The sequence below is a fragment of the Cyanobium sp. BA5m-10 genome, assembly GCF_024346255.1.
Taxonomy (GTDB): domain Bacteria; phylum Cyanobacteriota; class Cyanobacteriia; order PCC-6307; family Cyanobiaceae; genus Cyanobium_A; species Cyanobium_A usitatum.
Map to the genome: position 1 here is coordinate 1 of NZ_JAGQCP010000002.1, position 108499 is coordinate 108499.

Sequence of the window (108499 nt, forward strand, 5' to 3'; positions counted from 1 at the left end):
GAGTCATACGCCTCCTCACATCAGCCTTAAAGGCCTCGCTGTAACGACGCATTGCTCTGCTCCATCAAGCCCCCTGGTGAAAAAAGTGGTCGAGATGGAGAGGCGTCAACTTTCCTGGCAGAGGGGGTCGGCAATGATCTCCTGCACCCACTTCTCATTGAGCGTCGGGTGCGCCTTCAGTGAAATTGTCTGGATTTTGACGTGCTTCAACGTGTCTGCTCGCTTCTCCCGACATCATGACCGCTAAAGCCCTTAGGAGCAATTTAATATCAGCAGGGCTGGCTACTTGGACGATGGATGCCCTAGGAATCGACGTGCTGGCCGGCAATCTGTGCGTTCATAGGGGATCTCAGAGCTCTGCCAATAATGCCAATAGTTTGTGAGCCTCCTTTATATGAGTTGGATCCATCCTAAAATATTCGGTCTGAGGCAAGCGGATATCCCTGAATTCGAAATGCATCTTCCGTTCGACGTCCTGAAAATTCTTACACCTAATTACGTTCAGAACTTCATCTGGCCGAAGCTCTCCAAGCCTTCTTAGCAAGTTTTCCGTAATACCTATTTTGCATAGGTCTCCATTCCTTACAAAATATACAAATCCAAATAGATTTTCGCCTACACCCTCGAAGCCTTCCTGCATGGTCAATCCCGAGACGTCTCCTCCAGGATTTCTTATTGCGGCAAGGAGATTATTTAGAAATTCTTTCCGTCGTGGCCCACTGTTGAAATAGGCTTTTTGCATTTCTTGCCATTTCTCTTCATCTTCTTGCAGCGGAGATGTTCCTGCATTAAAGATTTTCGCCGACCAAAATCTCCATGCCTCTCTTCGATTACACGAGAGTCCGTTAAGATCAAAATAAGATGAAAGGACGCTTTCGTAGCATTCTGCTAGCTCCAGCGGGAATTTTGCCATTTGTGGATCATCAAGCCATGGATGAGGCTTGTCAGCATAGGTGTTTGGATTTACAACGCCAGACCAAGAATCTATTTGCCAGTCTATAGTTTCACATTTAAAAAACTCTTTCTCAAGTGGAATACTGCGAAAGTCTTGGGCCGTCTCAATCTCGCCTGAATCATCTCTCAAGCATGCTGCAAGTCCAAATAATAGACAGGAAGGATCACACGAAGCCTTGAGAGTCTCAATCTCTGACCTTCTGGCATTTGTTTGATATTCTGAGAGTAACTGATCAAGCTCAGCATCTAGCAGCAAAAGCCTTTCAACGATTTCACCAAGTTCCTTGTGAGAAAATAAGCTGGAGTTCATTTTCAATTTGATTAAGTCTGCTACCTAGCGCCATCGCTATCGTAGTGGAGGACATGGCAATTACTTTGCTAGGTAAAGTTTTTAGCCCAATCTGGCCAACTTGATTAGCTCCCTCATAGGCATCAGTGGAGTCATGAGGTGGCATCTAAAAAATAATCGAGGAACTCGATCGGATCCTTGCAGTCATTCTCGCCTAGGCCTACGTGGTCACCAGTGATCAAGAATCGACATCTATGCCCCATTGGGCATCCACTTGCTTCCAGCCTTGGCCCTGCAACTACTGCGTGGAATCCCGCATAGAAAGATCAGACGGGAGGGCCATGAAGTCCCCAACAACTTGCAAAGCTGATTCCTTAAGTCCTTTGTCGTCCGTCCAACTGCCGTAATGCCGCATGTGGGTGCGGACGTCATGCCCCATCAAGGCAGCCAGGTCACGCATCGGCATGCTGCGCTCGTAGTACTTGACCCCACGCCAGGCATAACCATGCCGAAGGCTGTAGGGCACCAAGTCAGGCGTAACCGCCACCGATGACTGCCAGCACGGGTGACGATCGAGGTACTGACGAAAGGCTGCTCCACAGGCTTTGAAATCAGTGGCGTTACGAATGCTGGTGGGCAACTTGACCAGTCCACTGGCATACAGCTGCAAAACCCTCGCGCCCTCACCAGGTAATTCCTTGAGATCAAGCGGCAATACCAACCTGTTCTGCTTCGGCTGATTTGCGGTTGCCTTATTGCGCTTGACCGGCGCGACGTATAGATACCCCTCCTCCACCCTCAGGGCCATCAACTCAGCCGGACGCAAGCCATAGAGCCCAACAAGCGCAACAGCAAGACCCAACTCGGGGTTTGCATCCAAGGACTCCAGCAGCTGCAAAAGCTGTTCAGGCTTGACTGGCACCGTTGCCTTGGGTGCCGACTCACGAATCCCGACCAGAGCGGCAAGATCATGGACATCGCCAGGCAACCACTTTGTGGGAGCCCCGCAAGTCTTCACCGCAAAGGTCAAAAACCTTGCGACGTCGAGGAGGTTGCGCTTACGGCCGGGACTCCCAGACGGCAACTGATCAAGGTACTGCGTGCTGTAGGCCTTAAGAAGCCCACGGCCATCGTGGGGGGCACGCTTGGGAGCTAGGAGCAACTGGACAGAACGATCGATCCGATAACGCTCCTCGGCGTTATAGGTCGACTGCTTGACCCCTGTCCGGATGCGATGGGCCTCGTACTGGCTCGCAACCTCGGTCCAGTTGACACCGTTGAAGCCTGCATCTGAAGAACGGTGTAGCAGCGTGTATGCATCGTTTAGACCTAAACCGAGCTGCTCCATCCGGTTACGGACGGTCGCCACAAGCTGAACAACTTCGGACTGACTGCCTGGAGCCCACGCCAGATCCGTTGTCACTGCTTGCTTTCGATCACCAGGAACTCGCCGATAGAGCTTGACCCGACCGGACTGCTCCTCAATTCCCCAGCCCCGTCCGTGCTCACGTTTGAGCAGACCGCGAACGTCATCAACCCAGATCTTCTTCGCCATGACCCCCTGCCTATGCAGCAGGTGCTCAACCGACTGCCCTAATCTAGGGCAAAATCTAGGGCAAAATGGTACGAACAGGTCCTAACCAGTCCGTACAAGCTGTCTCAGCAAGCCTCTAACACCTGTTGCGGCATCAGCTATTTGCTTTCGTCGCAGGCAGTCTCATCGATAAAAAAATCTGCATGGCATGCAGGGGGTCAGCGGTTCGAATCCGCTTGGCTCCATATCAAACCCAGGCTAGCCCTGGGTTTTTTGATGTTTGGCGAATGAGCTGCCGGGGGGCAACCCACTAGCTCAATTCAGAAGTTCAGTTAGAGCTGCCACCGTGGCGGGTCAAAGATTGGGGAAAGGAGTAGTCCTTTTCCCGGAACAGCGCAAGGCAAGCTTCCACCACAGCGCCATCGAACAGGGTATTTTTGCCCGCACTGACCACCTCCAACGCCTCCCCCAATCCTTTAGCAAAGCGATAGGGACGGTTTGTAGTCATCGCTTCTACGGTGTCGGCCACCGCCAGAATCCTGGCCTCGAGAATGATGGCGTCACCCTCGAGCCCTTGAAGGTAGCCGCTGCCATCGAGACGTTCGTGGTGTTGACGCACCGCCTTAGCAACCGGCCAGGGAAAATCAATTTCACTAAGCACCTCATATCCCACCTCCACATGGCTCTTAATCAGGGCCATTTCCCAAACAGACAAAGCGGTGGGCTTGGTCAATAACTCTGCGGGAATTGCAATTTTGCCAATGTCGTGCACAAGTGCAGCAATGCGCAAACCCTCCATGGTGCTGGCAGCTAGGCCCAGCGCTCGACCAATCGCCTCGGCAAGATCTGCCACTCGGTGAGTATGCCCAGCGGTATAGGGGTCGCGCGCCTCCAGCACCGAGGTGAGGGCATTAACGATGCCACTTAAACCGGCCAATACCGCATTGTCATAGGCCTGCTGCAGGCCTTCGGCCCGCTTCCGCTCCGAGATATCACGAATATTGCACTGAATCACCATAGCTTCGCCAACCGAATAGACATTGCTAACAAATTCCACCGCTATCGACTTTCCGGCCTTCGTGAGCAGAGGCATGTCGTCATAGTGAACATAGAGCTTGTCTTGCAGATCAGAAAAAGCCTCAATCGATTTACCCTTATCAACAAAAGCGCCAATCTCCCACAACTTCAAGCCCACAATTTCAGCAGAGGGATAACCAAGTAGATCGCAAAGGTAGGGATTGACCTCCAGAATTAAGCCAGTCAACGCATCAATTATCAAAATGCCATCTTGGGCAGACTCAAAAAGACGCCGGTAGCGCTGCTCCGACGCCAGCAACGCCCGTTGAATTAGATCTTCCTGCTTCGTCACTACCTTTTCTCCCCCAACCCCTAAAGCCTATCTAGGCAAAGGGCTTGCGGCCATACGGGAATAGGGGAGATGGGCCTAAACAGATTTCAGCTCCAACCAATTTCCGATCTTCGGAGGTGATGCTGCCCCTGACTCAGAGCCACCATCAGGTCGCAACCGACCCTTTTCATAGCTGACCCTTTTCATAGCCAATCATATTCATACTCAAACTTTTTTCCACCCAACCAACGAGCTGTCTTAATGAAAAGCCCCCAGCCTGGTTTTGGTTTGGGGGCTCTTGCCGCAACCAGTTGACTGCTCTTGGGATTTCCAACCCGCCTTGCGTTGTTTAGCTGGCAGAATGGCAGTTGACCATTGCAAGCCCATGGGCTTCAGCGCCAAAACCCAATATGGATTGGTCGCCCTCATAGACCTCGCCGGGGCTTACGCCTCTGGAGCCTTGGTTCAAACCGGCGAGATCTGCAAGCGCCATGCCATTCCCGAACGCTATCTCGAGCAGATGCTCACCGGCCTGCGCAAGGCCGGACTGCTAAACAGCATCCGCGGACCGAGGGGTGGCTTTCAACTCGCCCTCAATCCAGACAACATCACTGTGGCCGATGTAGTGGCTGCGCTGGAAGGCAGCAGCAACACGGAACTGCAAAGAGAATCAGATGACCCGGCCTTCCTAGTGCTTGCTGCTCTAGACCAAAAACTGGAAGCCACAAAGGAAGCCCTTCTCACCGCAACCACCCTGGCCCAACTACTGCGCGAACACGATGCCTTCAAGCAGCCATTGCCGATGTTCTACATCTGATGCGCAACCGCAAGCCCTTGGCTCCATCAATGGAGGATCAAGACGACTGGCCCATCGACCAGGGGCGTCCCTGGCTGCTAAGGCTGCTGGCCCTGTTGGGAGCCCTTGGCTTCGTGATGCTGGGGGTTAACAGCCTGTTGCCTGCCTTCGAGCCGCCCAGCCCAAGGCCAATGCCCGATCAGCGCAACCGCTCAATCACTTGAGGGCTAGAAGCGGGACATGGCCACGATCTTGGCCAGCTTCTCGGCTTCTAGACCATTCAGTTCGTCGAGCTGCAACAGGCTGTCTTTGACCAAGCTGGCAAACACAAACAGGATGCCGTCGAGGCGGAAATCAAAGCGACCTTCGATCGTGTGGCGCTCGATACTCAGGTAATCGTGCAGCTGCCATACGGTTTCAGCATCTTCAAGCTCGACGGCCTTGGCACGCACCTGAGCCACTAGCTGCTGCACTGCCCTGGTGTAGGCACGGTCGAAGGCTTCGCGGGCAACTGACTGCTCCGTATCTGTCCAACCCTCAAGCATAGTGTCCATCATGTGAATTGGGCCCTCTCCCTTAGCAGCGAGGCTAGTCGGGGACTCAGCCTGCTGCGAGACATACGCCGCTGGGCCGGAAGTTCAAACCAGGCAAGCGTCGGGGCGTCATGGTGCTCCCTGTGATAACCGAAGTGGAAACAGGCCAGTAAGGAAAGCCAGGGAGCCATTTCGAGGCTATCGGCGTGGGGGCGACGCTGGGGCAAACGCTGGCCTCGATGGGGCAGGTAGGTGCCGAAAACAAACAACTGCAGCGAGCTGAGCAGCAGGGGCAAGGTGCAAAACAGCAGCACATTCAGCCAGCCGAATGGAGCCAAGCGGCAGGCGATCAAGGCCAACACTGTCCAGCCCATAAGTAACCGGCCCATCTGGCCCCAGGTGAGATAGCCAGCCATGAAGCGGGCATACCAAGCGATGGCCCCTGCTGCTGGATCCCCGTGGAAATCAGGGTCAGAGGCGCTAGCAGTGAATAGATGGTGGTGTTGATGGTTGCGGCAGCAGGCTTGATAAGGAAGCGCCGCGTATAGGCCTAGGGCGATCCTGCCCAGCAAGGCATTGCCATAGCGGCAATGGGGCCACAAAACCCCATGCATGGCGTCGTGACCAACGATGAATAGGCCTGTTTGCAGCAGGGTGCGGCCAACCACTCCAAAAAAGATGGCAAGCCAGACCCATGGCCTGGCCTGCTGGATGGCGTTTAAATCCCAGCTCAGCAGGCCAGCAAGGCTGACCAGCCAACCCATCGTTATCAGTGCGGCAAGCAGAAGCCCCTTGCGGCTGGCTGCGCTCAACGGCCGAATTTCAGCAAATCTGCAGGGGAAGCCAACAAATCGATGGCCACGAAGTAGATCTTGCCGTCAGGGTTGAGCAGGAAACGCCAAGCAACGTTCATACCAACTCCGGCTCCAAACCAGGGGGTCTGGACCTTGCCAGTCACCTTGATTTGGGTGAAGCTACCTTCTGTGGGTTCAGCGAAACCGCGCTCAGGAAGAAGCTGCAAGTTCTGGCAGTCTTCACGGAAGAAGCGCAGGATCGCGTCACGTCCCACGATTGGCTTCTGGAAAGGGGCTTGGAGTGCGCCATCCGCCAGAAACAGCTCGATCAGGTTGTCGAAGTCGTTGGCGTTCAGCAGGTCCATATAGCTGTTCACCGTTGGGTTGATAACGCCCTCGATGAACACCCGCTTGCGCTGCTCCTGGGGAGTGGGAGCGGCAATGGGCTCCATGACCCGCTGTCCCTCGCCTTTGGCGGGGTCGTAGCCCATATCAACCACAAAGTTGCGCAGCAGGGTGATCTGCTGACCCTGATCGACAGCTTTCACTGAGCTGAGCACCGCAGAAGCGTTGGGCGACAGCTGATAGCCCTCGGGGATCGGAGCAACCAAACCGGCGGCCATCCATTCGCCCAACTGGTACCAGAAGCCCAGCTTGATGTTCACCGACCAGCAGGCGTAGGTGCGACCGATTTGGGTATCGGCGCGATTGGCAAGCTCGCACATCATCTGGCTTTGCTCAGCGAAGTTCATCGCCTTGATTTGGTTGAGCACAGGCTCGGCAAACTGCATCCGCGCTGCGCCAGGGGCGGCCACGGTGATTGTGTTGCCCATTTCGAGATAGGCGTACCAGATCAGAGCCAGTTGGTCCTCGGCGCTCAGCAAGCGAAAGCGGGCCGTGATCGCAGGCACGACGTCAGCTGAAGCTGTATCGGGAAAGATCTGGGTTGCCTTCTCAAGCGTGAACATGCGGCGACGATCCAATTGTTAAGGAGATTTGCAGAGTCTAGCGCCAAGGAGCAAGATCTGATAAGACGCAGCCGCTTTGCGGCTCCGCCATGATCCAATTCTGCTCCAAACACCCCACTCCGTGACCATGATTGCGCACGTACCGGTGCTTAACGAAGCCGACCGTTACAAGCTCGATCGCTCAGACGACGCTCTTTTTTACGCCGAGCCCCGCTTCGTACAGCACCTCGATGCCAGCTTCCGCGCCCGGCTGACCTCTCTGTATCGCGAGCGCATTCCCCCTTGCGCAACCGTGCTGGATCTGATGAGCAGCTGGGTGAGCCATCTGCCAGAGGACATCACCTATCAGGAGGTGATCGGCCATGGCCTCAATACCGAAGAGCTCAAAGCCAATCCGCGCCTTGATCGCCATTGGGTGCAAAACCTCAACGTTGATCAGCACCTACCGCTAGCCAACGACAGCGTTGATGTGGCTCTGATCGTGGCCGGCTGGCAATACCTTCAACAACCGGAAGCTTTAGCTGCCGAGTTGCTGCGGGTGGTCCGGCCCAGGGGTGAAGTGATCGTGGCGTTCAGCAACCGGATGTTCTTTCAAAAAGCGCCCCAGATCTGGACCGACGGCGGCGACCGTGATCACCTGGCCTACGTGGCCCAAGTACTGATGGCTCAAGGTTGGGGCAGGCCGGAACTGGTGGCGGAAGAGACAGCAGCTCCAGGAGCTCTCGGCTGGCTTGGCCAAAAAGGGGATCCTTTCTTGGCGGTGATTGCCTCCAAGCCGATTGCCAGCTAGGCAACCAGCAGATTCTGCAGACAAAAAACCCTGGCAGTAATTACTGCCAGGGGAATAGCTAAGAGGGCTGATGCACTCAGCCCTAATGGATTCAGCCCAAACCCAGTTGGCCCAGGATTCCTTGACCGGTGAGGAGCTCGGTACCAAGTCCGATCACGAAACCGAGCATGGCGAGACGACCATTCCAGGTTTCAGCGAAAGCGACAAAACCGAAGCGGGTAGTGGATTCAGCCATGAATGTTCGTTAGTTACGAAACTTGATGAAATCGTAACAGATCTTGAAGCCGTGGTTGCGCTCGATCGGGACCGGCCATAGGGGTTCCTGCAGGCCTGCCCGGGATTGATCACTACTGCTGAGCAGTGGGCTTTTCCCCAGCCAAGCGCCCTTATCCCCAGCTTTGCGTAGGTTTTTCCACAGAACGGCGGCTCAATATCGGCCGCTCGTCCTGATCCTTTTGATTCTGGATGGGGAAAACGGCCCTCCCCTTGACGCGTCTCCAAGCAACACTTCCGAGCCTGAGGCCGCAGCTCCCAAACCCCGAAAGCGCCCATGGGCCGGTGCTGGCGGCCGTGCGTCTTGCCGGACTCGCCTCCCGGGTCAGCCTTTGACGAATGAGCGCCTGGCGTGGGGTGATGGGGGGACCCAGGCCGATGCCGCCATGCCCCAGATCCCGGACCACGCCCCCGCCTTTGTTTCGGTCGAAAACCAGTTCCCTGAGGAGCTGTACGACGCCATGCGGGAGTTTGTCCGGGTTCACCCGCAGTGGGATCAATACCGCCTGATGCAGGCAGCTCTGGCCGGCTTTCTCTTCCAGCACGGCTGCCCAGACCGGGCCGTGGCTCGCCATTACCTCGACGGACTATTCCGCCGCCAAGCACCCGATCCCACCGCAACCAGACCCTGAGCTCCCTTGCCGGGGGCAGACTGGCAAGGCGTTGTTGGACAGCAATGGCCGCAGGAGCATCAGAGGCCGATGCCCTCCTGGTGGCGATCGGCGCCGTTCCCGGCGCCTGGCTCCGCTTCCGGGTGGTGGATCACCTGGAGCCCGTGCTGCCCAGCCGGCACTGGGGCACCTTTGGGGTCAATGTGATCGCCTGCTTTGCCCTAGGGCTGATTGTGGGCCTAGAGCAGAGCTGCGGCGAAGCCTCCCGCAGAGCATTGCTTCTTCTGGGCACCGGCTTCCTGGGTAGTTTCAGCACCTTCTCCAGCTTCAGCGCCGAGCTCTGGATCGAGCTGGGCAAGCGGCATTGGCGCGAGGCTGCCGTGCTCGCTGGAGGATCGGTAGCAGGAGGGCTGCTGGCGATGCTGGCGGGCCTCAGCCTGGGCGCTCAGCCATGAGCACCATGCCAAGCCGCAGCCTGAAGGGCGATTTGCGCGACCTGGCCCTAGTGGCCGGCGGCGCCATCCCCGGCGCCCTACTGCGCTGGCAGCTGGATGCCGATGTGGTCGCCAACATGCTGGGCTGCCTACTGCTCGGGGTGGTTTTGGCCCAAGCCAGCCAGCGCAAAAGGCTGATGCTGTGGGCAGGCATCGGCTTCTGCGGGTCCCTCACCACCTTCTGCACCTGGATGTTGGACCTGACAAGGGCCCTGCAGGCCGGCAAACCAGGGGAAAGCGCGCTGTTGCTGCTGGCGAGCCTCGCCGGTGGCGTTGCTTTGGTCGCCCTTGGCCACACCATTGGGATGCTTTTGAGCCACCGTCTGCGAGATACGCCTGCGAGATAGGGCGGCGAGATAGGGCGAGAATGCCAAAAAACCAATGAGCAGCTCTGCTGTGAGGCCCAGCTCTCCAAGAAAGGGCCCCTATCAACCCTCCCTGCTGCGCGCCCTGCATGGCTGCAGCGCCCTGGCCTTGCTGGGTTGCTGGCTAACGGGCCTGGTGGTTTACAGCCGTTATGACGGACGCTGGGGGCGGCTACCACTGCAGCTGCCAGGCGACTGGATTGACATCCACGGCAGCTTGGGCGTGGTGATGTTGCCGTTTGCGGTGCTGCTGGCTGTCTACGCCTGCACCCTGGGGCGGCGCCGGCTGCAACGCCCCAGCAACTCCCTCCCCCTGCTGGCCCTAGGTCTGGCGATAGGCAGCGGCAAGTTGATGCAAGAAGACTGGTTGCGCAGCCGCCAACTGCACCATCTCGCTTATCACCTACACCTGCTTGCCTGGCTGTTGGTAGGCGTGGCAGTGGCGGCTCATCTCTGGGGAGTCCTGCGGCTAGGGGGCTGGCCCCTAGCCCAGTCGATGCTGAACACCACCGCCCGCAGCGGCGATCAACCCAGCGACTGGCTCCGGCAGCTATGCCGAAGCAGGTGATCCCTCAGAGCCATCTGCGCCAAGCCGCCCCCACCAGCACCAGTAGCAAGGGAAGCTCTCCCCAGCGGTCGTAGGGGCTGGGGGTCTGCAGGCGGGGCACGGTGAACACACCGGTGGCTGCCCGCCCGGAAGGCAGCGAGGCCACGGGCAAGCCGCGGCTATTCACCAGCAGGCTTGGCCCCGTATTGGCGGCACTCACCAGCCAACGGCCAGTTTCGATGGCCCGCAGCTGGGCCAGGGCCTGAAACTGCTGCTGGAGCAGCAGCGGGTAGGGATCGAGGTTGGCGCTGGCCAGCAGCCAGCCGGCTCCTTCGCGGGCGGCGGCAGCCAGGGAGGCCCCATCGGATAGCTCGTAGCAAATTGCCCCGCCGATGGCGCCAGCTGGCCGGAGCATTAGCCGCGACGGCGCTCCTGGCTGCAGACCCCCCACGGCCGAAAGGCCGCTCCAGCGAGCCAGGTTTGCCAGGGGCACCCATTCCCCCAGGGGCACCAGCCGATGCTTATCGAGCCAGCTACTCGCCCGGCTTTCCCCTGGCGCCAGGCGCAACAGGGCGCTGCGCTGCTCGGGCTCCCCCGCCACCTCCTGCCAGCGGAAGCCGCCGCTGATCAGCTCCACCGGCACCGGCTGCGCCAGCTGGGGCTCAAGACCGAGGGCCCCCTCCGGCAGGACCACCACATCCACCGAGCGCTGGGCCGCCTCCGCCAGCGCGGCCCCCAGGCGCTGCTGCAGCCGCTGCTGCTGGTCCCACTGAAACTTGCGGCGGGTGGGAATCGCCGGCTGCAGCACCAGCACTCGCTCGCTGCCGCCCTCCCCCCGCAGGGGCATGGCCGCTAGGGCAGCAGCACCGGCGCCGTGGCTGAGCAGCACGGCAGCGGTTGTAACCACAAGCCAGCGGCGGCGCTGGGGGGCGGTGCAGGTGCGCCAAAGGCACCAACCCAGCAGCAACTGCACCGCCGCCAGCAGGCCACCACCACCAAGGGCAGCCAAGCCCGCCAAGGGGCGATCGCCGGGTAGGGCAGCAGCCCCCAGCCCCAGCCAAAAAAGGGGCCCTTTGGCCAGCAGCACCTCAACCAGCCCCCAGCCAGCGGCTAACAGCAGGGCGCTGCTGAAGCGGCGCGGGTCTAGGCGACTCGCTAGCAGCACCCATAAAGCCACCAGCAGTGCTCCCGCCAGCGCACACAGCAACAGCAACAACAGGGCCAGGGGCAGGCTCAAGGGGCCCGGTACGCCGATCCAATCGAGGGGATGGAGACCCAGCAACCAGCGGTGACTCACCAGCACGGCGGCAGCTCCCCACAGGGCCCCACCCCAAGCGCCGAGAGCTGAGCCAGCCAGGGCCCACAGGGGCACCAGGGCCAGCCAAAGCAGGGGAGGCATGCCCAGAGGCGGTAGCGCCAGCCCGGCCAGCAGCCCCGAGGCCAGCGCCAGCCACCACCCCCCCAGCCGGTCATTGCCCATGGCAAGCAAGAGTAGGAAGCGCCAGGGTGTCTGGGGAATCAAGCCGCCATGGATCCGAACAACCCCCTCCAACAACTGCTGCTGCGCGGCCTCGGCACCACCTCCCTGGTGTCAGAGCGGCTGCGCAGCGTGACCCAAGCCTGGGTGCGCAGCGGCAAGCTCGATCCCAGCCAGGCTCCAGCCCTCGTCGACGACGTACTCAAAGCCCTGCGGGGCGAAACCCCCGAGCTAGAGCAGCAGGCCGAGCGCCAGCTGGAGCGCAATAAAGACCAGCTCCTGCAAGACCTAGGCCTAGCCCGTCAGCGCGAACTTGATGAGCTGCGGGGCCGACTCGACCGGCTTGAACGCAGCCTGCGTCAGCGCCCAGGTAATGAAATGCCTGGCGAGATCGAAATTCCCGACTGATCAGCCCTGGCTATCCGTCTGCCCGTCAGAATCAGTCCAGTAATTGGAGTCCCATGCGCGACATCCTGATCAGCTCCGCTGTCTGCGTGGCCTGTCTGCTGCTGGCTCTGGTGAGCCAGCTGGTCAATCCAACCGTGGTTGACGCGGCCAGAGTTGATGCGGCCAGCGCCGGTGGCCAAGCCATGGCCTCCCTGTTTTCAGCCCAAGCGCGGCCAGCCGTGAGCAGCAGCTTCGAGCTCGACCCCGACGACCCCAACCCCACCCTTTTTGTGATGGCCAGCGAAAACGATCAAACCAACGGCGCTGAGCTCGCGCAAGCCAGCGGCCTCGGAGGTGAACTCAACGCTCCTAAAGAGCGCACCACCCCCAGCGGCCTGCGCATCACCGACCTGGTAGTCGGCGATGGCGCTGAAGCCATCGCCGGCCAGACCGTGGCCGTGAACTACCGGGGCACCCTGGCCAACGGCACGGAATTCGACAGCAGCTACGGCCGCGGTCCCTTCTCCTTTCCCCTTGGCGGCGGCCGGGTGATCCAGGGCTGGGATGAGGGTGTGGCTGGCATGAAGGTGGGCGGCAAGCGCAAGCTGGTGATTCCACCCGATCTGGCCTACGGCGATCGTGGCGCCGGCGGCGTTATCCCTCCCAACGCCACCCTCACTTTCGAGGTGGAGCTGTTGCGCATCGGCGGCTGAGCTGCGGGCTGGGATCGTTAGGATGGACGCTCTGGCTGGATGCTGGCGCGCCGCCCCTCCTGCCTACCCCCTCTTCTTTTTCCTCTCCATGGCTCACACGCTGCCCGCGCTGCCCTACGGCCTCGATGCGCTCGAGCCCAACATCTCCCGCTCCACCCTGGAGTTTCACCACGGCAAGCACCACGCTGCCTACGTGACCAACCTCAACAACCTGGTGGCTGGCACCGACCTTGAGGACAAGAGCCTGGAAGACACCATCACCGCAGTGGCTGGTGATGGTGGCAAGGCTGGCGTTTTTAACAACGCCGCTCAGGTTTGGAACCACAGCTTTTATTGGCAGTGCATGAAGCCCGGTGGTGGTGGCCAGCCCACCGGCGCCCTGGCCGACAAGATCAATGCTGATTTCGGCAGCTACGAGGCCTTCGTCGAGCAGTTCAAAACCGCCGGTGCCACCCAGTTCGGCAGCGGCTGGGCCTGGCTGGTGCTCGATGGCGGCAGCCTGAAAGTCACCAAGACCGCCAATGCCGACCTGCCCCTAGCCCACGGCCAGAAGGCCCTGCTCACCATGGATGTGTGGGAGCACGCCTACTACCTCGACTACCAGAACCGCCGTCCCGACTACATGACCACCTACCTCGAGAAGCTGGTGAACTGGGACTTCGTAGCTGCCAATCTGGCTGCCGCCTGATTCAAACTCCCTCTCCGGGCGTTTAACCGTCATTGAGGCCAAGCCCCCGGCGAACCCGGGGGCTTTTTTATGGCTCTGAAATACACAGCCGTGACTTGACTAGTCTGACCAGACAGGCCTGGTCAACCAAGCATGGATATCAAGACTGTGAACGTCCAGGACGCCAAGACCCATCTTTCGGCCCTGCTTGCACGGGTGGCAGCCGGCGAACACATCTTGCTAGCCCGCAATGGCAAACCGATCGCCCAGCTCGTGCCCCTCGATCCCAAACCCCGGCGCCAGCTGGGCTTCATGTCAGGAAGCCTGGGTAATGAATTCTTTGAGCCCCTGGCCAACAATGAACTTGAGGGCTGGGGCCTATGAGGCTGCTGCTCGACACCCACATCCTGATTTGGGCAGTGCTTGAACCGCAAAAACTCTCACCAGTCCTGCGCGACGCCCTAGAAAACAGCAACAACCAATTGTTAGTGAGCGCTGCGACCGCCTGGGAAATCGCCACTAAATGGCGCATTGGCAAGCTCAATCAGGCACAAGCCATAGTGCACAACTACCCCCAGGCCCTTAACGGGTTGGCCGCCATCGAACTGCCCATAACCGGGGCGGTGGCGCGTCAGGCCGGACTCCTGGATGTTGAGCACCGCGATCCCTTTGACCGCCTTCTGGCCGCCCAGGCGATTGCCGATGGATTGCTGCTCGCCAGCAATGACCCTGCCTTCAGGTTGTTTGCTGGATTGGAGCTGCTGAGCTGAGCACCACTTCCGGCGCAATCCACATGGCATCGCCATAGGAGAAGAAGCGGTACTCCCGGGCGATCGCCTCGGCATAAAGAGCCAAAAGGCGCTCGCGGCCTAGCAGGGCACTCACCAGTAGCAGCAAGGAGCTCTTGGGCAGGTGGAAGTTGGTTAGCAGCCCCTGCACCACGGCAAACCTGTAGCCCGGCTGGATCACCAGATTCACCGGCCCCGTGTGGGGCCGCAGCTCGCCGCCATGCAGCTGGGCCACCGCCTCGAGGCTCCGCACCGAGGTGGTGCCGATGGCTATCACCCGGCCGCCACGGGCGCGGCAGGCGGCCACCGCCGCCACCAGCTCTGGGGTCACCTCCACCCACTCACTGTGCAACTGGAGTTGGCTTAGGTCTTCCGTTTCCACGGGGCGAAAGGTGCCCAAGCCCACGTGCAGGGTGGTGGTGGCCAGCTCCACACCTCGAGCGCGGATCGCCGCCAGCAGTTCGTCGCTGAGATGCAGCCCCGCTGTTGGCGCAGCAACAGCCCCAGGCTTGGCGGCGTAGCGGGTCTGATAGCGCTCGTTGTCGCTTTCGTCGTGCTCGTGGATATAGGGCGGCAGGGGGATGGCGCCGTACTGCACCAGCAGCGGCTCCAATGCCGCCGCATCGGCGCACTCCAGCGGAAACTGCACAATCCGCCCGCCCGTATCGGGGTCACTGCCAAGCACCTGCAACGGCAGCGGCGTCTGGCCTTCGGCCACCACCTCGATCCAATCACCAGGCTTGAGCTTCTTGGCGGGTTTAGCCAGGCAGAGCCACTGGCCCTGCCCGCCATGCCAAGGCTCCAGCACCAGCAGTTCCACGGAGCCGCCACTGGGCCGGCGCGCCTCCAGCCGAGCCCGAAGCACCCTTGTGTTGTTCACCACCAGTAGGTCGACGGGCCGCAGCTCCTGCTGCAGGTCCCAGACGTTCAAATGACGAGCCTGGGGCGCAGGACTAGCCCCGCCTGGCTCCACCACCAGCAGCCTCGCCGCATGGCGCGGCTCCACGGGACGCTGAGCGATGCGCTCCTCTGGCAGATTAAAGTCGTAACTGGAGAGCCGTAGATCGGCGGAATCGCTCATGCCGGAAGGTAATAGCGCACGAGGGTAAAAACGCGATTGCCGCTGGCATCAAGGGCTCTGTGCATATTGATGCCGCGTTGATTGAGAAGTAGCGAATCAAAGCTGTAACGAGGTATCGCCATCGGCATCACAATTGTGTGGGTGACGTCTGGGTGAAGCTGCTCCTCAGACGCCACGAATGCCACAAAAGGATCAACCAGCGAGGAGAAGGGGCTTGCCAAGATATGCAATTGGATTCCGGGCGACTCGCCTACTAGCCGCTGCCAGTCGCGGCGGATCATTGCAGGGTCGTCCTCCTCGGAGCGAACCCACACCCCAATCACCTGATCCGACACCTTGGCGGCGTAGCGCAGGGCATCTAGGGATGGACGTGACAGGGAAGGAATCCAGACGATGCTGCAGTTGCCCACGGGGTCGCGTCGATCAGGCAAGCGCACTGTGCCCTGTGCCTCGGCTGGCAGGGAAATAGCCGCATAAACCCTGTGATAGCGGCCCCGAATGCGTGCCAGCAGCCACACCAGAAGCGGGATAGCAATCACCACTATCCAGGCCCCCTCGGCAAATTTTCCTACCACGATCACCAGCAGCACCACCAAGGTCGTGAGTGCTCCCAAGGCATTCATCGTCAATCGACCCAGCCAGCCAGCGCCCCGTAGCCGCAACCAGCGCACCACCATCCCCGCCTGGGAAAGGGTGAAGGCCAGGAACACGCCCAAGGCGTAGAGGTTCACAGCCACGCTGGTGTCACCCCGGCACACGAGGATGATCAGAGCGGTGGTCACCAGCAACACGGCGATACCGTTCTGAAATACAAGCCTGTCGCCAATCCAGCCCATCTGACGGGGCAGGAAGCGGTCATGGGCCAGCATCGCCGCCAATCGGGGGAACCCCGCAAAGGCGGTGTTGGCCGCCAGGGCAAGGATCAGCAGAGTGGTGATCTGCAATGCCCAGAACATTGGACTGCCGGCGCCAAACACCCTCATGCCGATTTGGGCCAGCACCGTGCGCTCCGGATCAGGAGCCACTCCGTAGAGGAAAGCAAGTCCGCTGACGACCAGGAACATGGCGGCCAGCATTACCCCCATTACCAACAAGGTGGCCTGGGCCCGGCGAGCCGCCGGTTCACGAAACACCGAAACTCCATTGGCGATGGCTTCAATTCCAGTCATCGCAGAGCAGCCAGAGCTGAAGGCACGAAGTAGCAAAAACAGTCCCAGGGGCTCCACCGCCCGGATCACCGGTGGCGCATCGGGCGTAAAGCCATGGGCAAACACCAGGTTGTGGAGGCCGAACACCGCCAGCAGCGCCACCATCACCACAAAGGCGTAGGTGGGAACGGTGAACGCCTGGCCGGCTTCGCGCAGGCCCCGCAGATTGGCCCATCCGACAGCCAGGAGCAGCAGCAGCGCCAAGGGCACCTCGTAGGGGAGCAGGGCTGGCAAAAGCGAGGAGAGGGCTTGAGTACCTGCCATCAGACTCACTGCCGCGGTGAGGGTGTAATCCACCAAAAGAGCTGCCGCCGCCACCAGCGAAGGCCCGGTGCCCAGGTTTTCGCGGGCCACCACATAGGAGCCACCGCCCTGGGGATAGGCCTCGATCGTCTGGCGATATGAGAACACCACGATGGCGATCAAAACAACGATCGCTGCGGTGATCGGCAGCGACAGGCCCAAGGTCTGGCTGCCGGCCAACACCAGAACCCCAAGCGCAGCCTCGGTTGCATAGGCCACCGAGGAGAGAGCATCTGAGGAAAGAATCGGCAGAGCCTGCACACTGGGCAGGCGCTGAGCAGAGGCTTCCGCGCGAGGCAGAGGTTTGCCCAACAGCCTGCGGAGCAAGGGTTGGGCCGCAGGCTGTTTCATCGCGATAGGGGCTTCAGAAGGCCAAGCTTTCTGGGTTGGTCTCGATCAGCTGAGCCAGGTCCTTGAGGAAGGCAGCCGCCTGGGCGCCATAAATCGTGCGGTGGTCGCAGGTGAGATTCACCTGCATTTGGTTGGCCACCCGAATCGAGCCGTCTTTACCTGCCACCACTGCGGGCCGGGAGGCGGCCACCGCCAGGATGGCGCCGGTGCCTGGGGGCAGGATTGCGTCGAAGCGATCCACACCAAACATGCCGAGGTTAGAGAGGGTGAAAGTGCCGGTGCTGTATTCCTCAGGCTGGAGCTGCTTGCTGCGGGCCCGCGCCACCAGGTCGGCCCAGTTGCGGGCCATGGCATAGATATCGGTCTTGTCGGCGTTGGCCAGCACCGGAGTGATCAGGCCTCCGTCTTCCATGGCTACGGCCACGGCCACATTCACTGAGGCCGGGAAAGCCATGGCAGTGCCATCGACGCTGGTGGCGGCATTTACCTGGGGATGGCGCGCCAGCACCACGCCCACGGCCTTGGCCAGCAGGGCAGTCATCGTGACGCCCTTGGGCTTCACCTGCTTGTAAAAAGCGTCGAGCTTGGTGGTGGTGATTGTGTATCCCACCCGGAAACAGGGCACCGCCAGGCTGGCGACCATGTTGCGGTTGACAGCGTTTTGCAGCGTGTTGAAGCCCACGCTCTCGCCGGGCCGGCCGAAGGCATCGCCGGCGGGAGCTGGGAGAGGCGCAGCTGCACCATTGGAAGCGGCAGGTGCGGAGGCGGGGCCTGAGCCCTCGGCAACCCGCGGCACCGTGATCGGCTGACCGGTGGCAGCCATCACGTCTTCCGCCTGGATGCGGCCGTGGGGACCGCTGCCGCGCAGGACACCCAAATCGACACCCAATTGGGAGGCAAGCTTCTTGGCCCGCGGCGAGGCCACCACTCGGCCGCTGGCCGTGGAGGCCGGAGCCACCACCGGAGCCGCCACAGCAATAGCCGGAGCAGGAGGTGGGGTTACGGGTGCGGAGGGAGCGGGAGTTGGGGTGGCGGCCGCAGGCGCTGGGGCTGGGGCAGCAGCTGGGGCAGATGCCGCTGGGGCCTTGGCTGCCACCTCGGCAATCTCAGCCTCGGTTTCGACGATCAGGCCAATTGTTTCGCCCACCGGCGCCGTGCCGCCGGCAGGCATCAACACAGCCGCCAGGTAGCCCTCGTTGAAAGACTCCACGTCCATGTCGGCCTTATCCGACTCGACGACCAGCACGGACTCGCCGCGCTCAACCTTGTCGCCTGGATGCTTCAGCCACTCCACGATCTTGCCCTCCGTCATGGTGGAGGAGAGGGCCGGCATGAAGATTTCGTGGGTGGCCAACGGAGGTCTGCCGTGTAATGGGCTGATTTTACGCGGCTCCCGCCAGGGGGATCAGCCGGCCTCGATGGCCTCGATCACGCCATCGCGCACCAGCACAGCCGCCTGCAACTTCTCAACCAGGTTGTCGCCCACCTGCACATCGCAGACGCTCTCGATCTGGCCTTGCTCAACAATCTGCTCCATTTCCAGTTCGCGCACCTGGCGTTGCTGCTCCAGCATCTGGCGCTTCTGCTCCTCCAGCTCGGCGCGCTTTGCCGCCACCTGCTGCTGCACTGAAGCCACCTGCTCCTGCACCCGGGGGTCGAGGGGGTTGGCGCTCTGGCGGCGGATCTCATCTACCAGTTGCTGACCCTCCTGCTCTAGCTGGGACAACTGGGCGTCGACATTGGCGATGGCATTGCTTAGCTCTCGCTCGGCGTCCTCCTTCCAACGGGGGGTAACCACGGCACGCACGGTGATGGTGCGTTTGATCGTGAGGGAGCCGTCAGCCATGGGGGGAGTAAAACAGCGCCCAGGCTGTCAGCAGGGCGCACCGGGGTCAACCGCCGGTTCGCCGCACCGCACCCACAAGGGTCAGCGGGGTGCGTAGATCGCCTCAATCGCCGCAGCATCGCGGGCCGTAATCCGGTCGCGGCGCTGCTTGAGGGTCTGGGTGAGCAGACCGTTATCGAGCGTGAATGGCTCCACCAAGGCCACACCGCTAAGGCGTTCGTCGGGGCGTGAGCCGGGGCGGGCGGCCAGTAGCCGGTTGCACTCCCGCGTTAGGGCGCGCAACTGGGCTAGTTCGCTCCACTCCGCCGCCTCCTTGGCCACCACCAGAGCGCCGAGCTGCTTGCGGTCCTGGCCCACCACCAGCACCTGCTCGATCAAGGGGCTGGCCACCAAGGCCTCCTCGAGGGGGCCGGGCTCGATGTTTTCGCCGCTGCTGAGCACGATCGTGTCCTTGGCCCGGCCGGTGAGCACCAGGGAGCCATCGGGCAGCAGGTGGCCCAGATCGCCGGTATCAAACCAGCCTTCGCCGTCAAGCACAGCCGCGCTGGCATCCGGCTTGCCCCAGTAGCCCGCCATCACCTGGGGGCCTCGGGCCAGCACCCGGCCGCGCTGCCCCAGGGCCAGCAGCTCGCCGGATTCGAGATCAACGATCCGCAGGCTGGTGCCCGCCAGGGGCTGGCCGGCGCTACCGCGGCGGTTGGCCCAACGGCGCCGGCAGGTGAGCACGGGACTGGTTTCGGTGAGGCCGTAGCCCACCAGCAGCTCGATGCCGATGGCTTCGAAGAAGCCATCCACGTGCATGGCCAGGGCGCCGCCACCGCTGATGGCAGTACGCAGCCGGCCGCCCACCAGCTGCTGGCGCAGCTTCGGCCAGAGCAAGGCCGCCGCCAGCCGGTGCAGGGGCCAGCGCAGCAAGGCCAGCCCCGCGGCGCCGAGCCTGGCCGGCCAGGCCTCCGGCGCAAGGGTGAGATCGAGGGCCTGGCGGCGGCGGCGGCCAAAAGCGCGGCTGTTGGCCAGGGCCGCGCCCAGTAAGCGCTGGCGCCAGGCCGGCATGGCCGCCAGGGCATCGTCAAAGCCAGAGAGCAGGGCCTCCCACAGCCGCGGCACGCTGATCAAATAGTGGGGCTTTACCTGCTGCAGGTCGGCGCGCAGCTGCTTGAGGGTTGTGTAGGTCTGGCGGCAGCCACAGGCCAGCAGGAAATACTCAGCACTGCGCTCATAAGAGTGCCAGATCGGCAGCACGCTCACCACCCGGTCACCCGGCTTGGGTGCCACGGCCACCCCCAGGTGGCGCAGCTGGTGCAGCAAGTTTGAGTGGCTCAGGGGCACACCCTTGGGCTGCCCCGTGGTGCCAGAGGTGTACAAAATCGTGGCGAGGCGGGCCCCATCAGCCGGTGGTGGCGGGGCCGGCGTGCCGCAGGCCAACGCCGCCGCCCCGCGCTCGAGCAGTTCGCCCCAACTGATACAGGATCCCGGCGCCGACCCCGCATCCCGTTCCCCCGCCAACAGGACCACAAAGCGCAAGCGCGCCCTTGTCTCAGTGGAGAGTTTCAGCTTGGCCAGCAGGGACGCCGACTCCACCACCAGGCCGCAAGCGCCAGAATCTTCAAGGATGTATCCCAGCTCCTCCACCGGCGCCGCACTGCCCCGCACCGCATCAGCGGCCCCAGCCCGCATCAGCCCCTGGTCGGCCTGCAGCCAGCGGGGACCGTTTTCAGCAAACAGGGCCACCACATCACCAGCGCCCACTCCCAGGCCAGCAAAGGCCGCCGCGGCCTGCTCGATGCGCTGCTGCAACTCGCGGTAGCTGAGCTGCTCGGGCGTGGCCGCGTGGGGAGCCTCCAGGGCCAAGGCATCGCCGTGGCGCGCCGCGAGCACTGGCCAGAGCTGCTCCAGGCCGGTGAGGCCGCTCCAGTCGGCGCGCTGGGCCAGGGCCTGGCGATCGCGGCGACTGCCGCTCCAATGGATTTCAGCGGGGGAGGCGACGCGGGCCACGGCGGTGGAAGCGGTAGGGCTTGCCAGCAGTGTTAACACCCGGGACCGGCGGCCTTGGCCTAACGGCGCCAGGAAGGGGGCTGTTCAGTGCTCCTGCCGCCAGCGGCGCACCACCAGTTCGGGGCTCTGGTGGTCCAGATCCACCGCAGCATTGAGCTGTTGCATGGTGACGGCCGAGAGGCGGCCCGCCAGGTTCTCCAGCACCGGCACCAGCTCCGGATGGCGCTCCAGGCTTGCCGCGTTGAACACGGGCACCGCGTCATAAGAGGGGAAGTAGTTGCGGTCATCCAGCAGCACCTGCAGCTTCAGGGCGGGAATCAGGCCGCTGGTGCTATCTCCTGCAATCAAATCCACCCGGCCGTCGGCCAGGGCCCGGTAGGTGAGGCCCAGATCCATGGCCGTAGGCGGCGCGGCGAAACGCAGTCCATAGCGGCTCGCCAGCCCCGGGTAGCCATCGCCCCGGTTGAGAAACTCATAGCCGAAGGCGGCCCGCCATCGGCGGGCGGGCTGCACCGCCTGGCTGATGGTCCGGAGCCCGAGTTGCTGCCCCTGGGCTTGGCGGATCAAAATTGCAAAAGTGTTCTCGAAGCCAAGCGAGGGGAACATCCGCAGCCCGTAGCGCTCGGCGTAAAGCCGGCGAGCACGGTTCCAGAGGCTGGCGCGGTCGCTGGCGCCGGGGCCCGAGGGCTGCTTGAGGATCGCCGACCAGGCCGTGCCGGTGTATTCGACGTAGCCATCGACCCGGCCCTGGCGCACGGCCTCATGGCAAAGAAAGGTGCTGCCGAGGCTGAATTCGCGCCGCACCTGCAGCGAAGTGTGTTCTTCGATCTCCTGGGCCAGCAGTTCACCGAGCAACTGCTGTTCGGTAAAACCCTTGGCCCCGATCACCACCGAGCCGGCAGGGCCTGGAGGGGCCAGCTGATGCCAGCCGAGGACGACGGCAAGCAGGGCCGCGCCGGTCAGGGCCGCCGCCAGGGTCCACCGCCGCCGAATCCACTCCCGGATCCCTAGCCATAGCCGTGACCTTTGAGGGGGCCGCCGCATCCCCTGAACAAGGTGATTCTCCAGAGCTCCCAGACAAGCATCGGCAGCCAGGGCAATGGCAGCCGCCGGCAGGGCCCCGGCCAGCAGCAGGGTGTTGTTCACCGTGGCGATGCCCCGGAAGATGAATACCCCCAACCCACCGGCACCAATCGCCGCGCCGATCGTGGCCACCCCCACGGCGATCACGGCAGCCACCCGCAGGCCCGCCATCAGGCTGGGCAGGGCCAGCGGCAGCTCCACGTAGCGCAGCACCTGGCCGCCACTGAGCCCCAATGCCTGCCCGGCCTGCTTCAGCCCGGGCGGAACCTGTTGGAGCCCGGTGAGCAGACCGCGCAGCAGGGGCAGTAAGGCGTAGAGGGTCAGCGCCACCACCGCTGGCGTGGGGCCAATGCCACCTAGCAGGGGCACGGTAAGCAGCAATCCAAAAATCGCCAGGCTGGGGATGGTCTGCACGGCATTGGCCAGCCCCAGCACCAGGCGGCGCCAGCTGGGGTGCGACTGAATCGCCAGGCCCAGGGGCAGGGCGATCAGCAGGGCCAACGCCACACTGGAAACAACCAGGACGAGATGTTCCCCGCTGCGGAAAATAATTTCCCTGGCCAGGGCAGCCGTCATAGCTTGAACACCCCATCCTGAGGATTGGATTGCCGCAGCACCAGGCCAAAACTTCTGGCAAAAGCATCCAGCAGGGGCTGACGCAGCTGCTGGGCGTTGAGCTGCGGCCGCCAATCCACCAGACGCCCCACGGGCCGATCACGGAGTCCACAGGGCACCACTGCCGCAAAGCCAGCCAGGTCGCAATCCACATTCAGGGCCAGGCCGTGCTGGCTGATCCAGCGCCTGGCCCCCACACCGATCGCCGCCAGCTTGCGGCCCTCCAGCCACACCCCGGTGAGCCCATCGATCCGCTCGCCCTGCAGATCCAGACCCGCCATCACATCGATCACAACCTGCTCGAGTTGGCGCAGATACAGGTGCAGGTCAGCGCCGTGGCGCTGCAAATTCAGCACCGGGTAGAGCACCAGCTGGCCCGGGGCGTGGTGGGTCACCTCGCCGCCACGGTCAATGCGGTGCAGGGGCAGGGGCGGTGCGGCGGGATCGAAGCGCAGAAAGGCCTCCGAAGCGCCGCGGCCCAGGGTGTAGCAGGGCTCATGCTCAAGCAGGAGCACGCTGTCGGGCCCCTCGGGATGGGCCAGCAGCCGCTGCTGCAGCTGGCGCTGGACCGCCCAGGCCCGTTCAAACGGCACCGGAGCCGTCGCTTCAAAAAGGATTGCATCGAGGTTGGGAGATATCACAAGCCGTTCTTAGCGTTGGTGCACCAGAGCACCTGAGGTGGTTGCCATCTGATGAAACTGCTGATCCATGGCCGCAATCTTGACGTCACTCCCGCCATCCGGGAGTACACCGAAACCAAGCTGACCCGCGCCATTCACCACTTTGAGGGCCTTGTTAAAGAGGCCGACGTGCACCTGTCGGTGGCCCGCAACCCCCGGGTGCCGCAGCAAACGGTCGAAGTCACGATGTTTGCCAATGGCACCGTGATCCGCGCCCAGGAGCGCAGCGACAACCTCTACGCCAGCATCGACCTGGTGGCCAGCAAGCTCAGCCGCCAGCTGCACCGCTACAAGGACCGCATCCAGGAGCAGGCCCAGGGGCCGGTGCACCGCTCCGCCCGCGACGAGGAGGCCGGCGCCGCCGCCAATCTGCCGCCCCCCGGCAGCACCTTGGTGGACGGCAAGGAGCCCGAACTGCCCAACCGGGGTGTGCGGCGCAAGTACTACGACATGCCCTCGATGAGCCTCGATGATGCCCTGCACCAGCTGGAGCTGATCGACCACGACTTCTACGTCTTCCGCGACGCCGAAACTGGCCAGATCCAGGTGGTGTATCACCGCAACCATGGCGGCTTCGGGGTAATCCAGGCCAAAGACGCGTGAGCGCCGACCGGCCAGACCTAGCCCCCCTGATCGACCACGCCCTGCTGGATCCCCACCACGGCAGCAGCGCCGTGCGCCAGTGCTGCGAGGAAGCCCGCCATTTCGGCTTTGCCGGGGTGTGCGTGGCCTCCCGCTGGGTGGCCACTGCTAGGGAGCAGCTGCCCCTTGAGGGCAAGGGCGCCAGCCCCCAGCTGATTGCCGTGGTGGGCTTCCCCTTCGGCGCCGTGCCGGCGGCGGTGAAGCTGGCCGAAGCGGTGGCAGCGGCTGAGGCCGGGGCCGACGAACTGGACGTGGTGCCCGATTTCGGCGCCCTGGTGGACCGCCAGAGCACGCCGATCCACGACGAACTCGCCGCCATCTGCGAGCTGGGCCTGCCGGTGAAGGTGATCCTGGAGGTGGGCAGGCTCGATCCCGACGCCCTGGCCCTACTGGTGGAGATCAGCATCGATGCCGGCGCCCGCTTCCTTAAAAGCGGCAGCGGCTTTGGGCCAGCGGTAACGGTGGACCACATCGAACAGCTGCGCCAGCTGGCCCGCGGTCGGGCTGCCATCAAGGCCTCCGGTGGCATCGCCAGCCTGGAGCAGGCCCTCGCCCTGGTGGAGGCTGGCGCCACCCGGCTCGGCACCAGCCGCGGCGTGGCCCTGGCCCAGGCGATGCGGGGCTGAAGCAACCGTGCCGGAGCAAAGCCTCGAAGGGTTGGCGCTGAGCTGCCGGCCCCTGGGCGAAAACGACAGGCTGCTCACCCTGCTCAGCGACGAGGAGGGGGTGGTGCGGCTGGCCGTGCCGGGGGCGCGCAGACCCCGCAGCAGCCTGGCCGCCGCCGTGCCCCTGAGCCATCTACGCCTGCAGGTGGGCGGTCGCAGCGGCCTGAGGCGGGTGCGTCAACTGAAAGTGCTGCGCAGCTACAGCGGCCTGGCCCAGCAGCTGGAGGCCCTCGCCGCCGCCCAGGCCCTGATGGAGCTCTGCCTGGCCCTGGTGCCAAGCGAGGCACCCTGCGCCGGAATCTTGGGCGACCTACTGATGCAGCTGGGCCGCCTCGACGCCCTGGTGCGGGAGCGGGGCTGCGACCTAGAAGCCTTGGCAATCGCGGTGCAGGGCAGCGTCCACCTGCTGGCCCTCGGCGGCTACGCCTTACCCCTGGGCTGCTGCAGCCGCAGTGGTGAGCCCCTGGATCCACCCGTGGGCGATTGGGATTGGCGCTGCAGCCTGGTGCCGAGCGAGGGGTTGGTGATCGGTGGCGTGCCGGGGGCGCGGGTGGTGCTCAATGCATCCGAACTGGCCCTGCTGCAACGGCTGCTGCGGCCCAACCTGCCCCGCCGGCGCGATGGCGAACTGATGGGCCCCCTGCCGGTGTGGCTGCACCTGCTGGAGCTGGTGGAGCACTGGTGCCAGGAGCATCTCAGCCGCAAACCCCGAGCCTTCCGGCTGCTGCGCACCGGCTTGGCAGCCGGGGCTGCGCCATCATGACGAGCCTGCAGCAATTCGAGCCAGTTTGAGCGGCAATTCCAACGCCACCGGATTGCAGGGCGTTCTGGCGCTACCCGATTTCCGCTGGCTCTGGCTTGGCCAGATCTTCTCCCAGCTGGCGGACAAGTTTTACATCGTGCTGATGGTGTTCCTGATCGCCCAGACCTGGGTGAAGGGAACGCCTGAGGCCAACCCCGCCCTGGCGGAGGCCGCCTCGGCAATCCGGCTGGACCTGCCCGAAACCCGGGCCCAGATGATCACCCTGCTGGCCACGGGGATCTACGTGGCCAACACGATTCCAGCCATGCTGCTGGGCACTGTCGCCGGGGTCTGGGCCGACCGCTGGCCCAAGCGGGGCGTGATGGTGGCCTCCAACGGCCTGCGGGCGTTGCTGGTCTTGCTAGCTCCCCTATGCCTGGTGGAGGGCCCCGAGTGGCTGGGGCTGAGCTGGGGCTACTGGGGGCTGGTGCTGATGACCTTTTTCGAGTCGGTGCTCACCCAATTTTTTGCGCCGGCCGAACAAGCAGCCCTACCCCAGCTGGTGCCAAGCGACCAGCTGCTCGCAGCAAACTCGCTTTATCAGGCCACCAGCATGGCCGCCACGATCGTGGGCTTTGCCCTGGGTGATCCGATCCTGCGGCTCCTAAACCTGGGCCTGCAACGAATCGGCATCAGCGGCGGTGAATTTTTGCTGCTGCCGCTTTGCTATGGCCTGGCGGCCGTAGCCATCAGCCGAATCCGCTGGCAGGAGCCGCCTCGGGCGCCGACCCGCACAACCGTGTGGCAAGAGATCGGAGAGGGGCTTCAGGTGCTGCGGGAGCGGCCGCGGGTGTTCAGCGCCATGGTGCAGCTGGTGTTGCTCTACAGCCTGCTTGCCGCCCTTTACGTGCTGGCGATCAGCCTGGCGGCAGCTATCCCCGGGCTTGGCCCCACCCAGTTTGGAACCCTGCTGGCGATGAGCGGCCTGGGCCTGGCCATTGGGGCCCTGGCCGTGGCCCAGCTGGGCCAGGGGCTCAACCGCCGCCACCTGGCTGCCACAGGCCTGGGCACGATCGGCTGGAGCCTGGTGCTGCTGGGTCAGTTGCGCGGCAATTTGGTGTTCACCTTGCTGCTCTGCGGCGTGCTGGGGGTGGGCTCAGCCCTGCTGGCGATTCCCGCCCAAACCACAATCCAGGAAGAAACACCCGAAGATCTGCGCGGCAAGGTGTTTGGCCTGCAAAACAACCTGATCAACGTGGCCCTGAGCCTGCCTTTGGTGCTGGCCGGGGCGGTGGTGAGCAGATACGGCCTGCTGCCTGTGCTCTGGGGCCTGGCAGCCATTGCCTTGGTGGCGGCCTTATTGGAGCGTCCCTGGAAGCGCTGGTAGCGTGGGCCTCCGGACGCGCGAGCCCTGGTGGCCCACATTGCCTGGCTGGGCAAGAAAACACCGTTCTGCGGCAACGTCACCTACGGACTGAGCACGACCCACGCGCTGCGCAGCCGCGGCCATGGCATCAGCTTTATCCACTTCGACACACCCCCCGGCAGCCTGGCTCGCTCCAGCGATGCCCTGCCGGACGCTGACAACCAGGGCGACAGCAATGGCGGCGGCCCGGAAGTGGCCCTGCCCTACCTGGTGAAGTCTCAGGTGTACACGATTCCATCGCTGGGGGCCCAGCGGGAATTGCGCGAATCCCTGGAGCGACTCAAGCCCGACCTGGTGCACGCCAGCCTCACCCTGTCCCCCCTCGATTTCCGCCTACCCGATCTCTGCCAGCAGCTGGGGCTGCCGGTGGTGGCCACCTTTCATCCGGCCTTCGATGCCAGCTTGCGCAACCTCACCGCCGGCACCCAGCAGCTCACTTACCAGCTCTATGGGCCCACCCTGGCCAAATTTGATCGGGTGATCGTGTTTTCGGAGCTGCAGGCGGAGATGCTGCTGCGCCTGGGGGTGCGGGCCGAGCGGCTGGCCGTGATCCCCAACGGCGTCGACACCGCCATGTGGCAGCCGGCATCGCTGGCCGCCGCTGCCAGCCCAGACCTGCAGGAGCTGCGCCAGCGCTTTGCGGGCCGGCGCGTCTTCCTGTACATGGGCCGGGTGGCCACTGAGAAAAACGTCGAGGCCCTGATCAAGGCCTGGCGGCTAGTGCGACCCGCCGGCTGCGTGCTGGTGATCGTGGGCGATGGCCCCCTGCGTAGTGCGCTGCAGGCCCCTGGAGACGAACCAGATCTGGTGTGGTGGGGCTATGAGCCCAGCCTGGAGCGACGCGTGGCCTTCCAGCAGCTAGCCGAGGTTTTCCTGCTTCCCTCCCTGGTGGAGGGCCTGAGCCTGGCCCTACTGGAGGCCATGGCCAGCGGCACCGCCTGCATCGCCACCGACGCCGGCGCCGACGGCGAGGTACTGGAGGGAGGCGCGGGCATCGTGATCAGTACCCAGGGCGTCACCACCCAGCTGCGCACCTTGATCCCGGTGCTGCGCGATCAGCCGGTGCTTACCGCCGAGCTGGGCCGCAGGGCCCGGGAGCGGGCCCTGGAGCGCTACACACTTGAAGGCAACATCGACGCCCTCGAGGCGCTCTACGCCGAACTGGTGCCCCGAGGCTCACTGGTGGCCTGAAATTAATCGGTGAACTAAAACCCGCCCAGCTCCAGCTCCCGACAGCAGGCAGCAAACGCCGCAACCGGATCTGGCGCCGCCGTGATCGGCCGGCCAATCACCAGCTGGCTGGCACCGGCGGCGACGGCCTGGGCGGGCGTCAGCACCCGCTGCTGATCCCCCAGGGCCGCTCCAGCCGGGCGGATGCCGGGGGTCACCAGGGCAAAGGGCTCCTTGTGGGCAGCCCGCAGGGCGGCCACCTCCAGCGGGGAGCAGACGCAGCCGCCGATGCCAGCAGCAGCCGCCAGCTGGGCCAGCCGTGGCACGTAGGTGGACAACGGTTCCTCAATGGCCAGCTCGGATGCAAAACGGGCCTGCTCCCAGCTGGTAAGCACCGTCACCGCCAGCAGGGTGGGGGCAGACAGGCCTACCGCCGCAGCCGACTCCAGCGCCGCCGCCTGGGCCGCGCCCATGGCCACGCTGCCAGCGCTGGCATGCACCGTGATCAGCTCGGCACCGAGGCGGGCGGCGCTGCGGCAGGCGCCGGCCATGGTGGCCGGGATGTCGTGGAACTTGAGATCGAGGAACACCCGCTTGCCCTGGTCGCGCAGCTGCTGGACCACATCCGGCCCGCCAGCCACGAACAGCTCCAGGCCCACCTTCACCCAGCGCAGCGCAGGCACGGCAGACGCAAAGGCCATGGCCTGCTCTGGCGCCATGCCATCGAGGGCCACGATGATTTGATCACTGGGCTCAAGCAAGGGCCGCTGGCAGCTTGCTTGCAGGTTAGGGAGGGCGTCTTCCAGACGACATGGCGATGGCATCAGCGCTGCATTGAGGGCCCCATGCCAGCGCCCAGGCTTGGGCAGTGCGAGCCGTAGCCATGGCCTTCTCCGATTCCACTCCCCTGCCGGCGACCCTCAACTTTGAGGCGGGCGCCTCCTGCCCCCTACCTGCCTGGCACCTCTGGGGCGATGCGGGCATCACCATTCCCCGTGGCAGCTCCGGTGATGCAGCTGCAGCCCAGGGCCCGAGCTGGGACGATCTACTGGGCAGCAGGTAGGAGGGCACCAGGTATGAGCTGCCGGTAGTAGCGCTCAGCCCGCCACCAGCCGCCGAAAGGTCTTCTTGCCCAGCTGCAGCACCTTGCCGGCGAGGACCTCCGGGCCGGCAAACTCCTGGTTTGGATCAACAAGCTTTTCGCCATCGAGCTTGACGCCGCCGCCCTGGATCTGGCGGCGGGCTTCGCTGCTGCTAGTGCAGAGGCCCACAGCACTGAGTAGGTAGAAGGCCTTGGCGGGGAAATTCACTGCCGCCAGCGAGGCCTCCGGCACCTCGGCGGCGGCGGCACCGCTACCCGCGGCACCGGCCACAAGCTTGGCTGCATCCACCTGGGCCGCCGCCGCCGCAGCCTCACCATGGCGCGCCTGGGTGATCTCCAGAGCCATCAGCTTCTGACGCTCCCTAGGGTTCTGCGGCAGACCCGCCAAATCCAGATCAGTCAGCAGGGTTAGGTAGTCGTCGACCACCGCATCGGGAACCTTTTCAAGCTTCGAGTACATCGAAAGTGGATCTTCGGCGAGGCCCACGGTGTTGCCCAGGCTTTTGCTCATCTTCTGCACGCCATCGAGGCCCGGCAGGATTGGCAGCAGCATGCCGAATTGGGGGCGCTGACCGAAGTGACGCTGCAGGTCGCGGCCCATGGCCACGTTGAACTTTTGATCAGTGCCGCCCAGCTCCAGATCCGCCTGCACCTGCACCGAGTCGTAGCCCTGCAGCAGCGGATAAAGAAACTCGTGCAGGGAGATGGGGGCGCCCGAGCCGTAGCGATTGGAAAAGTCCTCCTTGGCCAGCATCTGGCCCACGGTGCTGATGCCCAGCAGCTCAATCACCTGGGGCAGGTCAAGCCCGGTGAGCCACTCGCTGTTGCGGCGCACCTCCAGCCGGCCAGGAGTCACGAAATCAAGCAGGGCGCGCTCGGGGTCCTGGCCCTGACCCAGCTGCTGCAGGTAGGTGGCGGCATTGGCCTCCACCGCAGCAGCGCTGAGTTGCACCCGGGTGGCGCTCTTACCGGTGGGATCGCCGATGCGGGCGGTGAAGTCGCCGATGATCAGAACGGCGATGTGGCCAGCATCCTGGAAGGCCCGCAGCTTGCGGAATAGCAGCGAGTGCCCCAGGTGGATATCGGAGCCGGTGGGGTCGATGCCGAGCTTGATGCGCAAGGGCCGCCCGGCCCGATCGGCCTCTTCCAGGCGAGCGGCTAGCTGCTGGTCTGGGTCGCTGCAGGCACCGGCACCGCTGCCGGCGGGGAACAGATCCGCCATTCCCCGCTCAAGCCAGGCCGGCAGAGGAGGCAGCCCGGTAGGTGGCTGCTCTGCTGGAGGCTGGTCTGCTGGAGGGTGCGCTGTTGTCATTCGAACTGCGACCCGCCTTGCTCTGTGGCGAGATCGTAGGCAGCCGCTATGCCGTGGCCTCCAGCTCAGACTTCATGCGCTCCAGGGTCTGGTGCATCTGCTGGAACATCGTTTCGGGTGTCATGCCGAACTGGCCCAGCTGGGTGCGTAGCTGCTCCACGGTGAGCTTTGCCTGGAAGTCTTCAGAGAGCTCGAAGCGCTTCATGAACACCCGGTAGCGCTCCATCATGTCCTCCATCTTTTCGATGTAGAGCTTCTTGCCCTCACGATCAAACTTGCCGTACTCACTACCCAGCTGCATCAGCTGCTGGTAATCGCCAAACAGCCGCTTGGCTTCGTCCTGAACGATTTCGGATTCAAAAAACGCCATAACCCTGGCAGCGCAGCGTTCGCAAATTCTGGTGAGGCCTGGCACCCCTGGGGAGTGCGGATAGGCGTATTGCCCCTGGCGGATCGAGCGGAGCTGGCCAGGATGGCGCCAATGCAGGCCCCCAGCCCAGCCTTCAGCGCCGATGGACTTCACGCCCAAGCTTGAGCAGATCCGCCGCAACACCAGCCAGATCAACAACCTGCTGCGGGATGCCCGCCTGGTGGCCTGCCTCGGCAACCGGGCCCTGCTCAGCTTCTTTGTGGGCGGCCTGATCGGCCAGGAGCACCTGGTGGGTGCCGCCACCTGTGAGGCCGCCGGCCTGGAGCTGGTGGAGCGGCACCGGCCCTCGATGGTGTTTCTCAGCGACACCCTGGAGCAGGGCTCGGGAATCTCCTTACTGCTGCAAATCAAGCAGCGCTGGCCCGGCCTGCACACCTTGTTGCTGATCACCCAGGAGCACCGCCAGAGCGAGATCCAAGCAGCGATCGAGGCCGGCTGCGACGGCTTGCTGGTGGAGTCCCGCATTGGGCTGGGCAGTGCCATGGCCGCCCTGCATGCGATCAGCGGCGGCGGGGTCTACGTAGACCGCAGTCTGACGGAGCTGTTTCGCCGCGGACCCGGTAAGGGGGGGCCCCTAGAACCGCTGACTGGGCGCGAACTCCAGGTGCTCAGCCTGGTAGCTGAAGGCGACACCAACATCGAGATCGGCCAGCGGCTGTTTATCAGCGCCGACACGGCCAAAACTCACCTGCGTTCCCTCTGCAGCAAGCTCCAGGCCCGCGACCGCACCCATGCAGCTGTGCTCGGCCTGCGCTGGGGCTTAATCGATTGGCCTGAAGAGTGAGGCCCCCGCTAAGTTTGAAGCGTTTTTAATGCGGTGGCATTCCGCCATGGCCAAGCGGCACTGGTTGGATCCCCTGGCACGTCAGCTGCTGAGGGCCACTGGCCAGATCCCACCAGCACAGATCCCACCAGATCAGCTCCCTGCTGTACCCGCCGATGCAGCGGCGGAGCGGGAACGGGAGCGGGTCCAGAGGGAGCTGGTTGAGCAAGAGCTGGTGGAGCAGGAGCTGCTGGCCCTGAAGCTGCAACACAACCCTGCCCTCAGGCTTGAAGATGCTGAGGCCGTAGGCCGGGCCGCTGCCCTGGGCTGGCGGCTTGATGTGAATCGCGCCACCGCGGCCGACTGGCTGCGGCTGCCGGGCATCGCTGTCGATCAGGTGGACCTGCTGCTGCGGCTGCAGGCGGGCGGCATCCAGCTCAGCGGCGCCGACGACCTGCAACGGGTGCTGGATCTCTCCGATGCGCTGGTGCGCCGCTGGCTGCCTTTGCTGGAATTTCGCTGGTACGGCGAGCCAGCAGCGCCTTTGCAATCCGCCACCCTGGTGGATCTCAACCAGGCTTCCAGCCAGGAGATAGCAGGGCTGGGGCTCGATCCGCCCAGGCTCAGCCGACTGCTGCATGAACGAAGTCGCAGCCCCTTTCGCGATCTGGCCGACCTGCAACAGCGGCTGCAATTTCCCGCCGACCTGGTGGAAAGCTGGATTGGCAAGGTGAGCTTCAAGCAAGGCCCTGCCGGGCCAGCACTGCCCCCAGGCGGCAAGGGCAATACCCGCCTAGGCCAAACCAGCAACGGGGCCTGAAGCGATGGCGCGTCAAGGCGAGTTGTTTACGGCCAGCCAGCTGGGGAGCACTGGCCGCGCCGATACCCCTGATCTGCCCCTGCAAGCCTCGCAGCTGCTGGACTGGCAGACCCGCCTCGCCGCCCACCAGCAGCCCCTGTGGAGCAACCAAGCTGGTGGTGCCATACAGGTCTCGCTGTTTGCCGGTAGCCCCGGAACGCCTGAAGAGATAGCCAAGGCCTTCAACCCCCTGCAGCTCACCCCCCAGGCCCTTTCCTTCTGGCGCTGGCCCGCCGCAACCCAACAGGGTGCAGCCCTCTATCTGGTGACAGATCGGCCCGCCGATCTAGGCCAGCCCCTGCTGCTCTATGTCGGTGAAACCGGCCAGGCAGATCGGCGCTGGAAAGGCGAACACGACTGCAAGGCCTACCTCGCCGCCTACAGCGAAGCCCTGCTGAAAGTGGGCCTGGGCTGCCAAACCAGCATCCGCTTTTGGTTAGATGTGCCCGCCGCCATCCGCCCGCGCCGCGCCCTGGAGCAGGCCCTGATTCAGCGCTGGCTGCCGCCCTTCAACAAGGAAACCCGCAGCCGCTGGGCCACGCCGTTTCAAGCCGATCCTGCCTAGGTGAGTTGGGCTGGCCACGCTGGCTACGATCGCGCCCAACCTCGGCCGTTCCATGGACTTTCGCTGCATCCCCGACGACCTGCCTGCGGCCCTGGGCGATTTCGATGGTGACTGCCTGGCCGTCGGCCTGTTCGCCGCTGCCGAAGATCGCCCCGACCACCCCCAGCTTGAGCAGCTCAGCGCCGCCCTGGGTCAGTCGCTGACGAGTCGCCTGGAGCAGCGGCGCTTCAAAGCCAAGCCCGGGGAATGTCTCAGCCTCGATCGCCTAGATGCCAGCCCCCAGACCCTGATCCTGGTGGGTCTGGGGGCTCCGGCCGACTTCAACCTCGCCGGCCTGCGCCGGGCCTGCGCCGCCGCCAGCCAGGCCGCCGCCGCCGCTGGAGCAAGCCATCTAGCCCTGGCCATGCCGATCGAGGCCTTGTCAGCAGGTGCTGCAGCCCAGGCCATGGCGGAGGCCAGCCGCCTGGCCCTGTTCAGCGACCAGCGCTTCAAGGGGGAGCCCGAGCCCCTGAGCCTGCCGGAGACGATCAGCCTGATCGGGGTGGCAGCAAGCGCCGCTCCCGCCCTGGCGGCAGTGGCAGCCAGCTGCGCCGGCGTCGAGCTGGCCCGGGAGCTGGTGGCCGCTCCGCCCAACGTGGCCACGCCCCAGCACCTGGCCGACACCGCCGCTGCCCTCGCCCGCGACTTTGGCCTGGAGCTGACGGTGCTGGAGCGCAGCGACTGCGAGGCCCTGGGTATGGGCTCCTACCTGGCGGTGGCCCAGGGCTCAGACCTGGCGCCCAAGTTCATCCACCTCACCTACCGCCCCGAGGGTGGGGCTAAGCGGCGCCTGGTGCTGGTGGGCAAGGGCCTCACCTTCGATTCCGGCGGCTACAACCTCAAGACCGCCGGCTCCCAGATCGAGATGATGAAGTACGACATGGGCGGCAGCGCGGCGGTGCTGGGAGCCATGCGTGCCATCGCCGAGATCAAGCCCGCCGGCGTGGAGGTGCACATGATCGTGGCGGCCTGCGAAAACATGATTAGTGGCGGGGCCATCCACCCAGGCGCGATCGTCACCGCCTCCAACGGCAAAACGATCGAAATCAACAACACCGATGCCGAGGGGCGCCTCACCCTGGCCGATGCCCTGGTGTACGCGTGCAAGCTCGAACCGGATGCGGTGGTCGACCTGGCCACCCTCACCGGAGCCTGCGTGATCGCCCTGGGGGAGGAGATGGCGGGCCTCTGGTCGAACAACGACGGCCTGGCAGATGCCCTGCTGGGCGCCAGCGAAGCCAGCGGTGAAGCCCTCTGGCGCATGCCCCTGAGGGCCTCCTACAAGGCCGGGCTCAAGAGCCAGTTTGCCGACCTCAAGAACACCGGCCCCCGGCCCGGGGGCTCGATCACCGCCGCCCTGTTTCTGCAGGACTTCGTCACCCCCAAGCTGGCTTGGGCCCACCTGGATATTGCCGGCACCGTCTGGAGTGACAAGGGCCGCGGCCAGGATCCCGCCGGCGCCACCGGCTTCGGCGTGCGCACGCTGGTGAATTGGGTGTGTTCGGGGGCACCTCTTGAAGCATCGGCCTAAGTTTGGAGCCCTGACGCCTTTGAGCTCTCCATGGCCGTTCAGAAGATCCGCTGGTATGTGAAGGCCCAACTCGGCGTGCTGCTCCTGCCCGCCGGGCTCTGCCTATTTGGCGAGGCGGTGATCCGCAAAGGCATCCAGGTGCTTGCCGCCGCAGGCAAATTGGAAACCCTGGCCAGCCCCGGCCCCTGGTTTTGGTACGGCACCTTTGGCCTGATCCTGATCAATGCCGGCGTGGGGCTGATGATCGAGAGCGGCCTACTGCGCGGCTATCCCGGGCGCAGTTAGGACTCAAGCAGCCACGACTGCCGTACGCGCGGTTCCAGCACCCAGGCTGGCCATCAACTCCGCGGGCGATTCCAGGGCATGAATCTGCCAGCGGGAACGCTCACCGCAAAGCGGCAAGAGGCGATCAAGGTCGTCAGCAGCCTGCTTCGGACTTAGGTAGGGCCCAACATGACGGGTATTCAAACCGTCTCGGATGGTCAGCAGATACATACAGGACTGCTCACGTAATTGACAGAATGTTAGTCAGTCCTAACTTGCCCTTAAAGGGCGGAAAGCCGCTCCATAACAGCAATTAGTCGACCACTAGGACCCCTGCTTCTTTAGATTTTCCTAGGAATTGCCGCAATTCCCAGCTGCTTACGCTCCCACGGGAGTTACCGCCTAGTCAGGACTTGCTGCCAGAAGCCCAAGCCGCCCCACTGCGAGCGCGCTTGCCCCACACCGAATCAAGCCGCCGATCCCGGCCGCAAGCCCAGCGGTAGTAGTTGTATTTGACGCTGTTGAGCTCCGCGTAGTTCTGGTGATAGGCCTCCGCAGGCCAGAAGCGATTCAGCGGCTTGATCTGCACCTTCAGGGCTGCGACCGGACGGCCCAGCTCGGCGGCGGCCGAGCGCAGGCTTGCCTGGGCCTGATTTTGTTGATCGGAGCCACTGGTGAAAATCACCGGGCGATAGGAGCTGCCGCGATCGCAAAACTGGCCGCCACCATCTAAGGGATCAATGTTGCGCCAGTAGGAGCGCAGCAGGGCGCCGTAGCTGATCCGAGCGGGATCGAACCGCACCCGCACCACCTCCTGGTGGCCGCTTCCCCCAGCCGATACCTGGCCGTAAGTGGGGTTAGCTCCGGCGCCACCGCTGTAACCACTCTGAGCGTCCAAAACCCCTGGGAGCTTTTCAAGGTCGTGTTCCAAACACCAGAAGCAGCCGCCCGCAAGCACCGCTTCCTGAGGCGCATTTGCAGCCATAACAGGTGATGGGGCCAGGGCTAGGCAAATCAGGAACAGCAGGCTCAGCAGCCAGGCCAGGGGGCGGGCCCCAAGAGAGGGGGGGCGGGTATTCATCGAGCTTCCAGTACCTGGTCAAAGATGGCGGATGCTGCCCGCTGGGTGACGCCCGGCTCCCCAAGTTCCAATCGCAGCCGCCGATATCCATCCAGCATGGTTTGGCGTGCCCCACAGCTGACATCAAGCTCAAGCAGGGGTAAGGCCTCTCGCACGATTGCCGCAGCAGTGAGGTCCTCCTGCAGCAGCTCCGGCACCAGCCGCTCTCCTAGCACCAGATTTACTGGGGAAATGTGGGGCACGCTGAACCGCAGGATGTGCCGGGCCACAAAGGCTGTCGCCCTACTGACCCGATACACCACCACCTGGGGCACACCCCGCAGGGCCAGCTCCAGATTCACCGTGCCCGATTTGGCCAGGGCCAAATCGGCAGCAGCGCAGAGGCAGGCCTTGAGCTGGTCTGAATCAGTGGCAGCAATGATCTCCGCCCGCACCCCTGCCTGGCCAAGTTGCCGCGCCAGATGGGCCTCGAAACCTGGCAATCCCGCCGGCACCACCACCTGCAACTCGGGCAGCTGGCGCTGCAGCTCGGCAGCCGCCGCCACGATGTAGGGCAGCATGTAGCGGATCTCTTGGCGCCGCGATGCCGGCATCAGCAGCAGCACTGGCGCATCACCGCGCAGCCCAAGCTGACGGCGGGCCTCCTGCTGGCTTGGCACTTCACCGATGGTGTCCAGCAGAGGATGGCCCACATAGGTGACATTGGCGCCACGACAGCGATAGAAGCGGGCCTCCTCCTGAAAAATCGCCAGGATCTGATTTGTGAAGCTGATCAGATTGGAGCGGCCGCCGTTGCCGAATTTGAATGCCCACTCTTGCGGGGCTATGTAGTAAGTGACGGGCACCTTGGGAAATCTGCGTTTGAGCCGCAGCCCCAAGCTCACATTGGGGCCCATGTAGTCGATCAGCACCACGCCATCGGGAGGGTCGCGGCGAAACCAATGCTTCAAGCGCCGCTGCAACCTCAGGGTCGGCAACACAAAGGGAATCGCCTCCAGCAAGCCGATGGCACCCATCCGGGTGGTGTTAGCAAGCAGTGCCGCACCGGCGCGCTCCATGCGCTCGCCTCCAAGGGCCACGATCTCGAGATCGAGCTGGCGTCGCCGGGCCTCCTCGTGCAAAGCCTTTACCAACAGCGATCCCTGCAAATCCCCAGACACCTCACCGGTGCTCACCAGCAACCGCAGCATCAGCGCGTCCCCGGGATAGGCCCGCGGCGGGAGGGGCCAATGGAGGCCTCTAGGAAACTGCACAGCTGGTCTGCAGCACCTCCTAGGGGCTGGGAGCGCAACTGGCTTAGTGCTTCAGCCAGGGTGATGCCACTGCGGTAGAGCAGGGTCCAGGCCTGTTTGAGTTGCTCGAATTGTTGGCCGCCGTCCTGATCGAACAGACCGCTGCGCCGCAGACCGATCTTGTTGAGGGCCCTGACACGGGAGGGATGGCCCTCCACCATGGTGAACGGCGGTACATCTCGCTCGATACGGCTCATACCCCCCACCATGGCCAGGGTTCCTATATGAACGAACTGATGAATACCAAGTACACCGCCAATCACAGCCCGATCGCCTATAACAACATGGCCGGCCACGGCCACCCCATTGGCGATCACGATCCGGTCGCCTAATTCGCAGTTGTGGCCCAGGTGGCAATAGGCCATCAGCAAATTGCCGCTACCAAGCCGTGTTTGCTGGTTGCCAGTGGTGGCCCGATTGATAGTGACGCACTCCCTGATGGTGTTCTCGTCGCCAAGCACCACCTCGGTGGGATCCCCCGTGTATTTCAGATCCTGGGGTTCGAGGCCGATGCAGGCCCCGGGAAATATGCGGTTATTGCGGCCCATGCGCACCCGACCATCGAGAACCACATGGGGGCCGATGCGGCAGCCGGCACCAAGCTCCACCTGGGGGCCGATCACGGCGTAGGGCCCAACTTCAACTCCGTCAGCCAGCTGAGCTTTGGGATCGACAACAGCCGTGGGATGGATGGTCGTTGCCATCAGTCCACCAGCGAGAACATCAGTTCCCCGGAGCAAACCAGCAGACCATCCACTCTGGCTTCTGCCTTGACCTTGCCGAAACGGCGGCGCTTGAGGCTCAGCAACTCACAGGTGATTACCAGCTGGTCGCCAGGGACCACCGGACGACGAAACCGCACCCCATCGATGCCAGCAAACACAAATAAGCCCTTGGGCAGATCGGGCATCTGGGTAACGATCAACCCGCCCACCTGGGCCATGGCCTCAACGATCAACACTCCCGGCATCAGGGGGCGACCGGGAAAATGGCCCTGAAACTGAGGTTCATTGAGGGTGACGTTCTTGATCGCCACAGCGCGTTTACCCGGCTCATGCTCAATCACCCGATCCACCAGGGCGAAGGGATAGCGGTGGGGCAGCAGTCCCTGAATCTGCTCGCTGGTGAGGATCACCGCAGCTGTGGGATCCAAAGACGCCGGCGCGGCGGGATCAGAAAGCGGTGGGCTGGCGTCAGACAAGGGCATCAACTGGCGAAAGAACTGGAGGTAGAAGATTTGGCCAGGCCGGCCAAGGCCGCAGCCAAAGAGGTGTGGAGCCCGTGGGAGCCGCGGTAGGCGAAAACCTGGGCTCGAGGCAATCCGATCAGCGCCAAGTCTCCCAACAAGTCCAGGATTTTATGGCGCACCGGTTCCTCCACAAACCGCAGCGGCGGATTTAACCAGCTGTCGCCGTCACAAACAAGGGCGTTTTCAAGGCAGCCGCCCCGGATCAGGCCAGCTGCCAGCAGCTGGTCCACCTGAGAGCGCAATCCAAAGGTGCGTGCCGGGGCGATCTGCTCAACAAAAGTGCTCGGTGACAAATCAAGTGAAAACAGCTGGCGGCCAATGGCCGCATCGGCGAATTCAATTGCCGCACCTACCCGCAAGCCGGAGTGGGGCAGGGCAGTGGCAAAACTGACGCCACTACTAACAGTGAGCGGCAACTCAAGCTCTAGAGGCGCCGATGCATAGGGCAGAGCTTCCAGCCCCGCCTCATCTAGCGCCTCTACCCAGGGCAGGGCCGATCCATCCAGCAAGGGGATCTCCTCGCCGCTCACGAGGATTTCAGCTTGGGTAACACCGGTGCCAGCCAGGGCAGCCAGCAGATGCTCAACCGTAGCTAAACGGCGTTGGTCTAGCCGCAAAGCCGTACAAAGCTGAGTTTCACTTACGTAATCCGGCGCCAAACGAATCAAGGGGAGCTCCGGTGCATCCAGCCATCCCACCCAGTAGCCCGGGCGCCGTGATGGCTGTAAGCGCACTTGGGCCTGCTGGCCGCTGTGCAAGCCCACACCCTCCCGTTGCACCGACTGGCTCAGAGTCCAGGCACCGGAATAGTCACTTGGCCATTGCGCCACTAGAACTTCCAGCCCACACCCAAGTTGAAGCGCCAATCACTGGAGAAATCCTGGGTGGCAACCTCAAGGCGCAGGGGCCCCACTGGCGTTGTCACGATTAAACCAACTCCAGGCGAATATCCCTCACCTTTCTTACCAAGCAGGCCACCAGGGTTACCAGGGATGTCTGCCTGGCTCCCGAAAGTGGTGCCAGCATCAAAAAAGATTTCACCACTAATGATGCTGAAAATGGGGAAGCGATATTCAATCGTGGCTTCAGCAAAACTTTTGCCAACTCCCAAATCGCAATCGTAATAACCGCGTACGGAATTGCCACCACCCAGGCAGAAAGCCTCATAGGGCGGAATATCACTGCCCACCAACGATCCAGCCGAAACCTGGAAAGCCAGTGCCTGCTTGCAGTCTTTGGTCTCACCGGGCTTAGGCCGGCAGCCCTTGAAGATCTTCAACCATTCCACAGGTATGTAGTGGGTGAAACTGCCGCGAACGCGGTTGAAGGTGGGTGAATTCTCGCCTACCGAAATAAATTGCTCCGTGCCGATACTCAAAAAGTTACCCTTAGTGGGATTACGTGGGTCATTAAGAGTGCTGTAAGTAGCCCCGACCCGAAAACTCACCAACTGGTTTTCAGAAGCACAATTAAAGGCTAGGCAAATGACCTGATTACTTGGAACAATATCGGGAGATGTCGTTGCACCAACTACCCCATAGGAATATTTACTACCGGAAAAATCCATCGGCGTAACTTCTTGCCCGCCAAACGAGAGAATCAGGTTCCAGGGAGCTTTCTTGTAAGGGTTGCCACCATTTAGGGGTCGCACAAACTGAATATTAGCGCCGATACGCTGAATCGCAACAGTATCAAAATTCGTGGTTACAGCTTCGGTGCCATTATTAATGACGGTTCGACTTGTGACTACGTCAAAGTCGGATCCATCAAAATTCTGCAACTCATAAGTGAAGGAATTGTTCTCGTTCTGGAATAACTGAGGCACTTCCCGACTGAAGAAGAGGCGAGCCCGGAAGGAAGTTCGGTATTTGTTGTCCTTGATCCAAGGATCTGTAAAGGTGATATCGCCAAGGCCGCCGTACTGGCCGTAGGAAATGTTGGTACCGAGGTCCCAAGCGCGGCCAAACAGGTTGCTGTCCTGCAACTGGATCTGACCAAACACGCCCTGGCTCTGGCTGTAACCCAGGCCGCCTGACAAAGAACCGCTGGACTGCTCAACAATGCCAAGCACAATCACCACCTTGCCAGGCTCGGCCGGCACCGGCTTGAGAGTCACTTTCACATCACTGAAAAGGCCCGTGCCATAGATGCGCTTGATGTCCTCCTCCAGCTCGCGCCGGTTGAACACCTGTCCAGGGCGGAGGGACACCTCGCGGGTCACGACCCAGGGCTTGGTCTTGCCCCGAATTGGCTCGCCTTTGTCGTTGGTAGCGGAGCCTTCCTTGTTGAGGAACTGCACCTCAACCCCCTCAACGGTGCCCTGGCGCACCAGCAGCTCCACGACCCCCTCCGGACTCACCCGACTAGGACCGGTGATCCGCGCCAGGGAGTAGCCCTGATCTGCGTACCAGCGCTGCAACTCCTGCATGCGGGTCTGCAGGGTGTTGAGGTTGAGGGTTTTGCCATAGTCAGCGGCGAAGGTGTCCTTAACCACCTGCTCCGGCAACTTCAGGTCGGCTGGATCGAGCTTGACCTGCTGCAGCACCGGGTTGGCCACCACCACCACCACCAACCGCACGCCCAGCGGACCATCTACGGGCTGGATCCGCACATCGGAAAACCAGCCGCTGGCGTAGATCGCTGAAAGGTCTGTCTGGAGCTCGTTGCGGGTCACCCGCGAGCCTGGGGTGGCCGCCATCGCGGCATAGGCAGCCAGCTCCAGCCGTTCCCGTTCGGGGTGGTCTTGGAGGCCTTCGATCGCCACCTCGGCGATCAAAACCTTGGGTTCAGCTTTGGCAGCAGGCTCGGCTACCGGAGCGGCCTGAGTTGGGAATGGTGTTTGGGGGATCGGCTGGGCGGGCGCAGGCTCCTGGCTGGCAGGCGCCTGGGTGGCAGGCTCCGCTAAAGGATTGTCCACCTGCTGTGAGGCAGGTTGGGCCAGGGCCGGGGTCGCCGAGAGGAGGGCGGCGCCCATCAGGGGCCAAACAGCCTTCAAACTCAGCAAACCAGCCATGGGGAAGGGATAGCGGAGCGGACAGGCCGCAAATTGGGCTGACCTTACCGGTAGACCCTGGGTGGAGGACAGGCCCCTTGGACCCGTTTGAGGACCTCCCCGTATGCCTCGACAACGCCGCCTAAATCCTGTCGGAATCGATCCTTGTCCAAAATCCGGTCCTGAGAATCCAGTACCGCCCGATCCCAAAGACGGCATGTATCAGGGCTGATCTCGTCAGCAACCACCAATTCACCACTGGCCGTATGCCCCAATTCGATCTTGAAATCGACCAGCTGCAAGCCGACTGAATCAAACAGGGCCAGCAATTCCCGGTTCACCTGACGGGCCAGCTCTTCCAACTGGCGGCGCTGATCGGGGGTAACCAAGCCCAAATGCTCAAGGCGGGCCTCGGTGAGCAGGGGATCTCCGAAGCCATCATCTTTGTAATAGAGATCTAGCAAGGGTGGCTCCAGCGGCGTGCCTGGCGCGATGGGCATCTGCTTGCAAAGCGACCCCGCAGCCACGTTGCGGATCACCACTTCAATCGGGATCACCCGCACTGGACGGGCCAGCATCCAGCGGCTGCCTTCCACTCCGAGGTAGTGGGTGGGGATGCCCCGTGCGGCGAGATGCTCAAAAAGCAAAGCCGAAATTCGGCAGTTCAACTGTCCCTTCCCTGCCAGTTGGGCCTTTTTGAGGGCATTGAACGCGGTGGCATCGTCTTTGTATTCGACCGCTACCAAGTCGGGCTGATCTGTGGCAAATACCCGTTTGGCCTTGCCTTCGTAAAGCAGGGCACCAAGGTTGTAGGCCGTCATGGCTGGGGATCGGGGGACTGCGATGCGGCGGCATGGCCACCAGGGGCGCGGGGGGAGCGAAGTTGACGCTCCAGATCACCCTGCCGGGACAGGGCAGCTGGATCCCGCCGCTGCAACATCCACTCACCGTAGGCATCGTCGATACGGGAACTAAGGCGCAGGCGCCGCTCCGTTGCCCGGGCGACCTGCTCCGGAGTACTACCGGCCAGGGCCAGCTGCTGATCGAGGATCTCAGCTACCAGCCCCCAGCTGCCTGAGGACGCCGCCTGCTCGAGGGCAAGCTCCAGGAGCCGGTCCTGCTCAAGAGCTGGGAGTGCTCCGGAAAGCGCCACCGCCTTAGCCAGCCGGGCCGCCGTGGCCGCACCGGGCTGGGCGCTGCTGACCAACACCTCAGCGGCCCGTTGCCATTGACCCAGGCTTTCCAGATGGCCCGCCAACAGATCCAGGGCTGGGCGATTGATCGGGGTGCCGTCCTGACGCTGACCCACCGGCAACTCCAGCAACGCCAGCTGCCCAAGGTTTCCAGCCGCAAGCCGCACGAGGGCATCGGCCGCCAGCTGGTGGTGCAGTCCCGCCTGGGCAGCGCGCCACTGCAGCACCAGCCACTGGGTCCGCTCAGCGCCCGGTGCCGGCCCCACCCGCGCCAGCACCTGCAGGGCCCCGTCAGGCGCCTGGCAGCTCAACAGGCTGTGGGCATTAGCCAGCACCACCACAAGAGGCTGGGGCGCTGGGTGGATCGTGAGCAGCCGCTGTTGCAGCTGGCGCAACAGCGGCCCATCGCTGCGCCGCGCGGCATTGACGCAGGCGGCGTCGAGGGCATTGAGATCTCCATCGCGCAGCAGGGCAATCAGGGCTGGATCCGCGCTGTCGGCCCTGTTCTTGGCTTGCGCTTCTGCGGCAGGCGCGGCGGCCATAAGGCCCACCAGCGCAGCCCCAAAAATCAGGAACAGCCGGGCCCGGGGCGAGAATGGCGCTGGTATTGCCGGCATGTCTAGAAACAGGGCCTGGCAGCCCCCCGCACCACGTTTCAACTTAGAAGAGCTTTCGCTCACTCCCCACCTCGCTTCCGGCCCATGCCCCCTGCCTCCTGTCCAACACCCGCGCGGATCCTGGTGATCGGCGCGGGTGGCCGCGAGAACGCGCTGGGCTGGGCCCTGGCCCGCTCGCCAGGGGTTGAGGCGGTCTGGATTACCCCTGGCAATGGGGGCAGCTGCGACCTACCGGGCTGCCAGCAACTGGCCATCGCCGAATCCGACCACAACGGGCTAGAGGCAGCCTGCCGCGACCTGGCAATTGAACTGGTGGTGGTGGGTCCAGAAGCCCCCCTGGCTGCAGGCCTGGCCGACAGCTTGCGCGCTGCGGGATTCCCCTGCTTCGGCCCGGGGGCAGATGGGGCGCAGCTGGAGGCAAGTAAGCAGTGGGCTAAGGCGCTGATGCAGGAGGCCGGCATTCCCACCGCCGGCTACTGGGCTGCAAACAGCCGCGAACAAGCTCTGCAAATTTTGACGGCCCAGGGGCGCCCCCTGGTGGTGAAGGCCGATGGCCTGGCCGCCGGCAAAGGCGTCACGGTGGCCGAAAGCGTTGAGGAAGCACGCGCCGCCATCGAGGAAATTTTTGCCGGCCGCTTCAGCGCAGGGCCCAAGGATGCTGGCGCCGAATTGACAAGCGTCTCCCTGGTGCTGGAGGAGCGCACCGTTGGTCCCGAAGTGTCCGTATTCGCCCTCTGCGATGGCCAGCGCATGGTGCTGCTGCCCACTGCCCAGGATCACAAGCGCATCGGCGAGGGCGACACAGGCGCCAACACCGGCGGCATGGGCGCCTACGCCCCGGCTCCCCTATTGGATGCGGCCGGCCTAGAAGAGGTGCGCCAGCGGGTGCTTGAGCCCACCGTGGCTGCCCTGAGAGCTCGAGGCATCGACTACCGCGGCGTGATCTACGCCGGCTTGATGCTCACCGCAGCCGGACCGAGCGTGATCGAATTCAATTGCCGCTTCGGCGATCCGGAGTGCGAAACCCTGATGCCCTTGCTGGGGCCGGAGCTAGCCCAAATTCTGTTGGCCTGCGCCAACGGCAACCTCGACCAAGCTCCAGCCCTCACCATCCATCCCGGCTGCAGTGCCTGCGTTATCGCCGCTGCGGAGGGCTACCCAGGTGAGCTGCGCCGCGGCGACCCCATCGCAAGCGCCCTGCAGCCCACCGACCAGTTGCAGCTGTTCCATGCCGGCACCCGCCGTGATGACCACGGCCGCTGCCTAACCAGCGGCGGCCGGGTGCTGGCGGTGGTGGCCCAGGCCGACGATTTTGACACCGCCTTCGAGCGGGCCTACGCCGGGCTAGCCCAAGTGCACTTTGAGGGCATGGCCTTCCGCCGCGACATCGGCCATCAGGTGCGCAGCCGATGAGCTGGCGCCAGGCCATGGGCCGCTGGTGGGCGGAATTCAGCCTGCAGACCAAGCTGCTGGCTGTGGCCACCCTGGTGGTGAGCCTGCTGATGACGGGCATCACCTTTTTGGCCCTCAATGGCATCCAGAGAGATGCCCAGCTGAGCGATACCCGCTACGCCCGAGACCTAGGCCTGCTGCTCTCGGCCAACATCACGCCCCTGGTGGCTGAGGGCAACGACCGGGAGCTGGCGGCAGTAGCAGATCGTTTCTGGCGCTCCAGCCGCAGTCTTCGCTACATCTTTTTCGCCGATCCAGAAGGGGTGATCTACCTAGGCATTCCGATCGGTGCCAGCTCTGGCAGCAGCGAGCTGCTGCTCAGCCGCCGACTCGAATTGCCCGCAGACCTACAGAAACGGCCTGACACGCCCCTGATCCGCCAGCACCTAAGCCCAGGCGGCCAGGTGACCGATGTGTTTGTGCCGATGGTGAGTGACGGCCGCTATCTCGGCGTGCTGGCCCTGGGTATCAATCCAAACGAAACCCTGCTCACCAGTGCCGCCCTCACCCGGGAGGTGACAGTGGCTGTGTTCATCTCAATCTGGGTGCTGGTGATTTTGGGGGCAGTTTTCAATGCCCTTACCATCACGCGCCCTGTGAAAGAGCTGCTGCAGGGGGTGCGCTCGATCGCTGGCGGCAACTTCGAGACCCGGCTGGCCCTGCCGGTGGGCGGGGAATTAGGGGAGCTGCTCGACGGCTTCAACACCATGGCCTCCCAGCTGGAGGACTACAAGGCAGCAAACATCGAGGAGCTCACCGCCGCCCAGGTGAAGCAGCAGTCCCTGATCGCCAAGATGGCCGATGGGGCGGTGCTGCTGGATGCCGAGGGCGCAATTGTGCTGGCCAACCCCACCTCCCGTCGGCTGTTCCGCTGGGAGGGCCGCAACCTCGAGGGCAACGACCTGATTGCCGAGCTGCCGGAAAGGCTGGCGATGGAGGTGCAGCCAGCCCTCGACAGCGTGACCTGCCGCGACCGAGACAGCGCCGATGTGCGTTGCAGTTTTGGCGAACCGATCCGCACCCTGCGCATCGTTTTGCAGTCGGTGAGTGATGCCAGCGGCGAAAGCCTCAAGGGCATCGCCATGACCATCCAAGACCTAACCCGCGAGGTGGAGCTCAATGCCGCCCAGAGCCGCTTCATCAGCAATGTCTCCCACGAGCTGCGCACGCCGCTGTGCAACATCAAGAGCTACGTGGAAACCCTCCACGACCTAGGCGACCAGCTCAGCGAAGAGGAAAAGCGCGAATTTCTGGGGATCGCCAACGCCGAAGCCGACCGGCTCACCAGACTTGTCAACGACGTACTCGACCTATCCCGGCTGGAGTCGGAGCGGGAGTGGAACCTAGAACCGCTGGAGCTGGCCCCAGCCATCGAGCAGATCCTGCGCACCTACCGCCTCAATGCCGATGAAAAGGGCGTCTCCCTGGCCTTTGAAGCTGATCCCCAGCTGCCGCGCATCCTGGGCAACTGGGACCTGCTGCTGCAGGTGTTCGACAATCTGGTGGGCAATGCCCTCAAATTCACCCCCAAGGGTGGGCGGCTGCAATTACGGGCCTACCCCTGGCCCGATCTCTGCGTGCTAACTCCGGGCAACGAACCCAGCAGGGACAGCCCCAGCTGCGATCTCACCTCACCCCTACCCCGGATTCGAATCGAAATCGCCGACAGCGGCTGCGGCATCTCGGATGCAGACCAGGAGTGCATTTTTGATCGCTTTTATCGAGTTGAAAACGCGGTGCACACCGAAGCTGGCACGGGCCTAGGCCTATCGATTGTGCGTGGCAACCTCGAAAAACACGGCACCCAGGTGCGCATGGCCAGCGCCCTAGGGGTGGGCAGCACCTTCTGGTTTGACCTACCCCTAGAGAATTCCGACACGGACGAACTGCGGTTACTGGCCGAGCGCCGCCGCTACGACCAGGCCGAGATTTAAATCTCGTCGGCGGCGACGCTGCGGGCGATACGGGAGAGCTCGCTGCGCTCGTCGGTGGTGATCCGGTGGGGCACCCCGGAGATGATGCGCTCGAAGTTGGAAAAGGAATCCTTGATCTCAGGGCCATTGCTTGTGATCACGAATTCACGGATGCCCTTGTCGTGCCAGGAACCGCGCATTTTGAACACATTCAAGGCACGGGCCATCTCACCGCGGATCTCCACGTATTGGAGCAGCAGGATCGTGTCGGTGATTGTGGAGATATGGGAGTCGGTGATCGAATGGCTACCCATGAACTCCTCGGAGGTGTTCGTAAAGAAGCCGGCAATCTCCTCCTGCTTGGCATAACCAGTAACGCCAATCACAAACTGCCGAAAGGCGTTGTGGCTCACGCCCCTGGCTAGGGCACTTAGGGAATCGATCGCCATCCGCGATGGCTTGAACTGGCCTATTTCGGTTTTGATGATTTGGAGGTGATCTTCCAAACCCGTGGACTCGGGATAGGCGCAAATGATCTTGAGCAGGCCGTCCTGCTCCATCTGCTCAAAATCGATACCCCAACTGGTGGCATTGCGAAGCAGCTGGGCACGGGACTCCTCGTAAGCGAACAGAATTGCTCTCTCCTTAGAGCGACAAGCATCCTCGACAAATTTGGATACCAGCAGGGTTTTACCCGTACCCGTGGCACCGGTGGCCAAGATGATCGAATCCTTGAAGAAGCCTCCGCCGCACATCTCGTCGAGCCTGGGAACGCCGGAGCTGAGCCGCACATTTGAGGATCGCTGGGTGAGGCGCATGGCTCCCAGCGGGAAAACGCTGATGCCGTGGCTACCCATCGTGAAAGGGAACTCGCCCTTCATGTGGGTGGTGCCGCGCAGCTTGAGAATCTCCGCGGTGCGGCGCCGCCGCTCCCCCTCCAGCACGTTGCGGAGAATCACAACGTTGTCGGAAACAAATTCTTCAACCCCGTAGCGAGCAATCGGACCGTATTCATCGATCCTTTCGGTGGTCATCAGCGTGGTGACACCAATTTCCTTCAACCTGGCAATAAGGCGGAATATCTCCCGACGCACCACGGAAACCGCGTCGTATTGCTGAAATACAGCCGTAATCGAATCAATAGCCACCCGACGGGCTTTGTACTTACGAATTGCATAATTAATCCGCTCAATCAAACCGGACAGATCAAAACTCCCCGCCACATCCTGGCCTTCCGGATCCGGCGAGGCGTCAAGAATAAAGAGCTTGTCTTGCTCCACCATCTCTTGCAGATCCCAACCAAAACTTGCCGCATTACGCAGAATATCTAGGGGCGACTCTTCAAAGGTTACGAAGATTCCCGGTTCGTTGTACTGACGAATGCCGTTGTATAGGAAGTTAAGAGAAAACACCGTCTTACCGGTGCCTGAGGTGCCGCTGATCAGGGTGGAGCGGCCGATGGGCAAACCGCCATGGCACACGTCGTCGAAGCCCTCGATCCCAGTCGGGAGCTTCTGTACCTGCATCAGAGGGTTGCTAGTGGGGCTTGGTTCCTGCATCGAGGGAAGAGTTCTGAAGAAAAACTACTCAGGGCAGCGGCTCAAGAGAAGGGAGAGGATCTGTAGGAACCGAAACCGACGGATTTGCCATGCCGTCGGCGTCGCATAGTTCCTCTTCCAAAACCTCCTCACTAAGCTCTTCGTAGAGCAAATCAAGCCCGATCAGCACCCGCTCCCGATCGGAGAGATCGCCGATGATGCGGCGCACAGGCGGCGGCAAGATCTTGGCCAAGGTGGGGGTTGCGAGAATCTTGTCCTCCTCAGCCAGCTGAGGATTTTTCAAGACATCAATCACCTTCAAGGCATATACGCCCCGGAATTCCGTTTCCAGAATATTCCGCAGTGTTTTCAAGGCACGCATCGAGTTGGGCGTATTGCCCGCCACGTAGAGCTTGAGGATGTAGGTCTTGCGTGGAGTCATGGTTAAGAAACCTCCTGGTTCAAGCCGTCTTGGGCTGGCCGGACGCCTGGACCGGCAAACCAGTCAAAGGCGCATCGGGTGGAATGGAGCGGCGGTACATCTCGCAGAGATGGGCCATCACATCGAGCAGGGCCAGTCGATATTCCTGGAGGAAATCGTTCTTGTGCCCTTCCAGCTTGAGCTGCTTGGAGAAGCCATCAATGAGATTCATGTGAATCTCAACAGTTTTAGTAATGGGTAAATCACTGAAAAAAGCCGTATTGACGAAACTTTCCAAGGCCTGGTTTGCCGCCGCCGGATCCCGGAAATAACTGAGTAGCAGGTCTCGATAGGTGCGCTCTAGAGAATGGATCAGCTCTTCGCGCTCCCGCTCGCTCAGGTTACGTAGAAAGCGGGCTGGATCACGCTTGTAGAAAACCCCAACAAAGCCGACGCGGCCCTTCAACCGGTTGGCCAGCTTCCAGCGGTCGGGGGGTTCGGTGCTCTGGCCAGCAGGGGAGCTCTCGGAGCCGGCCAGGCCTTCACGTAAATAGCGGGAGACAGCCGCATCCAGGCTGTAGCTGAGCTGTTCAAGCTGATCGGGGGGCAGGTGCACCTCCGCTTCATGGAGTTCGATCTTCCCTCCCACGCCCCCGATCACCACCGCCGGCATCAGCAGTCCCAGATCCCCAAAGGCGCGGCAGTCATCTGGGCTGAGCCCCCCCTGCTCCAGCAGCACGGCGTCGAATTCCTCCCGTCGCTGCTCTAGCTCCACCAGGGGGTTGGTAGAGGGATCAACCCAGACCATGCGGCAACGCCCCCCGACCAGCCAGCGAGAGCATGCTTGCTGCAGGCGGGGATCTCGGATCAGAGAAGCGATGGTGAGGGCCGGTTCGGGCATGGACCGCGTTGGCAGCGGGGCAACCCGCGGGAAAGGCCCCTGAATGTTGACGAAAGGGAGGGCCGGGCGAGAGGATTATTGTTTGTTTTTCGATTGTGCGCCAGGCCGAATGACGCTAAGCCATTTTTAGGTCAGGGTTTATTGAAAACCTTGGCTCAAAAAGTGCTACGTCAGCCTGGCCACGCTCCTGCCGCCATGAGCCCTACCACCGAATCCGCAGCCAAGAGCAGCGCCGAACCGGCCGCTTCCCAAGACGCCCCCACCAGTGGCGCCTACGCCATTGTTGAGGCATCAGGCCAACAATTCTGGCTGCAGCCGAACCGCTACTACGACCTCGACCGCCTTGGCATCGATGTCGACGGCACCTTGACCATCGACAACGTGTTGCTGGTCAACGACGGCAAAACCACGACCCTGGGCCAGCCGTACGTAAAAGGAGCCAGTGTTGAGCTCAAGGTGATGGCCCATCGCCGCGGCCCCAAGATCATCATTTACAAAATGCGCCCTAAGAAAAAGACCAGGCGCAAAAACGGTCACCGTCAGGAGTTGACCCGCGTGATGGTCGAATCGATTTCCTTAGGTGGCAAGGCTCTGGCCTGAGCTTTTTTTACCGCCCCTCTCCAATTTCCATTTCCACTAGCTGATACCCCCGATCCATGGCCCATAAGAAAGGCACAGGCTCCACGCGCAACGGCCGCGATTCCAACTCCAAGCGCCTCGGCGTCAAGCGCTACGGCGGTGAAACCGTGTGCGCCGGCTCCATCCTGATTCGCCAGCGCGGCACCTCCGTGCTGCCCGGGGTCAATGTTGGCCGCGGCTCCGACGACACCCTGTTCGCCCTAGTTGATGGCGTAGTCAACTTCGAGAGCATCAAGCGCGGCCTGCGCAACCGTAAGCGCATCAATGTTGCCATCGCCTGAATCGGCCCCAGGCCCTTAAAGCGATTCCTTACTGCCGGCGGATCTCCGCCGGCTTTTTTATGCCCCGGGCTACCTGCCCTTCAGGCCAATCGGTAGGCCCGGGTCGTGATCAGGTAGGGGTGAAACACCTCGAGAAAGCGGCTCTGCAGAGTGCGGAAAAAAGCCTCCACCAGCTCTGGGGCATCGAAGTGAAAGGGGTACTCGCCCTGAAATCCCTTGAAGAAATACCAGTTAAGTAGGGCGATGCCGGCTGGGGCGAGGCGCTCGGCAAACAGGGCCAGCTGGGCGGCAGGATCGCTCAGATGCTCCAGCACATCCAGGCAAACGATCGTGTCGAAGCGCCCGGGCAGGGCTGGATCATCCATATCCCGATAGCAGCTCAACTTGGCGCCCAAGCCCAGCTCGGCAGCGCGAGCCTGCACAAAGGCGCGATTGTGGGGATTGAGATCCACAAACCACACCCGCTCCACCTCGGGAAGAGCCGCCGCGGCCAGGGCATGGCTGCCGATGCCGCCGCCGAAGTCGAGCACCTGACCGCGGGCAAAGCGCTGCTGCAGCCGCAGGGTGTCAGCGATGTAGTCGGCGCTGCCTAGGTGCCAGGCCGCCAACTCCAGCAGATGGCCGGTGCCAACAGTGTCTTCATAAAAGCGACCCGCCTGGTCTGGATCAAAGGCACCGGGGTGCAGGGCGGCCAGGTCGTCGGTGCTGCTGGGCAGGCGGCGCTCCAGCTCCTCGGGAGAAATGTCGAGGAAGCTGGCCAACTGGGGGCGCAGGGCGAAGCCATCAGCCAAGAACCGCTCCACCCCCAACTCCAGCTCCCCTGCCGCGCCCATGCCTTGCCATGCTCTTTAGATGAGCGTCAACCTAGGAGCCAGCCCCGATACGGGCCTCTTCCACTAGTTCAGCCCCTTCTCCCGGCACCTCTAACCAGCGCCGCAGCCAGGCCACCAGGCCATAGAAGGGCAGGGTGTCAGCCAGGGCTGCCACAAGTTTGAACAGGTAGCCACTGGCGATGAAGGAGGCCAGCTGGGGTACCACCGGCTCGCCGGGGCGCACCGGCAGCACATGGCTGGCGTAGTGACTGATCAGCACCACGGCGCTGGTATCCACCAGCTGGCTAACCAGGGTGGAGCCGTTGTTGCGCAGCCATAGGGCCTTGCCCCCACTGAGGCGCTTCCAGAAATGGAATAGGCGCACGTCGGTGAACTGGGCCGCCAGGTAAGCCACCATCGAGGCGCCAACCGCGCCGAAGGCGAGCCGGCGCACCTCAAAAAAGGTGGCATCGGGCGCGCCTGCCAGCCCCGGCAGGATGCCGCCAAGCCAAAGGATCAGCACAATCCAGCCGTTTAGCAGCAGACCCACCCACACCAGCTGGGAGGCCTTCTGCTCGCCCCACAGCTCACTGATCAGGTCGGTGCAGAGAAAGGTGATCGGATAGGGCAGTGCCCCCACCGCCACCACGATCGGCCAGGAGCCAATCGTGCCCAACTGCAGAAAGCGGGTGAGGCCAAGAATGTTGAGCATGCCCATGGTGCCCAGGAAGATCCCAGCCAGCACCAGAAACGCCAGGTCACGGCGCTGCAGCAGGGTCATTGGAGCTGAACATGGGACGCTGCAAGGGTGACGCTCCGATCCATGGCTGACCAGCCCTGCGGCTTTCTGGTGCTTGACAAGGCGGCGGGACTCACCTCCCACGCCTGTGTCGCCCGGGTGCGGCGCGCCTACAAGCTCAAGCGGGTGGGCCATGGCGGCACCCTGGATCCAGCAGTCACCGGGGTGCTGCCAATCGCCCTAGGCCCCGCCACCCGGCTACTGCCCTACCTGGAGGGCGACAAGACCTATCAAGGCGTCGTCCAACTGGGAGTGAGCACCGTCAGCGACGACCTGGAGGGAGAGGTGCTGGCCCGCTTTGCCGTGCCAGCTTTGGTGGCGTCGGATCTGGAGGCGGCCCTGGCAGCCTTTCGTGGCACGATCGACCAGGTGCCGCCCCAGGTTTCAGCCGTGCACGTGGAGGGTCAGCGGGCCTATGCCCTGGTGCGCCAGGGCGAGCAGGTCGAGCTGGCCCCCCGAGCGGTCACAATCCAGCGGCTGGAGCTGCTGGGCTGGGATGCCGCCACCGCCAGACTGGAGCTGCTGGTGCACTGCTCAGCCGGCACCTACATCCGCTCCCTAGCCCGCGACCTTGGCGAGGCGCTGGGCTGCGGTGGTGCCCTGGCGAGGCTGCGCCGCACCGAGGCTCTTGGCTTTGGCCTCAAACAGGCCGTGCCATTGGAAGCCCTCGATCAGGCGCCATTGCCCGACCTGCTGAATCCGCTGGCAGCTCTGGGGCACCTACCCCAACGGCAGCTGCTCGATGCGGAACTTGAAGGCTGGCGCTGCGGCCGCGCCCTTGACCATGGGCTGTCGCTGGAGAAAGGAGAGCCCGTGGCGGTGCTGGGGCCGGATGGCAACCTGGCCGGCATGGCTCGCACCAGTGAAGGCGGCCTCTTGCAGCCCAAGCTGGTGTTCAACGCAACCGGCTAGCCCCTCGCTCCTCTCCCCCCGCACCCCGATGGCCGGCCACAGCAAGTGGGCCCAGATAAAACGCACCAAGGCCGTGGTGGATTCCAAACGCGGCGCCGTGTTCACCCGGCTTGGCAGGGAGATCATGGTGGCGGCCCGAAGCGGGGCCGACCCCGCCGGCAACTTCCAGCTGCGCACCGCCATCGAGAAGGCCAAAGCCGCAGGTGTGCCTAACGCCAACATCGAGCGAGCCATCGCCAAAGGTTCAGGGCAAGGCGGTGGCGCTGGCGAAACCTTTGAGGCGGTGCGCTACGAGGGCTACGGCCCCGGTGGCGTGGCGGTGCTGGTGGAGGCCTTCACCGACAACCGCAACCGCACTGCCGCCGAGGTGCGCCTGGCCTTCGGCAAGCATGGCGGCAACCTGGGCGAGACCGGCTGTGTGGGCTACCTGTTTGAGCAGCGCTCGGTGGTGCAGCTCGCCGCCGGGGATGGCCAAGCCATCGATGAAGAAACTCTGCTGGAGGGGTTGCTGGCCCTGGAGGAGCAGGGCGGACCCGCCGCCCTCGGCTACAGCCCTCTTGAGGAAGGGGGGCTGGAGGTGTTCGGCAACTTCGCAGACCTGGAAGCCCTGCAGGACGGCCTGCGGCACCAAGACTGGGTAGTGGTGGGTTGGGAACACCGCTGGATTCCCCAGACCGCCTGCCCCCTAAGCGACGCCGAAACTCTGCGTGCCTGCCTGCGCATGCTTGATGCCCTCGAGGACCTGGAAGATGGGCGCAGCGTTACCAGCAACCTGGAGGCCGACGAGGGGCTGCTGGCGGCGGTGATGGGCTAAGAGCAGCGGTGCCAAGCAACTGCTCTAGGCAGTGGCTAACCCACTTAAGGATCCTCTCGAATCGTTTGGGCATCAACCCGCCGCAGAAAATCGATCAGACCCTGGATATAAACCACCTGGTCATCAACCATCGCCATATGGCTTCCATTCGGGCAGTGGAGATGGGAACCCCGCGGCAGAGCCTTGGCCATAGCCGCCATCTGCTGGGGATTCATGGTGTCGTGGGCGGCACCAATGGTGAGAGTGGGAACCTGAATCCGTGATAGGTCAGCCCTGCGATCCCACTGGGCCAACTTGCCACGCGCGCCCAGCTCACTGGGGCCCTGCATGGGGATGTAGACCTTCGGATTGAGGTGCTCAAATGCACGCAGAACCGAATCGGGCCATTGCGCATAGGGTCGGCGCAACACATGGTGCTCGTAGTGGTGCGGAATCAACAACTCCATGTAGCGTGGGTTGTCGTAATCCTCGGCAGCTTCGATGGCTTGGAGCTCGGCCAGAACGCCCGCCGGCAGTTGACGTAGAAAATTTTCTTCAGCGTAACGATTATACTCGGGCACACTCCAAACCATGTTAGAGATTATTAATCCCTTCAGATGCTGCTGGTGGCGCAGCGCATACTCAATCGCCAGAATCCCGCCCCAGGAGTGACCGAGCAAGAAAAAATTGTTGCCATCGAGAGCCAGGGCTTGGCGCACCTGCTCCACCTCATCGACAAATCGCTCGATCTCCCAGAGATCAGCGTGATCAGGCTGGCTGCTGTGATGCGAACCCAACTGATCGTAGAAATAGAGCTCGACTCCCGCCTGGGGCAGAAAGCTATCAAACACCTCGAAATACTCGTGGGTGCAGCCAGGCCCGCCATGGAGCAGCAATAGCTTGATGTTTGGACTTGCACCGCTGCAACGTGTCCAAACCTCAAACGTGCCGTGAGCAGTCCGAACCGGAATCTTGCGAACACCGGAAGCGGGCGGAGCTGGATTAGATGTCATTGGCAAGGCCGAGAAAGATTCCTTACATAATCGTGACTAGCTGATCGTTCAGCCGCCACACGACTTTGTGTGATTCGGCGGCAAACAGCGGCGAGGTTCCTCACTAATAATTAGTACGCGACCCCCCTAGCACCCCGCTTAATGCCCCCTGTCCGCCCCGCAGCGCTATCCCTGGGAATTCTGGCCCTGCTGGCCCCCCTGAGCAGCCCGTCCCTGGCCCAGGCCGCACCCACCGCCTCAGCCAAAACCAGCGTGGACACGCCGGCTTTGGGACGCCTGCAACTGGAGAACGGCTACCCCACGGCCGCCACCGCCCGCAAGCTCTACGACACCCTCGACCTGCAGCGGGCCACCCAGGGCTACCTGTGGGCCCTGCCCGCGGTGGGCTTCAAGGCCCTCTACGACGCCCAGGCGAAAACCATGGGCGTGCGCAACGGCGATGTGCTGCTCTACCGCACGCTGCAGGACAAGGCGGGGATGCTCACCCCCAACATCACTACCCTCTACGCCTTCAGCTTCTGGGATCTGGCCAAGCAGGGGCCGCTGGTGGTGGAGGTGCCGGCCGGGCTCACCGCCGGCGGCGTGCTCGACATCTGGCAGCAGCCGATCACCGACCTGGGCCAGACCGGGCCCGACAAGGGCGCCGGCGGCAAGTACCTGATCCTTCCCCCCGGTGGGCCGGAGGTGGTGGCCCCGGGCTACCGCATCTTCCGCTCCCCAAGCAACCAGGTGTGGTTCGGCACCCGGGGCCTGGCGCCGGACAAGGCCGTGGCCGAGGCCACCGTGCGCCAGCACCGTCTCTACGGCTGGAACGAACGCACCAACCCAGCGGCCACCGGGTACAGCGAGGTGGGCGGGCGCCCCTGGCAGTCGGCCCAACCCGCCGATCTCTCCTACTGGCGGCTGCTCAGTGATCTTTACGCCAATGAGCCCGTCGCCCCCCGCGATCGGATGATGTTTGGGATGCTGTCGCCCCTGGGCATTGCGCCGGGCCAGCCTTTCAAGCCCGAGGCCCGGCAGGCACGAATCCTCAGCGAGGGGGCCCAGCTGGGTGACCTGATGGCCCGCACCATCGCCTACGACAAGCGCACCCCTGGAGCCACGGTGTACCCCGGCAAGCACTGGGAGTACGCCGTCCTGTTTGATCTGAATCAGGAATCCCCCGACAAGCTGCGGGTTCAGTTCGACGAACGCAGCTCCTGGTTCTACGAGGCCATAGCAATGTCGGTGGGGATGCAGGGCCGGGTGGTGGGCTTCGGCCAGGTGTATCTGGAGGCCTCCAAAGATGCCAAGGGCCAATGGCTCGACGGCGGCCGCAGCTATCGCATGCGCGTGCCGGCCAATGCGCCGGTGAAGCAGTTCTGGTCGATCACCCTCTACGACAACCTCAGCCGCGGCCCGCTGATCACCCCCCAGGGGGCCGCCGACCTCAGCTCCCGCAAGCCCGATCTGGCGAGCAACGCCGACGGCTCGGTGGATGTGGATTTCGGGCCAATCCGGCCTGCCGGTGCCAAGAACTGGATCCAGACCACTCCAGGCAAGGGCTGGTTTGCCTACTTCCGCTTCTACGGCCCCACCGAGCCCTATTTCGCCAAAACCTGGCAACTCAACGACATCACGACGATCCAGCCATGAAGACCAGCAACCAGCGTCCGCCCAGAAGCCTGGGGCTGATCCTCGCCCTGATGGCAGTGACCAGCGCCGCGCCGGGACCAGCCCTAGCCGCCTCTGTGGCGCCAGCCCCCACCCCCGCCGAAGCGAAGGCCATCGCCGCTGAGGCCTGGCTCTACGCCTATGCCCCCCTGCAGGGCTACCAGACCTTCTGGAACCAGACTCAGAACAAGGCCTTTCCGGGCTATGTGGGCGGCTTCAACCGATTCCGTCATTAGAGCCGCTCCGCCACCCCGGCCGACACCGACATCGTCACCCCCAACAACGACACGCCCTATTCCTGGACCTGGCTGGATCTAAGGGCTGAACCGATCGTGCTGAAGCTGCCAGCCGTGCCGGCACCCCGCTATTACGTAAACCAGTGGGTCGACCTCTACACCCACAACTTCGCCTACACCGGCGTGCGGGCCACGGGGCGCGGCGCCGGCACCTATTTGTTTGCCGGCCCCCGTTGGCAGGGCAGCGTGCCCAAGGGGATCACCAAGGTGTTCCGCGCCGAGACAGATTTCGTAGGCAGCCTCACCCGCACCCAGCTCAACGGGCCCGGGGACATCCCAGCGCTTCAGGCGCTGCAGGCGAAATACCAGTTGATCCCCCTTTCGAGCTTCGAAGGGACCAAGCCGCCCAAGCCCGCTCCGCCGGTGAACTGGCCCGCCTGGGATCCGGCAAAGGCCGAGGGAATCGGCTTCATCGGCTACCTCAACGCCCTGCTGCCGTTCATGCCCACCGTGCCGTCGGAGCAGGGGATGATGACTCGCTTCGCCCGCATCGGCATCGGCCCGGGGCGGCCCTTTGACCCCAAACAACTGACTCCCGCCACCCGCAGCGCCATCGAGGCCGGGGTGGCCGCCGCCGCCACCAACCTGCGCAGCAAGGCCCTGGCCCAGAGCAGTTCCAAGGGCTTCTTCGGCACCCGCGAGGAACTCGGGAGCGATTACCTCACCTACCGGGCCATGGGGGCGATGCTGGGGATCTACGGCAACAGCAGTTCCGAGGCCTTCTACGCCACTCAGCAGAAAGGCCCCGACGGCAAGGTGCTCGATGGCCGCCGCCAGTGGGTGCTGCGCTTCCCCGCCGGCCAGCTACCGCCGGTGAGTGAGTTCTGGTCGATCACGATGTATTCACTCCCCCAGCGATTGCTGGTGGCCAATCCGATCAACCGCTATTCGATCGGGGATCGCACCGAGGGCCTGAAGCTGGGGGCAGATGGCTCCCTGGAGATCTATCTCCAGCATGAAAACCCAGGCCCAGCCAAGGTCTCCAACTGGCTGCCGGCTCCTGCTGGGCCCTTCTTCTTCGTGGGCCGTCTCTATGGGCCAGGCCCGTCGGCCCTTTCAGGGCAATGGCAGCTACCTGCCCTGCAGGAACGTCCCTAGGGCCGCCCGATCCGCCACCACCTCCAGCCGGGGGTGGTGCTGCAGCCAGCTGGCTGGCACCTCAGGGCAGGGGGGCTCCTGCAAAGCCCGTTTCAAAATGGCAGCCTTACTGGCCCCGGTGACCACCAGCAGGATCCGCTCTGCCGCCAGGATCTCCGCCAATCCAAGCGTGATCGCCTGGGCCGGCACCGCCTCGGGATCGCCGCCAAAGGCACCAGCGTTCTGGGTCCGGGTGGCGGCGCTGAGGGTCAGGCAGCGGCAGGGGGCTTGAGCTCCGCAGGGGGGCTCGTTGAAGCCCACATGGCCGTTTAAGCCCAAACCAAGCAGCTGCAGCCCCACACCACCAGCAACCGCGAGGGCGGAGCCGTAGCGCCTGGCCTCAGCCTGGGGATCGGCCGCCAGGCCATCGGGCAGCAGCACCTGCTCAGGCTGCAACCCCAAGGTGCGCTGCAGCCGGGCAGCCATGAAGGCCGCAAAGGAACGGGTATCGGTGGCCGCCAAGCCCACATATTCATCCAGGTTGAAGCTCAGCCAGCCCTGGCGTATCGCCTGCTGTTGCGCCCCACTGAGCTGCTCAAGCTGCTGGGCTAAGGCCGCGTAGACAGGCTCCATGGTGCGGCCCGTGGCCAGTCCCAGGGGAAGCCGGGGCCGCTGCAGGCGCTCTTCCAGCAGGCGGGACGCCACCGCAGCAGCCACGGCCGGCCCATCAACGAGGCAGCGCAACTCCAACTTCAGGGGCTGACGTAGTGGCGCAACTCCGTTCCGCGGTAGTAGTGATGCAGGATCTGCTCGTAGCTCTGGCCCCGGTTGGCCATGCCGTGGGCGCCCCACTGGCTCATACCCACACCATGGCCGAAGCCCCGGCCGATCGCCAGCAGCGAAGGCGGAGGCAGTTGCACGGGCCCCTGATCCGGGGTGATGGCAGGCTCGGCTAGCCCACTTTGGTCGGCAGCCCGCGGCATCAGCGGCGGCAAGGCCGGCAGGGCCGCCAGCTGTGGGGCCAGCACCTCAAAGCGCACCATGGTGCTCTTGAGCCCCAGGCGGCTGCGCAGCTGGGCGCCGGTGAGCACCAGGGTGCCGGCAGGGCCAGTCACCCGCGCCTGGCGCACCCGACCAGAGCCGGTGGTGGCGAGCACATCGATGCGCTGGGCACCGCCGATCTCGCCAAACGCCTTCTGCAGCTGCTCGGGCTCCAGGCGCAACTGCCAGGCGTTCACCGGGCTGTGCTGATCAAAATCGGGCACGCTCACCAGGTACGGAAGCTGCTGGCTCCAGAGATCACCGCTGTTTTCGGTGCTGCCACCGGCGCTGCTGTGAAAAACCGCGTTGGCCAGGCTGGGACCAAACATCAACACCTGGCCGCGGGTGCTAACAACCGCCTGACGGGTTGAAGGGGTTTCCGCCTCAACACCCTTGTAAACCTGGCTGGAAACCGTGGCGCTCACGTCAAAGGCGGCAGCCGGCTTGCGCTGACGCAGGGCATAGGTGCGGGCTGCCACCGCCTGAGCGCGCAGGGCCGCCTGGGGCCAGCTCGCCGGCATCTCGCTGGCCACCACGCTGGGCAGGTAGGCCTCGAGGGGCACATGGTTCACGGCCTGTAGGGATGAGCTACCCACAAGCACCTGCAGTCGGCCGCGATAGCCCCGCTGCTGTAGCTGAAAATCGGCGCCTTCCTGGGGGCTGAACTGCAAATCCAACGGGGGGACAGCGGACTGGGCTGCCGGCTCCAGCCAGAGCTCTCTAACTGCAGGCAGTCGCTCCACGCCGGCGGCTCGTTCCAGCACAAGGCTGCCGGCAGCCAGCTGCAACACCACCGGCTCCAGCGGCGCCAGCGACCAGCGCTGGCTACCGGCCCGCAAAACCAAGGGCTGCTGAGGCGCCGCCAGCGTGAGCTTGACCGTTTCGAGCAACAGCACCCGCACCTGCGGGTTGGCCTGCTGGGCCCGCAGCTGTCCCGGAGCAGCACCGGTCAGCACCAGGGCGCTTGCCAGCAAAGACACCAGGGGAAAGCGCAATACGGGCACGGAGGCTGCTTCTCCCGACTCAGGGGGCCCATTGTGCCCGGCGTGGCAACATGCGCCAGAGGCAGCACGACCGTGCAGGTCACCTTTTTAGGCACCAGCTCAGGTGTGCCCACCCGGGGCCGCAATGTCTCGGCCGTGGCGCTGCGTCTGCCCCAGCGCAGCGAGCTGTGGTTGTTCGACTGCGGCGAGGGCACCCAGCACCAGTTTCTGCGCAGCGATCTGCGGGTGAGCCAGCTGCGGCGGATTTTCGTCACCCACATGCACGGCGACCATGTATTTGGCCTGCCCGGCCTGCTGGCCAGCCTCGGCCTGGCGGGCACCTGCACGGGCATCGACCTCTACGGCCCCGATCCCCTGCGCGACTACCTCGAAGGGGTGCTGCGCACCTCCTCCACCCGGATCAGCTACCCCCTTCGCACCCACCGGGTGCGATCCGCTGCCGAGAGCGGTGCCCTGCTCCTCGATGACGACGACCTCACGGTGCGCTGCACGCCGCTGACCCACCGGGTGCCTGCCTACGCCTACCGGGTCGATCAGAAGCCGCGGGCGGGCCGCTTCGACGTGGAGCGAGCCAAGGCCCTCGGCATCCCGCCAGGGCCGATCTACGCCGAGCTCAAGGCTGGGCGCGACATCAGCCTTGAAGACGGCCGGATCATCAATGGCGCCAGCCTTTGCGGCCCCGATCGCCCGGGGGTCAGCGTTGTGTATTGCACCGACACCGTGTTCTGCGAAGCGGCGGTGGAGCTGGCCCGCGGCGCTGACCTACTGATCCACGAATCCACCTTTTCCCACGCCGAAGCGGAGCTTGCCTACCAGCGCCAGCACTCCACCAGCACGATGGCGGCCCAAACCGCCCTGGAGGCCGGCGTCAAGCAACTGGTGCTCACCCACCTGAGCCCTCGCTACATGCCAGGCAATCCGATGACCCCCGACGACCTGGTAGCGGAAGCCCAATCCATCTTTGCCAACACCCTGGTGGCCAAGGATTTCCTCAGCATCGACATCACCCCATCCGAACCAGCCACGGCCTAGCCCTGCAACAGTTCGCGTTAATCGGCTGCGGAGGGCCCTTTCCCCGTGATACAAGGTCTCCGATGCGGTCTTTACCGCCTACCCGCCGGCTTTTTCCAATGGCCTCCTCCTTCCCCTCGGCTGCCCTCCGCAAGGCGGTTCGCGTTCTTGCTCGAACCATGCTTGCCCTGCTGCTGTTCATGGGCTTCGGCAGCCCGGCTCTGGCAGCCGCCTGGACCACAGAGCAGCTCACCGTGCCCGCCACGCCAGACGGCACCCTGGTGACCTTCAGCGAGCAGGAGATCAAGGCCGGTCGCAAGGTGTTCAACAGCAGCTGCGGCGAGTGCCACGCCGGTGGCATCACCAAAACCAATCAGAACGTGGGCCTCGACCCTGAAACTCTGGCCCTGGCGACGCCGTCGCGGGACAGCGTTGAGGCCCTGGTGGACTACATGAAGAACCCCACCTCCTACGACGGGGAATACAGCATTGCTGACGTGCACCCCAGCATGCGCAGCAGCGACATCTTCGTGAAAATGCGCGACCTCGACGACGAAGACCTGCGCCTGATGGCTGGCTACATCCTGGTGTCCCCCAAGGTTCAGGGCATCCAGTGGGGCGGCGGCAAGATCTACTTCTAGCCTCAGATCAACTTTTAATAACAGATCAACTTTTAGCCTCAATCCCCTTGTTCAGCCGGTGCAACAGCACCGGCTTTTTTATTGGCCGTAAAAGGCGGTGGCTTGCAGTTGGTCAGGTCTAGGGAGGTGGGCTGCTTGCTGTACCACCACTCCTGCAACTGGGATTCAAGCCGCATCGGGAACAGGGTGATAACCGTGCGGGTGGGGCGGGCGCCGGGCTGCAGCAGCTCAACGGCATAGGACGGGCAGCGGCGGGAGGCCAGATCAGGCACAAAGCGCCGGCCGATGCGCCGCCAGCTTGGCTCCTTGCTATGCCAGGCCAACCGACAGCAGGGCCAGGGCAACTCCTCGCGATCAAACAGGCGGCAGCAGGGGCCCAGCACCCGATAGCTGTAGTGGCCGCCGGGGCTGGTGTGCTCGCTCCCTGGCTCCAGCAGGGCTGCGACGTTGCCCCGGGAGGGGGGTGCCTGGGCTGACACAGAACTGCGGCTCGGGAATGACAGCAAAAAGCCACCCCCTAAGGGTGGCAGAGAAGTTCAGATTGCTCAAGCGCAGGTCCGGGATTTGCCGAGCCTGCGCAGGCTGATCTGGGGCTCAATAGAGCTCTTCTTCGGCGTGGGTCTTGATGGTGCAATCGCTGGTGGGGTAGGCCACGCAGGTGAGCACAAAACCAGCTTCGATCTGGTCGTCGTCGAGGAAGCTCTGGTCGCTTTGGTCGACGGTGCCGGAGGTCAGCTTGCCTGCGCAGGTGGAGCAAGCGCCGGCGCGGCAGGAGTAGGGCAGATCAACGCCCTGCTCTTCAGCAGCGTCGAGGATGTACTGGTCATCAGGAACCTCGATGGTCTTGTTGAGGCCTTCGCTCTCGCTGATGAGGGTGACCTTGTAGGAAGCCATGAAAAAGATTGGGGCTCACAGGCACCCGGAAGCCGGGCCTGTAGGACTCGCCCTTCATACATCCGCCGGACGCCCTAACTGTCGATTTGGCGGCCAGAACGCTGGAAGGCCAATCAAATTGAAGGCACAGATCAGCGTGCCTTATGCGACACGCCGGATCGTCATCAGGCCCCACTGGCTTTGTTCGGCAGTGAGTTCGGCCTGCCAGCCCTCGTCCCGCAGGGCCAGCTGCAACGCCGGAGCCTGGTCAACGAGCAGGCCACTGAGCAGACCCACGCCGTTGGCAGCCAGCACGGTGTTGAAGGCTGGACAAAGGGCCTGAATCACCGGAGCAAGGATGTTGCACAGCAAAAGATCGGCCGGCTGGCCCTCGAGCAGCTCAGCGAGGGCTTCTACCGAGCCCAGTTGCACCCGCACTTGAGGCGTGAGCCCGTTGAGGGCGGCATTGTCGGTGGTGGCTCGCACTGCCAGCGAATCGGTATCGACAGCCGCTACCGAGGCCGCGCCCAGCCGCAGGGCAGCCAGGCCCAGCACGCCGCTACCGCAGCCGAGGTCGGCAACCCGCAGGCCAGCCAGCCCCTCTGGCGTCATGGCGGCCAGCAGCTCCAAGGCCTCCAGGCACAGCCTGGTGGTGGGATGGCTGCCGGTGCCGAAGGCACTGCCCGGATCCATGGCAATCAGCCGCCGCTCGGCATGCTCGGGCGGACAGGGCAGCCACGCAGGCAGGATCAGCAGCCCCTTGCCCACAGGATCGGCCTGCCAGTGCTGCTTCCAGCTGAGGCTCCAGTCTTCATCGGCCTGCTGACTCCACCGCAGCGGGGGCAGGGCCAAGCCGAAGGGCTCGGCCAGGGGCGCCAGAGCCAGAGCCAGCTGTTGCCGCTCCAACTCAGGCCAATCGATTGCCGGCAACCAGGCAATCAGCTGCCGCTGGCTGGGGGTTTCGGGACGGTGCTGAACCGCAACCCGAGCTATGCCCAGGTCAGCGAGCTTCCAGAGCAGGGATTCCTCCAGCTCCGGCAGGGAGGCCAGCTCGAGTCGCCACCAGCCCGGGGCAGCGGCCATCAAAGGGTTACCGGGTGGGCTTCCTGAATGCCGTTGATGGCGTGCACCGAGACCAGCAGGCTGGGGGGGATGGGGTCATCGAGGCTGAGCACCATCACGGCGTCACCACGCACGATGCGGCGGCCCACCTGCATAGAGGCGATGTTGACGTTGTGCTCGCCCAACAGGGAGCCCAACTGGCCGATGATCCCGGGCATGTCCCGGTGGCGAGTGAACAGCATGTGGCGGCTTGGAGCCACGTTCACCGGAAATTCATCGATGGTGGTGATGCGCAGCTCGCCTTCGGCGAACACCGCTCCGGTAACGCTGTGGCTGGCCTGGGAGTTGCGGCAGCTGAGCTGCAGCGAACCACCGGCGAAATCACGACTGGCGTCATCCTTGACTTCGAGCACGTGGATGCCGCGCTCCTTGGCCTCCAAGCTGGCGTTCACGTAATTGATGCTGTCGCCCAGGGCGGTGGAAAGCAGACCCTTGAGGGCCGCCACCACCAGCGGCTGGGCAGGGTGGGCGGCGAAGTCGCCCTGGAGTCTCACCTCGAGCTCACTGATCGGGCCACCAGCCAGCTGGCTCAGCAGCTGACCCAGGGTTTCGGCCAATTGCAGGTGGGGCTTGAGCTGCTCCATCACCTCGGCATTGAGGCCAGGAATATTCACGGCGCTGCGGGCAGGCAAGCCAAGCAGTACGTCGCGGATCTGCTCGGCCACATCGATCGCGACGTTTTCCTGGGCTTCTTCGGTGGAGGCACCCAAATGGGGCGTGAGGATTAGGCGCTCCTTCACCTGCCGCAAGGGCGAACCTGCCTCTAGGGGCTCTTTGGCGTACACATCAAGGGCAGCGCCGCCGATGGTGCCGTTCTCAACCGCCTCAGCGAGGGCCGCTTCGTCAATGATGCCGCCGCGGGCGCAGTTAACGATCCGCGCCGTCGATTTCATTGTCTTGAGCAGCTCCGCGTTCACCAGGTTCTCGGTGTCTGGGGTGCGGGGCAGGTGCAGGCTGACGAAGTCAGCTTCGGCAAACAGGGCGGGCAGGGGCAGCAGTCGGACCTGCATTTGCTGGGCCCGCTCGGCAGACACGTAGGGGTCGTAGGCCATCACGTCCATGCCCATCGCCTTGGCCACCCGGGCCACGTGGGAGCCGATCTTGCCGAGACCCACCACGCCCAGCTTTTTCTTGTAGAGCTCGTTGCCCACGTATTTCTTGCGATCCCAGCCGCCGGCCATGGTGCTGGCATGGGCATGGGGCACGTGGCGCGACAGGGCCAGCATCAGGGCTAAGGCCTGCTCAGCGGCGGCGATGGTGTTGCCCTCCGGCGAGTTCACCACAAGTACACCGCGCTTGGTGGCCGCCGGCACATCGACGTTGTCGACGCCGACGCCGGCTCGTCCAATGATCCGCAGCTTGTCGGCCGCTTCGATGATTTCGGCAGTCACCGTGGTGCCTGAGCGAATCATCAGGGCGTCGTAGTCGCCGATGATCGCCTTGAGCTCCTCGGGGGGCAGGCCAGTGCGTACATCAACCTGAGCCACCTGGGACAGGATGTCGATCCCCGCCTGGTCGATGGGATCCGAAACGAGAACCTTTGTCATGCCCGGCGGTGCGAAGCGGAGAGCCGGCCGTGCAGTGTAGTGAGCGGCGAGAATCGCCCCAACAACACTGAGCAAGGCGCAGCGTGGGCACAAGTGTGGTGGTAGTTCTGAACGACCGCAAAAGGTTGCATCAGCTTCGGGATCGACTGGCCGAGCTGCAGCCGCCGCTGCTGCAGTTGGAGGCCATCGGAGAGGGAGAGCAGGCCATGGCCGAGGTGGCCCGGCTAAACCCTGCGGTGGCAAGGCGGGCCCGCCAGCAGGGCATGGCGCGCTGGCTAATTCCCTTTGGCTTTTTGGCTGGCCTCACCTTCACCTACATCACCGATCTGGACACCTTCGCCTTTGCGGGTGCCTGGAGCCAGCACCTGATCGGCGCCCTGCTCGGCATGGGTTCGGGCTGGATGGGCAGCTTTGCAGCCGCCGCGAGCGTGCGCTCCGAAGAGGACGACCGCATCCGCAGCCTGCGCAACCGGGTGGAAGAAGGCAACTGGCTGCTGCTGGCCGAAACCGCTAACGGCATCGATATGCCTTGGACCTCCCTGCAGCAGGCCAAACCCCTGGCGGTGGTGCGACTGGGCGATGGCTAGGGACCTTGAAGCCGTGATCGCTGCCGCAGACCAGGCCCTGCGCACCTGGGAGCCGGTGTGGACTCCCTTTCTTGATGGGGCGTTGCTTGAGCAGGCCCAAGAGCACCTGGCAGGGCTGGCCGAGCTGGAGATGGCCAGCCGGGGGGGCTACCCAGGAGCTGAACGCCAGCGTCTGCTTTTGCAGCGCTACGACGCAGCCATTGATGCCGATGAAGTTGCCGCCGGCCTGATGGGCCTGGAGCTGGGCGGCAATTTCCTATTTGACCCGGCTGAGCGACAAGACTTCCGCGCGGGCCTGCTAGCCCTCGGCGCTGCGGAGGGAGAGCTGGGCGATCTCTGGCTGCGAGGCGACCGGGGTGCCCAGGCAATTCTCACGGCTGCTCAAGCTGCTGCCTTTGATGGCCGCACCGCTGTGGTGCGCACGGTGGAGGTGGCCCTGGAAGCCCGCCCCCTGCATGAGTTGCAACTTCCGGCGCCGCGCCTGCCCCGCCGCTTTCAAACCGTGGAAGCCTCCCTGCGCCTCGATGCGGTGGCCTCTGCCGGATTCGGGTTATCTCGCAACCGCATGGCCGAGCTGATCCGCCAAGGCAGGGTGAGACTCAACTGGCAGCCAGTCAGCAGTCCCAGCCGGCCGCTGACGGTGGGAGACCGGGTTCAGCTGGAGGGCCGGGGCGAACTGCAGCTTGAGACGGTCACAGCAACCAAGCGGGAGCGCTGGCGAATCGAGCTGGTGCGCTGCTGAGTGATTACCTGAATCAGGCCTACCTGTAACCTGGCAAAGCTTCTGGGGCGATTAGCTCAGAGGTAGAGCACTACCTTGACACGGTAGGAGTCACTGGTTCGAATCCAGTATCGCCCATTTTAAAAGTTCAGTATTAGCCCTAAGTTTCGAGATGGCAGATGCAACAAGGGAATTGACCGTTGTTGTTGGACTTGCTCGTTCAGGGATTGGTGCTGCTCGGCTGCTTAACCATCTCGGCCATGCGGTGCTGGTGATTGAGATCCAATCCAGCCCAGCACTTGAAACCAAAGCGAGCGAGTTGCGCCAGGCAGGCATTGATGTGCTGCTAGGCGTGCCCCTCCACGGCGACGCCTTTGCCGCCCTTGGCCCTACTCCAGCAGCCGTGGTGGTGAGTCCAGGCATCCGCTGGGACCATCCCACCCTGGTGGAGCTGCGCAACTCAGGAGTAAGCACCAAAGGCGAAATGGAGCTGGCTTTCCAAGCCAGTGGCGACGTGCCCTGGATCGGCATCACCGGCACCAATGGCAAAACCACCGTTACCCACCTGGTGAGCCACCTGCTTCAGCACGCTGGGCTCGATGCCCCCATGGGCGGCAACGTTGGCTTCTCTGGGGCCGAGCTGGTGCTGGAGCGACTGGAGCGCGGCGATCCCCAACCCAACTGGCTGGTGATGGAGCTCAGCAGCTATCAGATCGAATCGGCCCCTCAAGTGGCACCACGGGTAGGAATTTGGACCACCTTGACCCCCGACCATCTCGAGCGCCACGGCACCATTGAGGCCTACCGGGCCATCAAACGCAGCCTGTTGGAGCGTTCCACGTCGCCCATACTCAACGCCGATGACGCCGACCTACGCGCCCATGCCGCCGGCTTGCAGCGGGCCATCTGGGTCACCGCCGGCAGCCGGGAGGACCTCCCCCCCACGATCCAGCCCAGTCTCTGGATCGAAGCTGGCCAGGTATGGCAAGCCCCCCAGCCCGGCGAGACCGGCCCCGGCAAACTTTTAATGGCTGCGGATTGCCTAGCCATGCCCGGCGCCCACAACCGCCAAAACATGCTGCTGGCCGCTGCGGCCGGGCTCGAAGCCGGCTTGAGCGGCGCCCAGATGGAGCAAGCCTTCCGCTCCTTTACCGGCGTGCCCCACCGGCTTGAGCTCATCCGCGAGCAGGAAGGCATCAGCTTCTACAACGACAGCAAGGCCACCAACTACGACGCCGCCGAGGTGGCGCTGCATGCCCTGGACGGTCCGCTAGTAGTGCTAGCCGGTGGTGAATCGAAGCAGGGAAATCCCAATAGCTGGCTGGCAGCCTTGCAACAGAAAGCCGCAGCGGTGGTGCTCTACGGAGCTGCCCAGGCAGAGTTTGATCAACTACTTAGCCAGGCAGGCCTTAGTGGAGTTGTGCACTGCTGCGACAGTCTGGCTGAAGCCGTACCCCTGGCCGACCAATTAGCCCGCAGCCATCGCTGCCGAGCTGTGCTGCTTTCCCCTGCCTGCGCCAGCTTTGACCAATACAACGATTTTGAGGCCCGTGGTGATCATTTCCGCCAGCTGGTGATGTCGCTGTAAGGGCGTTCAGCTATTTAGCTCCTAACATTCGCGCACCAGGCGAACGCAACTGGCCATGGCCTATTGGTTGATGAAAAGTGAGCCCGATGTCTACGGGATTGATCATTTGCAGCGGGAGGGCAGCACCCTATGGGACGGCATTCGCAACTACCAGGCTCGCAACTTTATGCGGAGCATGCAAATTGGCGATCGGGCTTTTTTCTACCACTCCAATACCAAACCACCGGGCATCGTGGGCTTGATGGAGGTGGTTGAAACCCAGATTGTCGACCCCAGCCAATTTGATCCCAACTCCAAATATTTCGATCCCGCCGCAAGCCTGCAAAAGCCCCGCTGGGACTGTTGCCGGCTGCGCTACTTACGCCATTTCCAGCAGCTGCTCAGCCTGGATGCCTTACGGGAAAACTTCAGCCCCGAGCAGCTGGGGGTGGTGAAGCGGGGCAACCGTCTTTCGATCCTGCCGGTTGAGCCCAGCAGTGCCAAGCGACTGCTGGACCTGCTTGAGTCACCATGAGCCAACTGGCCCGGATCAGCCCCAAGCCCCCCCTAGCCATCCGCAGCGCCGTCGAGCGGGGCTGGGCTGCCTTCAGCCACTGCCCCTGGGTGCTGATGGGGTTCACCCTGCTGAGCGGCGGCGCCAATTTGGCTGCCCAGCTTCTTTATCGCTACGAAAGCAGCCTGGTGCTGTCGCTGCTGGGCAAGCCCGACCCCATCGCCATCACCCTGGCGGCGGCGGCCTGGATCATCTATGCCCTTACCGGGCTTTGGCTGGTGGTGGGGTTGATGCGGGGGGCCCAACTAGCTCTCAATCAGGGGCGACCCAGGCTGGGAGCACTGATCCGGGTCGATGGCAGAGCGATGTTGCGCTGCTTTGGAACCGTGGTGCTGATCCTGGTGGTGCTGGCACTGATAGTGCGCCTGGCCCAGGCGAGCTCCTGGCTGCTCACGATGATTCAACCTCTGTTAGCCCCCCTACCGCTGGTGGCGGGTTTGGCAGCCATTGTTTATTTGAGCGCCGATCAAATTCTGAGCCTGCCGCTAGCCCTAATCGGAGGGCTTACCCCCCTGGCAGCCTTTCGCAGCGGTCGGGCCGCCACCGATCCCCACTGGCTCCAAGCCCTAGGCCTAACCCTGGTGCTGCTGGCCATGGTGCTGGCCGGCTTCCTGGTGCTGCTCATCGGGCTGGTGGTGGCGTTGCCAGCGGCGGCCTGCACCCTCACGGCCGCCTACCAGCAACTCTTCGGCCAGGAGGACCGGGGCCAGCTCACTGCTGCCTGAAGCTCGCCTGGGCGGGAAAGAGATTTGCCAGGTAGCAGCGGGTGACTTCCCGGTCGCCAAGGCCGTTCTGCACCAGGAAACCAGCCAGGGCAGCTTGAAACAACCGGTATTGATCCCAATTGGGGTGCTGGTCGATAAAGCCACGCATCGAGGCCAGTAATGCCTCAGGCACCTCTGCGCGAAAGCTCACCGTTAAGCCTTCCCCCTCCACGGGAGCTTGAGCTCGGACGGGAGTCTGCAGATCCATGGGAAATAACGGCCTTGTGTGGCACCAGTTCTCCACATCGGGCCGGGCCCGTCAAATGGCCTGGCGAAGCTGCCCTGGCCAGCCTCCAAAGCTAAGAACCCAGCTCTGCCAGAGCATTTGCCATGGCCCCCTCGCCTTTGGGCCAAGCGGTGAGGCTGGAGCCAGCGCTGTCAAGGGGAAAGGCTCTGGCAGCGAGCTTCTCCCCAGGCCCTAGTGGGCAAGACCCATCTGAACAACTGACCTGGGGAAAAACTGAGCAAAACCAAGAGTGATCTGGGGGCTGGGCGGGAATACGGCAATGATCAGCAGTGCTGAACAGCTTCAACTGCCGCTGGGTCTCAGCTGCAACCGTGCTGGCTTGCCCACATGCCCCAGCTAGCCGCCAGCCCCCTGAGCCAGGGCCGCCACCAAAGCCGCGCTAGGCCCGGGTAGCCAGCTGCCCTCAACGGCACGGCAATCAGCCCCAGGCGTGAGCACAAACCGCAGTGACCAGGCGTTGCGGTCGCCTTCCAAGGCAATCCACAAAGGGCCGCGCTCTAGCTCAATGCTGATCGACTCTTCAGCCATCAACTGACTGGCCAGATCATGGTGCTCTTGCACCAACTGCACCAGAGCCTGACCCAGCCCACGGGCCTCCTCCGCTGTGAGCTCAGAGGCCCAGCCCTGGCCACCAATCAAAAAAGAAAAGGGGTGGCGGGCTGAATCCTCCAGCCACCTCCACCCCTCACCTTCTTGAACAAGCATCCGCCGAATCAGCCGGGCAGCAAATCGGGCTGGTCCTGCTCATCGCTCATTTCGATGATGGCCCGCTGCACGGGTTTGATCATTGAATCGTCAAGCAGGCCATCGAAATCATCGAAACGACGCTGCTTAGCCCGAAAAGCAATCTTCACCGTGGTGAGGTAACGGTTGCTGGTGTGGCGGATCAGGCTCTCGGCCCGCTGGGCCAGTTCCTTGTAGTTGACGTCAATACCGCTCTGCATGGGCAACCTTTCAATCACCTCAACCTAGGTCAACAGCGGCAACTCCCCGTTTAGAAGGGTGTAATGCGGGGCACGCTGGCGATTGATCTAGGCAGCAGCACCACGGTGGTGGCCTACCAGGGGCCAGACACCGCGGCCAAGCTGCTGGCCCTGCCGCCTTACAGCACCAGCGAGCCGGTTGCGGTGCCAACGCTGCTATGGCTCAGCGATCCAGCCATGCCACGGCCCCTGATCGGTCGCCAGGTATTGGAGGCGGGCCTGGCCCACAGCGATGGCCCCCAGTTGCATCGGGACTTCAAACGGCAAATAGGCGCGCTCCCCTGCCCGGCGCCCCAACCACCCCCAGCCTTGCCACTGCGGCCAGAACAGGCCGGAGCCTTGCTGCTGAGGCAACTCTGGGCCGCCCTGCCGCCAGGGCTTGCGCCCGAGCGGCTGGTGCTGACCGCTCCTATTGACAGCTACCCCCGCTACCGCCAATGGCTGCAGGAGGTATGCCGCGAGCTAGAGGTGCCGGAGCTGGCCCTGGTGGACGAGCCCACCGCCGCAGCCATCGGTGCGGGATTGCCTGCCGGCAGCACGGTGCTGGTGGTGGACCTGGGAGGCGGCACCATCGACCTCTCCCTGGTGGCCCTAGAGGGTGGCGAGGGTCGCCCGGCGCCCATGGCCCAGCTGCTGCGCTTCGCCGGCCGGGATCTGAGTTCAAGTCGCCAGGCCCTGCGCTGTGCCCGGGTGATCGGCAAGGCGGGGGTAGCCCTGGGAGGCCGGGATATAGATCGCTGGATCGCAGCCCACCTTTGTCCCGGAGCCCCCCTTAATGGGGCCCTGCTGGAGGCAGCTGAATCGCTCAAATGCCAGCTCAGCAGCGCCGAAGAGGCCCTGGTGTTCTGGAGTCCAGCGGGCCTGCCTCCCCAACCACTGCGGCTGAGTCGCAGCCGCTTAAACGCCTTGTTGGTGGAGCGGGGCTTGCTGGCCCAACTCGATGATCTGTTGGAGGTCGTGTTGGCGGGAGCCCGCCGCGATGGACTGGCCCCAAACCAGATCACCGCCCTGCTGCCGGTTGGTGGCAGCAGCCGCATGCCCCTGATCCGCCAATGGCTGCAGGAGCGCTGCGGCGGCATTCCCCTGCAGGAAAGCCGGCCGGTGGAAGCCGTAGCCCTGGGGGCCCTGGCCCTCACCCCGGGGGTGCGGGTGCGGGATGTATTGCGCCACGGAATTTGCCTGCGCTGCTGGGATCAGCGCTCCAGCCGCCATCACTGGCAACCGCTGTTTGTGGCGGGACAAACCTGGCCGAGTGAGCGGCCGCTGGAAATCGTGCTCGCCTGCAGCAGCCCCAACCAGCGAAGCCTGGAGCTGGTGCTGGGAGAACCAGACAACGAAAGACGCAGCGAGGTGGTGTTTGAGGCCGGGCTACCGGTGCTGCGTCCGCGACCAGCGGGGCAAGCCCGAGTGATGCCCTGGAGCGAGCAACCCCCAGACCTTGCCCTGGACGTGCCGGGACAGCCTGGCGAGGACTGTCTGCGGTTGTCATTTTCTGTCAACGACCAGGGCCAGCTGGTGCTGGAGGTCACGGACCTACGCAGTGGTCGCCTCAGCGCCCCCCAACTTCTTGGCCCGGTGCGCTGAGAGTTAGCGGCAAACTTAAGTGGACGCCGCAAGCGCTGCCCTCCGCTGACGGCATCTCGGCCGCAGCGTCCATAAAACTAAGTTTCATACTTCCGTATTTGCCTTGGCCCTACGCCGCCACAGGCTGCCCCGTTTCTGGCTGGGTCTCACCCTGGGTCTTGTGGCCTGCGGCATTGGGGCGACCTACTGGTGGGAGCAGCAGCTGCCGCAACGGTTGGAGCAGGCGGCAAGGAGCGGCGACTTAGAAGCCTGCCTGCGCTACAGCGAACAGCTCGAAGCCCTGCGCTGGCTGGGGGGGCAGGCCCCTGCCGAACAAGGCAGCTGCCGGCGCCGCAAAGCGGCCCAGCTCTGGCAGCAGGAGCGCTGGGGCGAGGCTCTGCAGTTGCAATTGCAACTGGTGAACTCCCTTGCCGGCAGCGAAGCCGACCGCCAGCGGCTGCTGGTGTGGCAGCAAAACCTGCAGCAGCGCGCCATGACCCGCTTCCAGGAGGGCGACCTACCCGCTGCCCTGAAGATCCTGGCTGTGATGGGCGATGACCACCGGGCCGACGGCGACAGCCTGGGCGACAAACTCAGTGAAAACTGGACTCGCAACCGGCTGCAGCTGGAGCGGGCCAAGGGCCTCACAGAGCAAAAGCGCTGGTGGGAGGCCCTCGAAGCCCTCACCCGCATTGACCATCCCTGGTGGAAGACCCAGAGCCGCGGCCTACAAGCCAAGGTGCAGAAGGGCATCGAAGGCTTGTCAGTGCAGGAGCGCGAACACGACGCCCATGGCCAGCTGCCCCACACCGTGCCCGCCGCCCAACTCGATGCCCATGTGCGCCAACGAATCTCCCAGGGTATGGACGAGTGGTCCGCGTTCCAGGAGGCCTGTCGGGCCTTAGGTGGACAGGTGGTTGAGGCCGGGCCGGAGACGGCCTGTCAGCGCCGATCCAGCAAGCGGTGATTGGCGCGTGACAAGATTGGCCCCGCGATGAAGCTCTGGAGCCATGCAGCCAGGTGATCAGGTTCAGGTCTCCCAAAGCGTGGTCGTCTACCACCACCCCCAGCACCGCGGGGTCGCCTTCGATCTCAAAGGCCAACAGGGTGAGGTGGTCACCGTTCTCAACGAGTGGAAGGGCCGGGTGATCAGCCCAACCTTGCCGGTGGTAGTTGCCTTCGGCAAATTTCGAGCCCATTTCCGCTCAGATGAGCTGGCTCCCGCCTGATCGCTTGCCTGACTCTCGCTAGAGCTCCGGCCGCAACAGGAACACCCCCTCCTCGCCATCGATCTCCTGTAGGCAGAGCTGGATTGATTCTTGGCGACTGGTGGGCACTAGCTTTCCACAGAAATCAGGCTGGATCGGCAGCTCCCGGTGACCGCGATCCACCATGGCCAGCAAGCTGACCCGCTTGGGCCGCCCCCAGGCTTGCAAGGCTTCAAGGGCCGCCCGCACAGTGCGCCCCGTAAAGATCACGTCATCCACCAACACAACCTGGCGCCCATCCAGAGCCACGGGCAAATCGGTGGGCTGGCCCAGGCGGGTGCCGACTCGCTCCAGGTCATCTCGATGAAAGGTGGGATCGACACTGCCTTGGTCGATCGGATGGCCGGCTAAGACTGCCAAGCGGGAGGCCAAAACCTCAGCCAACGCCACTCCACGGGTGGGTATGCCGAGAAGCACCAAGGAGCTGCTATCGGCCACGCCTTCCAACACCTGGGAGGCAAGCCGGTCAAGGGTGCGGCCCAAATCCAGGGATGAGAGCAGTTCAAGCCGATGCATTAGGGAATAAGGAGTCGGCTAGGGCTGGTTGGCTGTGTGACCAAAGGCTGACCCCGAGGGAAGCAGTTGGGATCGCAGCACATTTGCACTGTAAGTTGGTTTTGGAAGGCGTTGGTTCAACGTCGCTAGGCCAGACGGGTGACGACTATTCCCTCCCAGCAGCAATCCACCCTGGTGCCAGGCCCAGCATCGGCCTCTAGGGCTTCATCCTCTGTGGCCCCGGTAGTACTCGCCATTTTGGATGGCTGGGGTTACAGCCACGAAGCCGATCACAACGCCATACGTGCTGCCAGCACCCCGGTGATGGATGCCCTCTGGCACGCCTACCCCCACACCCTGATTGAGGCCAGCGGCGCCGCTGTCGGCCTGCCAGATCATCAGATGGGCAATTCTGAGGTGGGCCATCTCACAATCGGCTCCGGTCGAATCATTCGCCAGGAGCTGGTGCGGATCAGCCAAGCTGTCAAGGACGGCAGCCTGGCCGCCAACCCTGCGCTCAATTCCTTAGCCGACCGCCTACTTCTCAAGGGCGGCTGCCTGCACCTGATCGGCCTGTGCTCCGATGGGGGCGTGCACAGTCACATCACCCACCTAGGGGGTTTGTTGCAATGGGCCGCGAGCCGCGGTCTCAAGGATGTCTGCATCCACGTGATCACCGATGGCCGGGACACGGACCCGAGCAGTGCCCCCCGATTCGTCACCCAGGTTCAAGAGCAGATCAGTCGGGCCGGCGTGGGCCGAATCGCTACCCTCTGCGGCCGCTACTGGGCCATGGATCGCGATAACCGCTGGGACCGCACCGAAAAGGCCTATCGACTCTTAACCGAACCAAGCGAGATATCCGAGCTGAGCCCGGTCAACGCCATCCACGCCTCCTACGCCCAAGAGATCGGCGACGAATTCCTCGAACCGTTGCGATTGGCGGAGGGATTGATCAAGAGCGGAGACGCTCTGGTGTGTTTCAACTTCCGGCCCGACCGGGTGCGCCAGTTGATCCGCGCCCTGGTTTTGCCGGAATTTGACGACTTCTCCCGGCAGCGCCAAGCCCAACTGGATGTGGTCACCTTCACCCAATACGAAAGGGGCTTGCCCGTAGCGGTAGCTTTTCCGCCCGAATCTCTCGATGGCTTACTGGGCCAAGTGGTGTCGAACTCGGGGCTGCGCCAGTTCCGCACAGCTGAAACCGAAAAATATCCTCACGTTACCTATTTCATGAATGGGGGCATTGAGCAGGCCTTCCCTGGAGAAGATCGCCACCTAGTCCCCTCCCCCCGGGTGGCTACCTACGACCTATCCCCGGCAATGTCCGCCGGCGAGCTCACTGAAAGTTGTATTGCCGCAATCAAAAAGGGCATTTACTCGTTGGTAGTAATCAATTACGCCAATCCGGACATGGTGGGGCACACCGGCAAAATGAAAGCCACCACTGAAGCAATCACCACTGTCGACACCTGCGTAGGAAAGCTGATGGAGGCCACCAACCGCATGGGAGGCACGCTGCTGATCACCGCAGACCACGGCAATGCCGAAGTGATGGAGGGCCCAGATGGTCGCCCCTGGACGGCTCACACCACAAACCCCGTGCCCGTAATTTTGGTTGAGGGCGAGAAACGCAAGCTGCCCGGCCACGGCACCAATGTGTCGCTGCGTGACCATGGCGGCTTAGCCGACATCGCCCCGACCCTGCTGGAGATCTTGCACTTGCCCAAGCCCGCAACCATGAGCGGTGAATCACTGATCCTGGCAACTGGCACCGCAGCCGCATCCAGTCCCATCCCCCAGACCCTGGGCGTTTAACCTGCCCCTATCCAAAGAGGCCCATGTTCACTTCAGTTTTGTCATGGGTGTGGATTGGCAGTGGCGTTCTGCTGATCATCAGCGTGCTGCTACATAGCCCCAAGGGCGATGGCATGGGCGGGCTGGCCGCTAGCGGCGGTTCGATGTTCACCAGTGCCCGTAGCGCCGAAGCCACCCTCAACCGCATCAGCTGGACGTTGCTAGCAATTTTTCTTGGTCTGGCTGTTGTGCTCAGCGCCGGCTGGCTCGGTTAGGTCTGTGACGCCAATGCCGCGACGCAATCTGCTGGTAGCCCTGGGATCAAGCCTGGGCGCCTTCTTCACTGGCGTCTCCCGCGCCGAAGCAGCTTCCAAGGCCCAAGATCCCGCCTGGCAGCTCAGCGAAGCCAGCTGGAAGAAGCGTCTCAACCCTGCCGCCTATAACGTGCTGCGCCAGGAAGGCACCGAAAGGCCCTTCTCCAGCCCCTTGAATAGCGAAAAACGCCCAGGCACTTTTGTTTGTGCTGGCTGCGCCCTGCCCCTGTTTAGCTCCAAGGCCAAATACGAGAGCGGCACCGGCTGGCCCAGCTTCTGGCAACCGCTGCCCAAAGGGATCGCCACCAAGGTGGACTTCAAGTTGATCGTGCCCCGCACCGAATACCACTGCCGGCGCTGCGGCGGCCATCAGGGCCACGTGTTTGACGACGGCCCTAAGCCCAGTGGCAAGCGCTACTGCAATAACGGCGCAGCCCTCAATTTCATCTCCGGTTAACCGGTGTATTCGCTGTTTTAGGCCTCTTCGCCGTGAGCATTGATATCGAGGCCCTGCTGCTCCTGAATATCGTTAACACGCAGTGGCATCACCAGGCGAATCAGTAGAAGAATCACATACGTGCCTACTCCAACAAAAAGGATGGTGAATCCTGCGGCCTTGAGCTGAATCCAGAGCTGACCTGGCTGGCCCACTAGCAGTCCATCGGCGCCAGCGGGATTGAGGCTTTTCAACGTGAACACTCCAGTTAGCAGAGTGCCGAGCAACCCGGCCACGCCATGCACCGGCAGCACATCGAGGCTGTCATCTAGCCGCCAGCAGTTCTTGAGTTGCATGGCATAGCTGCAAACTAGTGCTGCCGCAAAGCCGATCAACACAGCCGCCAGAGGGCTCACATAGCCAGCCGCTGGGGTGATCGCCACTAGGCCGGCCACGGCGCCGGTAGCCACACCCACGGCAGTGGGCTTGCCGCGCTGCCATGTTTCCAGCAGCATCCAGCCCAGGGCAGCTGCAGCGGCAGCGGTATTGGTGGTGAGGCAGGCAAGGGAGGCCAAATTGCCTGCCACCAGGCCGCTACCACCATTGAAGCCAAACCAGCCGAACCAGAGCAGGCCCGCCCCAAACAGGATGAAGGGCACGTTGTGGGGTGGGGCGGCATAGCCCACGCCCCCACTGCGACGCCGGCCCACCACCAAGGCAGCAACGGCGGCGGCCACGCCCGAGGCCAGTTCCACCACCAGGCCACCGGCGAAGTCGATAGCACCGAGGCCGGAGCTGCCCAGGAACCCACCGGGGCCCCACACCATGTGGGCCAGGGGTAGATAGATGAAGGTGCTCCAGAGCAGCAGAAACACCATCCAGGCGCGGAAATGCATCCGCTCCACCACCGGCACCGGAAATCAGCGCCGGAGTGATTATCGCAAAAGTGACCTGGAACAGGGCAACGGCACCGTGACTGAGTTGCCCATCCCCATAGGGCGCCGACCAATTGCTGAGCCCCGCCCACTGCAACCCGCCGATGAAAGGAGCTAGGGGACCGCTGCCGGGAGAGAAGGCCAGGCTGTAGCCGAACAACACCCAGAGCACACTCACCAGGGCCATGGCGGTGAAGCTCATCACCATGGTGTTAAGCACGTTGCGGCTACGAACAAAGCCCGCATAAAAGAGTGCCAGAGCTGGCGTCATCATCAGCACCAGGGCAGCACTCACCAGCACAAAACCATTGTTGGCGCTGCGAAGGGCCAGATCGGTTGCAAACAGCAGCGGCACAGCTGAGCCAAAAGCAGGCGCCACCCTGAAGACCAACGGATCAGCAGCCAGTAGCAACCGCTACCAAAAGAGCCTTTAAAGGTGGCAACCGATACAGCCGGGATGGATGGGCCCGCTTGGCTGAACGGAAACGAACAAAAAAAGGGCAGAAGGAAAACCCTTCTGCCCTCGCTGACGATGAAGGAGTGGGGCCTAGAAGGCACCCATCTCGCTGTCAATAGTCGAAGTCGCCGCCGCCCATGCCGCCACCGGCGGGAGCTGCATCTTTCTTGTCTGGCATGTCGGCCACGATGCACTCGGTGGTCAGCACCATGCCGGCGATGGAGGCGGCATTTTGCAGACCGGAGCGGGTCACCTTGGCGGGGTCGACGATACCAGCAGCCAGCATGTCGACGTACTCGCCGGTGGCGGCGTTGTAGCCCTCGTTGAAGGGCTTGTTGCGCACGTTCTCAGCCACGACAGCGCCATTGACGCCAGCGTTTTGAGCGATGCGCATCAAGGGCGCGGTCAGCGCGGAGGCCACGATGTGGGCGCCGATCAGCTCCTCGCCAGAGAGGTTGGCCGCAGCCCACTCCTCGAGGGCGGGGGCCAGGTGGGCCAAGGTGGTGCCACCACCAGGAACGATTCCTTCTTCAACAGCCGCCTTGGTGGCGTTGATGGCGTCTTCCAGGCGCAGCTTCTTGTCCTTCATCTCGGTCTCGGTGGCGGCACCCACCTTGACCACGGCCACACCGCCGCTCAGCTTGGCAAGACGCTCCTGCAGCTTCTCCTTGTCATAGGAGGAGTCGGTTTCGTCCATCTGCTTGCGGATCTGCTCGCAGCGGGCCTTCACAGCCACATCGTTGCCTTCGGCCACGATGGTGGTGGTGTCCTTGTTGATGGTGATGCGGCGGGCGGTGCCCAGCATCTCCAACTTGGCGTTCTCAAGCTTGAGACCGGCGTCCTCGGTAATCAGCTGACCGTTGGTGAGAACGGCGATGTCCTCGAGCATGGCCTTGCGGCGATCACCGAAACCAGGAGCCTTGACTGCCGCCACGTTGAGCACACCGCGCAGGCGGTTGACCACGAGGGTGGCGAGGGCTTCCTTCTCGATGTCCTCGGCAATGATCAGCAGGGGCTTGCCGGTACGGGCGATCTGCTCAAGCACGGGCACCAGGTCCTGCACCAGGCCGATCTTCTTGTCTGTGAGCAGGATGTAGGGCTCTTCGAGCACCGCTTCCATGCGCTCGGTGTCGGTGGCGAAGTAGGGCGAGATGTAGCCCTTATCGAAGCGCATGCCTTCGGTGACCTCTAGCTCGGTAACCATTGATTTCCCTTCTTCCAGGGAAATCACGCCTTCCTTGCCAACCTTGTCCATCGCATCGGCGATCATGCGCCCCACCTCTTCGTCGTTGCCGGCGGAGATGGTGCCTACTTGGGCGATGGCGCTGGAGTCGGAGATGGGCTTGGCGTGCTCCTTGATCTTGCCTACGAGGAAATCGGAAGCCTTATCGATGCCCTTTTTGAGGGTGATCGCATTGGCGCCCGCAGCCACGTTGCGCAGGCCTGCCTTGACCATGGCGTGGGCCAAAACCGTGGCGGTGGTGGTGCCGTCACCAGCTGCGTCGTTGGTCTTGGAGGCGGCCTGACGGATCAGGGCCACACCGGTGTTCTCGATGTGATCCTCGAGCTCGATCTCCTTGGCGATCGTGACGCCGTCGTTGATGATCTGGGGAGCACCAAACTTTTTCTCAAGCACCACGTTGCGGCCCTTGGGTCCAAGGGTGACAGCAACGGCCTCAGCCAGAATGTCGATACCTCTTTCGAGAGCTCTGCGAGCGTTCTCGTTGTAAATAATGCGCTTAGCCATGGAAGGCGATGTCCTTATGGGGTTAGGTCGGATTCAGTAATCGGCCAGTCGTCAGTTGACGATGGCGAGGATGTCCTTCTCGGATAGCAGCACAAACTCGTCGCTGCCGAGCTTGATGTCGGTACCGGCGTACTTGCTGTAGAGCACCTTGTCGCCAACGCTGACCTCAGGAGCCTGGCGGCTGCCGTCGTCGTTGCGCTTGCCGGGGCCGATCTGCACCACCTCGCCCACCTGGGGCTTTTCCTTGGCAGTGTCAGGCAGAAGGATGCCGCCGGCGGTCTTCTCCTCCGATTCGGCAACCTTGATAAAAATGCGATCTCCGAGGGGCTTAACCGTGGAGACGCTGAGAGAAACAGCAGCCATGGATGGATTGCGGGAGCAATGACATGACGCCTGAGACGCCACAGAACAGTGAACTTGAGTGGGCCTGAGGGGCGATTTAGCACTCGAGCTCAACGAGTGCCAACTTATGCCCAATCAAGTTCCGGTGCCCAGGCCCAGAGCGTGCGGGTGACCGAACCACCAGGGCGAACAGATGCTGAACAGGGTCCACCGCCTGTCGCGGTGGTAAGGTTGCGCCGCTTCAGGCGGGCTGATTCCCCCTGCGCTTCCCCAAGATTTCCTTACCTATGGCAGCTGCTACCGCCACCGGCACCAAAGGCACCGTCCGGCAGGTGATTGGCCCGGTTTTAGACGTTGAATTCCCGGCCGGCAAGCTGCCCAAGATTTACAACGCGCTTCGGATTGAGGCCAAAAATTCGGCCGGTCAGCTAGTCGCTCTTACCGCTGAAGTCCAACAGTTGCTGGGCGATCACCGAGTCCGTGCTGTTGCCATGAGCACCACCGACGGCTTGGTCCGTGGCATGGAAGCTATTGATACCGGCTCCCCAATTTGCGTACCCGTGGGCGAGGCCACCCTCGGTCGCATCTTCAACGTGCTCGGCGAGCCGGTGGATGAGAAGGGTCCAGTAACCACCACCTTGACCGCTTCGATCCACCGCGCCGCCCCCCTCCTCACTGAGCTGGAGACCAAGCCCAAGGTTTTTGAGACCGGCATCAAGGTGATCGACCTGCTGGCTCCTTACCGCCAAGGAGGCAAGGTTGGCCTGTTCGGCGGCGCCGGCGTAGGCAAGACCGTGCTGATCCAAGAGCTAATCAACAACATCGCCAAGGAGCACGGCGGCGTTTCCGTGTTCGCTGGCGTTGGCGAGCGCACCCGGGAAGGTAACGACCTTTACGAGGAATTCAAGGAATCGGGTGTGATCAACCCCGACGACCTTTCTAAATCGAAGGTGGCTCTCTGCTATGGCCAGATGAACGAGCCCCCTGGTGCCCGCATGCGCGTGGGTCTCTCAGCACTCACCATGGCTGAGCACTTCCGCGATACGAACAAGCAAGACGTCTTGCTGTTCGTCGACAACATCTTCCGTTTCGTGCAGGCCGGCTCAGAAGTATCGGCCCTGCTCGGCCGCATGCCTTCAGCTGTGGGCTACCAGCCCACCCTCGGCACCGACGTGGGCATGTTGCAAGAGCGCATCACCTCCACCCTGGAAGGCTCGATTACTTCGATCCAGGCCGTCTACGTACCTGCAGACGACCTCACCGACCCGGCACCTGCCACCACCTTTGCCCACCTGGACGCCACCACCGTGCTGAGCCGGGGCCTGGCTTCCAAAGGCATCTACCCGGCCGTGGATCCTCTGGATTCCACCAGCACCATGCTTCAGCCAGCCGTGGTGGGTGATGAGCACTACCGCACCGCCCGCTCTGTGCAGAGCACCCTGCAGCGCTACAAAGAGCTCCAAGACATCATTGCGATTCTTGGTCTCGACGAACTCTCCGAGGACGACCGCCGCACGGTTGACCGGGCCCGCAAGATCGAGAAGTTTCTCTCCCAGCCCTTCTTTGTGGCCGAGATCTTCACCGGTCAAAAGGGTGAGTACGTCAAGCTGGACGACACGATCAAGGGCTTCAACATGATTCTGGCCGGCGAGCTAGACGACCTACCTGAAGCTGCCTTCTACCTGGTGGGCAACATCGACCAGGTGAGGGCCAAGGCCGCCAAGATTCTTGCCGACGCCAAGGGTTGATTCCTTCTTTTCCCTGAGGACCCCTACCCATGAGTCTCACCCTCCGCGTTCTGGCCCCTGATCAGAGCGTTTTTGATGGAACCGCCGAAGAGGTAATCCTGCCAAGCACCACTGGGCAAGTAGGAATACTGCCTGGCCACGTCACCATGCTGGCAGCCCTGGATACAGGCGTAATGCGTCTCCGCTCCGGCGGCGCTTGGTCAACGATCGCCCTGATGGGTGGTTTCGCCGAAGTGGAGGCCGACGAGGTCACCGTTTTGGTGAATGCCGCTGAGCTGGGCAGCTCAATTAATGCTGCATCCGCAGAGGCTGCCTTTGAGGCTGCCCAATCGGCAGCAGCTGCATTTGAGGGCAAGCCAGCTAGCCCAGACAAGCTCAAAGCCCAGCAAGCACTGGCTGCTTCTCGCGCCCGCTTTCAAGCTAGCAAAGCGGTTTAATTTTCAAAGAATCTAGATTTTCAAGGAATCTAGATTTTCAAGGAATTTCATTCCGGACTTCAACCCGTGCCTAGGGTTGTATTCCGGATTTTTTATGACTATACCGTTACTCAGCAAAACGATGCATAAAAAAAGATGAATAAAAAAGCACTCCTTGCGGAGCGCTTGTAGATATAATTTTTATCTGGGCAAAAAACTAAGCTTCAGAATTCAGCGACGATCAGGCCGTACCGCAGAAAGTGACATCAGGAAACTTGAGTTTGGCGTCGTCCAGGCTCTTGCCTTTTCCTTCTTCCTGCCAGTAGTTGATTACCTCGGTAGCCTTGTTGAGCACCTCAACGCGCTCGTTATCGGTGATCCAGCTCTTGCCTTCGAGCTCGGTCTTGAGGGTTTCCCAGGCATCTTCCCGGGGCCAGAAGAAGTAAGAAGTAAGAGGGCTCGGACCACCGCCAACAATCTGATCCACCGCTAGGGCAACGTTGTCAGGCAGCCACAGGATCTTGAGCAGGAAACGACCTTCGTCAGCCTTGGGGGTATAGCCAGAGGGAACGCCATCCTCATCAATGATGGCGGTCGCCAGAGCCGCACTGCCGCCACGCATCACCGGACGCCCCTGGGTGGTGGTGTCTTCGGCAGCCGCGGCCACTTCGGCCATGTCGGTTACTGCTGCGTCAGGAGCGCTCTCAATGGCTGTCATGGGGTCAGTGCTCAAGGCAACAGAGCAAAGAACTAACCTACCAGCCGCCTGGCCGCCCTCGGCCCCCGCCTGCGGCTATGGCCCTGCGCCTGTTCCTCGATTCGGCAGATCCCAAAGCCTGGCAGCAGTGGCTGACCAGCGGCCTATTTCACGGCGTAACCACCAACCCCACCCTGCTGCGCCGGGCCGCCCAGCCCTGCACCCTCGACAGCCTGGCAGCCCTCAGCCGCACGGCCCTGGCCCATGGCATCGCCGAACTCCACCTGCAGGCATGGGGCGCCACCACGGCAGACATGCTGCGCTGCGGCCAGGAACTAGCGGCCCTGGCCCCCGGCCGCATCGCCGTGAAGCTGCCGGTGACCAAGCAGGGAGCAGCGGTTGCCCGGGAGCTGGTTGGCGCCGGCGTTGCCGTCACCTTCACCGCCTGCTACGAGCCCCACCAGGTGCTGATCGCCGCGGCCCTGGGAGTCGCATACATCGCCCCCTACCTGGGCCGCATCCAGGATCAGGGGCGCAATGGGCTAGCCGAAGTGGTCACCATGCAGCGATGCCTTGCGGGGCTCGGCTCCAGCGTGCGGCTGCTGGTGGCCAGCTTGCGCCAGCCCAGCGAACTCAGCCACCTGGCCGCTGAAGGGCTGAACACCTTCACGATCAGCCCGGCACTGGCAGCTGAACTATTCGGCAGTGAGGCCACCGCTGCAGCCAGCGTCCAGTTTGAAAGCGATGCCTGTTCCTGAAAGCCAATCTTGATGCCCATGTTCGCCTCTCCGCCCCGGGCCGTCGTGCTGTTCGACATCGATGGCGTAATCCGCGATGTAAGCGCCAGCTACCGCCGGGCAATCGTCGAAACGGTGCACCACTTCCATGGCCAGCGTCCCGAGCCCGCCGCCATCGACGGCCTTAAAAGCGAAGGAAGCTGGAACAACGATTGGCAGGCCTCGATGGAGCTGCTGCGCCGCACCGGCCATACCCCGCTACCGGCGTTTGAGGAGCTGGTGGCGGTGTTCGAAGGCTTCTATTTCGGCGGCGATCCCGCCGGCGATCCGGGCCATTGGCGGGGCTTCATCCGCGACGAGCCCCTACTGGTGCCGCAAGCCTTTTTTGCCGCTCTGGAGGCTGCAGGGCTGGCCTACGGCTTCGTGAGTGGCGCTGAGCCCCCCTCCTGCCGTTACGTGCTGCAAACCCGCCTGGGGCTCGCCAATCCGCCCTTGATCGCCATGGGCGATGCGCCAGATAAGCCCGATCCCACCGGCCTGCTGCTGCTAGCCAGCCGGTTGGCCGGCGAGAGCCTGGGGGCTGGCGCAGCGCCGGTGATTTACCTGGGCGACACGGTGGCCGATGTGCTCACCGTGCAGCGCGCCCGCGCCCAGTGCCCTGCCCAGTGCCCAGCTCAGCGCTTCTTGAGCTTTGCGGTAGCGCCACCCCATCTGCACAGGCAGCCCGAAGCGCGAGCCGCCTACGAAGCCAGGCTGCTGGAGGCCGGCGCCGATGTGGTGATTCCAAGCACGGCCAACCTGCTGGAATCGCTCCTGCCGCAGCTGGGCTGATGCCCTGCCCTAAACCTCAGCGCTCCAGCGCCGCCGGAGACTTCAGGGCGGCGGTGGTGAGATTTTCATGGCCATGGGCCGTTACCGCCACATCGTCTTCGATGCGAATGCCGATGCCCTTCCAGCGAGCTTCGATCTCCGGCTGGCCCTCTGGCACCGGCAGCCGATCGCTCACGTAGAGGCCCGGCTCCACGGTGAGCACCATGCCCGGCTCCAGCTCCACGTGGTGCTCACCGAGGCGATAGGCCCCCACATCGTGTACATCAAGGCCAAGCCAGTGGCCGGTGCGGTGCATGTAGAGGTGGCGGTAGGCCCCCTGCTCGATCACCCCGTCAAGGGATCCCGCCAGCAGCCCTAGGTCCAGCAGGCCCGCCACCAGCACCCGCAGGGCGGTCTCGTGCACCCCTTCAGCGCTAAAGCCCGGGGCCACCGAATCCACCGCCGCCTCCTGGGCCGCCAGCACCAGCTCGTAGAGGGCGCGCTGCTCGCCACTGAAGCGTCCGTTGATCGGAAAGCTGCGGGTGATGTCGCCGTTGTAGTAGTCGGCTAAGGAGCAACCGGCATCGATCAACAGGAGATCGCCGTCGTTCAGCGGGGCGTTGTTGGCGATGTAGTGCAACACGCAGGCGTTATCGCCGCCGGCAACGATCGTGCCGTAGGCCGGGCCACGGGCACCCTGCTCCAGGAAGTGCTGCTCAATCACGGCCTGCACCTGCCGCTCATTGAGGCCAGGCCGCACCACCTGACGAGCCAGCTCATGGGCCTCGGCCGAGATCCGCGCCGCCTCGCGCATGCGCTCCAGCTCCTCGGGGCCCTTGCGCAGCCGCAGCTCGTGCAGGAGCGGACAGGGGGCCACCAGGCCCAGTGCGGCCCGGCCGCTGCGGGGGGCTCGGTCGAGCTGAGCGGCCCAAGCCGCCAGCACCAGCGGCTCCACCTTCGGGTGCTTGCCAACGCGAAAGGCGATGCCCTCAGCGCCCCTGAGGTAGTCGGGCAGGCGCTGCTCTAGCTCGCTGCGCGGGTGGGCCAGGTCAGCGCCAAACTCGGCCACGGCGCCTTCAGTACCCCAACGGAAACCGTTCCAAACCTCGGCGCTGGCCTCGCGGGGCTGCACAAACAGCACGTAGCGCTCACCCTCGGGCCGGTGAGGCAAAAACAGGGCCACCGCCTCGGGTTCATCAAAACCAGTGAGGTACCAGAAGTCGCTGTTTTGGCGGAAGGGCCACTCGCAGTCGGCGTGATGGGTCACCAGGGTTGCCGCCGGAATCACGGCAGCAGCTTCCCCGAGCTGTGCGAAGAAACGCTGACGCCGCTGGGCGAAGGTCGACGGATCGATCATGAAAAAGCGGCCGGCGGGCCCTGCAGAAGACCAGTTTGGAGCAGGCAGCGGGACAGACGCTGGCGGAGCCGATTTAATAGGTAGATGGCGAGCGGCGAAATGGCGGAATGAACGACCTGCTCATCCTGGCGCTGCTGGTGGTGCTGGTGATCGCAGGTTCGGCCCTGTGCTCTGGAGTTGAGGCAGCTCTGCTCACCGTGAACCCGGTGCGGGTGCACGAACTTGCCGCCCGCAGCAAGCCCGTGCGCGGAGCGCGGCGCCTGGAGCAGCTGCGCCAGCGCTTGGGCCGCACCCTGTCGGTGCTGGTGATCGCCAATAACGGCTTCAATATTTTTGGCAGCTTGATGCTGGGCGGCTACGCCGCCATCGTCTTCAAACGCCAGGGCATCGAGGGGGTCGCCCTGCCCCTGTTTTCCGTAGGGCTCACCGTGCTGGTGATCCTGCTGGGGGAAATCCTGCCCAAGGCCCTCGGCAGCCGCCTGGCCCTGCCGGTGGCCCTGGCCAGCGCCCCTGCCCTGTCGATCGTGGCCGGCCTGATGTTGCCCCTAGTGCTGCTGCTGGAGCGGCTGCTGCCGGCGATCACCGCCGAAAACGAGATCAGCACCGACGAAGAGGAGATTCGTCTGCTGGCTCGGCTGGGCTCCCAGAAGGGCCAAATCGAGGCCGATGAGGCGGCCATGATCGCCAAGGTGTTCCAGCTAAACGATCTCACCGCCCGCGATCTGATGACACCACGGGTGGCGGCTCCCACCCTCGATGGGGCGACCAGCCTGGAGAAGTTGCGAGAAGACCTACTGGCGAACAACGCCGAATGGTGGGTGGTGCTCGGCGAAGAGGTGGATGAGGTGCTCGGCGTGGCCGGCCGGGAGCGCCTTTTGGCAGCCCTGCTCCAAGGCGAAGGCAATCGCACTGCCGCCTCCTTAAGCGAGCCGGTCGATTACGTGCCGGAAATGATCCGGGCCGACCGGTTGCTCACGGGCTTCCGCCGCAACAGCAGCGGCGTTCGCGTCGTTGTGGACGAATTCGGCGGCTTCGTGGGCGTGATTGGCGCTGAAGCGGTGCTGGCGGTGCTGGCCGGCTGGTGGCGCCGTCCCCAACCTGCGGGCGAAGGGATGCGGCCATGAGGCCCGAACCGTGCGCCGAACCGTGCCCCCATCAGGCGCCCGCCATCCCGGAGCGCTGCCAATCCCTGCTCGACCAGTGGCGCCGCCAGCTCCAGCTCAGTGGCCGCGAGCAAAGCCAGCTGGCCGGCCAGCTTCTGTCCCTGGATCGCCAGCTAGGTCGCCTGCAGCAGCGCAGTCTGCGGGTGGCCGTGTTTGGCCGAGTGGGGGTGGGCAAGTCGAGCCTGCTTAACGCCTTGCTGGGAGAAGCGGCTTTTGCCACCGACGTGGCCCACGGCTGTACGCGCCACCAGCAGGCCCAGGCCTGGGCGCAACCGATGGCGGGGCTAAGCCGGGTGGAGCTGGTGGACACCCCTGGCATCGATGAGATCGCCGCCGCCGCCAGGGCGCGACTGGCGGCCCGAGTAGCCCTCGGCTCAGACCTGGTGCTGCTGGTGCTCGACGGCGACCTCACCAGCGTCGAGCACGACGCCCTGGCGCCGCTGCTGGCCAGCGGCAAGCCGGTATTGCTGGTGCTCAACCGCTGCGACTGCTGGAGCGAGGCCGAGCAGGCCGAGCTGATCGCCAGCATCAAGCGGCGGCTGCCGGCAGCGGCCCGGCACCTGGAGCTGATCCCGGTGGCCGCCGCGCCACGCCAACCCCAGCTGCTGGCCGATGGCCGGGTGCGCAGCATTGTTCAAGCTCCGCAGGTGGAGCCGCTGAGGCGGTCGCTGCTGCAGCTGCTGGAGCAACACGGCTGCCTGTTGCTTGCCCTTAATGCCCTGGGCAGCGCGGAGCGCTTTCACCAGTCCCTGCAACGCTGGCGCCTGGGGGCCAGCCGCCAGGCCGCCCAAAGCCTGATCGGCCGATTCGCCGCCCTCAAGGCCACCGGCGTGGCCGCCAACCCCCTGGTGCTGCTGGATCTGGCCGGCGGCCTGGCCTGCGACACCGCCCTGGTGCTGCAGCTCTGCCAGCTCTACGGCCTGCCGATGCACGGCGCCGGCGCCCGCGAGCTGCTGCGGCGGCTCTCCGGCCACAACGCCCTGCTGGGCGGCGCCCAGATCGGCATCCAGCTAGCCCTAGGAGCCCTACGCCAACTGCTGCTGCTGGCGGCGCCGCTCACTGGCGGCCTCAGCCTCGCTCCAGCCGCGCCGGTAGCCCTGGCCCAGGCGGCCCTGGCCGTGCACACCACCCGGCTCACCGGCCGGCTCGCCGCCGCCGAACTACTGCGGAGCTCCCAGCGGGGCGGCCAACCCGGCGCCCTGCTGCGGCGCCTGGCTATCAACGATCCCCAGGTGCGCCTGTGGCTGGGCGAACGCAGCGAGCCGGCCCCCAACCTCCAGGCCCTGCTGCCATGAGCAACGGGGTCGTCAAAGCCGCAGAGGGGCCGGTCGCCCTGTTTGGCACCAGCGCCGACCCGCCGACCCGCGGCCACCAGGCCCTGCTGGAGGGCCTGGTGCAGCTCTATCCCCAGGTCGCCACCTGGGCAAGCGACAACCCCCAAAAACTCCACGGCGCCCCCCTGGAGCAACGGTCCACCCTGCTGGGCGAGCTGGTGGCAGCCATCGGCGATCCGAGGCTGAGCCACCGGCAGGAGCTCAGCAGCCCCTGGGCAATCACCACCCTGGAGCAGGCAGCGGCCCAGTGGCCTGGTAGCGAGCTGGTGTTTGTGGTGGGCAGTGATCTGGCTGCCCAGATCCCCAGCTGGAAACAGGCCGAAGCCGTGCTGAAGGCCTGCGTGCTGGCAATCGCCCCCCGGGCCGGCTGGCCCCTGCAGCTCAAACAACTTGAACAGCTCACCCAGCTGGGGGGCCGGGTGGTGATCCTGCCCCTGCAGGTTCCCGCCACCGCCAGCTCGGCGCTGCGCCAAACCCCCGACCCCGCCCAGCTACCTGCGGCCCTGTTGCCGCTACTGCTCAAGCACAATCTCTACGGATTGGGCGAACCGAACCTCAGCCAGCCCCTCAAACGCCCCTAATGCGCCTCGCCCTGGCCCAACTAAATCCGCTAGTTGGCGACCTAGGGGGCAACGGTGAGCTGATTCTGGCGGCCAGCCGTCAGGCCGCTGCCCAGGGGGCTGATCTGGTGCTCACCCCCGAGCTGTCCCTTTGGGGCTACCCACCGCGCGACCTGCTGCTGCGCCCCAGCCTGATCGCGAAGCAAGGCGCCGTGCTCGACCAGCTGGCTGCTTACCTGGCCCAAGAGCTGCCCCAGCTGGCCGTGCTGGTGGGCATGGCCGAACCATCAGGCGCCGCGCCGTTGCCCAACCTTTTCAACGCTGTGGCCTTAGTGGAGGCCGGCAGCTGGCGCGTGGTGGCCCGTAAGCGGCTGCTACCCACCTACGACGTCTTCGACGAGCAGCGCTACTTCTGCGCCGCCACGGGGCCGAGTGTGCTGGAGCTTGAGCGGGGCGGCCGAACCTGGCGCCTGGGGCTAACGATCTGCGAAGACCTCTGGGTTGAGGAGGAGCTGCAGGGCCACCGCCTGGCTGGTACCGATCCCGTCGCCGAGCTGCTCTCAAGCCGCATCGACCTGCTGCTCAACCTCTCGGCATCACCGTTTGGCCAGGCCAAAGTGGCCCTGCGTCAGAGCCTGGCCCGCCGCGCCGCCAGCCGGCTCGCTTGCCCGGTGGTCTACGTCAATCAGGTGGGCGGCAACGACGAGCTGGTGTTCGACGGTGCCAGCTTCGTGGTGGATGCCGGCAGCGGAGTGGTGAGCCAGCTGGCCAGTTGCAAGGAGCAGGTGAGCTGCTGGGAAGTCAACGGCGCGGGGCCAGCAGCATCTTTGCCAGTGGCATCTTTGCCTACTGAAAACGAGCAGTTGTTTCGGGTCCTAGTGCTGGGCGTGGCCGACTACGCCCGCAAATGCGGCTTCAGCAGCGCCCTGCTCGGCCTAAGTGGTGGCATCGATTCAGCCCTGGTGGCCGTGATCGCCGCCGCTGCCCTGGGGGGTGAGCGGGTGCAGGCACTGATGATGCCCTCCCCCTGGAGCTCGGATGGCTCCCTACGCGATGCCCAGGCCCTAGCTGGGCGCCTGGGCCTGGGCTGCCGCACCGCTGAGATCGCGGCGCTGATGGCCAGCTTCGACACCGCCCTGACACCGGTGCTGGCGGGCCCACCCAGCGGTCTGAGCGCCGAAAACCTGCAGTCGCGCATCCGCGGCACCCTGCTGATGGCTGTGGCAAACCAGCAGGGCCAGCTGCTGCTCTCCACCGGCAACAAAAGCGAGCTGGCCGTCGGTTATTGCACCCTCTACGGCGACATGAACGGCGGCCTGGCCGTGATTGGTGACCTCTACAAAACCAGCGTGTTCGAGCTCTGCGCCTGGCTCGATTCGACCGCCGCCTGCCCCTGCCGGCGTGAGCTGGGGCTGCCAGGCGAAGGCGAGCTGGTGGGGCGGGCGATCCGCGATAAACCCCCCAGCGCCGAGCTGCGCCCCGACCAGCTCGATAGCGATTCCCTGCCCGACTACGCCGTGCTCGACCCGATCTTGAAGGCCTACATCGAGGAGTTGGCCAGTCCGGAGCAGCTGATCGCCAGCGGCACCCCAGCGGAGCTGGCCGAACGGGTGATGCAGCTGCTGCGCCGGGCCGAGTTCAAGCGGCGCCAGGCACCGCCCCTGCTCAAGATCGGCGACCGGGCCTTCGGCAGCGGCTGGCGCATGCCGATCGCCAGCCGCTGAGTCATGCATGGCGCCAATCGCCAGCCGCAGCCAACCTGGAACCACAAACAGCAGCACATCCATGGCACCCCCCAGCTCCAGCGGCGCCAACCTGACGGCCCCGATGGCAAGCATCGGCGTGCCCGCAGAGATCAAGCGCGATGAACAGCGTGTGGCCCTCACCCCTGACGGGGTGGCCGATCTGGTGAACCAGGGCATGGAGGTGCGCATCCAGGCGGGAGCAGGTTTAGGGGCTGGCTTCAGCGATGCCGCCTTCGCCGCCGCCGGGGCCCGGCTGGTGAGCGCCGCAGAAGCCTGGGGCGCCCATTTGGTGGTGAAGGTCAAGGAGCCCCAGCCCGAGGAGTTCGGCTTTCTGCGCTCCGATCTGGTGCTGTTCACCTACCTGCACCTGGCCGCCTACCCGGAGGTGGGCCGGGCCCTGCTGGAAGCGGGCACCACTGCCGTGGCCTACGAAACCGTGCAGCTCGAAGACGGCAGCCTGCCCCTGCTGGCGCCGATGAGCGAAATCGCCGGTCGGCTGGCCGCCCAGGTGGGGGCCCATCTGCTGGAGCGCCCCCACGGCGGTCGCGGCATCCTGATGGGGGGATGCACCGGGGTGCGGCCGGCGCGGGTGGTGGTGCTGGGTGCAGGCAGTGTGGGCTGGAATGCGGCCCGAATCGCCGCCGCCATGGATGCGGAGGTATTCCTGCTGGATCGCTCGCCCGAGCGGCTGCGCAGCCTCGAGGCCCACCGCCGCGGCCGGCTGGTGAGCCTGGTGAGCAGCAGCAGCCTGATCGAGCGCCTAGTGCCTAGTGCCGATCTACTGATTGGTGCCGTGCTCACCGCCGGTGGCCGGGCCCCCACCCTGGTGGCGGAGGCGCTGGTGCAGCAAATGCAACCCGGCTCCGTGGTGGTGGATGTGGCGATCGACCAGGGGGGCTGCATTGCCACCAGCCGCGAGACCACGCACACCGATCCGGTGCACACGCTCCACGGCGTGCAGCACTATGCCGTCGGCAACATGCCAGGGGCCGTGCCCTTCACCTCCACCGAAGCGCTGGTGAGTGTCACCCTCCCTTACATCCTCGTAATGGCGGGGCGGGGCCTGGTTGAAGCCGTCACCGACCGCCCCGGACTACTCTCCGGTCTCAACACGGTGCATGGGGCGGTGTGTCATCCCGGCGTTGCCCGGGCCCTGGATGTGACTCCCCGGCACCCGATGGCCTGTCTGCGCTGATCTTGTTCAACCGCTGCAAAGGGCGCACCAGAGCAGAGGGGCTGATTCCCTCGCGCAGGGCGACCAGCAACCCAGCCGCCGCCGCATAGCTCTCCGCAGGGAGCACCTCCAAGCCCAGGGCCGCCGCCGACACGTTGAGTACGCAGGGGTTGTGCACTGCGATCACTGGAATGCCGCGCTCAGCACAGGCCAGCACAGCCGCCCCCCCCAGGGCTCCTGCCGGGGCCACAACAGCCCCCACGTCTTCGATGCGGAGCAGATCAGCCCCGGCTGCGGGCAAGGCTCCTGAGCCGGGTACCCCTGGCGCCAGCGGCACCAGATCGGGCGCCCGGCTCAGTCCCACTAGCACGCAGGCCAAAAAGGTGTAGCCCAATTCCTCCCCCGCCGCCCGGGGGTCGAGACCAGGATCGAGCGGCAGGGGACTGAGGGCCGGCGCATGGGCGCATGGCAAGCCCAGCTCGCGGCTGAGAAGATGGCTGATCACCGCCTCGGCACCGGCCAGAGCATCCACACCAGACCCCTGGCGGTAGGCAGCTAGTGCCTCGCTGGAGTTGTCCTCGGGGAAGCGAGTTACCACCGCAATAGCCGTAGCCCCGGCAGCCTTGAGCATGTGGCCAGCCCGCAGCAGCAGCTCGGGGCGGCCTAGTTGCCCCCAGCTGGCGCCACTGCCCCCCAGACACAGGCTCACCTCCAGGGGGGCATCGGTGGTGACCACCGGCCCGATCTCCAAACCCAGGCTGGCCCGGCAGCCCTCGGCAACCTGCAGATGACGCCAGTGCAGCTCCGCATCGATACCGGCATCGAGCAACAGCCCCAGCCGCTGCCGGCGCACCGGCCGCAGGCCGATCCCAGCGGCAGCGAAGCGGTCGAGGGCCGAGCCCTCCACGTAGTGGATGCGGGAATCGCTCCAGTACAACGAGGCCCCATTCATCACGTTGGGATGGGTTATCAGGCAGCCACTGGCGGCCGCCAGCAAGCGGGCGGCAGGCAGGCCATCACCCGCATAACCACCCAGCTCACATCCAATCCCGGTGGGAATCACCAGCAAGGTAGGCAGAGGCCGGCTCGTCGTCATGCCAGCACCACCGCTTCAAGCGTCAGCAATGGGCAAGATCCAGCCAGGCCAGGCTCCACCGCGGTGATCGCCCAGCGCAGCGGTTGGCCGTGCGAAGCCAACACGGCCTCGATCTGGGCCAACAAAGGCCCTGGAGCACGGCGGAACTGCAGAGTTATGGGCTGCAGGCGCACCGCCGCAGCACTCATTTCTGGTATTTACCGAACTGGGCTTCGTAGAGGGCGTCCTCCATCCCCGCCTGGAGCCGCAGGTCAGATTGGGGGAAGGAAACGCAGAGCAGGGCATAGCCCTTTAGTTGCAGGTCCGCCTTGACCCCCATGGCATCGGGCTGTTGAACGCTGCCCTCACTGATCAGAGCCGCGCAAGTGGTGCAGACCCCCGAACAGCATGAACTGGGCAAAGGGACCCCAGCGGCCTCGGCTGCAGACAGCACGGTTTGGTTGCTGCGGCAGGAAAAAGTGTGTTGGGTGCCTTGAAACTCGGCGGTGATTGTGAAGGTCTGGGTTTCGGTCACAGGAGGGTGCCGGAGTGGGCAGCTAGAGGCCATTGTTCCAGCCCACCCGCACCAGCCGCGGCAATCAAACCTCCTGCCACTGGCTGGGGTGGGGCGCCAGATATTCCGGTGGCGAGGACCCATCCCTAGCCACGGGGGCTGTTAGGGCGAAATCAATGCTGAGGGAGCAGCGCAAATCATCCGGGTCCTCGTTGGGAAGCACCGCGTGATCCAGACAGCTGGGAAACAGCAGCAGCAGGCCTGCCTGGGGAGCCACATCAAGCCAAGGTGCGCTCCAAGGTGATGCAGCCAACGGACCTTCGTGGCCAACGGCCATCCCAGGCACCAGTTCATTCACCTGCCGCTGCGGCCACAGGCGCAGACAGCCACTGCGGCCGCTGCCATCTCCATTGAGGTAGTAAATGGCGCTGAGATGAGCGTTGGGGTGGTGGTGGCGGCCTACCACCTGCCCCTCCTCGCTGAGCACGGGCCAGCAGCGCTGCAGCTGCAAGGCCACTCGGCTGAGATCGAAACCCAATTGCTGCAGAAAAGCTTCTGCATGGCCTGTCAAGCCAGTAATCAGGGGCGCAAAGGCCGGCTGACGCTGCAACTGCCAAACACCATTAAGGTCACCAGTCCAGGCACAGCCAGGATCGGGGTTGGAGCTGGCATGGCCCCGCAGCTCGTGCAGGGCCTGAAGTTGCAGTGCCGTATCCAGGGGATCAGGCGATAGCTGCACCCTGCCAAGAGCCACCGGAAACAGAGGCTCGATCTGCAAACCAGCCCCCCAGACTCAGGACATACCGGCAGAACCGCCAACCACTTCCAGAATTTCCTGGGTAATGGCGGCCTGGCGGGCCTTGTTATAGTCGAGCGTGAGGCTCTTTGCTAGGGCCTTGGCATTATCACTGGCGTTGTTCATTGCCGTCATCCGACTGGCCAACTCCGAAGCTGCGGCCTCCTGCAGAGAACGCAGAAGCTGGTTTTCCAGATAAAGGGGCAGCAGGGCATTGAGCAGCTGATCAGGACTCTGATCAAAGACAATGTCGGAGGGCAGCTTGGACTGCAAGTTGGCAGCCGTACCCACTTCAACCCCTAGCCGGCCGTCCCGGGTAGTGAGGCGGAAGATCTCGTCTTCAGGAATAGCAATTCCCTGGGGATCGAGAGGTAGCAGGGTCTGAATCACGGGCTTGGAGCTCACCAGGTTGATGAACTTGGTGAAGATGATCTCAATACGATCGGTGCTGCCGGAGAGAAACTCCGCCAGCACTTCGTTGGCGATACCCATCGCCTCACTGGCCTTGGGCACCTGATCAAGACCGGTAAAGGTGGCGCGAATCGTGTACTGATTAGCGCGATTCTGGAAGTAGGTGATCGCCTTACGACCAATCAATACCAGATCGACCTTGTAGCCCTGGCCAACAAGTTCAGCGGTGCGCAGTTCGGTGCGTTTGATGATGTTGGCGTTGTAGCCACCGCACAATCCCCGATCACCTGTAACGGCAAGCAGAGTGATGGTGCCAACCTCGCGCTGCTCAAGCAAGGGAGCGTCGGCATCTTCAAAGCGCATGCGTGACTGAAGATTTTCCAGCACGCGGGCAAGCCGGTCAGCAAAAGGACGGCTGCGCAGTACCTGCTCTTGGGCGCGGCGAACCTTGGCGGCTGCCACCAGGCGCATGGCCTCAGTGATCTTGCGAGTGTTCTTGACCGAACCGATCCGGTCGCGGATATCTTTGAGGTTTGCCATTAGTTATGCCCCTCCTCAAACGGAGGCGAGCATGGTCGACTTCACCTCGTTGATGGCATCCTTGAGCATGGCTTCAGCTTCGTCGCTGAGCTGCTTCTCGGTCTGCACCTTGGAGATGAACTCGGCCTTGTTGCTCTTGAGGTATTCGCGCAGCTCGCGGCAGAACTGAACCACGGACTCCACAGGCACCTCATCCAGCAGGCCCTTGACGCCGGCATAAACCACAGCCACCTGCTCCGCCAGGATTAGGGGACTGAACTGGGGCTGCTTGAGAATCTCGCGCAGGCGCTTACCCCTGCCGAGCTGCTGCTGGGTTGCAGCATCGAGGTCGGAGGCAAACTGGGAGAAGGCAGCCAGTTCATCGAACTGAGCCAACTCGAGCTTCAAGGTACCGGCAATCTTCTTGATCGCTTTGGTCTGGGCAGCACCGCCCACCCGACTCACGGAAATACCAACGTTGATGGCGGGGCGTAGACCGGAGTTGAACAGGTCGGAACTCAGGAACACCTGGCCATCTGTGATCGAGATCACGTTGGTAGGAATGTAGGCGGATACGTCACCGGCCTGAGTTTCGATGATCGGCAGCGCGGTCATCGAGCCCTTGCCCATCGCATCGCTGAGTTTGGCGGCACGCTCAAGCAAACGGCTGTGGCAATAGAAGACGTCGCCGGGGTAAGCCTCACGACCGGGGGGGCGACGCAGCAGCAGGGACATCTGGCGATAGGCCTGGGCCTGCTTGGTGAGGTCGTCGTAAATCACCAAGGTCGCCTTGCCCTTGTACATGAACGATTCGGCCAGCGCCGCGCCGGTGTAGGGAGCCAGGTATTGAAGGGCTGCAGCCTCGGAAGCACTCGCAGCTACCACGATGGTGTAATCGAGGGCTCCCTTCTCCCGCAGCACTTCAACCACGTTGGCTACGGATGCGGCCTTCTGACCAATGGCCACATAAACGCAGACGACGTCTTCGCCCTTCTGGTTGATGATCGTATCGATGGCGATAGCTGTCTTGCCAGTCTGACGGTCGCCAATGATCAGCTCGCGCTGGCCCCGGCCGATCGGAATCATGGCGTCGATCGCGGTGATGCCCGTTTGCATGGGCTCGTGCACCGACTTGCGCTGGATGATGCCAGGCGCCATCGATTCGATTAGGCGGGTTTCGGTGGTGGCGATGTCACCCTTGCCGTCGATGGGCTGGCCCAGCGAATTCACAACCCGGCCAAGCATGGCGTCGCCAACGGGCACGGCGGCGATCTTGCCGGTTGCCTTGACGGTGCTGCCCTCCTGAATGCCGCGACCTTCGCCCATCAACACCACGCCGACATTGTCGTCTTCGAGGTTGAGAGCGATGCCTTCGGTGCCGTCCTCGAACTGCACCAGTTCACCGGCCATCACCTGCTGCAGGCCATACACGCGGGCGATGCCATCGCCGATCTGCAGCACGGTGCCAACGTTACTAACCGAAACCGACTTGTCGTAGTCCTCAATCTGCTGCTTGAGGATGGCGCTGATCTCGTCGGGGCGGATGGAAACCATGGGAGGAAGTCCCCACAGGGGGGCTGATGGAGGGGAAGACGGGGAAGCGGGGAGAGCGCTGCCGGAGCCATAAGGTTCCGGCAGCTTGGGCGGACAGAGGAGCTAGCTCACCTGAGCCAACGCCAGTCCAAGGCGGCGCACCTGACCAGAAAGGCTGGCATCAATAACTTGGGAGCCCATGCTGACGATGAAGCCACCTATCAAGGAGGGATCAACCACGAGGTCGAACTCCACCGATTTAGAGCCTGCAATCGCTTGAACCTTGCGGTTGAGCTCAGCCTGCTGCTCCTCGCTGAGGGCAGCAGCAGATGTCACCTTGGCCAAAGTGATGTTGCGCAGCTCCCGATAAAGCTCCAGGAAACGCATCAAGACAGCCTCCATCATGGGCAGGCGCTGGCGATCGGCCAATAGCTTGAGCAGATTTTGCACCGCAGGGGTGACCTGATCGTCGAAAAGCTTTGCCAAAGCAGCCTTCTTGGATTCCGGCTCAAGCACGGGCGACGCCAGAGCAGCTTTTAGCTCGGGGCTCGAACTCAATACGGCCAGAAGGTATTTTGCCTGTTTGGCAACAGCATCAGTCTCCTTACGAGATTCAGCTACCTGCAGCAACGCCTCGGCGTATGGGGTTGCAATCGAGTTAAGGAGTGGCATCAGGCTTTACCCAGGGTTGAAATGGACTGATCGATCAGTCGGGCCTGGGCATCTGCATTGAGCTTGCCGGGGAGGGTGGCAAGTGCTTGGGCAATAGCCCGGTTGGCGGCTTCGCGGCGCAACTGGTCGGTGACGCGGGCAGCTTCGGCATTCAAGTCGGCCATGGCGCCCTGCTTGAGGCGAGCCATTTCAACGATCGTGCGCTTTTCGCTTTCCAGCCTCAAGGATTGGGCACGGGCCAAACCATCAGCGCGAATCTGCTCAGCCTTTTGTTGTGCTGCCGACAAATCCTGCTGGGCTTGAGCTAACGAAGATGTTGCTGCGAGAAGACGCTGCTCAGCATCTTGCAGATCGTTGAGGATGGCTGCACGACGGCGCTCCAGGATGCTGCCGAGGAAACCTGGCAAAAACTTCCAAAGGCAGGCGATCACAATCGCCAAGTTGATGATGTTGGTCTCGAACGGATTGAGGTTGAAACCAAATCCGCCGTGACTTGCTAGCAAGGAGGGGAGCAGGAAAGTCATGAGGCAGCCAGCAAGCGGGTCACGATCAGATCACCGAGCTTGTCGGCGTCCTTATTAAGCCGGTCCATCGCCTGGTCTCGCTGAGAATCAATCTCACGGCGGGCCTGCTCACGGGAAGCATTGGCATCGGCCGTAGCCGCGGCAAGGGCATCTCGGTAGAGACGATCCATTTCCTGCTCGGCCTCGAGGATCAACTTTTGGGACTGCTGACGCGCGTCCTTGAGCTGTTCCTTGAGATCGGCTTCCAGCCGCTCAGATTGAGCCAGCTTCTGCTTGGCGTCAGCGCGGCTAGTGGAGATAAAGCTCTCACGCTCCTCCACTGCCCGTCCTACGGGGCGGAAGAACAGCGAATTCAGAATGAAAGTGAGGAGAACAACCTGAACCGCCATCAGCGGCAGGGTGGCATCGAGGTCAAAAAGACCTCCCTCAGGGACACCTGCTTCGGCGAGCAGAAGCCAGCTGGTCATTTGGGCGAGGGCGCTGGAACGATCGGTCGGGATTGAGGTTTGTGAGCCTGGGAGGGCAGGAGCAACAAGCCCCAGCCCTCCTTCCACTCACAACAACGCTCAACCAGCGAAGGGGTTGGCAAACAACAGCACCAGGGCGACCACAAGGCCGTAGATGGTGAGCGCTTCCATGAAGGCCAGGGAGAGCAGCAAGGTGCCGCGAATCTTGCCTTCGGCTTCAGGCTGACGTGCAATGCCTTCAACGGCGCCGCCAGCTGCGGTGCCCTGACCGATGCCGGGGCCGATGGCACCGAGGCCTACAGCCAGACCAGCGGCCAGAACAGACGCAGCGGAGGTGATGGAATCCATGGTGGAGTGGGGGATTGGGGTCGCGGTTGTGGCGCGTTATGGACCGGGAATAAAACCCTGCGCTGAGGACATCCTTTCAAGAATGGGCCCGGGATGCTTCCGGACCTGCGCGAGGGAGATTTAGCAGACCGCCGGAGCGGAGCAGCTGGCGAGGAGCTCCTAATGGTGCTCTTCGTGCACCGCCTCGCCGATGTAGTAGGCGGCGAGGGTGGCAAAAATCAGGGCCTGAATAGCACTGGTGAAAAGACCCAGGAACATTGCAGGCAGGGGCACAATCAAGGGCACCAGAAATGCCAGAACTGCGACTACCAGTTCATCCGCCAAGATGTTGCCAAATAGACGGAAGGAAAGGGAAAGGGGCTTGGTGAAATCTTCAACGATCTTGAATGGAAGCATGATCGGTGTCGGCTCCACGTAGTACTCGAAATACCTCAGCCCCTTACGGCTCAAGCCGGCATAGAAGTAGGCAAGGGATACCAACAAAGCCAAAGCAATGGTTGTGTTGATATCAGCCGTTGGTGCCCCAAGCTCGCCACTAGGCAGATGGATCAGCTTCCAGGGCACCAGGGCTCCGCCCCAGTTGCTCACAAAGATGAACAGAAAAAGGGTGCCGATGAAGGGCATCCAATCGCGGTAAGCCTTCTCACCAATCTGTTCACGGGAGAGATCTCGGATGTAATCCCAGAGGAACTCCAGCAGGTTCTGGGTACCTCGGGGATCACGCTCCAGCTTGCGGGTGCCAACCACTACAAAGGCAAGCAAGGCACCGATAACGACCCAGGAGCTCAGGAAAACCTGGCCGTGAATCTTGAGGTTGCCAAGTTGCCAGTAGAGGTGTTTACCAACCTCCAGTTCAGCAAAGGGGAGAAGGAGAGGCATCGGAGCCAGCGAAGGGGAGTTCGGGGTCGCCAGGGCGACGGAACGGAAATGGGGTCAGGTGTCGAAGACTGCCTGAAGGATCACGGCCGGCTTGTAGAGCAGAAAGCCCAAAAGAGCCGGCAGGATCGAAAGTTGGGGAATCCGGGCTGCGATAAGCACCAGGACGACCGGCACCAGCAGCTGAACCTTGCTAACCCGCCGAGCATTTTCTCCCAGCTTGGTGACACTGCGGCTGAGCAGCCACAGGTAAAGAAGGCCAGCTAAAGCACCCACCAACAGGCTGGAAGCCGTGGAGATGGAGCCCAAAACGGCTGTTCCTGCCACCGCCACTGCCGAAAGCAGCAAGGTTGCAAGCAAGAGCCGGCGTTGGAGCCGGAAATAACCATCCATGCCATTGCTGACATCGGCGGTTAGCGCTGGCAGGGTTGATGCACCGGTGGCATCATCCAGCTGCTCAACCGCTTCACCAGCCTGAACTGCCGTTGAAACGGTGGGTTCAGGGTCGGGAAGTAGGGGGCAGGGGAGGGATACCGACAAGCGCGCTCAAATCCCTGAAAAGGCGCGCGGAATCTATCACGGTCCTGATCCCTGCCCCCTCAGAGCACCGGCAGCAAAACCCTCTGGTTCAGCAGTTGGCGGGCCACGGCAAGCCGTTGCGCTGCAGGCCAATCCAAAGGCAGCTGGCCGATCGCCACACCCGGTGCGGTCTCAAGGGCAGCCATCAAATTGAGCCCCGCCTCGCTGACGTCAAGGGGCGTTAGGTCTGGCCCCATCAAGCGGGTGGCTGGCCAACCCCAAAGGCAGCGGTTTATTTCACCCCGAGCTGCCAGCAAAACTTTGTCGTCGCTCCAATCGGGTGCCCTCACCGCACCATGGCTGAGAAAAAATTCGAAATGGCTGATATCAGGATCAAGCTCCTCCACCAGGCTCCACTGCTCAAGCTGACTGAGGCCCTGGGCCCGCTCCAGCAGCTCACCACTAAGCAAGCGCGCGGGCGACCACACCTCCGGATTGGAAAACCCGGCAAACTCCAAACCGGCTGAGGCGACAAAAGCCAGCAGACGTTCGAGGTTGTAGCTGGTCTCTTGGGGGTGCAGATACATATCCGCAAAATTGGCATCGGCTGCCGTGTCGACGATCCAGCGCCGCTCGTGATGCTGGCGCAGTCGGTTTCCCTCAGGCAACTCAGCCAGCAGCTGGCGACCCAGCCTTAGCCCCTCCGCTCCTGAACCGACGGCCAGCCGTGCCAAGGCCCGCTGGGTGCGGTGAATTTCCCAGCGGCCGCCATCCGCATACAAAAAGAGATGCAGTAGCCCGCCTGGCCGCAGCAATCCAGCCAATGACTGCAAACCAGCCTCTGGCTCGCGCAGGTGGTGCAGAACACCAACGGAATTGATGTAGTCGAAGGGTCCCTCGCCAGCCAGATCAAGCAGGCTGCGCTGTTCGATACGCAACTCCCGCACTGCTTTTGCAGCCCCTGAACGTCGGGTGCGCTCCCGTGCCACCTCAAGCGCTCCGGCGCTGATATCTACCGCCAGGACCGAGGAACCGGGGTTGAGGTGGCAGAGGTAATCGGTGCTGACGCCGGTGCCGCAGCCGGCGTCGAGAATCCGCCAAGACCGTTCACCTTGGTCGGAGCGCGGCGGTAGGGCTCCAGTAGCAGCAGCCCAGGCGCTATCGATGCACCAGCGCCAGTTGTATCCAGGGGGTGGGCCGTCTTGGAGGGGGTCTCCCGGGTAGGGGAAACGGTCGTAAAAGGCGCTCACCATCGGCGTGGCGGCATCACTGGCAGGCAAGGACGGATCAGCGGCAACCGGCTGAGCTTTTCACGTCCAGCGGCCACTAGAACGAGTCAATACGGGTCAATTGGCATCAGCAAGCCAGCGAAGCTGCAAACATTTGTTCATGGCTGGGCAAAGGCCCCGAGGGCCCGCCGTAACGTGGCCCTGCCCGGTTCGCTCTCGTCAATGACCGTGACCGCCAGCAGCGGCAGCACCAGGGTTTCACCCCAGCGCTACGACACCCTGCCGCTCTCCAGCGTCCGTCAGGCGGAGCAACAGGATCGCTTCCCCGACGGCGGCGAGCTTGAAACCTTGGTGGCGTTTTTCCAGAGTGGCCAGCAGCGCTTAGAAGCTGCACGCCGCATCTCAGAAAACGCTGATTTCATCGTGGCCAAGGCGGCCAACCGGATCTTCTCCGGAGGCACGCCCCTCTCCTACCTAGATGCTCCCTTGAGCGTCGTCAGCAGTGGGTCCAGCGACGCCACCCCCTTGGCCGCTGACCAGGCCGCCTTTCAGCGTTCGGTGCAGACCTTCGCCCAGGGCACCGGCAACTCCAGCGGCAACCTGATCACTCGCTTGCTCGAAAGCTCAGGTGGCGACGCCGATGTAAGGGTTGTGCTGCCCACCGGCTTCAGCCCGATTGCCGTGGGCCGTTACGGCACCGATCGGATGCGCAAGTCGCTGCGCGACATGGGCTGGTTCCTCCGCTATGTGGGCTACGCCCTGGTGGCAGGAGACCCCAGCATCCTGGCCGTGAACACCCGCGGCCTGCGCGACATATTGGAGAAGGCCTGCTCATTGGCGGCTACCAATGTGGCCCTGCAGGAAATGCGCGCCGCAGCCGCCGGCCTCTGCAAAGACAATCCCCAGGCCCGCGAGCTGGTGATCCAGTACTTCAACGTGCTGCTCGCCGAACTGCAGGTGGCCACACCAAGCACCCGGCAGCGCCTCGGCAGCCCTGAAAGTCAGGGCCTGCAACTGCCTGCCACCTATGCCCTAGCCGCAGACGGCAAGCAGCGCTTCATCATGAGAAAGCGCCTAAGTGGCGCCCAGAAAGCCGAAGTGATTCGAGCCGCCTATCGCCAGGTTTTTGAACGGGACATCGCCAAGGCCTACAGCCAGACGCCCTGCCCGGTTGAAGCCAGCCAGGTGCGCCAGGGCCAGCTGTCGATGCGGGAATTCATCCGCTCCCTCGGCCACAGCAAAGAATATCGCCAACAGTTTTTCGGACGCTTTTCCAATAGCAGGGCGGTTGAGCTGGCCTTCCGCCACTTCCTCGGTCGCGGCATCAGCTCCCGTGAGGAATTCACCCGCTACTTCGACATCGTCAGCGTCCAAGGCCTGAATGGTCTAGTGGATTCCCTGATCAACACCTTGGAATACGCGCGGGTGTTCGGCGAGGAAACCGTGCCCTACCTGCGGGATCTCGGTGAAGAAGCCCAGGAGAGTGCCGGCTGGGGATCAAACCGCAAGCTATTCCGCTTCAGCGCGCCTTTTGAAGGCGCACCTCAATACGTCACCCTCTACGCGTCCTATCGCCAACCCTTCGCCGATCAGCACGTCTACGGCGGCGGCAACGATCCCCTGGCCCTCAACTTCGGCGCGATTTTCCCTTCCGGCACCGCCTCAGTGGCCACCCGGCCAGCGCCCTACGGCTACGACAGCCGCCGCATCCTGATCGGCAATGGCTTGGCCCAGCCTGGCCAGATGGACAGCGCCCAGTTCCGTAAGGCCCAGCCCCGCCGGGTGGGGCCCAAGGTTGTACGCCTCCAGCAGATTGCTACCGGCGGCAGCTCCGTGCCCACCCGTGGCGGCCAGCCCAGCATCCGTGGCACTGAAGCCAGCACCCAGGCCGTTATTAATGCGGTCTATGTGCAAGTTTTAGGCACTGCTGGCTATGCCGGAGAGCGCAATAAGGTTGAAGAAATCAAGCTCGAGAACGGCGATATCAGCCTGCGGGAATTCATCCGCCAGGTCGCCCGCTCCAAGGCCTTCCGCCGCCGTTATTGGAGCGGCCTATACATCACCAAGGCCATCGAGGTTATACATCGCCGGCTGCTAGGTCGCCCAACCTTCGGGCGATGGGAAATTGACGCCTACTTCGATACCGCTGCCCGCACCGGCTTCTACGGCGTCGTCGACGGGATCCTGAACAGCCGCGAATACAACGAAACCTACGGTGAAGATATAGTCCCCTACGAGCGATTTGTCACCGCTACTGATCGCAATGCGCGCAAGGTGCCCGGCCTCAACCGCGCCTTCGACGCCTCTGCCTATGCCAATGAATTTACCCAGGACAAACGTCCAAACGTGCCCGTTGACCAGACCGTACGCACTACCGGAGATGTAACCAATCGCAACCTGCCGGGGCGCCGGCAGATTGTCGTGGGGAGCTGGACAGCTCAGACCGTAGGGGGAGAAACCATGACGGCATCTCGGCCCGAAGACAACTTCATCGCAGGGCCGGGCAGCATCCGCCAAGCACCTGCACCAACTCGCCGCTGGAAGTAGGCCCCTACGCCCAGCAACGCCTCAACCCGATGCCACCCCTGCGCGCTGCTTCAGCGACTTCGCGAGCCTCCCGGAGACACTTCGGGGGGTTTTTTATGATCAAGATAATAATTGTCGCAAAAGTTGAGCCGCAAGCCGAAACAAGTGGAGCGATTAGCGAAGCAAAATGATGAATAATTGCTGCGCCAAGCCGCTATTAACAATACCGCCCAAAGCCATTGCGCCGCAAGGGGTTTTTCAACCACAAACGCCATGAAGAACTGTTACCGCCAGGGGGCCAGCGAGGGGCTTTGCCGCAGAATGATTTGGCGATCGGCGCAAGTCGATCCTTTCCCTTACCCACCGGATATCGGTCTCCGTCAAGGCGGCCGCTTGTTTCGAGGCAGAACTGCATGAGCATCGTCTCCAACTCGATCATCAACGCGGACGCGGAAGCCCGCTATCTCAGCCCTGGCGAACTCGACCAGATCAAGTCCTTCGTGGGCGCTGGTCAACGTCGTATCCGCGTCGCCCAGGTTCTCGGAGAAAGCCGCGAGCGCATCGTCAAGACCGCTGGTGGCGCCCTGTTCCAGCGGCGTCCCGACGTGATTTCCCCCGGCGGCAACGCCTACGGCGAGGAGATGACCGCTTCGTGTCTCCGCGACATGGACTACTACCTGCGTTTGGTGACCTACGGGATCATCGCCGGCGATGTGACCCCCATCGAAGAGGTTGGCATCATCGGAGCCAAGGAGATGTATCGCTCCCTCGGCACTCCCCTCGATGCCATGGCTGAGTCCGTGCGGGAAATGAAGAACGCCGCCATGGGTCTACTTACCGGCTCTGACGCTGAAGAAGCCGGCTTCTACTTCGACTACGTCATTGGCGCCCTCTCCTGAGGCAGCGTTCTTTTACTACTCCCCGCCACCACAGCTGGATTCATGCAAGACGCGATCACAAACGTCATTAACCAGGCCGACGTTCAGGGCCTGTACCTGGACGACTCCGCCATGGGCCGCCTGGAGCAGTACTTCACCAGTGGTGAACTGCGCGTCCGCGCCGCTGCCACCATCAGCGCCAATGGTTCGGCGATCATCAGAGAGGCCGTAGCTAAGTCGCTGCTGTATTCGGATGTCACCCGTCCGGGCGGCAACATGTACACCACCCGTCGCTATGCAGCCTGCATCCGCGATCTGGACTACTACCTACGTTACGCCACCTACGCCATGCTGGCTGGGGACACCTCCATCCTGGATGAGCGGGTGCTGAATGGTCTCAAGGAGACTTATAACTCCCTGGGTGTACCCATTGGTGCCACCGTGCAATCCATCCAGGCCATGAAGGAAACCACCGCTGCACTGGTGGGTCCTGATGCCGGTCGTGAAATGGCCGTCTACTTCGACTACATCTGCTCCGGCCTGGGCAACTGATCCCTGCCATCGGCACACCCGAGGATCATCTCCATGCGTCTGTTCAAGATCACGGCTTGCATTCCTTGCCCGGAAAAGAGCCGCTCCCAGCGTGAGCTTCAAAACACCTATTTCACCAAATGGGTGCCCTACGACAGCTGGTTCGCTGAGCAGCAGCGGATCATGAAACAGGGCGGCAAGATCCTCAAAGTAGAACTAGCCGCTGGGCGTCGCCAACAGAACGTCGGCAACTGATTATTCAGTACATTTCGTTTCTTCCCAAGCTCGGCAGATGCCGGGCTTTTTTGTTGTTTTACTCTGGCTGCCAGGGGTCGACAACACCCCCCCGGGCACGGCTCAATGGGTTGAAGATGGCCCTACCTCTGCCACTCCCCAATTCCAGCCTTGGCCCGCACCGCAACTCACAACCTCCACCGCGACGCTGTCGGCGGTCCTCCGAAGGCTGGGGTGCTGCTGCCGTTGCCCTGGTCCCAGTGGCCTGCAGAGGCCAGATTGCTTCTGGGCATGGTGGCGGTCTGGAGCGTGATCGGACTACTGGTGCTCACCTCCGCCAGTTGGTGGGTAGCTGAACGGGAGATGGGCGACGGCGCCTTTTATCTCAAACGCCAGCTGGTTTGGATGGCTGCCAGCTGGGGGCTGCTCTGGTTTGGCTTGCGCACCAGCCTGCGGCGCTGGTTGCACCTAGCTCCGCTGGGGTTGTGGGTTGGGATCATTCTGGTCGCAGCCACCCTGGTGATGGGCAGCACTGTCAACGGCGCCAGTCGCTGGCTGGTGCTTGGACCGGTACAGCTGCAGCCATCGGAATTGGTCAAGCCTTTTGTGGTGTTGCAGGGCGCTGCCCTTTTTGCCCACTGGAAGCGCATCGGCAACGACCAGAAACTGCTATGGCTAGGGGCATTTGGGGCCCTGATCCTGCTGATCCTCAAGCAACCAAACCTCAGCACCGCCGCCCTATCAGGGCTGCTGCTCTGGCTGATGGCCCTGGCTGGGGGCCTTTCCCTGCCCATGCTGCTCGGGGCAGCCGGAGCGGGAGGGCTGCTTGGCAGCGCCAGCATCATGATCAACGAATACCAGCGTTTGCGGGTGGTGTCCTTCCTGGATCCCTGGCGGGACGCCCAGGGGGACGGCTACCAACTGGTGCAGAGCTTGATGGCGATCGGCTCAGGAGGCTTTCTAGGCGAGGGGTTTGGCCTTTCCACCCAGAAACTGCAATACCTGCCGATCCAGAGCACCGATTTTATTTTTGCAGTTTTTGCTGAGGAATTTGGCTTCGTGGGCTCGCTGGTGCTGCTGCTGTTTTTGCTGCTGTTTGGCTTTGTGGGCCTGAGGGTTGCTCTCAGCTGCCGCAGCAACCAGCAGCGCCTAATCGCCATCGGCTGCACCACCTTGCTGGTGGGCCAATCCATCCTCAATATCGCCGTAGCCAGCGGTGCCATGCCCACCACCGGCCTGCCTTTGCCACTGATCAGCTACGGCGGCAACTCCTTGATGGCCAGCCTGCTTATTTGCGGCTTGCTGATCCGCTGCTCGCTGGAGGCAGGCGGTCTTGCCCCTACCCCCAGGCGCCGCCGCACCGCAGCTGCCCGATAGGCTGATTGGATGATTAGTTTTGGGCCCCAACTGGCCGATTGGGCCCGCAGCAGCGAGACGCTGCTGCAGCGCTCCCTGGCCAGCCCCACCCCCACCACCGTTGGGGTTGTCTTTGCTGGCGGCCTGCTCACGAGCCTGGGGCCCTGCTCCCTGTCGCTTTTGCCGGTCACCCTTGCCTATCTGGCTGGTTTTGGCGGCACGCCCGGCGTTAAGCCCAGCCAGGCTCCCTGGCAGCGCAGCCTCAGCTTTGCGGCCGGCATCGTGGCCTCCTTGGTGCTGCTGGGCTTGGTTAGCGGCCTACTGGGCCGGATCTACGGCCAAATCCCCGGGCTGATTCCCACGGTGGTGGCTGTGCTTGCCCTGCTGATGGGCCTAAACCTGCTGGGCCTGCTGAAGCTGCCCCTGCCCGCCGGACCCGATCCTGAAGTCTGGCGTCGCCGGGTGCCAGCCCCCCTAGCTCCTTTGGCGGCAGGGTTGGCTTTTGGATTGGCCGCAACCCCATGCACAACGCCAGTGCTGGCTGTGCTGCTGGCCTGGATGGCCCAGAACGGCAAACCACTGGTAGGCATGTTGCTGCTCACCAGCTTTGGAGCGGGTCAGGTGGTGCCGCTGCTGCTGGCCGGCACGGCGGCCGCCAGCCTGCCGGGCTTGCTGAGCCTGAGGCGGCTGGGCCAATGGGTTCCCCCGATCAGCGGCGTGGTGCTGGTGACCACCGGCGCCCTCACCCTGGTGGCCAACTGGCGATGAAAGCCTTGCTGCGGCTGGTCGGCTGGATTTCCGATCTGCGGGTAGCGATCGTGCTGCTGCTGGTGATTGCCGTCACCAGTGGCGTCGGCACGGCCATCCCCCAGCGGGAACCAGCCGACCTTTACCACCGGCTCTACGACCCCCAGCCCTGGCTCGGCCTGCTGAACGGTGATGGGGTGCTGGCCCTCCAGCTCGACCATGTGTATTCCAGCGGCTGGTTCCTGGGGCTGCTGGCCTGGCTGGCCCTAGCCCTGCTGCTATGCAGCTGGCGCCGCCAGTGGCCCGCCCTGCAGGCCGCCCTGCGCTGGATCGACTACAGCACCCCCCGCCAGCTCAGCAAGCTGAGCGTGGCCGAAACCCTCAGCACCAACTCCCCCACGGCGAGCCTCGATCAGCTGGCCGGACTGCTGCAGCGCCAGGGCTGGCAAATTCAGCGCCACGACGACCGCCTAGCAGCCCGCAAGGGGCTGCTAGGCCGGGTCGGGCCCCTGCTGGTGCACGCCGGGATGGTGGTGCTGATGCTCGGAGCCGCCTGGGGGGCACTTGGGGGGCAACGGGCTGAGCAATACCTCGCCCCCGGCCGCAGCCTGGAGCTGATGGACAGCCGGGGCAGCAGCCAACTCACCCTCGCCCTCGACCACTTTTCAATCCAGCGCGATCCCGCCGGACGACCTGAGCAATTCACCTCCCAGTTGCGCATCTTGGAGGGCGATGGCAGCGGCGGCAGCCTGCTGAAGCAGGCTGAGATCAGCGTTAACCATCCGCTGCGCTTCAAGGGGGTCACCCTTTATCAAGCCGACTGGGCCCTGGCCACCATCAGCCTGCAACTGGGCAAAAGCCCCCTACTGGAGCTACCGCTACAGAGCTTTCCTCAGCTAGGCGAACAGATTTGGGGAATCGTGCTGCCCACCCGTCCCGATGGCAGCGAGCCGGTGCTGCTCAGCTTGGGCAGCGAACAAGGCCCTGTGGAGATCTACGGCGCCGACGGAATCTCCTTAGCTCGCCTAGCCCCAGGCGGCGCA

General features: G+C 63.3%; 121 protein-coding genes, 1 tRNA gene and 2 pseudogenes (1 of these 124 cut by a window edge). 63 read left to right on the top strand and 61 right to left on the bottom strand.

Features of this window, described 5'->3' with window-relative positions; all coding sequences use genetic code 11:
* Window positions 1-349: 349 nt before the first annotated feature.
* From KBY85_RS01185 to KBY85_RS01195, 3 genes are all read right to left on the bottom strand, one after another.
* A complete protein-coding gene (locus KBY85_RS01185) occupies window positions 350-1264 on the bottom strand; it encodes a GIY-YIG nuclease family protein (RefSeq protein WP_254959760.1) in 915 nt (304 codons plus the stop codon).
* A 277-nt stretch (window positions 1265-1541) separates the two neighbouring features.
* Window positions 1542-2798, bottom strand: a complete 1257-nt coding sequence (locus tag KBY85_RS01190; protein ID WP_254959761.1) for a site-specific integrase — start codon at window positions 2796-2798, stop codon at window positions 1542-1544.
* A gap of 307 nt (window positions 2799-3105) precedes the next feature.
* Window positions 3106-4146 (bottom strand): HD domain-containing phosphohydrolase, encoded by a 1041-nt coding sequence (locus tag KBY85_RS01195; protein ID WP_254959762.1) that lies wholly within the window; start codon window positions 4144-4146, stop codon window positions 3106-3108.
* 340 nt (window positions 4147-4486) lie between these two features.
* Here KBY85_RS01195 and KBY85_RS01200 point away from each other — a divergent pair, with 340 nt between their 5' ends.
* Both KBY85_RS01200 and KBY85_RS01205 read left to right on the top strand, forming a co-directional pair.
* Window positions 4487-4942, top strand: a complete 456-nt coding sequence (locus KBY85_RS01200; protein ID WP_254959763.1) for an Rrf2 family transcriptional regulator — start codon at window positions 4487-4489, stop codon at window positions 4940-4942.
* Entirely contained in the window at window positions 4942-5145 is a 204-nt protein-coding gene (locus KBY85_RS01205) for a hypothetical protein (RefSeq protein ID WP_254959764.1), read from the top strand. The genes KBY85_RS01200 and KBY85_RS01205 overlap by 1 nt, the downstream gene beginning before the upstream one ends.
* Window positions 5146-5148: 3 nt before the next feature.
* On the opposite strand, the gene KBY85_RS01210 is transcribed toward KBY85_RS01205, so the two are convergent.
* From KBY85_RS01210 to KBY85_RS01220, 3 genes are read right to left on the bottom strand one after another with little or no spacing between them, the layout of a single operon-like run.
* Window positions 5149-5475, bottom strand: coding sequence for a hypothetical protein (locus tag KBY85_RS01210; RefSeq protein ID WP_315859556.1), 327 nt, complete (start codon window positions 5473-5475; stop codon window positions 5149-5151).
* A complete protein-coding gene (locus KBY85_RS01215) occupies window positions 5475-6218 on the bottom strand; it encodes a fatty acid desaturase (protein WP_254959766.1) in 744 nt (247 codons plus the stop codon). Before KBY85_RS01215 ends, KBY85_RS01210 begins: the two co-directional genes overlap by 1 nt.
* Before the next feature lie 44 nt (window positions 6219-6262).
* Window positions 6263-7216, bottom strand: coding sequence for an orange carotenoid-binding protein (locus KBY85_RS01220; protein WP_254959767.1), 954 nt, complete (start codon window positions 7214-7216; stop codon window positions 6263-6265).
* Between the two features lie 127 nt (window positions 7217-7343).
* Between KBY85_RS01220 and KBY85_RS01225 the strand changes: the two genes are divergently transcribed.
* The gene (locus tag KBY85_RS01225; RefSeq protein WP_254959883.1) at window positions 7344-8006 is read left to right on the top strand and encodes a class I SAM-dependent methyltransferase; all 663 of its coding nucleotides are present in this window, start codon (window positions 7344-7346) and stop codon (window positions 8004-8006) included.
* 91 nt (window positions 8007-8097) lie between these two features.
* Here KBY85_RS01225 and KBY85_RS01230 read toward each other — a convergent pair whose 3' ends face one another.
* The gene (locus tag KBY85_RS01230) at window positions 8098-8241 is read right to left on the bottom strand and encodes a chlorophyll a/b-binding protein (protein WP_242036302.1); all 144 of its coding nucleotides are present in this window, start codon (window positions 8239-8241) and stop codon (window positions 8098-8100) included.
* Window positions 8242-8611: 370 nt separating this feature from the next.
* Between KBY85_RS01230 and KBY85_RS01235 the strand changes: the two genes are divergently transcribed.
* From KBY85_RS01235 to KBY85_RS01250, 4 genes are read left to right on the top strand one after another with little or no spacing between them, the layout of a single operon-like run.
* Window positions 8612-8911, top strand: a complete 300-nt coding sequence (locus KBY85_RS01235) for a DUF2811 domain-containing protein (protein WP_396121794.1) — start codon at window positions 8612-8614, stop codon at window positions 8909-8911.
* Window positions 8912-8955: 44 nt separating this feature from the next.
* On the top strand, window positions 8956-9345 hold the full coding sequence (locus KBY85_RS01240; RefSeq protein ID WP_254959768.1) for a CrcB family protein: 390 nt from the start codon (window positions 8956-8958) through the stop codon (window positions 9343-9345).
* Window positions 9342-9731 carry a CrcB family protein gene (locus KBY85_RS01245; RefSeq protein ID WP_254959769.1) on the top strand — a complete coding sequence of 130 codons (390 nt, stop codon included), beginning with the start codon at window positions 9342-9344 and terminating at the stop codon, window positions 9729-9731. Before KBY85_RS01240 ends, KBY85_RS01245 begins: the two co-directional genes overlap by 4 nt.
* 34 nt (window positions 9732-9765) lie before the next feature.
* The gene (locus KBY85_RS01250) at window positions 9766-10317 is read left to right on the top strand and encodes a cytochrome B (protein WP_254959770.1); all 552 of its coding nucleotides are present in this window, start codon (window positions 9766-9768) and stop codon (window positions 10315-10317) included.
* Window positions 10318-10321: 4 nt separating this feature from the next.
* Here KBY85_RS01250 and lnt read toward each other — a convergent pair whose 3' ends face one another.
* Window positions 10322-11776, bottom strand: coding sequence for an apolipoprotein N-acyltransferase (gene lnt / locus KBY85_RS01255; protein WP_254959771.1), 1455 nt, complete (start codon window positions 11774-11776; stop codon window positions 10322-10324).
* A 48-nt stretch (window positions 11777-11824) separates the two neighbouring features.
* Here lnt and KBY85_RS01260 point away from each other — a divergent pair, with 48 nt between their 5' ends.
* The 5 genes from KBY85_RS01260 to KBY85_RS01280 all read left to right on the top strand — a co-directional run bounded on the left by KBY85_RS01260 (window position 11825) and on the right by KBY85_RS01280 (window position 14310).
* Window positions 11825-12181, top strand: coding sequence for a phasin family protein (locus KBY85_RS01260; protein ID WP_106502258.1), 357 nt, complete (start codon window positions 11825-11827; stop codon window positions 12179-12181).
* 53 nt (window positions 12182-12234) lie between these two features.
* Window positions 12235-12873: an FKBP-type peptidyl-prolyl cis-trans isomerase gene (locus KBY85_RS01265; RefSeq protein ID WP_254959772.1), complete on the top strand. Its 639-nt coding sequence runs from the start codon at window positions 12235-12237 to the stop codon at window positions 12871-12873.
* 88 nt (window positions 12874-12961) lie between these two features.
* Complete coding sequence (locus KBY85_RS01270) at window positions 12962-13561, top strand: superoxide dismutase (RefSeq protein ID WP_254959773.1); 600 nt, start codon at window positions 12962-12964, stop codon at window positions 13559-13561.
* A gap of 132 nt (window positions 13562-13693) precedes the next feature.
* The gene (locus KBY85_RS01275; protein ID WP_254959774.1) at window positions 13694-13924 is read left to right on the top strand and encodes a type II toxin-antitoxin system Phd/YefM family antitoxin; all 231 of its coding nucleotides are present in this window, start codon (window positions 13694-13696) and stop codon (window positions 13922-13924) included.
* Entirely contained in the window at window positions 13921-14310 is a 390-nt protein-coding gene (locus KBY85_RS01280) for a type II toxin-antitoxin system VapC family toxin (protein WP_254959775.1), read from the top strand. Before KBY85_RS01275 ends, KBY85_RS01280 begins: the two co-directional genes overlap by 4 nt.
* On the opposite strand, the gene queA is transcribed toward KBY85_RS01280, so the two are convergent.
* From queA to lipB, 7 genes are all read right to left on the bottom strand, one after another.
* Window positions 14276-15409 carry a tRNA preQ1(34) S-adenosylmethionine ribosyltransferase-isomerase QueA gene (gene queA / locus KBY85_RS01285; protein WP_254959776.1) on the bottom strand — a complete coding sequence of 378 codons (1134 nt, stop codon included), beginning with the start codon at window positions 15407-15409 and terminating at the stop codon, window positions 14276-14278. The genes KBY85_RS01280 and queA overlap by 35 nt on opposite strands.
* A complete protein-coding gene (locus tag KBY85_RS01290; protein ID WP_254959777.1) occupies window positions 15406-17271 on the bottom strand; it encodes an APC family permease in 1866 nt (621 codons plus the stop codon). The genes queA and KBY85_RS01290 overlap by 4 nt, the downstream gene beginning before the upstream one ends.
* A 13-nt stretch (window positions 17272-17284) precedes the next feature.
* Window positions 17285-18625, bottom strand: coding sequence for a dihydrolipoamide acetyltransferase family protein (locus KBY85_RS01295; RefSeq protein ID WP_254959778.1), 1341 nt, complete (start codon window positions 18623-18625; stop codon window positions 17285-17287).
* Between the two features lie 51 nt (window positions 18626-18676).
* Window positions 18677-19117: a YlqD family protein gene (locus KBY85_RS01300; protein WP_106502263.1), complete on the bottom strand. Its 441-nt coding sequence runs from the start codon at window positions 19115-19117 to the stop codon at window positions 18677-18679.
* An 81-nt stretch (window positions 19118-19198) separates the two neighbouring features.
* Window positions 19199-21112 (bottom strand): AMP-binding protein, encoded by a 1914-nt coding sequence (locus KBY85_RS01305; RefSeq protein ID WP_254959779.1) that lies wholly within the window; start codon window positions 21110-21112, stop codon window positions 19199-19201.
* 84 nt (window positions 21113-21196) lie between these two features.
* Entirely contained in the window at window positions 21197-22771 is a 1575-nt protein-coding gene (locus tag KBY85_RS01310) for a glycine betaine ABC transporter substrate-binding protein (RefSeq protein ID WP_254959780.1), read from the bottom strand.
* Entirely contained in the window at window positions 22768-23448 is a 681-nt protein-coding gene (gene lipB, locus KBY85_RS01315) for a lipoyl(octanoyl) transferase LipB (RefSeq protein ID WP_254959885.1), read from the bottom strand. The genes KBY85_RS01310 and lipB overlap by 4 nt, the downstream gene beginning before the upstream one ends.
* 54 nt (window positions 23449-23502) lie before the next feature.
* On the opposite strand from lipB, the gene hpf reads away from it, so the two are divergent.
* The 5 genes from hpf to KBY85_RS01340 are packed head-to-tail and all read left to right on the top strand — an operon-like array spanning window position 23503 to window position 28156.
* Window positions 23503-24093 carry a ribosome hibernation-promoting factor, HPF/YfiA family gene (hpf, locus tag KBY85_RS01320; protein WP_254959781.1) on the top strand — a complete coding sequence of 197 codons (591 nt, stop codon included), beginning with the start codon at window positions 23503-23505 and terminating at the stop codon, window positions 24091-24093.
* On the top strand, window positions 24090-24758 hold the full coding sequence (gene deoC, locus KBY85_RS01325) for a deoxyribose-phosphate aldolase (RefSeq protein WP_254959782.1): 669 nt from the start codon (window positions 24090-24092) through the stop codon (window positions 24756-24758). The genes hpf and deoC overlap by 4 nt, the downstream gene beginning before the upstream one ends.
* A gap of 7 nt (window positions 24759-24765) precedes the next feature.
* Entirely contained in the window at window positions 24766-25560 is a 795-nt protein-coding gene (gene recO / locus KBY85_RS01330; RefSeq protein WP_254959783.1) for a DNA repair protein RecO, read from the top strand.
* Between the two features lie 25 nt (window positions 25561-25585).
* Window positions 25586-26926, top strand: a complete 1341-nt coding sequence (locus KBY85_RS01335; protein WP_261359424.1) for an MFS transporter — start codon at window positions 25586-25588, stop codon at window positions 26924-26926.
* Window positions 26927-26953: 27 nt separating this feature from the next.
* Window positions 26954-28156, top strand: a complete 1203-nt coding sequence (locus tag KBY85_RS01340) for a glycosyltransferase family 4 protein (protein WP_254959784.1) — start codon at window positions 26954-26956, stop codon at window positions 28154-28156.
* Between the two features lie 14 nt (window positions 28157-28170).
* Here KBY85_RS01340 and pyrF read toward each other — a convergent pair whose 3' ends face one another.
* Window positions 28171-28896 carry an orotidine-5'-phosphate decarboxylase gene (pyrF, locus tag KBY85_RS01345; protein ID WP_254959786.1) on the bottom strand — a complete coding sequence of 242 codons (726 nt, stop codon included), beginning with the start codon at window positions 28894-28896 and terminating at the stop codon, window positions 28171-28173.
* Window positions 28897-29018: 122 nt separating this feature from the next.
* Between pyrF and KBY85_RS01350 the strand changes: the two genes are divergently transcribed.
* A complete protein-coding gene (locus KBY85_RS01350) occupies window positions 29019-29198 on the top strand; it encodes a hypothetical protein (protein ID WP_254959787.1) in 180 nt (59 codons plus the stop codon).
* 34 nt (window positions 29199-29232) lie between these two features.
* Here KBY85_RS01350 and tyrS read toward each other — a convergent pair whose 3' ends face one another.
* Entirely contained in the window at window positions 29233-30459 is a 1227-nt protein-coding gene (gene tyrS, locus KBY85_RS01355) for a tyrosine--tRNA ligase (RefSeq protein ID WP_254959887.1), read from the bottom strand.
* A gap of 136 nt (window positions 30460-30595) precedes the next feature.
* On the bottom strand, window positions 30596-30919 hold the full coding sequence (locus KBY85_RS01360; protein ID WP_106502272.1) for a DUF1825 family protein: 324 nt from the start codon (window positions 30917-30919) through the stop codon (window positions 30596-30598).
* A gap of 142 nt (window positions 30920-31061) precedes the next feature.
* On the opposite strand from KBY85_RS01360, the gene KBY85_RS01365 reads away from it, so the two are divergent.
* Genes KBY85_RS01365 through KBY85_RS01385 form a run of 5 tightly spaced genes read left to right on the top strand, consistent with a single transcriptional unit; the run spans window position 31062 to window position 35021 of the window.
* Window positions 31062-31763 carry a response regulator transcription factor gene (locus tag KBY85_RS01365; RefSeq protein WP_254959788.1) on the top strand — a complete coding sequence of 234 codons (702 nt, stop codon included), beginning with the start codon at window positions 31062-31064 and terminating at the stop codon, window positions 31761-31763.
* A gap of 46 nt (window positions 31764-31809) precedes the next feature.
* Entirely contained in the window at window positions 31810-32562 is a 753-nt protein-coding gene (locus KBY85_RS01370; protein WP_254959790.1) for a hypothetical protein, read from the top strand.
* Window positions 32563-32566: 4 nt separating this feature from the next.
* The gene (locus KBY85_RS01375; protein WP_254959791.1) at window positions 32567-33166 is read left to right on the top strand and encodes a GIY-YIG nuclease family protein; all 600 of its coding nucleotides are present in this window, start codon (window positions 32567-32569) and stop codon (window positions 33164-33166) included.
* Window positions 33167-33218: 52 nt separating this feature from the next.
* The gene (locus KBY85_RS01380; protein ID WP_254959792.1) at window positions 33219-34736 is read left to right on the top strand and encodes a leucyl aminopeptidase; all 1518 of its coding nucleotides are present in this window, start codon (window positions 33219-33221) and stop codon (window positions 34734-34736) included.
* A gap of 30 nt (window positions 34737-34766) precedes the next feature.
* Window positions 34767-35021 (top strand): hypothetical protein, encoded by a 255-nt coding sequence (locus KBY85_RS01385; RefSeq protein ID WP_254959793.1) that lies wholly within the window; start codon window positions 34767-34769, stop codon window positions 35019-35021.
* 385 nt (window positions 35022-35406) lie between these two features.
* On the opposite strand, the gene msrA is transcribed toward KBY85_RS01385, so the two are convergent.
* The 8 genes from msrA to KBY85_RS01430 are packed head-to-tail and all read right to left on the bottom strand — an operon-like array spanning window position 35407 to window position 43424.
* On the bottom strand, window positions 35407-36081 hold the full coding sequence (gene msrA, locus KBY85_RS01395; protein ID WP_396111842.1) for a peptide-methionine (S)-S-oxide reductase MsrA: 675 nt from the start codon (window positions 36079-36081) through the stop codon (window positions 35407-35409).
* Window positions 36078-37271 (bottom strand): lipid-A-disaccharide synthase, encoded by a 1194-nt coding sequence (lpxB, locus tag KBY85_RS01400; RefSeq protein ID WP_254959795.1) that lies wholly within the window; start codon window positions 37269-37271, stop codon window positions 36078-36080. The genes msrA and lpxB overlap by 4 nt, the downstream gene beginning before the upstream one ends.
* On the bottom strand, window positions 37271-38077 hold the full coding sequence (gene lpxA / locus KBY85_RS01405; protein ID WP_254959796.1) for an acyl-ACP--UDP-N-acetylglucosamine O-acyltransferase: 807 nt from the start codon (window positions 38075-38077) through the stop codon (window positions 37271-37273). The genes lpxB and lpxA overlap by 1 nt, the downstream gene beginning before the upstream one ends.
* On the bottom strand, window positions 38077-38580 hold the full coding sequence (gene fabZ / locus KBY85_RS01410) for a 3-hydroxyacyl-ACP dehydratase FabZ (RefSeq protein ID WP_396121795.1): 504 nt from the start codon (window positions 38578-38580) through the stop codon (window positions 38077-38079). The genes lpxA and fabZ overlap by 1 nt, the downstream gene beginning before the upstream one ends.
* The gene (lpxC, locus tag KBY85_RS01415; RefSeq protein ID WP_254959797.1) at window positions 38580-39452 is read right to left on the bottom strand and encodes a UDP-3-O-acyl-N-acetylglucosamine deacetylase; all 873 of its coding nucleotides are present in this window, start codon (window positions 39450-39452) and stop codon (window positions 38580-38582) included. The genes fabZ and lpxC overlap by 1 nt, the downstream gene beginning before the upstream one ends.
* A complete protein-coding gene (locus tag KBY85_RS01420) occupies window positions 39452-41635 on the bottom strand; it encodes a BamA/TamA family outer membrane protein (protein ID WP_254959799.1) in 2184 nt (727 codons plus the stop codon). The genes lpxC and KBY85_RS01420 overlap by 1 nt, the downstream gene beginning before the upstream one ends.
* A gap of 44 nt (window positions 41636-41679) precedes the next feature.
* The gene (purC, locus tag KBY85_RS01425; RefSeq protein ID WP_254959800.1) at window positions 41680-42435 is read right to left on the bottom strand and encodes a phosphoribosylaminoimidazolesuccinocarboxamide synthase; all 756 of its coding nucleotides are present in this window, start codon (window positions 42433-42435) and stop codon (window positions 41680-41682) included.
* Complete coding sequence (locus tag KBY85_RS01430; protein ID WP_254959801.1) at window positions 42432-43424, bottom strand: hypothetical protein; 993 nt, start codon at window positions 43422-43424, stop codon at window positions 42432-42434. Before KBY85_RS01430 ends, purC begins: the two co-directional genes overlap by 4 nt.
* Window positions 43425-43508: 84 nt before the next feature.
* Between KBY85_RS01430 and purD the strand changes: the two genes are divergently transcribed.
* Both purD and nblS read left to right on the top strand, forming a co-directional pair.
* A complete protein-coding gene (gene purD / locus KBY85_RS01435; protein WP_254959802.1) occupies window positions 43509-44837 on the top strand; it encodes a phosphoribosylamine--glycine ligase in 1329 nt (442 codons plus the stop codon).
* Window positions 44834-46810, top strand: a complete 1977-nt coding sequence (gene nblS, locus KBY85_RS01440; RefSeq protein WP_254941013.1) for a two-component system sensor histidine kinase NblS — start codon at window positions 44834-44836, stop codon at window positions 46808-46810. Before purD ends, nblS begins: the two co-directional genes overlap by 4 nt.
* Here the strand turns inward: nblS and kaiC are convergent.
* From kaiC to KBY85_RS01455, 3 genes are read right to left on the bottom strand one after another with little or no spacing between them, the layout of a single operon-like run.
* On the bottom strand, window positions 46807-48348 hold the full coding sequence (kaiC, locus tag KBY85_RS01445; RefSeq protein ID WP_254941012.1) for a circadian clock protein KaiC: 1542 nt from the start codon (window positions 48346-48348) through the stop codon (window positions 46807-46809). The genes nblS and kaiC overlap by 4 nt on opposite strands.
* 28 nt (window positions 48349-48376) lie before the next feature.
* Window positions 48377-48769 (bottom strand): circadian clock protein KaiB, encoded by a 393-nt coding sequence (gene kaiB / locus KBY85_RS01450; protein ID WP_241518179.1) that lies wholly within the window; start codon window positions 48767-48769, stop codon window positions 48377-48379.
* 19 nt (window positions 48770-48788) lie between these two features.
* Window positions 48789-49649: a circadian clock protein KaiA gene (locus tag KBY85_RS01455; protein WP_254959803.1), complete on the bottom strand. Its 861-nt coding sequence runs from the start codon at window positions 49647-49649 to the stop codon at window positions 48789-48791.
* A gap of 195 nt (window positions 49650-49844) precedes the next feature.
* On the opposite strand from KBY85_RS01455, the gene rplU reads away from it, so the two are divergent.
* Together rplU and rpmA are read left to right on the top strand one after the other, a co-directional pair.
* A complete protein-coding gene (gene rplU / locus KBY85_RS01460) occupies window positions 49845-50249 on the top strand; it encodes a 50S ribosomal protein L21 (protein ID WP_254959804.1) in 405 nt (134 codons plus the stop codon).
* Between the two features lie 56 nt (window positions 50250-50305).
* Window positions 50306-50569, top strand: a complete 264-nt coding sequence (rpmA, locus tag KBY85_RS01465; protein ID WP_106502291.1) for a 50S ribosomal protein L27 — start codon at window positions 50306-50308, stop codon at window positions 50567-50569.
* An 80-nt stretch (window positions 50570-50649) separates the two neighbouring features.
* Here the strand turns inward: rpmA and KBY85_RS01470 are convergent, their stop codons facing one another.
* The gene (locus tag KBY85_RS01470) at window positions 50650-51402 is read right to left on the bottom strand and encodes a bifunctional 2-polyprenyl-6-hydroxyphenol methylase/3-demethylubiquinol 3-O-methyltransferase UbiG (RefSeq protein ID WP_254959805.1); all 753 of its coding nucleotides are present in this window, start codon (window positions 51400-51402) and stop codon (window positions 50650-50652) included.
* A 31-nt stretch (window positions 51403-51433) separates the two neighbouring features.
* The gene (locus KBY85_RS01475; RefSeq protein WP_254959809.1) at window positions 51434-52162 is read right to left on the bottom strand and encodes a queuosine precursor transporter; all 729 of its coding nucleotides are present in this window, start codon (window positions 52160-52162) and stop codon (window positions 51434-51436) included.
* A gap of 42 nt (window positions 52163-52204) precedes the next feature.
* On the opposite strand from KBY85_RS01475, the gene truB reads away from it, so the two are divergent.
* Together truB and KBY85_RS01485 are read left to right on the top strand one after the other, a co-directional pair.
* A complete protein-coding gene (gene truB / locus KBY85_RS01480) occupies window positions 52205-53092 on the top strand; it encodes a tRNA pseudouridine(55) synthase TruB (RefSeq protein WP_254959810.1) in 888 nt (295 codons plus the stop codon).
* A 28-nt stretch (window positions 53093-53120) separates the two neighbouring features.
* Entirely contained in the window at window positions 53121-53906 is a 786-nt protein-coding gene (locus KBY85_RS01485; protein ID WP_254959811.1) for a YebC/PmpR family DNA-binding transcriptional regulator, read from the top strand.
* A 44-nt stretch (window positions 53907-53950) separates the two neighbouring features.
* Here KBY85_RS01485 and KBY85_RS01490 read toward each other — a convergent pair whose 3' ends face one another.
* Entirely contained in the window at window positions 53951-54898 is a 948-nt protein-coding gene (locus KBY85_RS01490; RefSeq protein ID WP_254959812.1) for a proline iminopeptidase-family hydrolase, read from the bottom strand.
* A gap of 141 nt (window positions 54899-55039) precedes the next feature.
* Between KBY85_RS01490 and KBY85_RS01495 the strand changes: the two genes are divergently transcribed.
* The 4 genes and pseudogenes from KBY85_RS01495 to KBY85_RS01510 all read left to right on the top strand — a co-directional run bounded on the left by KBY85_RS01495 (window position 55040) and on the right by KBY85_RS01510 (window position 57945).
* The gene (locus KBY85_RS01495) at window positions 55040-56533 is read left to right on the top strand and encodes a DUF1254 domain-containing protein (protein WP_254959813.1); all 1494 of its coding nucleotides are present in this window, start codon (window positions 55040-55042) and stop codon (window positions 56531-56533) included.
* Window positions 56530-56787, top strand: a complete 258-nt coding sequence (locus tag KBY85_RS01500) for a hypothetical protein (protein WP_254959814.1) — start codon at window positions 56530-56532, stop codon at window positions 56785-56787. The genes KBY85_RS01495 and KBY85_RS01500 overlap by 4 nt, the downstream gene beginning before the upstream one ends.
* 18 nt (window positions 56788-56805) lie before the next feature.
* Window positions 56806-57153 (top strand): annotated as a pseudogene (locus KBY85_RS01505) (DUF1254 domain-containing protein); the annotation flags it as partial.
* Between the two features lie 378 nt (window positions 57154-57531).
* A complete protein-coding gene (locus KBY85_RS01510) occupies window positions 57532-57945 on the top strand; it encodes a DUF1214 domain-containing protein (RefSeq protein ID WP_254959890.1) in 414 nt (137 codons plus the stop codon).
* On the opposite strand, the gene KBY85_RS01515 is transcribed toward KBY85_RS01510, so the two are convergent.
* Window positions 57919-58674 (bottom strand): glucosamine-6-phosphate deaminase, encoded by a 756-nt coding sequence (locus tag KBY85_RS01515; RefSeq protein WP_255021670.1) that lies wholly within the window; start codon window positions 58672-58674, stop codon window positions 57919-57921. The genes KBY85_RS01510 and KBY85_RS01515 overlap by 27 nt on opposite strands.
* A 2-nt stretch (window positions 58675-58676) precedes the next feature.
* The gene (locus tag KBY85_RS01520) at window positions 58677-59969 is read right to left on the bottom strand and encodes a SpoIID/LytB domain-containing protein (protein WP_254959815.1); all 1293 of its coding nucleotides are present in this window, start codon (window positions 59967-59969) and stop codon (window positions 58677-58679) included.
* A gap of 72 nt (window positions 59970-60041) precedes the next feature.
* Here KBY85_RS01520 and rnz point away from each other — a divergent pair, with 72 nt between their 5' ends.
* Both rnz and psbV read left to right on the top strand, forming a co-directional pair.
* A complete protein-coding gene (rnz, locus tag KBY85_RS01525) occupies window positions 60042-61001 on the top strand; it encodes a ribonuclease Z (protein ID WP_254959892.1) in 960 nt (319 codons plus the stop codon).
* Between the two features lie 98 nt (window positions 61002-61099).
* Window positions 61100-61621 (top strand): photosystem II cytochrome c-550, encoded by a 522-nt coding sequence (psbV, locus tag KBY85_RS01530; protein WP_254959816.1) that lies wholly within the window; start codon window positions 61100-61102, stop codon window positions 61619-61621.
* Between the two features lie 38 nt (window positions 61622-61659).
* Here psbV and KBY85_RS01535 read toward each other — a convergent pair whose 3' ends face one another.
* The 4 genes from KBY85_RS01535 to serA form a co-directional block, all read right to left on the bottom strand.
* Window positions 61660-62100: a hypothetical protein gene (locus tag KBY85_RS01535; RefSeq protein WP_254959817.1), complete on the bottom strand. Its 441-nt coding sequence runs from the start codon at window positions 62098-62100 to the stop codon at window positions 61660-61662.
* Window positions 62101-62215: 115 nt separating this feature from the next.
* Window positions 62216-62515, bottom strand: coding sequence for a ferredoxin (locus KBY85_RS01540; protein WP_106502300.1), 300 nt, complete (start codon window positions 62513-62515; stop codon window positions 62216-62218).
* Window positions 62516-62656: 141 nt separating this feature from the next.
* Window positions 62657-63577 carry a 50S ribosomal protein L11 methyltransferase gene (gene prmA, locus KBY85_RS01545; RefSeq protein WP_254959819.1) on the bottom strand — a complete coding sequence of 307 codons (921 nt, stop codon included), beginning with the start codon at window positions 63575-63577 and terminating at the stop codon, window positions 62657-62659.
* The gene (gene serA / locus KBY85_RS01550; RefSeq protein WP_106502302.1) at window positions 63577-65163 is read right to left on the bottom strand and encodes a phosphoglycerate dehydrogenase; all 1587 of its coding nucleotides are present in this window, start codon (window positions 65161-65163) and stop codon (window positions 63577-63579) included. Before serA ends, prmA begins: the two co-directional genes overlap by 1 nt.
* 83 nt (window positions 65164-65246) lie before the next feature.
* On the opposite strand from serA, the gene KBY85_RS01555 reads away from it, so the two are divergent.
* The 6 genes from KBY85_RS01555 to KBY85_RS01580 all read left to right on the top strand — a co-directional run bounded on the left by KBY85_RS01555 (window position 65247) and on the right by KBY85_RS01580 (window position 69337).
* The gene (locus tag KBY85_RS01555) at window positions 65247-65750 is read left to right on the top strand and encodes a hypothetical protein (protein ID WP_254992945.1); all 504 of its coding nucleotides are present in this window, start codon (window positions 65247-65249) and stop codon (window positions 65748-65750) included.
* Complete coding sequence (locus tag KBY85_RS01560) at window positions 65743-66492, top strand: photosystem II S4 domain protein (protein WP_254992947.1); 750 nt, start codon at window positions 65743-65745, stop codon at window positions 66490-66492. The genes KBY85_RS01555 and KBY85_RS01560 overlap by 8 nt, the downstream gene beginning before the upstream one ends.
* Before the next feature lie 45 nt (window positions 66493-66537).
* Window positions 66538-66609, top strand: a tRNA-Val gene (locus KBY85_RS01565).
* Window positions 66610-66643: 34 nt separating this feature from the next.
* The gene (gene murD, locus KBY85_RS01570) at window positions 66644-68059 is read left to right on the top strand and encodes a UDP-N-acetylmuramoyl-L-alanine--D-glutamate ligase (protein ID WP_254959822.1); all 1416 of its coding nucleotides are present in this window, start codon (window positions 66644-66646) and stop codon (window positions 68057-68059) included.
* Window positions 68060-68114: 55 nt separating this feature from the next.
* A complete protein-coding gene (locus KBY85_RS01575; protein WP_254959823.1) occupies window positions 68115-68573 on the top strand; it encodes an EVE domain-containing protein in 459 nt (152 codons plus the stop codon).
* Complete coding sequence (locus KBY85_RS01580) at window positions 68570-69337, top strand: hypothetical protein (RefSeq protein ID WP_254959824.1); 768 nt, start codon at window positions 68570-68572, stop codon at window positions 69335-69337. Before KBY85_RS01575 ends, KBY85_RS01580 begins: the two co-directional genes overlap by 4 nt.
* Here the strand turns inward: KBY85_RS01580 and KBY85_RS01585 are convergent.
* The 3 genes from KBY85_RS01585 to KBY85_RS01595 all read right to left on the bottom strand — a co-directional run bounded on the left by KBY85_RS01585 (window position 69324) and on the right by KBY85_RS01595 (window position 70567).
* Complete coding sequence (locus KBY85_RS01585) at window positions 69324-69584, bottom strand: DUF2811 domain-containing protein (protein ID WP_254959825.1); 261 nt, start codon at window positions 69582-69584, stop codon at window positions 69324-69326. The genes KBY85_RS01580 and KBY85_RS01585 overlap by 14 nt on opposite strands.
* Window positions 69585-69959: 375 nt before the next feature.
* Window positions 69960-70328 (bottom strand): DUF1818 family protein, encoded by a 369-nt coding sequence (locus KBY85_RS01590; RefSeq protein WP_254959826.1) that lies wholly within the window; start codon window positions 70326-70328, stop codon window positions 69960-69962.
* 8 nt (window positions 70329-70336) lie between these two features.
* On the bottom strand, window positions 70337-70567 hold the full coding sequence (locus tag KBY85_RS01595) for a DNA-directed RNA polymerase subunit omega (RefSeq protein WP_254959827.1): 231 nt from the start codon (window positions 70565-70567) through the stop codon (window positions 70337-70339).
* A 63-nt stretch (window positions 70568-70630) separates the two neighbouring features.
* Here KBY85_RS01595 and KBY85_RS01600 point away from each other — a divergent pair, with 63 nt between their 5' ends.
* The 3 genes from KBY85_RS01600 to KBY85_RS01610 all read left to right on the top strand — a co-directional run bounded on the left by KBY85_RS01600 (window position 70631) and on the right by KBY85_RS01610 (window position 73398).
* Window positions 70631-72190, top strand: coding sequence for an Hsp70 family protein (locus KBY85_RS01600; protein WP_254959828.1), 1560 nt, complete (start codon window positions 70631-70633; stop codon window positions 72188-72190).
* Between the two features lie 103 nt (window positions 72191-72293).
* Window positions 72294-73136, top strand: coding sequence for a hypothetical protein (locus tag KBY85_RS01605; RefSeq protein WP_254959829.1), 843 nt, complete (start codon window positions 72294-72296; stop codon window positions 73134-73136).
* 43 nt (window positions 73137-73179) lie between these two features.
* Window positions 73180-73398, top strand: coding sequence for a ferredoxin-thioredoxin reductase variable chain (locus KBY85_RS01610; protein WP_254959830.1), 219 nt, complete (start codon window positions 73180-73182; stop codon window positions 73396-73398).
* Window positions 73399-73416: 18 nt separating this feature from the next.
* On the opposite strand, the gene pyrR is transcribed toward KBY85_RS01610, so the two are convergent.
* Entirely contained in the window at window positions 73417-73953 is a 537-nt protein-coding gene (pyrR, locus tag KBY85_RS01615) for a bifunctional pyr operon transcriptional regulator/uracil phosphoribosyltransferase PyrR (RefSeq protein ID WP_254959831.1), read from the bottom strand.
* Between the two features lie 213 nt (window positions 73954-74166).
* Here pyrR and gpmI point away from each other — a divergent pair, with 213 nt between their 5' ends.
* From gpmI to msrB, 3 genes are read left to right on the top strand one after another with little or no spacing between them, the layout of a single operon-like run.
* On the top strand, window positions 74167-75750 hold the full coding sequence (gene gpmI / locus KBY85_RS01620; protein ID WP_254959832.1) for a 2,3-bisphosphoglycerate-independent phosphoglycerate mutase: 1584 nt from the start codon (window positions 74167-74169) through the stop codon (window positions 75748-75750).
* 23 nt (window positions 75751-75773) lie between these two features.
* A complete protein-coding gene (secG, locus tag KBY85_RS01625) occupies window positions 75774-76004 on the top strand; it encodes a preprotein translocase subunit SecG (RefSeq protein WP_254959833.1) in 231 nt (76 codons plus the stop codon).
* Window positions 76005-76017: 13 nt separating this feature from the next.
* Window positions 76018-76500, top strand: a complete 483-nt coding sequence (msrB, locus tag KBY85_RS01630) for a peptide-methionine (R)-S-oxide reductase MsrB (RefSeq protein ID WP_254959834.1) — start codon at window positions 76018-76020, stop codon at window positions 76498-76500.
* Between the two features lie 17 nt (window positions 76501-76517).
* Here msrB and KBY85_RS01635 read toward each other — a convergent pair whose 3' ends face one another.
* The 4 genes and pseudogenes from KBY85_RS01635 to groES form a co-directional block, all read right to left on the bottom strand.
* On the bottom strand, window positions 76518-77393 hold the full coding sequence (locus KBY85_RS01635) for an ammonium transporter (RefSeq protein ID WP_254959835.1): 876 nt from the start codon (window positions 77391-77393) through the stop codon (window positions 76518-76520).
* Window positions 77394-77448: 55 nt separating this feature from the next.
* Window positions 77449-77688 (bottom strand): annotated as a pseudogene (locus KBY85_RS01640) (ammonia channel protein); the annotation flags it as partial.
* A gap of 295 nt (window positions 77689-77983) precedes the next feature.
* Window positions 77984-79618 (bottom strand): chaperonin GroEL, encoded by a 1635-nt coding sequence (gene groL / locus KBY85_RS01645; protein ID WP_254959836.1) that lies wholly within the window; start codon window positions 79616-79618, stop codon window positions 77984-77986.
* A gap of 51 nt (window positions 79619-79669) precedes the next feature.
* Entirely contained in the window at window positions 79670-79981 is a 312-nt protein-coding gene (groES, locus tag KBY85_RS01650) for a co-chaperone GroES (RefSeq protein ID WP_254959837.1), read from the bottom strand.
* 266 nt (window positions 79982-80247) lie between these two features.
* On the opposite strand from groES, the gene atpD reads away from it, so the two are divergent.
* A complete protein-coding gene (gene atpD / locus KBY85_RS01655; protein ID WP_254959838.1) occupies window positions 80248-81708 on the top strand; it encodes a F0F1 ATP synthase subunit beta in 1461 nt (486 codons plus the stop codon).
* Window positions 81709-81737: 29 nt separating this feature from the next.
* A complete protein-coding gene (gene atpC / locus KBY85_RS01660) occupies window positions 81738-82145 on the top strand; it encodes an ATP synthase F1 subunit epsilon (RefSeq protein ID WP_106502320.1) in 408 nt (135 codons plus the stop codon).
* A gap of 220 nt (window positions 82146-82365) precedes the next feature.
* On the opposite strand, the gene KBY85_RS01665 is transcribed toward atpC, so the two are convergent.
* Window positions 82366-82842 (bottom strand): 30S ribosomal protein PSRP-3, encoded by a 477-nt coding sequence (locus tag KBY85_RS01665; protein WP_396121796.1) that lies wholly within the window; start codon window positions 82840-82842, stop codon window positions 82366-82368.
* Window positions 82843-82919: 77 nt separating this feature from the next.
* On the opposite strand from KBY85_RS01665, the gene KBY85_RS01670 reads away from it, so the two are divergent.
* Both KBY85_RS01670 and KBY85_RS01675 read left to right on the top strand, forming a co-directional pair.
* The gene (locus KBY85_RS01670) at window positions 82920-83579 is read left to right on the top strand and encodes a transaldolase family protein (protein WP_254959839.1); all 660 of its coding nucleotides are present in this window, start codon (window positions 82920-82922) and stop codon (window positions 83577-83579) included.
* Between the two features lie 18 nt (window positions 83580-83597).
* Window positions 83598-84389 (top strand): TIGR01548 family HAD-type hydrolase, encoded by a 792-nt coding sequence (locus KBY85_RS01675; RefSeq protein ID WP_254959840.1) that lies wholly within the window; start codon window positions 83598-83600, stop codon window positions 84387-84389.
* Window positions 84390-84405: 16 nt separating this feature from the next.
* Here the strand turns inward: KBY85_RS01675 and KBY85_RS01680 are convergent, their stop codons facing one another.
* Window positions 84406-85725, bottom strand: coding sequence for an aminopeptidase P N-terminal domain-containing protein (locus tag KBY85_RS01680; protein ID WP_254959841.1), 1320 nt, complete (start codon window positions 85723-85725; stop codon window positions 84406-84408).
* A 107-nt stretch (window positions 85726-85832) separates the two neighbouring features.
* On the opposite strand from KBY85_RS01680, the gene KBY85_RS01685 reads away from it, so the two are divergent.
* The 5 genes from KBY85_RS01685 to ald all read left to right on the top strand — a co-directional run bounded on the left by KBY85_RS01685 (window position 85833) and on the right by ald (window position 91722).
* Window positions 85833-86849: a CNNM domain-containing protein gene (locus KBY85_RS01685; protein WP_254959842.1), complete on the top strand. Its 1017-nt coding sequence runs from the start codon at window positions 85833-85835 to the stop codon at window positions 86847-86849.
* Window positions 86846-88183 (top strand): GTP-binding protein, encoded by a 1338-nt coding sequence (locus tag KBY85_RS01690; protein ID WP_254959843.1) that lies wholly within the window; start codon window positions 86846-86848, stop codon window positions 88181-88183. The genes KBY85_RS01685 and KBY85_RS01690 overlap by 4 nt, the downstream gene beginning before the upstream one ends.
* Entirely contained in the window at window positions 88180-88803 is a 624-nt protein-coding gene (locus KBY85_RS01695; RefSeq protein WP_254959844.1) for a nicotinate-nucleotide adenylyltransferase, read from the top strand. The genes KBY85_RS01690 and KBY85_RS01695 overlap by 4 nt, the downstream gene beginning before the upstream one ends.
* Window positions 88803-90506 (top strand): NAD+ synthase, encoded by a 1704-nt coding sequence (locus KBY85_RS01700; protein ID WP_254959845.1) that lies wholly within the window; start codon window positions 88803-88805, stop codon window positions 90504-90506. The genes KBY85_RS01695 and KBY85_RS01700 overlap by 1 nt, the downstream gene beginning before the upstream one ends.
* A 103-nt stretch (window positions 90507-90609) precedes the next feature.
* Complete coding sequence (gene ald, locus KBY85_RS01705) at window positions 90610-91722, top strand: alanine dehydrogenase (RefSeq protein ID WP_254959894.1); 1113 nt, start codon at window positions 90610-90612, stop codon at window positions 91720-91722.
* Here ald and KBY85_RS01710 read toward each other — a convergent pair.
* The 13 genes from KBY85_RS01710 to KBY85_RS01770 all read right to left on the bottom strand — a co-directional run bounded on the left by KBY85_RS01710 (window position 91634) and on the right by KBY85_RS01770 (window position 101208).
* The gene (locus KBY85_RS01710; RefSeq protein ID WP_254959846.1) at window positions 91634-92797 is read right to left on the bottom strand and encodes a DUF3326 domain-containing protein; all 1164 of its coding nucleotides are present in this window, start codon (window positions 92795-92797) and stop codon (window positions 91634-91636) included. The genes ald and KBY85_RS01710 overlap by 89 nt on opposite strands.
* The gene (locus tag KBY85_RS01715) at window positions 92794-92985 is read right to left on the bottom strand and encodes a hypothetical protein (RefSeq protein ID WP_254959847.1); all 192 of its coding nucleotides are present in this window, start codon (window positions 92983-92985) and stop codon (window positions 92794-92796) included. Before KBY85_RS01715 ends, KBY85_RS01710 begins: the two co-directional genes overlap by 4 nt.
* A complete protein-coding gene (locus tag KBY85_RS01720; RefSeq protein ID WP_261359427.1) occupies window positions 92982-93344 on the bottom strand; it encodes a 2Fe-2S iron-sulfur cluster-binding protein in 363 nt (120 codons plus the stop codon). Before KBY85_RS01720 ends, KBY85_RS01715 begins: the two co-directional genes overlap by 4 nt.
* A 31-nt stretch (window positions 93345-93375) precedes the next feature.
* The gene (locus tag KBY85_RS01725; RefSeq protein ID WP_254959849.1) at window positions 93376-94068 is read right to left on the bottom strand and encodes a TIGR02466 family protein; all 693 of its coding nucleotides are present in this window, start codon (window positions 94066-94068) and stop codon (window positions 93376-93378) included.
* Window positions 94069-94083: 15 nt separating this feature from the next.
* On the bottom strand, window positions 94084-95037 hold the full coding sequence (locus tag KBY85_RS01730) for a F0F1 ATP synthase subunit gamma (protein WP_106502332.1): 954 nt from the start codon (window positions 95035-95037) through the stop codon (window positions 94084-94086).
* Between the two features lie 15 nt (window positions 95038-95052).
* Window positions 95053-96570, bottom strand: coding sequence for a F0F1 ATP synthase subunit alpha (atpA, locus tag KBY85_RS01735; protein ID WP_254959850.1), 1518 nt, complete (start codon window positions 96568-96570; stop codon window positions 95053-95055).
* 102 nt (window positions 96571-96672) lie between these two features.
* On the bottom strand, window positions 96673-97221 hold the full coding sequence (atpH, locus tag KBY85_RS01740) for an ATP synthase F1 subunit delta (protein ID WP_254959851.1): 549 nt from the start codon (window positions 97219-97221) through the stop codon (window positions 96673-96675).
* Window positions 97221-97745, bottom strand: a complete 525-nt coding sequence (locus tag KBY85_RS01745) for a F0F1 ATP synthase subunit B (RefSeq protein WP_254959853.1) — start codon at window positions 97743-97745, stop codon at window positions 97221-97223. The genes atpH and KBY85_RS01745 overlap by 1 nt, the downstream gene beginning before the upstream one ends.
* Window positions 97742-98212, bottom strand: coding sequence for a F0F1 ATP synthase subunit B' (locus KBY85_RS01750; protein WP_254959854.1), 471 nt, complete (start codon window positions 98210-98212; stop codon window positions 97742-97744). Before KBY85_RS01750 ends, KBY85_RS01745 begins: the two co-directional genes overlap by 4 nt.
* 99 nt (window positions 98213-98311) lie before the next feature.
* Entirely contained in the window at window positions 98312-98560 is a 249-nt protein-coding gene (atpE, locus tag KBY85_RS01755) for an ATP synthase F0 subunit C (RefSeq protein ID WP_106502337.1), read from the bottom strand.
* A gap of 159 nt (window positions 98561-98719) precedes the next feature.
* Window positions 98720-99439, bottom strand: a complete 720-nt coding sequence (gene atpB, locus KBY85_RS01760; RefSeq protein ID WP_396121797.1) for a F0F1 ATP synthase subunit A — start codon at window positions 99437-99439, stop codon at window positions 98720-98722.
* A 54-nt stretch (window positions 99440-99493) separates the two neighbouring features.
* Complete coding sequence (locus KBY85_RS01765; protein ID WP_254959855.1) at window positions 99494-99976, bottom strand: ATP synthase subunit I; 483 nt, start codon at window positions 99974-99976, stop codon at window positions 99494-99496.
* A 59-nt stretch (window positions 99977-100035) separates the two neighbouring features.
* Entirely contained in the window at window positions 100036-101208 is a 1173-nt protein-coding gene (locus KBY85_RS01770) for a class I SAM-dependent methyltransferase (protein ID WP_254959896.1), read from the bottom strand.
* A 198-nt stretch (window positions 101209-101406) separates the two neighbouring features.
* Here KBY85_RS01770 and KBY85_RS01775 point away from each other — a divergent pair, with 198 nt between their 5' ends.
* The 7 genes from KBY85_RS01775 to KBY85_RS01805 all read left to right on the top strand — a co-directional run.
* Window positions 101407-103731 (top strand): phycobilisome rod-core linker polypeptide, encoded by a 2325-nt coding sequence (locus KBY85_RS01775; RefSeq protein ID WP_254959857.1) that lies wholly within the window; start codon window positions 101407-101409, stop codon window positions 103729-103731.
* Window positions 103732-104123: 392 nt separating this feature from the next.
* A complete protein-coding gene (locus KBY85_RS01780) occupies window positions 104124-104609 on the top strand; it encodes an allophycocyanin (protein ID WP_106502340.1) in 486 nt (161 codons plus the stop codon).
* Between the two features lie 42 nt (window positions 104610-104651).
* Window positions 104652-105140 (top strand): allophycocyanin subunit beta, encoded by a 489-nt coding sequence (apcB, locus tag KBY85_RS01785; RefSeq protein WP_106502341.1) that lies wholly within the window; start codon window positions 104652-104654, stop codon window positions 105138-105140.
* A gap of 33 nt (window positions 105141-105173) precedes the next feature.
* A complete protein-coding gene (locus tag KBY85_RS01790; protein WP_106502342.1) occupies window positions 105174-105374 on the top strand; it encodes a phycobilisome linker polypeptide in 201 nt (66 codons plus the stop codon).
* Window positions 105375-105587: 213 nt separating this feature from the next.
* Window positions 105588-106730 carry an FtsW/RodA/SpoVE family cell cycle protein gene (locus KBY85_RS01795; RefSeq protein WP_254959897.1) on the top strand — a complete coding sequence of 381 codons (1143 nt, stop codon included), beginning with the start codon at window positions 105588-105590 and terminating at the stop codon, window positions 106728-106730.
* Between the two features lie 9 nt (window positions 106731-106739).
* Window positions 106740-107477, top strand: coding sequence for a cytochrome c biogenesis protein CcdA (locus tag KBY85_RS01800; protein ID WP_254959858.1), 738 nt, complete (start codon window positions 106740-106742; stop codon window positions 107475-107477).
* Window positions 107474-108499: the 5' portion of a cytochrome c biogenesis protein ResB gene (locus KBY85_RS01805; protein WP_254959898.1), read on the top strand. It continues 273 nt past the right edge of the window; the window shows 1026 of its 1299 coding nt (coding positions 1-1026); the start codon lies at window positions 107474-107476; its stop codon lies beyond the right edge, outside the window. Before KBY85_RS01800 ends, KBY85_RS01805 begins: the two co-directional genes overlap by 4 nt.

What these genes read in the sequence shown, in the direction of transcription:
- tyrS (WP_254959887.1), bottom strand. Translation starts at nt 30,459, where the DNA reads ATGGCGGATCTGTTCCCCGCCGGCAGCGGTGCCGGTGCCTGCAGCGAC.
- apcB (WP_106502341.1), top strand. Translation starts at nt 104,652, where the DNA reads ATGCAAGACGCGATCACAAACGTCATTAACCAGGCCGACGTTCAGGGC.
- kaiB (WP_241518179.1), bottom strand. Translation starts at nt 48,769, where the DNA reads ATGACTCCACGCAAGACCTACATCCTCAAGCTCTACGTGGCGGGCAAT.
- KBY85_RS01300 (WP_106502263.1), bottom strand. Translation starts at nt 19,117, where the DNA reads ATGGCTGACGGCTCCCTCACGATCAAACGCACCATCACCGTGCGTGCC.
- lpxB (WP_254959795.1), bottom strand. Translation starts at nt 37,271, where the DNA reads ATGCTGCGGTTGCTGGTGAGCACCGGTGAGGTGTCTGGGGATTTGCAG.
- msrB (WP_254959834.1), top strand. Translation starts at nt 76,018, where the DNA reads ATGCCGCGACGCAATCTGCTGGTAGCCCTGGGATCAAGCCTGGGCGCC.
- KBY85_RS01500 (WP_254959814.1), top strand. Translation starts at nt 56,530, where the DNA reads ATGAAGACCAGCAACCAGCGTCCGCCCAGAAGCCTGGGGCTGATCCTC.
- KBY85_RS01385 (WP_254959793.1), top strand. Translation starts at nt 34,767, where the DNA reads ATGGCCGTTCAGAAGATCCGCTGGTATGTGAAGGCCCAACTCGGCGTG.
- atpE (WP_106502337.1), bottom strand. Translation starts at nt 98,560, where the DNA reads ATGGATTCCATCACCTCCGCTGCGTCTGTTCTGGCCGCTGGTCTGGCT.
- KBY85_RS01260 (WP_106502258.1), top strand. Translation starts at nt 11,825, where the DNA reads ATGGATCCGAACAACCCCCTCCAACAACTGCTGCTGCGCGGCCTCGGC.
- KBY85_RS01780 (WP_106502340.1), top strand. Translation starts at nt 104,124, where the DNA reads ATGAGCATCGTCTCCAACTCGATCATCAACGCGGACGCGGAAGCCCGC.
- KBY85_RS01685 (WP_254959842.1), top strand. Translation starts at nt 85,833, where the DNA reads ATGAACGACCTGCTCATCCTGGCGCTGCTGGTGGTGCTGGTGATCGCA.
- psbV (WP_254959816.1), top strand. Translation starts at nt 61,100, where the DNA reads ATGGCCTCCTCCTTCCCCTCGGCTGCCCTCCGCAAGGCGGTTCGCGTT.
- pyrR (WP_254959831.1), bottom strand. Translation starts at nt 73,953, where the DNA reads ATGCATCGGCTTGAACTGCTCTCATCCCTGGATTTGGGCCGCACCCTT.
- KBY85_RS01310 (WP_254959780.1), bottom strand. Translation starts at nt 22,771, where the DNA reads ATGACGGCTGCCCTGGCCAGGGAAATTATTTTCCGCAGCGGGGAACAT.
- KBY85_RS01470 (WP_254959805.1), bottom strand. Translation starts at nt 51,402, where the DNA reads ATGGGCGCGGCAGGGGAGCTGGAGTTGGGGGTGGAGCGGTTCTTGGCT.
- KBY85_RS01715 (WP_254959847.1), bottom strand. Translation starts at nt 92,985, where the DNA reads ATGAGTGCTGCGGCGGTGCGCCTGCAGCCCATAACTCTGCAGTTCCGC.
- KBY85_RS01560 (WP_254992947.1), top strand. Translation starts at nt 65,743, where the DNA reads ATGGCTAGGGACCTTGAAGCCGTGATCGCTGCCGCAGACCAGGCCCTG.
- KBY85_RS01365 (WP_254959788.1), top strand. Translation starts at nt 31,062, where the DNA reads ATGGACTTCACGCCCAAGCTTGAGCAGATCCGCCGCAACACCAGCCAG.
- KBY85_RS01495 (WP_254959813.1), top strand. Translation starts at nt 55,040, where the DNA reads ATGCCCCCTGTCCGCCCCGCAGCGCTATCCCTGGGAATTCTGGCCCTG.
- lpxA (WP_254959796.1), bottom strand. Translation starts at nt 38,077, where the DNA reads ATGGCAACGACCATCCATCCCACGGCTGTTGTCGATCCCAAAGCTCAG.
- KBY85_RS01730 (WP_106502332.1), bottom strand. Translation starts at nt 95,037, where the DNA reads ATGGCAAACCTCAAAGATATCCGCGACCGGATCGGTTCGGTCAAGAAC.
- serA (WP_106502302.1), bottom strand. Translation starts at nt 65,163, where the DNA reads ATGACAAAGGTTCTCGTTTCGGATCCCATCGACCAGGCGGGGATCGAC.
- KBY85_RS01485 (WP_254959811.1), top strand. Translation starts at nt 53,121, where the DNA reads ATGGCCGGCCACAGCAAGTGGGCCCAGATAAAACGCACCAAGGCCGTG.
- groES (WP_254959837.1), bottom strand. Translation starts at nt 79,981, where the DNA reads ATGGCTGCTGTTTCTCTCAGCGTCTCCACGGTTAAGCCCCTCGGAGAT.
- KBY85_RS01775 (WP_254959857.1), top strand. Translation starts at nt 101,407, where the DNA reads ATGACCGTGACCGCCAGCAGCGGCAGCACCAGGGTTTCACCCCAGCGC.
- KBY85_RS01680 (WP_254959841.1), bottom strand. Translation starts at nt 85,725, where the DNA reads ATGATCGATCCGTCGACCTTCGCCCAGCGGCGTCAGCGTTTCTTCGCA.
- kaiC (WP_254941012.1), bottom strand. Translation starts at nt 48,348, where the DNA reads ATGCAGGAACCAAGCCCCACTAGCAACCCTCTGATGCAGGTACAGAAG.
- atpB (WP_396121797.1), bottom strand. Translation starts at nt 99,439, where the DNA reads ATGCCTCTCCTTCTCCCCTTTGCTGAACTGGAGGTTGGTAAACACCTC.
- nblS (WP_254941013.1), top strand. Translation starts at nt 44,834, where the DNA reads ATGAGCTGGCGCCAGGCCATGGGCCGCTGGTGGGCGGAATTCAGCCTG.
- KBY85_RS01270 (WP_254959773.1), top strand. Translation starts at nt 12,962, where the DNA reads ATGGCTCACACGCTGCCCGCGCTGCCCTACGGCCTCGATGCGCTCGAG.
- KBY85_RS01185 (WP_254959760.1), bottom strand. Translation starts at nt 1,264, where the DNA reads ATGAACTCCAGCTTATTTTCTCACAAGGAACTTGGTGAAATCGTTGAA.
- atpC (WP_106502320.1), top strand. Translation starts at nt 81,738, where the DNA reads ATGAGTCTCACCCTCCGCGTTCTGGCCCCTGATCAGAGCGTTTTTGAT.
- truB (WP_254959810.1), top strand. Translation starts at nt 52,205, where the DNA reads ATGGCTGACCAGCCCTGCGGCTTTCTGGTGCTTGACAAGGCGGCGGGA.
- KBY85_RS01225 (WP_254959883.1), top strand. Translation starts at nt 7,344, where the DNA reads ATGATTGCGCACGTACCGGTGCTTAACGAAGCCGACCGTTACAAGCTC.
- KBY85_RS01200 (WP_254959763.1), top strand. Translation starts at nt 4,487, where the DNA reads ATGGCAGTTGACCATTGCAAGCCCATGGGCTTCAGCGCCAAAACCCAA.
- KBY85_RS01205 (WP_254959764.1), top strand. Translation starts at nt 4,942, where the DNA reads ATGCGCAACCGCAAGCCCTTGGCTCCATCAATGGAGGATCAAGACGAC.
- KBY85_RS01580 (WP_254959824.1), top strand. Translation starts at nt 68,570, where the DNA reads ATGAGCCAACTGGCCCGGATCAGCCCCAAGCCCCCCCTAGCCATCCGC.
- rplU (WP_254959804.1), top strand. Translation starts at nt 49,845, where the DNA reads ATGAGCCCTACCACCGAATCCGCAGCCAAGAGCAGCGCCGAACCGGCC.
- KBY85_RS01610 (WP_254959830.1), top strand. Translation starts at nt 73,180, where the DNA reads ATGCAGCCAGGTGATCAGGTTCAGGTCTCCCAAAGCGTGGTCGTCTAC.
- fabZ (WP_396121795.1), bottom strand. Translation starts at nt 38,580, where the DNA reads ATGCCCTTGTCTGACGCCAGCCCACCGCTTTCTGATCCCGCCGCGCCG.
- KBY85_RS01290 (WP_254959777.1), bottom strand. Translation starts at nt 17,271, where the DNA reads ATGAAACAGCCTGCGGCCCAACCCTTGCTCCGCAGGCTGTTGGGCAAA.
- KBY85_RS01360 (WP_106502272.1), bottom strand. Translation starts at nt 30,919, where the DNA reads ATGGCGTTTTTTGAATCCGAAATCGTTCAGGACGAAGCCAAGCGGCTG.
- KBY85_RS01590 (WP_254959826.1), bottom strand. Translation starts at nt 70,328, where the DNA reads ATGCTTGTTCAAGAAGGTGAGGGGTGGAGGTGGCTGGAGGATTCAGCC.
- murD (WP_254959822.1), top strand. Translation starts at nt 66,644, where the DNA reads ATGGCAGATGCAACAAGGGAATTGACCGTTGTTGTTGGACTTGCTCGT.
- KBY85_RS01370 (WP_254959790.1), top strand. Translation starts at nt 31,810, where the DNA reads ATGGCCAAGCGGCACTGGTTGGATCCCCTGGCACGTCAGCTGCTGAGG.
- KBY85_RS01190 (WP_254959761.1), bottom strand. Translation starts at nt 2,798, where the DNA reads ATGGCGAAGAAGATCTGGGTTGATGACGTTCGCGGTCTGCTCAAACGT.
- KBY85_RS01265 (WP_254959772.1), top strand. Translation starts at nt 12,235, where the DNA reads ATGCGCGACATCCTGATCAGCTCCGCTGTCTGCGTGGCCTGTCTGCTG.
- KBY85_RS01800 (WP_254959858.1), top strand. Translation starts at nt 106,740, where the DNA reads ATGATTAGTTTTGGGCCCCAACTGGCCGATTGGGCCCGCAGCAGCGAG.
- KBY85_RS01675 (WP_254959840.1), top strand. Translation starts at nt 83,598, where the DNA reads ATGTTCGCCTCTCCGCCCCGGGCCGTCGTGCTGTTCGACATCGATGGC.
- KBY85_RS01750 (WP_254959854.1), bottom strand. Translation starts at nt 98,212, where the DNA reads ATGACCAGCTGGCTTCTGCTCGCCGAAGCAGGTGTCCCTGAGGGAGGT.
- KBY85_RS01420 (WP_254959799.1), bottom strand. Translation starts at nt 41,635, where the DNA reads ATGGCTGGTTTGCTGAGTTTGAAGGCTGTTTGGCCCCTGATGGGCGCC.
- KBY85_RS01230 (WP_242036302.1), bottom strand. Translation starts at nt 8,241, where the DNA reads ATGGCTGAATCCACTACCCGCTTCGGTTTTGTCGCTTTCGCTGAAACC.
- KBY85_RS01745 (WP_254959853.1), bottom strand. Translation starts at nt 97,745, where the DNA reads ATGACTTTCCTGCTCCCCTCCTTGCTAGCAAGTCACGGCGGATTTGGT.
- KBY85_RS01720 (WP_261359427.1), bottom strand. Translation starts at nt 93,344, where the DNA reads ATGGCCTCTAGCTGCCCACTCCGGCACCCTCCTGTGACCGAAACCCAG.
- KBY85_RS01250 (WP_254959770.1), top strand. Translation starts at nt 9,766, where the DNA reads ATGAGCAGCTCTGCTGTGAGGCCCAGCTCTCCAAGAAAGGGCCCCTAT.
- groL (WP_254959836.1), bottom strand. Translation starts at nt 79,618, where the DNA reads ATGGCTAAGCGCATTATTTACAACGAGAACGCTCGCAGAGCTCTCGAA.
- KBY85_RS01455 (WP_254959803.1), bottom strand. Translation starts at nt 49,649, where the DNA reads ATGCCCGAACCGGCCCTCACCATCGCTTCTCTGATCCGAGATCCCCGC.
- KBY85_RS01575 (WP_254959823.1), top strand. Translation starts at nt 68,115, where the DNA reads ATGGCCTATTGGTTGATGAAAAGTGAGCCCGATGTCTACGGGATTGAT.
- KBY85_RS01665 (WP_396121796.1), bottom strand. Translation starts at nt 82,842, where the DNA reads ATGACAGCCATTGAGAGCGCTCCTGACGCAGCAGTAACCGACATGGCC.
- KBY85_RS01595 (WP_254959827.1), bottom strand. Translation starts at nt 70,567, where the DNA reads ATGCAGAGCGGTATTGACGTCAACTACAAGGAACTGGCCCAGCGGGCC.
- purC (WP_254959800.1), bottom strand. Translation starts at nt 42,435, where the DNA reads ATGACGGCCTACAACCTTGGTGCCCTGCTTTACGAAGGCAAGGCCAAA.
- KBY85_RS01790 (WP_106502342.1), top strand. Translation starts at nt 105,174, where the DNA reads ATGCGTCTGTTCAAGATCACGGCTTGCATTCCTTGCCCGGAAAAGAGC.
- KBY85_RS01695 (WP_254959844.1), top strand. Translation starts at nt 88,180, where the DNA reads ATGAGCAACGGGGTCGTCAAAGCCGCAGAGGGGCCGGTCGCCCTGTTT.
- KBY85_RS01430 (WP_254959801.1), bottom strand. Translation starts at nt 43,424, where the DNA reads ATGCCGGCAATACCAGCGCCATTCTCGCCCCGGGCCCGGCTGTTCCTG.
- KBY85_RS01280 (WP_254959775.1), top strand. Translation starts at nt 13,921, where the DNA reads ATGAGGCTGCTGCTCGACACCCACATCCTGATTTGGGCAGTGCTTGAA.
- KBY85_RS01210 (WP_315859556.1), bottom strand. Translation starts at nt 5,475, where the DNA reads ATGGACACTATGCTTGAGGGTTGGACAGATACGGAGCAGTCAGTTGCC.
- KBY85_RS01245 (WP_254959769.1), top strand. Translation starts at nt 9,342, where the DNA reads ATGAGCACCATGCCAAGCCGCAGCCTGAAGGGCGATTTGCGCGACCTG.
- ald (WP_254959894.1), top strand. Translation starts at nt 90,610, where the DNA reads ATGGCAAGCATCGGCGTGCCCGCAGAGATCAAGCGCGATGAACAGCGT.
- msrA (WP_396111842.1), bottom strand. Translation starts at nt 36,081, where the DNA reads ATGAATACCCGCCCCCCCTCTCTTGGGGCCCGCCCCCTGGCCTGGCTG.
- prmA (WP_254959819.1), bottom strand. Translation starts at nt 63,577, where the DNA reads ATGGCCGCTGCCCCGGGCTGGTGGCGACTCGAGCTGGCCTCCCTGCCG.
- lnt (WP_254959771.1), bottom strand. Translation starts at nt 11,776, where the DNA reads ATGGGCAATGACCGGCTGGGGGGGTGGTGGCTGGCGCTGGCCTCGGGG.
- KBY85_RS01350 (WP_254959787.1), top strand. Translation starts at nt 29,019, where the DNA reads ATGGCCTTCTCCGATTCCACTCCCCTGCCGGCGACCCTCAACTTTGAG.
- atpA (WP_254959850.1), bottom strand. Translation starts at nt 96,570, where the DNA reads ATGGTTTCCATCCGCCCCGACGAGATCAGCGCCATCCTCAAGCAGCAG.
- purD (WP_254959802.1), top strand. Translation starts at nt 43,509, where the DNA reads ATGCCCCCTGCCTCCTGTCCAACACCCGCGCGGATCCTGGTGATCGGC.
- secG (WP_254959833.1), top strand. Translation starts at nt 75,774, where the DNA reads ATGTTCACTTCAGTTTTGTCATGGGTGTGGATTGGCAGTGGCGTTCTG.
- KBY85_RS01215 (WP_254959766.1), bottom strand. Translation starts at nt 6,218, where the DNA reads ATGGGTTGGCTGGTCAGCCTTGCTGGCCTGCTGAGCTGGGATTTAAAC.
- KBY85_RS01585 (WP_254959825.1), bottom strand. Translation starts at nt 69,584, where the DNA reads ATGGATCTGCAGACTCCCGTCCGAGCTCAAGCTCCCGTGGAGGGGGAA.
- KBY85_RS01670 (WP_254959839.1), top strand. Translation starts at nt 82,920, where the DNA reads ATGGCCCTGCGCCTGTTCCTCGATTCGGCAGATCCCAAAGCCTGGCAG.
- KBY85_RS01710 (WP_254959846.1), bottom strand. Translation starts at nt 92,797, where the DNA reads ATGACGACGAGCCGGCCTCTGCCTACCTTGCTGGTGATTCCCACCGGG.
- KBY85_RS01380 (WP_254959792.1), top strand. Translation starts at nt 33,219, where the DNA reads ATGGACTTTCGCTGCATCCCCGACGACCTGCCTGCGGCCCTGGGCGAT.
- hpf (WP_254959781.1), top strand. Translation starts at nt 23,503, where the DNA reads ATGAAACTGCTGATCCATGGCCGCAATCTTGACGTCACTCCCGCCATC.
- KBY85_RS01510 (WP_254959890.1), top strand. Translation starts at nt 57,532, where the DNA reads ATGCTGGGGATCTACGGCAACAGCAGTTCCGAGGCCTTCTACGCCACT.
- KBY85_RS01490 (WP_254959812.1), bottom strand. Translation starts at nt 54,898, where the DNA reads ATGACATCTAATCCAGCTCCGCCCGCTTCCGGTGTTCGCAAGATTCCG.
- rpmA (WP_106502291.1), top strand. Translation starts at nt 50,306, where the DNA reads ATGGCCCATAAGAAAGGCACAGGCTCCACGCGCAACGGCCGCGATTCC.
- queA (WP_254959776.1), bottom strand. Translation starts at nt 15,409, where the DNA reads ATGAGCGATTCCGCCGATCTACGGCTCTCCAGTTACGACTTTAATCTG.
- KBY85_RS01540 (WP_106502300.1), bottom strand. Translation starts at nt 62,515, where the DNA reads ATGGCTTCCTACAAGGTCACCCTCATCAGCGAGAGCGAAGGCCTCAAC.
- KBY85_RS01240 (WP_254959768.1), top strand. Translation starts at nt 8,956, where the DNA reads ATGGCCGCAGGAGCATCAGAGGCCGATGCCCTCCTGGTGGCGATCGGC.
- atpH (WP_254959851.1), bottom strand. Translation starts at nt 97,221, where the DNA reads ATGCCACTCCTTAACTCGATTGCAACCCCATACGCCGAGGCGTTGCTG.
- KBY85_RS01375 (WP_254959791.1), top strand. Translation starts at nt 32,567, where the DNA reads ATGGCGCGTCAAGGCGAGTTGTTTACGGCCAGCCAGCTGGGGAGCACT.
- KBY85_RS01220 (WP_254959767.1), bottom strand. Translation starts at nt 7,216, where the DNA reads ATGTTCACGCTTGAGAAGGCAACCCAGATCTTTCCCGATACAGCTTCA.
- atpD (WP_254959838.1), top strand. Translation starts at nt 80,248, where the DNA reads ATGGCAGCTGCTACCGCCACCGGCACCAAAGGCACCGTCCGGCAGGTG.
- KBY85_RS01770 (WP_254959896.1), bottom strand. Translation starts at nt 101,208, where the DNA reads ATGGTGAGCGCCTTTTACGACCGTTTCCCCTACCCGGGAGACCCCCTC.
- KBY85_RS01690 (WP_254959843.1), top strand. Translation starts at nt 86,846, where the DNA reads ATGAGGCCCGAACCGTGCGCCGAACCGTGCCCCCATCAGGCGCCCGCC.
- KBY85_RS01700 (WP_254959845.1), top strand. Translation starts at nt 88,803, where the DNA reads ATGCGCCTCGCCCTGGCCCAACTAAATCCGCTAGTTGGCGACCTAGGG.
- KBY85_RS01600 (WP_254959828.1), top strand. Translation starts at nt 70,631, where the DNA reads ATGCGGGGCACGCTGGCGATTGATCTAGGCAGCAGCACCACGGTGGTG.
- KBY85_RS01275 (WP_254959774.1), top strand. Translation starts at nt 13,694, where the DNA reads ATGGATATCAAGACTGTGAACGTCCAGGACGCCAAGACCCATCTTTCG.
- KBY85_RS01475 (WP_254959809.1), bottom strand. Translation starts at nt 52,162, where the DNA reads ATGACCCTGCTGCAGCGCCGTGACCTGGCGTTTCTGGTGCTGGCTGGG.